We start from the raw sequence: 93,787 nt of genomic DNA, 5'->3' as shown, positions 1-93,787 counted from the left end.
CCGTGGACGAACGAACCTACGCTGAAGTGGGCGTGCCGGTGCCAGCGCGCGCCGTGCGGCTGCTCGCCGCGCCGGGAGATGTCGTGCGTGAAGGCCAGGTGCTCGTCGAACTCCAGAGTCCGGACCTTGGGGAGTGGCGCGCGGCGCACGCGTCAGCCGAAGCGCGTGTGGGTCTGGCCGATCGCGCCTTGGCCCGCAAGAGGAGCTTGCGGCGGAACGCATCGTGCCGTTTCGCGAAGTGCAGGAGGCAGAGGCCGCTGGCGGCTGAGGCCCGCGCCGGAGTTCGAGCAGCGGCCGCGGAGTTGACGCCTCTTGGGGTCGTTCCTGGGCAAGGCGCTGAGGGCGACTCGGGAACATTCTCGCTCCGGTCGCCGGTGGCGGGCACGGTGATTGAGCGCGGCATCACGCGAGGCCAAATGGTCGACCCAGCGACGCCGGCGTTTCGATCGCCAATCTCACGACCCTCTGGCTGGAGGCGCATCGCCTTCGAGCGCGATGCCGTCCGGATCGCGAAAGGCGCAAAACGCGTGTCACGTTCTCGGCGCTACCGGGCCGGGAGTTTCGTGCACGGTGTCACTCATTGGCGGCGAGGTCTCCAAGGAGTCACGTACCGTCCCCATTCGCATTGTGGTGACGAATCAGACCGGTGTCTTACGGCCTGGCATGTCAGCCTCGGTTGCAGTGCCGGTGGGCACCGCGACGCAGCGGGTCGTGACCGTTCCCGTCGCCGCCGTGCAACGCGTCAAGGGCGAGTGGTGCGTGTTCTTGCCGAAAGACGCGAGCACATTTGAGATCCGCACGCTTGGCCGCGGCCGCGATCTCGGTGGCGAAGTCGAAGTGCTCTCCGGTCTCCAGGCCGGCGAGAAAATCGTGGTGAACGGTGCGTTCCTTCTGAAGGCCCAGGCGGAGAAGGGTGCCGGCGGGCATGGGGATCACGAAGCGCCATGATCACCAAAATCATCCGCTCGTCGTCGCACTCGCCCCTCCTGACCTCGCTGCTTGTGCTGGCGGGCGCGGGCATCGGCGCTCTTTGGCTCCAGGATCTGCGCCGCGACGTCTTCCCCGACCTTTCGGCACCGGTGTTCAACGTCATCGCGCAGAACGCGTCGATGGGCGCCGAGGAGTTGGAGACGGCTATCGCCATTCCCCTCGAAGTAGAGTTGGCCGGATTGCCGGACGTGCGCAGAATCCGCTTGAATTCGCAGTTGGGCGTCGCCCAAGTGACTGTCGAGTTCGAGCCCAACGCTGATTACTATCGATCGCGGCAGTTCGTCGCCGAACGAGTCGCTCAGGCCAGCGGGCGGCTGCCGCCCGGCACCGAACCTCCACTCATTTCCAGTTTGACCGGCCGCTTGAACGAGATTTTCGAGTTCACGCTTGAGGCGGAGCCGGGTGCCGCTGACCTGATGGCGCTTCGAGATCTCGCTGAGTTCGAGGTCAAGAACCGGCTGTTGGCAGTGCTCGGCGTGGGTTTCTTGGCGATGTAGCAGACGTCCGTGAAGGCCCGGCAGTTCGGCGGGGCGTGGCCCACAGACTTCGTGGCGAAGTGGTCAGCGCGCGCGTCACCAAGCAGTTCGGCGCCGACACGGTCCGGGTGGCGTCCGCCATTCGCGGCGCGGTCGAAGAAATCCGGCGCGCTCTGCCCGCCGGCGTCCAGTTGCGCATCGGTACGACCAGTCCGTTCTGGTCAGTTCCGCGCTGGGCGGCGTCGGGCGCGCGGTCCTTCTGGGCGGCGTGTTCGTCGTCCTCGTGATTCTTCTGTTGTTGGGCAATGTCAGGGCGGCCTTGCTGGTGACGCTGACAATTCCTGCTGTCGATTGCGCTCTCCGGCCTTTTTGCTCCAGCCACTGAACGTGGGCCTCAATACGATGACGCTCGGGGGACTCGCGATTGCGGTCGGCCTGTTGGTCGATGCCGCGATCATCATGGTCGAGAACATCCTTCATCGGCTCACCGGTGCCGCCAACCGTAGGGAGGCAAGGGAGAGGGCCGTTGGCGCCGCTGTAGAAGTCGCCCGACCCATCATCTTTGCGACGCTCATCGTCATCGTCGTCTTCCTGCCGCTGTTTGGAATGGCCGGTATCGAAGGACGGATGTATCAACCGCTTGCCGCAGCCGTGATCGCGGCGATGGCGGCCGCGCTGTTGCTGGCGGTGACCCTCGTGCCTACCGCCGCGGGCGCGTTCCTGCGACCACCGCGGTCCGGCGATCACGAAGACGGTCGCGCTGCTTCGGGCGATCAAACGCTGGTATGCGCCGATGCTCGACCGCTGCCTCCGACGGCCCGGGCGTAGCCCTGGTCACGCTGCTCGTCAGCGTTCCGGTTGTCGTGATGGGCCTGCGCATTGGCAGCGACTTCATGCCCGAGCTTGACGAAGGCGCGTTCCTGTTGCAGACGGTCCTCCCCCCCGAGGCCTCGCTCGAAGAGGTCGACCGTCTCAATCATCGCGTCGAAGACATCCTCCGCGAAGTGCCCGAGGTGGAAGACGTCGTCAGGCGGACCGGGCGGGCAGAGCGAACCGAAGATCCGATGCCGCACACGGTCTCCGACGTCCTCGTGGCGCTCAAGCCCGATCGGCAGCGTGATCTCGGGGTGATCGAAGAAGACATGCGGGAACGTCTGAACACGTCCCCGGCGTAGCCATCCTGTTCACCACGCCGCTGGGTATGCGGATTGATGAAGGTCTGGGCGTACGCCGGCTGATCTCTCGGTGCGAATCTTCGGCCCCGATCTTGATGAACTCGTGGAACTGGCCGAACGGGCTGAGGGACTGATTGAGGGCGTCGAGGGCATCGAAGATCTGCGCAGCGAGGAACTGACGGGATTGCCTCAGTTACAGATCGCGGTCAATCGGGGAGGCCACTGCCAGAGTGGGGACTGGCCCCGGGTGACGTCATTCGCGCTGTTCGGATTGGCCTGGTCGGCGAGGAAGCGTCGGAAATCTGGATCGGTCAACGTCGATTTGATCTCGTCGTGCGCCTGCGAGACGACCGCCGTAACAGCCTCGAAGCCATCCGCACGTTGCTCATCGACGGGCATGACGGCACCAAGATTCCCCTGGGCGAACTGGCGGATATTACGCAGGCGTTCGGACCGGCCGCCATTCGCCGCGAAGCGGGGACACGCCGCATCGCGGTGGAAGCCTCGGTCACTGGCCGCGACCTCGGCAGCGCCGCAGCGGAAGTGCGCCAGCGACTGACGGCAGACCTCAACCTGCCAGCGGGCTACTTCTTCAATCTCGCCGGGCGGGTCGAGAACCAGGAGCGCGCCTCCAGAGCCCTGGTGCTCGCCATCGGCGCCGCGCTCTTTGGTGTGTTCGTGCTGCTCAATCTTGCGCTTGACTCCGACCATCGAAGCCCTGCTGATTCTCTGCACGGTGCCGGTAGCCTTCGTCGGCGGCATCATCGCGCTGCTCATTGCTGGCGAGACGTGGAACGTCTCGTCGCTCGTGGGACTCATCGGCCTCTTCGGGATCGCGGTGCAGAACAGCCTGGTGCTCGTCACGCAGACCCGTGGCCTGCGTACCGAGGGTCGCGGACTCCTCGACGCAATTCGGGAGGCGAGCATTGGCCGAGTCAGACCAAAATTGATGACCGCCTCCACCGCGATCCTAGGGCTGCTGCCCCTCCTCATCCTCAGGCTGCACGGCACAGAGATCGAAAGGCCGCTCGCGGTCGGCATGACGGGAAGTCTGGTGACGTCCACCCTGTTCACGCCCTCGTGCTTCCGGCCTTCTACATGCGGGTTCACGAATGGGTCGAACGTCGGGCTCCCGCCGAACGAGTTGGCCACGCTGAGGCAAACCAATGACGCGCCCTGACGATGTCTTGGCATTCAAGGTCCATGGCATGGACTGCGCCGAAGAAGTGGCGGTGCTCAAGCAGGTCGTCGGGCCGTTGGTCGGAGGCGAGGACCGCCTCGCTTTCGACATCCTCAACGCCAAGATGATCGTGACGACGAGGCCGCACGGGCCAGCCGAAGCCGCGATAACGCGGGCAGTGGCTAGCACGGGGATGCGCGCCGAACCGTGGCAGGAGCGGGGTGCCGTCGCCGCCGAATCGACCTTCTGGGAACGGCGCGGCCGTACGACTCTCTCTGCGGCCAGCGGTCTGCTGCTCGTGGGCGGGTTCCTGACGCATGTAGCTATGGCCGGCAATGTCGAACAGGCGTTGGGGTCTGAGGGCCTGGGTCTGTCCCACGACGTGCCGCTACTGGTCCAAATCCTCTACGGAGCCGCGATTCTTGCCGGCAGTTGGTTTGTGGCGCCAAAGGCCTGGGTACGCTGTTCGGCGCCTCCGGCCGGACATGAACCTGTTGATGACCGTGGCCGTGATCGGTGCGGTTGCCATCGGCGAGTGGTTCGAGGCCGCGACGGTCTCGTTCCTCTTCGGCGTTTCGCTCGCTCTTGAGGCGTGGAGCGTTGGCCGCGCGCCGCGCGATTGAGGCCCTCATGGAGCTTGCGCCGCCGATGGCCAGGCTGCTCACAAACGGCGTTCCGAATGAAGTCTCCCCCGACGTCGTTGCTGTCGGGTCTCTGCTGCTGGTGAAACCGGGCGAGAAGATTCCGCTCGACGGCCTCGTGGTCCGCGGCACGAGCGATGTGAACCAAGCTCCTATCACCGGTGAGAGTGTGCCGGTGCCGAAGAGCGCAGGCGCGACGGTATTCGCTGGGACGATTAACGGTGACGGCGCGCTCGAACTGAGACGACCAAGCGGGGCGAATGACAGCACGCTCGCCCACATCATCAGCATGGTCGGTGCTGCATCGAGCCGCCGAGCGCCTTCCGAACAATGGGTCGAACGGTTCGCGCGTGTCTATACGCCGGCGGTATTCGGCATCGCGGTCCTTGTGCTGGTCGTTCCGCCTGTCGCGTTCGGCGGCGCGTGGCCGGAGTGGCTCTACCGAGCGTTGGTCTTCCTCGTCATCGGCTGCCCCTGCGCGCTCGGTGATTTCGACGCCAGTGAGCGTGGTAGCGGGACTGGCGGCGGCGGCAAGAAACGGGGTGCTCGTCAAAGGCGGGGCGTATCTTGAGGTCCCCGCTCGGCTTCGCGCCATCGCTCTCGACAAGACCGGCACCCTTGACGCGTGGTCAGCCAGAGGTTACAGGAAGTTGTCGCGCTCAGTGGCCACACAGAGACGGAACTTTTGCAGCGAGCCGCCGGCCTGAATCTCATAGCGAACACCCCTTGGCGAAAGCCATCCTGGCCTTCGCGAAGGCGCGCGGTGTCCAACCGTTCCTCGTTGAAGACTTCAGCATCCTACAAGGCAAGGGCGCCACAGGCCGGCTTGACGGAGTTGAGTATTGGGTGGGGTCGCACCGGTATCTCGAAGAACGCGGTCAGGAGACGCCAGAAATCCATTCGCGGCTTGAGGCCATGTCTGGCGCCGGCCGGTCGGTCGTGGTCGTAGGCGATGCGACTCACGTCTGCGGTCTGATCGCAATCGCCGATGCGGTTCGGCCAGAGGCAAGGGCCATCATTGCGGCGCTGCGAGACGCGGGTATCGAACACGTCGTGATGCTCACCGGCGACAATCAGGCGACAGCGAACGCAATCGCGGCGCAAACCGGCGTCACAGAGGTGAGGGCGGAATTGCTCCCGGCCGACAAAGTCTCGGCGGTGGAGGATCTTGTGAATCAGTACGGCTCGGTCGCCATGGTGGGCGACGGCGTGAACGACGCGCCTGCCATGGCCCGCGCCACGCTCGGCGTCGCGATGGGCGTCGCCGGCAGCGACGCGGCAATTGAGACCGCCGACGTCGCGCTGATGTCGGACGACTTGTCGAAGTTGCCCTGGCTCATCACGCACTCAAGGCGCACGCTGCGAATCATCCGCCAAAACATTGGGCTGTCGCTGGCCGTCAAAGCCATCTTTGCTGTACTGACGTTCGCCGGTGCGGCCTCTCTTTGGGCCGCCATCGCGGCAGACATGGGCGTGTCGCTACTCGTTATCTTCAACGCCCTCAGGCTGCTCCGAGCAAGTTCCGTCTGAATTTGCAATAGGCCGTGCGAGGCCTGACGGTGCCATAATCGCCGTCATGGCCGTCGTACTGCTTCTGTCTCTGCTCCTGGCGCCGCAGCGCACCCCGGTCGCACCTGTGGGATCACTGGCCCCGCCTTTCCGTGGCTGATGATCGCGGCGGCACACGATCGCTCGCGGAGTTCCAGGGCAAGTATGTTGTCCTTGAGTGGCACGAGAAGGGCTGCCCGCACGTCTCGAAGCACTACAAGGGTGGGGCCATGCAGAAGCGCCAAGCCGAGTGGATGGCACGCGGCGTGGTGTGGCTGCTCATCAACTCGTCCGCCGAGGGCTTTCACAGCTACCTGACGCCAGAGGATTCCTGCGCCTACGCGGCAAGCCTGAAAGCGCAACCGCCGATGCTGCTCGACACGTCGGGGAAGGTCGGCAAAGCGTACGGAGTGACGACGGCGCTGCACATGGTCATCATCGACCCGAGCGGCAAAGTGGCGTACAACGGCGCAATAGACGACCAGCCGAAACCAGAGGCGTCGTCACTGGTCGGCGCGCAGAACTACGTGGACGCGGCGTTGACGGCCCTGCTCGCGGGCAAGACCGTGGCCACGCCCACCAGCATTCCGCATGGCTGCGAAGTCCACTACGCCCGGTAGCGATGACCGTCCCAGTCGCCTGCCTGCTCACGCCCGATCAACTGCGGGACCGCAAGGCCACCCTGCTGCCGGGACTCGCGGGTCGGGCGACAGATTCTGTCCCGACAGACGACGGCTATCGAATCGGATTCTCTGCCGGGGACCTCGGTATCGTCACCGCCATTGCGGTCTGTATCGACGCTGGAGCGACATTGCTGCCCGTTCCTTCAATTCACACTGACCGCATTTCGCCGAAGGCGGCAGGATCGAGCTTGGTATCTCAGGCCCGCCTGGAACGCGAGCATTGCTGGACGGCCTGTTCACGTGACCGGCAACCTGGCGTGGTTCGCCGTCGCAGCCCTGCTGGAGATCGGCGGGTGCTTCGCGTTCTGGCTCTGGATGCGCGGTTCGGCGACTCCGTGGCTGGCAGTCCTCGGCGTGTGCAGCCTGATCGGGTTCGCGTTGGCCCTCACGAGGGTGGACGCCGCGTTCGCTGGCCGCGCCTACGCCGCGTACGGCGGCGTCTACATCGCCGCGTCCCTTTTCTGGCTCTGGGCAGTCGAACGGCAGCGGCCGACGTGGACCGACTGGGTTGGGGCCGCGCTCTCGGTCGCAGGGGCCGCGATCATCATCGGTTTTGCTTCGCGGGCGAGGTAGCGGGACTAGTTCCAGATCCGCGGCGGTTAGTGGTTTCGTGAAAAATCGTCCCCGCTAATCGTCGCGATGTGAAGGTGGGGGTGGGGTCGGCCATCCTTGCGGCCACTGGGGGGGACCACCAGCGGATTTTAGGCCCGGTGATACGCAATGGCGCCGCTTATCACCCTGGTCCCACCCTCGACGGAGCCTCCGCCGCCCTCGACCAACGTCGTATGCCGGCGCGGGCGGTCGTCACGTCGGCGCCCCAAGCAGCCCATCTTGTCGGAGCCGGCGGCGGTCGGTGTGGATAGGGCAGTGGTCTTCGTTCGGGTGTAGCAGGCGGTGAGGGACACTGCGCCCGCATTGCCAGGGATGCCATGTGCGTGCCCGTGTCATTCCAATGTCGGCGTGAGACCCCAGCGTCGAGCTTGACCGAGCGTCGCTGGCGGGTGCGCGAAGGCGGCGAACCAGATGAGTTCACAACGTTTCACGAACGTGCCAAAATGTAGTCATCGGCTCTTCGCAGAAGAGTTTTGGGGGCGAGTTAACACGGAGCGGCACTGGGTTCCCGATGGTCGGGCGCTTGGCGTTGTCCCGTTGAGACCGGTGCCCCTTTTCGCGTTCTGGGCACCCGGTCATCCGGAGGCCGAGCGTGATGACACCAATCGAGTACTACCGTCGCTCAAATAAGCTGTCTCTTCGCGGCTTGTCCGCGGCTTCCCAGGTCAGTATCGCCAAACTGCATCACGCGGAGCACGGCCGCGATCTCAGCGTGGATGAATACTCGCGCCTCGCCTCGGCCCTCAAGTGCCCCGTTGACGCCCTCCGGGCGCGCGCCGTTTGTTTGGTGTTCGAGCCTGCTGCTCAGGTAGTAGACCATGCTTGATGTCGCCTGGCTGACGCGGGCCCAGGCCGCCGCCCGGGTGCAACTCTCAGAGCGCACGCTGGCGCGCGCAATACGGCTCGGAGACTTGCGTGCCTTTAAGGTCGGCGCTGGCAAGAAACTGTGGCGACTCAAGCCGTGCGACGTCGACGCGTGGATCGAGGCCGCCGCCGTGCCCATGGTTGTTGACCGCACCGGGGACGGTCACACCCAGAAAGCCGCAACACCTGTCCCGGCCGAGAACGGCCGCAGTTCCCGAGGTGAATAGAAGTGTCACCAACAACACAGTGTGACGCACCGCCCCGTCAACTACATCGGTCCACTGCACCTGCGAATAGGGTGTTTCCCGAACGACCTTCGGATGTATCGCCGCATGACCTTGATGCAGAACGAGCCGTCCTCGGAGCACTGCTCGTGGCACCGTCGCGACTCAGCGAGATCACCAGCCTTGGTCTGCAACCGGTTCACTTCTTTCGCGTAGCTCACCGACTCATCTTCCGGCATATTCTTACGCTGTCCGCACAGGGCGAGACGATCGACCCCATCATCCTGAAGCGCAGTCTGGGCGACGACCTTGAGGAGGTCGGTGGGTTTGCTTACCTGTCAATGCTTACGGACGGCATCCCCAAACTGGCGAACGTCGCGGCCTACGCGAAGGTGGTCATGCACCACTGGACGGCGCGGACCGACGAAGCGGCGTACGTCAAGGCGATCGACGAGGTCCGCACCCTTGGGCCTGGTGAAGCGCGTGAGCGGTTACTGGTCAGGTTGAGCGAAACCGGGTCCCCGCCCAGGCTTACTGCACGAACCGGGCTCGACCTCGTGCTGTCCCACGACGTGCTTACCCTCGACCCTTCGTGGCCGATGCTGGTACCTGGCTCAATTTCAGCGATAGTCGGCCAGCCTGCGGCCGGAAAAACCCTCTTGGTGATTCGGATGACGGCGGAACTTCTGAAGGCCGGGCGCCGCGTGGTCGTGTGCGCGCTGGACGGCAATGGAGGTCTGCGCGGACGCCTCCGCGCCGCGTGCAGTGCGTTCGACTTGACCCACAAGCACTTGGAGAACCTGGTTGTTGTTGAGTCCCTGCTGCTGGGCGATGACAAATCGGTCCGGGATGTCATCACAGTCGCAACGCGGGCTGACGTGGTGATTATCGACACCCTAGCGCGTGCGCTCGGCGGCCTGGACGAAAACAGCGCGTCCGCCGTCGGAACGGCGCTCAACGGCTGCGCGCGCATCAGCAAGGGCGTCGGCAATGCGGCCGTCGTGATCGTGCATCACATGAACAAGAGCGGCGGCTCCGAGCGGGGGTCGACCGCCCTCCGCGCGGGTGTTGACACGTTGGCCTTCCTGGAAGACCAGGGTGAGGAGCGGGTGCTGAAAACAGACAAAATGCGCGACGCCGAATGCCCACCGCCCCGAGTCTTTCGACTGCGACTCATTCCCGAGCATTCGAGCGTGGTGCTGGACGACGCAGTGAACGTCAGCGCCGCGGGCAGCGAGACCGAGTTGAGCACCAAGACCCGACAGGTGCTCGCGGAACTGCGGATGGTCGGGAGTGCATCAGGCAAGGAAATCTCGGACAACCTCCACGGCCGCGTCGCTCGCTCAACCGTCTTCGGCGCCTTGAAATCGATGGAGGCGCTTGGGTTGGTGAAACAGAAAGGCAGCACATGGTCTGCCGCTCGGCTCCCATGACGATCCAATCCGGTCCGAAGTGCAGTCCAACGGCGGTCCAGGCTGGGACGGAATTGAGTCCATCAATAATGTTCAGGAAATTCGCCGATCCTGAACCCGTCCGACGTCCAGTCCAACCCAGTCCGGAGGATTACAAGGGCTCTTCAGAGCCCGTAATCCGGACCGGACACGACACGGTCAACGCCGCCAGTTCGCCACCGTACTTGAGCAACCGTCAAGTGTCACTGCGACGATCTCCGGTGAATTACGGCGGGCTGAACCGTATGTGCGAACCCGTGTGTAGATCAACACCGGGTATGCGCGGTGGCGCGCCACATTGGCCACACCGACGTCGTAGTCCGGGATCATGGCCGAGGCTCCCATCCGGTTTCGGATACCACCCTCAATCCAGCGTGTCGGAGCGTCGGTCGCGACGCGCCACAGCGCCCGGGCCATGTCGAGGCATCGCGAATCGCGGTGGAGGGGCGAATGTCCAGACCATCGACAAGTGTACTACGGGTGTTATACAGTCTGCGACGTGAGCCCTAGTGCGAAGAAGCAAACCGCCTTCCGAATTGATGCCGATGTCCTCGATGGACTGAAGGCCATCAAGGAGCGAGACGGGGTGCCGGTTTCCGAGCAGGTCCGACGCGCGTTGTCGGCCTGGGTGGAATCGCGAGGGGTCACAAAAGCGGACCGCAAGCGCGTTGGCGCGCGCAAGCGGCCCTGACCCGACCGCACGTCGTTAACCCGTGCCGACAGGCTGCAAACATCGTAGCAGCCAGCCGGCCTTCATCCTTCGGAGGCCCGTATGAAAGCAAGTACCGACAGCTACCCACCACGCCCTCATCCACTGAGCCGGGACGATCACAGCCACCGTGCCCATGATCCGCGCGCCGCGGCGGAACCTGGAGGCCGACGTCACCGCTCCCGTCAAGACGATCGGTCGCGACTCTCAGATGCTTGGGCTGCGACCGGATGCGCGTGCCGGCCGCAAGCCCATGAGGGGTTGCCACCTGGCCCTGCACCACGGCAAGTCGGTGATGGCGGTCCTGTGTTCGCGACCCTCGATCTCAGCGAAGTGGCGCACCTCGATCGCCACGGGCTGAACGCGCTGAAAGGGGAGGCATAGGCCATGCCGAAGCGAACCAACGACGGCATCAGCAAGCGTTGTGATTGTGCGCGGCGCAAGTGGCCGAAGTGTATTCACCCCTGGCACTTCAACTTCCACTTCGGTGGAAAGGAACATCGCCACTCTCTCGACACCATCGCCAGACGGGAGGGCGTCCGGCCGCCGGCGACGAAGGCCGAAGCCATGGCCATGCGGGATCGACTGCGCAGCGCCATCCGAGCGGGGACCTTCGGCGGCGCCGAGTTGCCCGCGGACGACCTGACCTTCGGCGACGTGGTGCGGCGGTACGAGAACGAGTACGTGAACGTGCCGACCAGGCGCGCGAGCGCGGCCGAGATGTTCAACGTCCATTTGCAGATGCTGCTCCGGGCGGAGGTCCCGGGGGCCAACGGCGCCCGGGTCCAGTTGCGTCACAAGCCCATCGCGGCCATCACCCGCGCCGACGTCGAGGCCGTCAGGGCAGACCGGCGCAAAGGCTTCGCAGACGTCCTGGCCGGGCGCGTGGCTGGGAGGAAGGCCGGCATCCGGCGTCCGGGGGTCAAGGGTGGGGAAGTCGGCCTCAATCGCCTCCTGGCGCGTTTGCGGCATCTCTTCTCGTGGGCGATTCAGCAAGGGTACTTGACGGCGTCACCGTTCAAGCTGAACGGGGTCACCGTCGTGAAGCTCGAATCGAAAGCCGAGTCGGCACGCCAGCGTCGCCTTCAGCCCGGCGAAGAGGATCGGCTGCTGGCAAACGCGAGCCCGCACATGCGCGCGCTCATCCTGGCCGCTCTCTCGACCGGGTGCCGGCCCGGTGAACTGCGCGGGTTACGCTGGTCGGACATTCGCCGCGACGCCGACGGCGCCCCGATTGCGCTGGACCTGGCTGCGGCGCGCACAAAGACCAGCCGCGGCCGCGTGATACCTGTCGGCTCGAAGCTGCGCGCGGTGCTGGAGATGCGCCAGACGGGCCCGGACGGAGCGCAGTTGCCAGCCGCGGCGTACGTGTTCGGCAACGAAGTGGGCGAGCCGGTGAAGAGCATCCGCGCCGCCTGGAACGCCACGTGCGCTGCCGCCGGCATCATCGACCTTCACGCGAACGACCTGCGGCGGGAGTTCGCCTGTCGACTGCTTGAGTCATCGGCGGGCTTGCACGACGTGCGCGACTTCCTGGGGCACTCGAACATCTCGACGACGTCCACCTACTTGGCAAGTTCGCCCGTTCGACTTGAGAATGCCCTGGGGAGAATGGAAGGGCGCGCCGAACCGCGGCGAGAAGATCCGGCGGATTCGCACATCGTTCGCACAAACGATGCGAGCGAGCCGATCGAGGCATCGAACGACGACGCTGTAACTCATTGAAAGGAAAGTGCCGGGGGTGGGAATCGAACCCACACGTGCCTTGCGGCACTCAGGATTTTAAGTCCTGTGCGTCTGCCAGTTTCGCCACCCCGGCCCGAAAGCGCTTGTCAGGGCATTCACCATGAAGCACATGAAGCTCCATGAAGGGCGAGTTTGGGGGCCCGGCTACGCCGGGGCCGCGAGATCGGAGGGAAGGCACAAACGAACGCAGCCGAAAGACCTCTGAGGTCGTTTAACACTGACCTCACGAAACGACCTCAGAGGTCCTATGCCTGCGTTCGTTTGTGCCTTCCCTCCGATCTCGCGTGCCGCCGAAGGCGGCACCCAAACTCGCGCTTACCCAACGGGTCCAGTAAGCCTCCATGGATCTTCATGGACCTTCATGGTGAAAAAGCTCTTTTGTCGCCAAAGCATAGAATAACGCGTAATGAAGTCGCTCATTGCCGTCGTTGCGGGGATCGTGGTCGGGGTCGTGGTGCTCTCGCTGGCGGAGCAGATTGGCCAGGCGCTGCTGCAGATGCTGATGGGCATCGAGCCCAACACCGCACAGGGGGCAGCGGCGCTCGGTACAGTCCGGCCGACTGAGTCGTTGGCGGTGGTCGTGGCCGCGTGTTTCCTCGGGCCCCTCGCCGGTGGGTATGTCGCCGCGCGGCTCGCGCCGTCAAAACCGCTGGCTCACGCCGCCGCCGTCGGCGCCTTTCAGATGATTCTGGGCGTGATTGGCCTGGTGTTTTTTCCGCAGCCCACCTGGTTCGCGTTCGCTGTCGTTCTGGCGTTTGCCCTGGGGCCGGTCGTGGGCGCCCGCCTTTCCCGAGTATGATCTCCCCGGAGTATTCCTATGGAACTACTGTGGTGGCATTGGCTCGTAATCGGACTTCTGCTGGTCCTGGTTGAACTCGCCACGCCCGGCGGGTTCTTTGTGATCTTCTTTGGTGTGAGCGCGATCATCGTGGGTGCGCTTGCCGGCTTCGGCCTGGCCGGCCCCGTGTGGACCCAGTTACTGATGTTCTCGGTGTTGTCGATCATCTCGTTGGTCTTGTTCCGGGCGAGGTTGCTCAAGGCGATCCAGCGCGACCCTCAACGGCCGGAGGTGGACGCCCTCGTGGGCGAGATCGGCCACGTGGAAGCGCCGATCGGCGCCGGGGAGATCGGGAAGGTCGAGGTGCGCGGCGCGGCATGGTCGGCGAGAAACACGACGTTGTCCACCCTGCCCCGTGGCATGCGGTGCCGCGTCGTGCGTGTCGACGGCTTGATGCTCGAGATTGAACCAGAAGGAGCCCACTCGTAATGGAAAGCACAATCGTTCTCGGTGTCCTTGCCCTGCTCGTCATCATTGTCATCGCCAAGACGGCGGTGGTGGTGCCGCAACAGAGCGCGTTTGTCGTCGAACGCCTCGGCCGGTTCCACGGCATTCTGTCGGCCGGATTCCACATCCTGATCCCGTTTCTGGACGTCATCAGGTATCGCCACTCGCTGAAGGAAGTGGCGATCGATATTCCGGCGCAGGTGTGTATCACACGCGACAACGTGCAGGTCGGCGTGGACGGAATCCTGTACCTGAAGGTGCTGAATCCCGAGCGGGCGTCGTACGGGATCTCCGACTTCGGCTTCGCGATCACGCAACTGGCGCAGACCATGTTGCGAAGTGAGATCGGCAAGATCGATCTCGATCGCTCGTTTGAAGAGCGCATGAACATCAATGCCGCGCTGGTGACCGAACTCGACAAGGCCTCGGAAGCCTGGGGCGTCAAGGTGCTGCGGTACGAAATCAAGAACATCACACCTCCGCATGACGTGCTGGCGGCGATGGAAAAGCAGATGCGTGCCGAGCGTGAGAAGCGCGCGGTGATTCTGACCTCGGAAGGTCAGCGCGACGCGGCGATCAACACCGCCGAAGGCGAGAAGCAGCAGGTCATCAAGGCGTCGGAAGCCAGCCGTCAGCAGCAGATCAACGAGGCGGAAGGCCAGGCGGCCGCGATCATGGCCGTCGCCACGGCCACAGCCGAAGGCATTCGCCTGGTGGCCGAGACTATTCGTCAGCCCGGCGGCATCGAAGCCACGCAGTTGCGAGTGGCCCAGCAGTACGTGGAGCAGTTCGGGAACCTGGCGCAGAAGAGCACCACGCTCATCCTGCCGGCCAACGTGGCCGACGTGGCGGGCATGGTCGCGATGGCGACCAAGGTGTTCAAGACGGCTGACGGGAAGTAGCGCGGGGAAACGTAGGAGGGCGCAGAAACGTAGCTCGGCCTGTTCTTCAAGGCCGAGGCGGCACTCGGGCTTGAGGAGCAGCCCGAGCTACGTTCGATGCTCTACAGCGCCAACCACGCCCGGCCTACCGCCAACCAGGCGCCCAGCGCTGCGGCAAGCAGTCCGAGGCCGGCGCCCGTGCGCACACGGTATCGGCCCCGGCCAATCACCAGGGCGATCGTCATCTTGACCAGGGTATTCGCGAGTACGCCCAGCGTGAGCGCTCCGGCCGCTACCGCAGCGGGCGTATCTGCGGCAGCGCGTTGGGCCATGGACACGGTCAGCGCATCCACGTCGGACAATCCCAGGACAGCGGCAGACGCGTACAGCCCCGCGTTGCCAAACCTCGCCTCCGCCAGCGCCACACCAAATAGCACCACCTGAAAAATGGCGGCCATCTGCAGAGCCGCCACGATCTCCAGTGGGTTTCTTGGACCGGTCGCGCGCGTCGCCGCACCGGCATCCCGCACGCCGAGAAAGAACAGCACGAGGCCAATAAGCACGGGAGCGACGAATGCCGGCCAGAGGGCAGCCGTCAGGGCGGGAGCCAGGACGAAGCTCGCCAGCAGTACACGCGGAAACAACACCACGTTGGCGCCGAGTACGCCTGATGCGAGCGCCCGCTCATCATCCGGATGCTCCCGGCTCAGGCGCGAGAAGGTCAGCGTGACCGAGGTGGACGACACCAGGCCACCCAGAACACCCGCGATGGCGTAGCCCCGATGTTCGCCGAACGCCCGGCGCGCCAGGAAGCCAACGAAACTGAGACCTGAAAAAAACAGCACCAGCATCCAGAGCTGGCGCGGATACACGAGGCCGAGGGGACCCCAGGGGCCAATCTCACGCGGCAGTACCGGCAACACGACGGTCGCCATGACGGCAAATCGCGCGGCCGCCAGCATCTCGGTTTCACCGAGCCGCGTGGCCATGCCGTGCAGGCGCGATTTTTCAGCGAGCAGCAGAACCGTGATGGCGATGGTCCCGGAGGCGAACGAGATTTGTCCGACGCCCGCCATCACGCCGGCCGCCAGGACCACGAACGCCGCAATTTCAGTGGTGGCTTCCACGTCGTGGCGGCTGCCCACCACATACGCCATCACGATGATGCCGGCGGTGCCAGCGAGGACAACAATCGCAGGGCCCTGCATGCCGGACGTCCACCACACGCCGCTTAAGCCCGCGATGAGACCCATCATGGTGAACGTGCGAAGTCCCGCGAACCGGGCGTTGTGGCCAGAAGCGTGGCCGCTCCACTCGCGCTCCAGCCCCACGGCCAGGCCGCCCAGCACCGCCACCACCACATTCCACAACGCGCTAGATTCAAACGTCATCGCGGACCCTGGACGCTGGACTCTGGACTCTGGACCCTACCGTGGCGGCGGTGCGGCGTCGAACGCCCTGGTCACCGCGATCATCGTCTCGACGACGCGAACGTAGAAGTCGTAGGTCATCGTGTCGTATTTGTCGGTGGCCTTGTGGTGGTTCTCGAAGTCCTCAACGCCGAAGTAGAGGCAGGGGATCTTCGCCTGGCAGAACGGCGCGTGGTCGGACGAATTCGTCCAGTCTTCGATGTCCTTCTTCGCCGGGTCGTCATGACCCATGGTCAGCTTCACGGTGGCCGACGCGGCCACACGTTCAATGACCGGCTTGAGCGATGGCTGCGAAGTCGTTCCCACAACGTAGAGGAGGTTGTTGGCGTCGCGGCCGATCATGTCCATGTTCAGGTTGATGATGAGCGACGCCGCGTCCACGGGCGGCTTTGCCACAAACGCCCGGGCGCCGCGCAGGCCACTTTCTTCCGCATCAAACGCCGCGAAGATCAGGGAGTGTGCCGGCGGGTTCTTCACGAAGTACTCCGCCAGGGCAAAGAGGGCGGCCGTCCCGGACGCGTTGTCGTCGGCGCCATTGAAGGTGACCCCGTTGCGAACCCCGATGTGGTCGTAGTGCGCGGAGATGACGATGTAGCGGTTGGGTTCGCGCGTGCCGGTGACGAGGCCCAGCACGTTGATGCCCTGGCGCTCGGCCGCAGCGGCGCCGCGGCCGCCCGTGAAGGTGAATGGAGACTCAAACGAGGCGCCGAAGGGCTTGAGGCCCGCCGCCTTGAACCGCTCGATGACAAAGGCACGCGCCTTGGCGCCGCCGGGTGAGCCCACCAGGCGGCCCTCCATGTCATCAGCCGACAGCGTCTTCAGGTCGGCCAGCAACTGGTCGCGGCGAACCGGCGAAGAAGCTTGTTCAGAATTCACTGCGGCAGCGCCGCAGAACACGAGAGTGCCAAGCGCGATCGAGAGGACGGAACGTCGATTCATGTAGTGACCTCAGAAGGAATCAAGTGCCTGGCTCAGGCGACTAAGCCCTTCAGCCAGGCGATCGGTCCGGCCAGCCAGGCTGATCCGGATGTGTTCGGGTGCATCGAAGTACCGGCCTGCGGCCACTGCAACACCTGCCGTCGCTGCAAGGCTATCCACAAACGTACTCGTATCGGGCACGCCGGCCAGTCTCGGAAACGTGACGTTGGCGCGGGGCTTTTCCGTGGCCGAGAGCTGCGGGTGAGCCGCCATGAACTTGCGGGCGATCGTCAGGTTCGCCGTCAGCAATTGTCGCGTGCGAGCCTTGAGCGCGGGCATCTGGCTGAACGCAAACGCCGACAACCGCTCGGAAGGGACGCTCCCGATGACATCAACCAGATCGCGTACGCGGTGCATGCGCGTGACGATCTCTGGCGGGGCGACGGCCCATCCGCATCTGAGGCCGGCGAGGCCGAAGGACTTGGTCAGGCTGGCGGTGACAATCACCGGCCCCTCAAGCTCCGACGCCGACGGATTCAGCGCGTCATCACCTGCAGCGAGGTTGACCGCGTCGAGGTAGACCTCATCCACCAGCACGTGAGCCCGGGCACGTTCAGCGATCGCCACGAGGCCCCGGAGAATTTCGGCATCGAGCGAAACGCCCGAGGGGTTGTGCGGTGAGCTGACGATGATGAGACGGGTGGCGGGGGTGACCGCCGCTTCAAGCGCCTGCAGGTCGATTCTGAATCCTCTACTGAACGGTCGCGCGAAACGCCTGACCCGGGCGCCCATGAGTTGACACGCGCCAACCAGCGGGTCGTAGCCGGGCTGCTCAACGAGCACGTCGTCACCCGCGCCCACGAGCGCGGCAATCGCCATGAAGTTGACGCCCGAACATCCGCCACCCGTCATGATGCGGTTGACCGGTACCTGTTTGTGTGCGGCGATGGCCTCGACGAGCGGGGCATAACCGTTGTCGTTGCTTGCGCTCAGCTCAAGGGCTTCGGCGGCGCCAGGGAGATCTTCAATCGAGCACGGCAGGAGGTTGCTGCCGGCCAGATCGATCTCGGCCGGCTCACGGGTCTTCGCCCAGAGCATGTACGGCGCCAGAGGTTCATTGAGCATGTCGTGACTGTCGCCTGAATAGATAATAGACCGGCACGCCCAACAAGAGGAGCGCCGCGCCGGCCGCCGAGCGCCACGGGTCAGTGGAGACGACGCTGTAGACCACCACGAGCGCAACCACGACAAATGCTCCGGGCAGCCACGGATACCACGGCGTGCGGAATCCATCGGTATTTGGCTGGCGGCTGCGCAGGATCAGCAGGCCCGCGACGGTGAGACCGAAGAAGATCCAATCCGCGAACACCACGGTGTTGAGCAGGTCGCCGTAGGTGCCGGTCAGCGTGAGCACGATGGCCCAGGCCGACTGCACAACGATGGCCCATGCGGGTGTCTGAAAGCGGGGATGCAGGCGGGCCAGCGCGGGCACAAAGACTCCATCGCGCGCCATCGCAAAATACACGCGCGTGGGAGCGAGGATCGCCAGGTTGAGGAAGCCGAACGTGGAGATCGCAATCGCACCGGCGATGAGTCGCTCTCCCAGTGATCCAAACCATCGGCCTGCGGCTTCTGCCGCCGGCGTTTCGGTGGCCGCCAAACCGTCGAGGCCGAGTGTGCGCACATATGCCACGTTCGCCAGCAGGTACACCGCCACCACCACAAACGTGCCGAGGATGAGGCTCTTGGGCAGGTCACGTCGAGGGTCGCGCATTTCTTCAGCCACGTAGTTCGCGTTCTGCCACCCGCCGTAGGCGAACAGGATTGGAATCAAGGCGACGCCAAACGTCAGGGCTGTTGAGGGTGTGTCGTCGATGCGCACGGCGGTCATCCATCCAGGTGCAGCCGGCCCACTCCACGCAAACAGGATCAGCGCGCCAATCGCCGCCACCTTCAGGATCACAAAGACGTTCAGCACCTGGCTGCCCGGTTTGACGCCGACGTAATTGATCACTGAGAGGACGACGATGGCTGCGACGGCGATGAGTTGTGGGTCGGCCCCTGTGCCTCCAGTCATGCGCGACGCGTACTGCGCGAAGGTGATGGCGACGGCCGCCATGGCACCGGTTTCAATCATGAAGAGCAGAGCCCAGCCGTAGAGAAAACCCACGAGCGGGTGCCACGCTTCGCTGAGGTACACGTACTGACCGCCCGCGCGTGGGAGGCGTTGTCCAAGTTCCGCGTAAGCAAATGCGCCCGCGAGTGCGATGGCGCCGCCGGCGACCCAGGCGAGCAGGACGAGGCCGGTGGAGTCGAGCTGGCGGGCGACGAGGTACGGGTTGATGAAGATGCCAGACCCGATGATGCCGCCGATGACGATCATCGTTGCGTCGAACGGGCCGAGGGCGCGCCGGAAACTCATGAGTGATCCTGTTGCAGTTGGTCGGTCAGGGCGGCGATGGCGTGGTCCAGCATCTGTTGATGTGATGGATGCACGGCCGTGAGGCGGTCGGCGCGGGCCCGGGCCAGTGCCGCCTCCAGGGTTTGCCGGCGGGCGCGTCGGGCGGCCTCTTCAGGAGTCACCGGGCCGCGTTTGGCCGCCGCCGCAGCAGCGTCGCGATCGTCCTGTTGAGATTCGACAGACTTGCTCTCCCAACCGCGCGCCATCAGGGGTTCCAAGGATGCACGGCATACAATAACTGGAAAGAGCGAACCATGACACGATCACGCGTTTCTTTCCTGGGTTCCGGGGTTTTGCTGCTGTTGGCGGTCGGCTGCTCTGTGCGCGAGGCTGCGTGCGGCCGGCAGTTAAAAGAGCCCACCGTGTTGACCGAGGCCGAGCAGGCGGCCGCGACCGGCGCCGAACCGCCGCGCCTGCAGATTGCCGTCCTCGGCGATAGCCTGACGGCCGGGTTTGGCCTGCTCCAGGCCGAAGCGTTTCCGTCATTGCTGCAGGACAAATTTAATGCCGACGGTTACACCCGCATCGATGTGGTCAACGCCGGCATCAGCGGCGATACGACGGCGTCCGGCCTGCGCCGCCTCGAGTGGGTGCTTGAGCCAACCGTGAAGATCCTCGTCGTGGCGCTGGGCGCGAATGATGCGATGCGAGGGCAGTCTCCCACGCAGACCCGGCAGAACCTGTCGCAGATTATTGAAGCGGCGCACAAAAAAGGCGTGCGCGTGCTGTTGGCCGGGATGGAAGCGCCCTCCAATATGGGCATCCAGTTTCGCGCCGAGTTTCGAGCGATCTATCAAGACCTGGCCGTTAAGTACCAGGTCACGTTTTTGCCCTTCCTGTTGCAGGGCGTTGCGGGAGTGCCCGAACTCAATCAGGAAGATGGGATTCATCCAACGGCCGTGGGCCAGCGCATGATGGCGGACTTGATCTATCCGCTTCTGCAGCCTCTGGCCGATGACATGCTGGGCCGTTCATGATCGAACTGTCGGAGGTCTCGCGCACCGTGACGAGCGGTGCCGGGCCGCTCACCATTCTGCATCCCTCGTCATTCCGGATCGAGCAGGGTCGCACGGTGGCAATCACCGGGCCATCCGGCAGCGGCAAGTCCACACTCCTGGGCCTGCTCGCCGGCCTCGACACGCCCACCACCGGTGCTGTATCGATCGACGGCGTGAATATCACGCGTCTCGGCGAAGAGGCGCTCGCGCGGCTTCGCGGCGAAAAGATCGGGATCGTGTTCCAGTTCTTCCACTTGCTGCCCTCGCTCACGGCCCTTGAGAACGTCCTTGTGCCGATGGAACTGGCCGGCGTCTCCGACGCCCGAGCTCGCGCCGCCGCACTGCTCGCCGATGTCGGGCTCACCGGCCGGGGACATCACTATCCGTCGCAACTGTCTGGCGGAGAGCAGCAGCGCGTGGCGATTGCGCGTGCCCTCGCCAACGATCCGCCCATCCTGCTGGCCGACGAGCCGACGGGCAACCTCGATAGCGCCACCGGCCGGCAGGTGATTGATCTGCTGATGCACGTCAATCGCGACCACGGCCGCACGCTGGTGCTTGTGACCCACGATCCTGAACTGGCGCTGGTGGCCGATGAAGTGATCGCGCTCAGGGACGGCCGTGTGGTGTCGCGAACGGAGCGCGTGTGACGTTTGTGCTGCGGATGGCCTGGCGTGAGTTCCGTTCGTCGTGGACGCGCCTGCTGTTCTTCTTCCTGTGTGTGGCGATCGGCGTGGCTGCGATTGTGGCGTTGCGCAGCGTCATCCAGGAGGTGCGAGAAACGCTGACGCGCGAGGCGCGTGACCTGGTCGGCGCCGACCTGGTGGTGTTGTCTGGCCGGCCCTGGCCTGAAGAAGTGACGCCACGGCTTGCGGCGTACCTGGCCGAACCTCGGGTGCTCGAGCGCATGGAGGTGGTGGAGACCGCCACCATGGCGTCCACCGAAGGCCGGGCGCAACTGATCGAACTGCGTGCAATCGAAGCCGGGTTTCCGTACTACGGCACGCTCGAACTGCAGAGCGGAAGGCCATGGTCTGCGTCGCTCCTGCAGGGCCGCGGTCTTGTGGTGCAGCCCGAGTTGCTTGTGCAGATGGGCGTCGCGGTGGGCGACACCATTACCCTCGACAGGCAACCGTTCACCATTCGCGATGTCGTGGTTCGCGATCGAGTGCAGGGGCGCAACGGGTTTGCGTTTGGGCCTCGCGTCTACATCGATCTGGCCGAACTGCGGCAAACGTCCATCCTGACGTTTGGCAGCCGCGCCTCCTACCAGTGGTATGCGCGCGTGCAGGGCGACGAGGTGGATGGCCTGACCGACGATTTGCGCCGCGACTTCAGGCGCAGCCTGGTGTCGGTGCGATCGTGGCGCACCGTCGAAGATCGGCTGGGCCGGAATCTCACACTGGCGGAAAACTATCTGAGCCTCGTCGGCTTCTCGATGGTTGTGCTCGGCGGCATCGGTGTGTGGAGCGTGACGCGTGTCTTCATCCAGCAGAAGATTCGCAGTGTCGCGGTGCTCAAGTGTGTGGGCGCAAGTTCCAACACCGTCCTGGCCACCTACGTCGTCCAGGTGATGGGCCTTGCCGGCGCCGGCAGCCTTCTGGGCGTTGGGATTGCGGCCGCAGGCATCGCCGCGATACCGGCATCTGTTGTGACCCTTGCGGGCGTTGAGTCGGTTGGTGTGACGTGGTCCGCCGCACTCCAGGGCATGTCGGTGGGGGTGCTTGTCTCGCTGCTGTTTGCGCTGGTCCCCTTGCTCGAGATTCGGGACGTCAAGCCGCTCATGCTGCTGCGTGCGGATTCCGCGCCCAACGCGCGGCGCCGGGGTTGGCGCAGCGTATCCGCCACTGTTCTCATCGGCGCGGCCCTGGTGGCGGTGGCCGTCTGGCAAGCCGGCTCGATCGCGGCGGGCCTCTACGTGTCCGTCGGCCTCCTGGCTGTTGCCGGCGTGCTGGCCGGAGCCGCATGGGTGCTGATTCGAGTGGTCGCGCCACTGACGCGGTCCAGGCGGTTCGCCTTGCGCCACGCGGTGGTGAGTCTGGGCCGTCCAGGCAACCAGACACGGGTCATCCTGACGGCCGTCGGCCTGGGCTGCTTTCTCATCCTCGGCGTGCGCGCCCTTCAGTCAAACCTGCAGGAGGAGTTCAACCTGGCGGTGGGCGACAACGCCCCCGACCTGGTGCTCTTTGACATCCAGCGTGATCAGGTGGACGGCGTGCGCGCACTGGTCCGGCCATTTCTGAAGATCGCACCGGGGGCGGCCCAGGCCTCTGACCCGCCGCTCCTGCCACTGCTGCGGGGGAGAGTGGTCGGCGTTGACGGAGCGCGCACCAAGCTCGCCACTGCCGAAGATGTACGGCGCGAGGGCGAACTCGCGCGTGAGTACGGCATCACGTATCGCATGGACCTGGCCGACAATGAGCGGCTGGTGGCAGGCGATTGGTGGCAGGGGCCCTCGACCGACACCAGTGGTCCCCTCGAAGTCTCCATCGAGCAACGCCTGGTGGACGAACACGCCATCGGCATCGGTGACCGCCTCCGGATTGATATCGCCGGACGGGTGGTGGAGGCGCGGGTGACCAATGTCCGCAAGGTGTCGTGGGATGAGACCCAGAACGGCGGGTTCATCTTCGTGTTCAGGCCCGGGCCGGTCATCGAACGCGCGCCCCATACGTTCGTGGGGTTCCTCCAGGTCAACCCTGGCGCCGACGTGCGCGGCACGCTCCAGCGCGACGTGGTGCGTGCCTTTCCAAACGTGTCGGTCATCGACGTCGGCACCGTTCTGGCTTCCGTAAGGGAAGTGGTGGACAACGCCACCGTCGCCATCACCGTCGTCGGCGCGGTGACGGTGGTGAGCGGAATTCTCGTCCTCGTGGGCGCGGTGGCCATGGCCAAGTTCCAGCGGGTCTACGACGCGGCGATCTACCGCACGCTGGGCGCCAGCTCGCGCCGCCTCGCGGCGATGGTCATCATTGAATATGGCGTGCTTGGGGCCCTGGCCGGCGCACTTGGCGCTGCCGGCGCACTTGCGCTGTCCTGGGGTGTGGCCACCCATCTGTTTGAAATCGAATGGCGCCCCGACTGGTGGACCCTGGGTGGCGGGGTAGGGGCGACCGCCCTGGTGGTGGCCGGCGTGGGCCTGCTCGCCAGCATCGACATCATCATCCGCAAGCCGCTCGGAGTCCTGCGGCAGGGCTAGCCGCGACAGGGATATAATCAGGGGATTCAGAAAGGGCCCCAGTGGCCACAGGGTGTTTAATGCCTGAACGCGTACTTGATGAAACTCTCACGACCCGGCTCAAAGAGACTCTGCTGAAGCGGCGCGGAGACATTTTGTCGGCTTCAACCGGAACCCGGGCCCTTCCCGCCTCGGTGGATGTGAACAGCCGCCACGGTGACCTGGCCGACCAGGCCAACGGCACCAACGAAGTGCACATTCAGCTGAAGCTCAAGCAGACCGACGCCAAGATCCTGCAGGCCACTGAAGAAGCGCTGGAGCGGATCGAGAAGGGCGTCTACGGGGTCTGCCGTGACTGTGGCGACCCGATCGCCCCCGCCCGCCTGGAAGCCATTCCGTGGACGCGCGTGTGTATCGCGTGCAAACAAAAACAGAGTGAGTCATGACGACACCCTCGACCGATCTCCTGGGCACGTTGAAGGAACTGCACCGCGACAAACTCACGTTGCGTGAGCGGCATGTGGCTGTGGCTCGCCACGTGGACCACTACGATTTCAACAACACCTACCAGTACGCGATCAACCGCGAGGACGTGCATCTGTCGTGGCTCGAGACGGCCATTGCCGAACTCGGCGGCACGCCCGATCAGGTGCCGGCGCTGGACTTGCCCTCGCCCGGCAAGTCGAAGAAATCCGACGCGTTCGCCGGCCTGGCTGATGAAGACGCGCGTGCGGCTGACGCACTGGTGACGAAGTGGCGAGCGCGTGTGGACGGCATATCGAACATCCGACACGCCAAGATGGTCAACGTCATCCTCGGCGAAACGCTGGAGCATCGCCGGTTCTTTGCGCAGATCGCGCAGGGCAACCAGAAGGTGTTGGGGACGCGCATGGCCGGCGCCGGCACCGGCAACGGTGTGATGGGGATCCGCTGGATCGAGTGACCCGGGTCGCCATCGCGCTCGGCAGCAACCTGGGCGATCGCCGCGCTCATCTCCAGTTCGCCATCAGCCGGCTGCGCACAATCCTAACGGACGTCCGCGTCTCGTCCATCCACGAAACCGCCCCTGAAGGCGTGGACGGCCCCCAGCCCGACTACCTCAACGCGGTGGTCGCCGGTTTCACCACCCTCAGCCCCATCGCCCTGCTGCAGACCCTGCTGGCCATCGAGCGCGAGCGCGGCCGCACGCGCCCGTCCCTCCGGGCCTCACGCACCCTCGACCTCGATCTCATTTTGTATGGGGACGCGGTGATAGACACCCCTGAGCTCACCGTCCCACATCCGAGGTATCTGGAGCGCCAGTTTGTTACAAAGCCACTGGCGGAGATCTGGTGAACTGGGGAACTGGGGAAGTACAAAAAAAGAAGCTGGGAAGCGGGGAATCAGATCCCCACCTCCCAACTTCCTAAGTTCCTAACTGACTACATTGCTTTCTTGTAGTACGTCGTGCGGGGCGTTCCGGGGCCACCGTCACGGCCGGGCGCCAACGTCGTCTGCGTCATCCACGCGCCGTCCATGGCGTAGGTGATCGTCTGACCGTTGTCCGACGTGATCACGAGCTTCGCGCCGTCCCACTTCGCCGTCGACGTGACTTCCGTCTGGCCGCCGCGACCCATCGTCATGTTCTTGCTGGGCGTGCCGTCCAGGTTGTACGTGGTCTTCATCTCGGCTTCCTGCACCATGCGGGAAACGACCAGGGTCTTCGCGTCCTGGGTGATCGTGATGTCGCCACCACCCATGCCGCCGCCACGACCACCGCCGCCGCCCGCGGGAGCGCCCGCCGGTGCCATCGCCGCCATCTTCTCTGCGTCTCTCGTCCACTTGCCCGCGAAGTTCGGGGCCTGGGCGAAGACACTGGCCGTCATCATGACGACCGCTGCCATACCAAGCGTTGCTGCTACACGTCGCATAAGAAATACTCCCTGCCTAATACGGGGCGACTGTCTTGTCGCCGCCGATCTTGTGTTACTCAAACCGGAGCGCTTCAATCGGGTCGAGTCCGGCCGCTTTGCGCGCCGGGTAGAAGCCGAAGAAGACTCCGACAAAACCTGCAAACCCGACGGCGGTCAACACGGCGTCAATCGGCACCACCGCCGGCCAGTTCTGGTACCACTTGACGAACTCGGCAATGCCGTAGCCCATCGCAATACCGAGCGCGCCGCCGACAATCGAGATGACAATCGCCTCCACGAGAAATTGCAGCAGCACATCGCTGCCCCGAGCGCCGATCGCCATTCGCAGGCCAATCTCGCGTGTGCGTTCCGTGACTGACACCAGCATGATGTTCATGATGCCAATGCCGCCAACCATCAGCGACACGGCCGCGATGCCGGCGAGCAGGGAGGTGAGGGTGCTCGTCGCCTGCGTGCGGAACGCCACCATGTCTTCAAGGGTCTGCACGCGAAAGTCATCTTCCTGGCCGGGGCCGATGTCGTTCAGTACTCGCATCGCCACCCGAACCGATTCGGCGGCCTGAGCGATGCCGTCGGCGCTGAACGACGACACCGTGATGTTGTTCAGCCGCTGGTTACCCTGGATCTTCTTCTGCACGGTGGTGAAGGGCATGAAGACCTGGTCGTCCTGGTTCTGACCGCCCGACGACGCGCCTTTGGATGTGAAGACGCCGATGACCTTGAACACGTGGTTACGCACACGAAGGTTCTGACCCGTAGGGTCCTGCTCTGGAAAGAGCAGGTCGGCGACGTTCGAGCCCAGTACAAGCACTTTGGCCGCGGCCTGCACGTCCTGCTCAGTGAAAAACTGACCGTACTTCATCGGCCACGACTTGATGAGCGGCCAATCCACGTTGGTGCCCTGTACCGAGGTGTTCGAGTTCTGGCTACCCGTGATGAGCTGCTGTCGCGTACTGACGCCTTCAGCCACCCACTGAATTTCGGGCAGCAGGCGAATGGCGTCTGCGTGCCTGGCCGTCATCTCGCCGCTGCCTTCGCCCATGCGCACGCCGCCACTGCTGAAGTTGCCCGGCGAGATGGTAATCATGTTCGTGCCGGTGGCTTTGACCTGCTCTTCAATGGTGGTCTGGGCGCCTTTGCCGAGCGCCACCATCGTGATGACCGCACCGACACCGATGATCATGCCGAGCATGGTCAGCGCTGTGCGCAGCTTGTTGCGGCCGAGCGCCTTCAGCGCGATCCGGAAAACCATCAGAATTGACATGTCGTATTTCCTTACTTATGTGCCGCTTCGGCAGGCGGCGGTATCAGATCCGGCTCGGGCGGCGGCAGGGCCGCCAGTTCATCAGCCGCATTGCGCCGATGCGGAATCGCCTGGTCGGCCACCACACGCCCGTCGCGGAAGCGAATGAGCCGGGTGCCGTATTCGGCGATGTCCATTTCGTGCGTGATGACGATGACGGTGATCCCGCGTTCTTTGTTAAGTCTCTGGAAGATGCCCATCACCTCAATGCTGGTGCGCGTGTCGAGGTTGCCGGTCGGCTCGTCGGCCAGCAGAATGGATGGCTCGTTGATGAGCGCGCGGGCGATGGCCACGCGCTGCTGTTGCCCGCCCGAGAGCTGGTTGGGCATGTGGTGAAAGCGCTCACCCAAGCCGACGATCTCAAGCGACGCCATGGCGCGCTTGTGGCGTTCAGCCGCTCTGAGGCCGCTCTTGCCGTTGTAGAGCAGTGGCAGTTCGACGTTGTCGAGGGCCGTGGTGCGCGTCAGCAGGTTGAAGCCCTGGAAGACGAAGCCAATCTTCTGATTGCGCACGCCGGCGAGCTCGTCCTTGGACAGCTTCGACACATCCTTGCCGTCAAGGATGTAGGCACCGCTCGAGGGTTTGTCGAGCGCGCCGATGATGTGCATGAAGGTGGACTTGCCGGAGCCCGAAGGCCCGGTTACCGACACGAACTCGCCCGGCTCGATGTCGAGCGACACCCCCCGCAGGGCGCGTACCTCATGGTCACCCATGTGGTACACGCGCGTGAGATCTTTGACGGAAATAACTGTCATTACCGTCCACCACCGCCGCCGCGGCCACCGCCGCCGCCACCGGGCTGGCCGGTGGGCATGCCACCACGGCCGGGCTGCTGACCAGAGAACGGATTGCCCTGTGTTGTTCCCGTTGTCGTACGGGCCGCGAGCCACGGCATCGTGATGTTCTGCACCAGTTCCGTGCCGACCGCGAGCTCAGGAGGACCGCTCACCAGTTCCGTGAAGGTGCCGTTCGTAATGCCCTGCATGATGTCGAGCCGCTTCAGCGTGCCGAACGGGTTCGCCGGTGTCGCAGGCTCGAGCACATAGACTTGTCCGCGGGTCGGTGTGCGCACGATTGGCGGAAAGAGTTCGTCAATGGAGCCTGAGCTGCGTTGTGCCAGAGGGACGACCGGCGCGTTCTGCCCGTTGTTGCCGCCGCGACCGCCGCCACCACCGCGACCGCCGCCGCGGCCACCGCCGCCGAAGTTGATCCCGGCCTTGGCGTAGGCCGCCATCTGCTGGTCGCGTGGGAGCGCCCGAATCGCTTCAATCTGTTTCATCTGCTCGGGTGTGAAGTTGGCGTTCATGCCGCCGCCTCGTCCGCCACCGCCACCCGAACGGTCGCCACCAGTGCGTTCACCACCGGTGCGGCCTCCACGATCGCCACCCTGGAAGGGATTGGCGGCAGCCGCCTGGGGCGCGCCCGTGGCGTTCCCGCGGGCCGCAGGTGCCGTCGCAGCAGGCGTCGTCGCCGGTGCCGCCGCTGGTGCGGCTCCGGGTGTCGTGGCGCCAGGTGTCGTGGCGCCGTTGGCGCCGCGACCGCCGCCGCCTCGGCCGGCCGGCGTCGGCGGTTCCTGCTTGAGGGCCGTATACATGTCGTTGCTCGGACGGAACCGCAGCGCGGCGTTCGGGATGCGCAACACGTTGTCGCGCCGCGAGACTTCGATTCGCATCGAGGCCGTCATGCCGGGCTTGAGGCGCAGGTCGTTGTTCCTGACATCAGCGACGGTCGTGTAGGTGACGACGTTCTGCTGAATCGTCGGGTTCAGGCGCACCATGATGATTTCGCCCGTGAACGTCTGGCCCTGGTACGCATCCACGGTGAACCGCACCGTCATGCCCTGGCGCACCTTGCCGATTTCGGCCTCGTCCACGCCGCCTTCAAGCTTGAGCAACGTCAGGTCTTCGGCAATGGTGAAGAGGGTCGCGACTGTCTGCGACGACTGCACCGTGATACCCGGGTCAACTTTCTTGTCGACGATGACGCCATCAACAGGCGAGGTAATCGTCGCGTAACCGAGGTTGGTGTTGGCGGTATCCAGGTTGAACTGGGCTGACACCATCGACTTTTCGGCTGACGCAATCTGCGCTTCGCGGCTCTTGACCGTCAGGTCCGCCGCTTCAAACGCCTGCTGCGTCGCGAGCTTTTTCTCCAGCAATTCGCGCTGCCGTTCCAGGGTGCGCTTGGCGTCTGCGAGTTGCACGCGCTGGCTGGCGAGCTCCACTTCCTGGCGGGAAATGTTGGCCTTCTGGATCTCGACCTGCGTTTCGAGCAGGGAAGTGTCGATTCGGGCGAGCACCTGACCCTTCCTGACGATGTCGTTGAAGTCCACGAGGACTTCTTCAACACGACCGGAGACGAAGGAGCCGACGCCCACCGATCGCTTGGCCTGCAGCGTGCCGGTGGCGCTCACTTCCTCCACGATCTCGCCCTGGGAGATCGCGCCCTTCATGAACTCGGGAATCTCCGGCGTCTTCTTGCTCTGGTAGTAGTAATACCCGCCGCCACCGAGCGCCAGGAGAATAACGAGACTGATCAGCTTCTTCATAGTCGTTTAGGCCTGTTCAGGAGTCGAATGCGCCGCCCCTCGGCGCAAGCCAGCAAAACCTTCTTCAAACAGCGTGTACACCGTCGGCACCAGGACCAGGGTCACCAGTGTCGAGGCGGTGAGGCCGCCGATTACCACGCGCGCCAGCGGCGCCTGCAATTCGCCGCCTTCACCCAGCGCCAGCGCCATGGGCACCAGACCGAGCGTGGTCGTTAATGTCGTCATCAGGATGGGCCGCAGACGGGTGCGCCCGGCCTCTTCCACCGCGTCGCGCAACGATTTGCCGTCTCGCTTGCGCAGGATGTTGGTGTAATCCACCAGGAGAATCGCGTTGCTGACGACGATGCCGGCGAGCATGATTACCCCGATATACGCCTGCAGACTGAAGGATGTTGACGTCAGTTTCAACGCAGCCACAATGCCGATGAGCGCCACCGGCACCGAGAACATGACAATGAACGGATCCTTGAGGGATTCGTACTGCGACGCCATGACGGCGTAAACCAGCAGAACCGCCAGCAGGAGCAGAATCTGCAGCTGCTGGAAGGCCGTGCCCTGGGCCTCGACCTCGGCGCCAAACCCCACCGTGAAACCCTGGGGGATATTCAGCTCCGGGATCCGGGCCCTGACCGCCTTGACGGCATCGCCGATGGCCACGCCCGCGTCGAGCTCGGCATTCACCCTCGCAATGCGCTCCTGGTTCTTGCGTTCAATCTGGGTGGGACCGCGCTGGGTGTCCACGGCCAGCAGGTTCTTGGCCGGCAGCACCTGGCCGGTGGGCGTGCTGATGAGCACATCGCTGACGGATTCGGCCCGTTCCCGGTCCTCGGGGCGAAGCCGCACAATGATGGGGAATTCCTTGCCGCGCTCACGGAAGACTGCCGCCTGGGTGCCGGCCATGTTGGTGCGGATGGCGTTGGCGACGTTGGTCACCGAGAGACCCAGCAGCGCGGCTTTGGGACGATCGACGCGAATCGCGAGTTCGGGCCGGCCCTCCTGGCGTCCAATCTGCGGACTCGCCACGCCTTCCGTGGTCTGGAGCAACGCGAGCACATCCTGCGAGACCGCGTTGGACTCCTCGAGCGAGAATCCGCGAATTTCCACGGCAAGCCGGCTCGACGAGTTGAGGTCGCCGAGCACACGGTTGAGCGACTGGTTACCGCCCGACGCGCGCGTCGTGATGCTCACGCCCGGCAAGCCGACCAGCACACGGCGCAAGTCGGTGGCGATCTGCTCGCTCGAACGCGTCCGCTCGTCCTTCTTCGTCAGCTTGATGGTGACCGAGGCACTGCCCCCCATGCCGAACCCGCCGCCACCGCCCGCTGACGACACCACCGTGACGGCCTCCGGCACGTTGGTTTTGATCAGATCCTCAAGTTGCAGGATGACGGCTTCGCTCCGCTCGATCCGGCTGCCCACCGCGAGTCGCGCGTTCACCGAAACCTCGCCCTCATCACTCTGGGGCATCAGTTCGGCGGGAATGGTCGGCAGGATCACCATGGCGGCCACCGTCAGACCCGTCGCGACCATGAGCACCGTTGGCCGGTGCTGCAGGCAGACGTGCAGGACTCGGCGATAGGTATTGTCCAGGCCGTCGAGCGCGCGTTCGCTGAAGGTGAAAAGCGTGCCGCTCACCCCGCGCCGTTCGGCCACCGGCGTCGGCAGCACGAGGAGGCGCGAGCACAGGACCGGCACAATCGTGACGGCGACAAACAGCGACATCCCCAGCGAGAACATCACCACGATGGCGAGCTGCGTGAAGAGAATGCTCGACACGCCCGTGAGGAAGAGCAGCGGCACGAAGACGGCGACGTGGGTGAGCGTGGACGCCAGGATGGCCGACCAGACCTCTTCGCTGCCGTCAATCGCGGCCTGCATCCGGGTCTTGCCGTGTTCTTCCATGTGGCGGAAGGTGTTCTCGAGCACCACGATGGACGCGTCCACGATCATGCCGACGCCAAGCGCCAGACCGCCGAACGTCATCGTGTTGAGCGTGAAGCCGGAGAAGTCGAGCAGCGCGAATGTGCCGACAATGGAAATGGGAATCGACGTGCAGATGATGAACGTCGACCGCAGGTTCCGCAGGAACGAGAAGATGACGATGACCACCAGAATGGCACCGAGGATGCCCGCTTCCTGGACGCCGGCGATCGCCTGCTCGATGAACGTCGACTGATCTTCAAGCACGGTCAGGTGCAGGCCCTGCACTTCGCGATTGATGCGCGCCACTTCCGCGCGCACCTCTTCGGCAATCGCCACGGTGTTTTTGCCCGACTGCTTGGTCACGCGCAGGCGAATCCCCGGCTTGCCGTTGATGCGCGTGAACGACCGCAGGTCCTCGGTGGTGTCGCGCACCTCGGCCACGTCGCGCAGGTAGATGGGCACGCCGCCGCGCGTGAAGACAATCAGGTCCTTGATCTGGTCGATCGACTCAAACTGGCTCTGGCTGCGCAGCAGGAAGGTGGTGTCGCCTTCCGTGACTTCGCCGAGCGGCACGTTCTGGTTCTCGGTGCGGATGGTCTGCACCACCCGGTCCACCGGCAGATCGAGCGCCGTGATTTTTTCCTTGGAGAGTTCGATGCGGATTTGTCGGCGAAGCCCGCCGTCCACCGTGACCGACGCCACGCCTTCCACGCGCTCCAGGCGGGGGACCAGGTCGATCTCGGCCATTTCACGCAACGTCACGCGATCGAAATCGCCTTCCACGCCAATGCCCACGATGGGCTGGGAGTTGGAGTCGAACTTGAAGATGGTGGGAGGGTCCGCGTCCTCGGGCAGGCGTCCGCGCACGCGATCCACACGCGTACGCACTTCGTCGGCCGCCTCGTTGAGGTCCGTGCCCCACGCGAAGTTCAGGCGGATGTTGCCGTTGCCCTCCGAGGCGGTCGCATTGATCTGCTCAAGGCCCGGCACGGCCGCCAGCGACTGTTCGAGCGGCCGGATGATCAGTTCTTCGATTTCAAGCGGACCCACGCCGCCGTACCCGACCCGCACCGTCAGGCTGGGGTAGCTGACGTCGGGCATGAGGTCCACGGGCAGTCGCGTCAGCGAAATCGACCCCAGGAGGACGATGGTCGCCGACACCATGAACATGGTGACGGGCCGATGGATCGCAAAACGGGGCACACTCATGCTGGTTCTCCTGCCGTGATGCTGGGCGTCGGCGCCGAAGCTTACAGACCGCCCCCGCGGCCTGCAGGCGCGCCGGGCGCTGGGGTAGTGCTGCCTTCCGGCCCGCCGCCCGTGCGGCCGCCGGAACGTCCGCCACGCTGGCCGGGCATATTCATCGGCGTAATGCGATCGCCGCTTCGCAATGCGAGCGCGCCCGTTGTGATCACCCGGGTGCCCTCGGTGAGACCAGACAGGATCTCAATGCGTTCGTTGTCCTGCAGGCCGGTGGTGACCGGCTGGAATTTTGCCGATTGGCCGTCTACGAGGAACACGCCGCGTTGCCCTTCGCTGTCCACCACCGCGTTGCGCGGCACGGTCAGCGCATCCGGGCGCACTTCCACCGTGAGCTTCACCCGCGCGAACATGCCGGGCTTGAGCCGGTAGCCGGGATTCGGCACTTCAATTTCCATGGACGCCGTGCGCGTGGCCGAGTCGAACACCGGTGCCACACGGCTGACGGTGCCGGTGAACTGCTCGCCCGGGAACGCGTCCACTTCAATCAGCGCCGTGACGCCCGCGTTCACGCGCTTGAAGTCCTTTTCGACCAGGTTGGAGATCAGTCGCACGGTCGCGATGTCCACCACCGACACGATCGCCGTATTCGCACCGGCGAACGCGCCCTGGTCCAGATTGCGGCGGCCAATGAAGCCATCCACAGGGGACACGATGTTGGTGTTTGAGAGCGTGATCTTCAGTTCGTCAAGCCGCGCCTGCGTCTGACCCAACTGGGCCTTGGCGAGTTCGACCGCAGCCACGGCCGAGTTATGCGCGGCCTCGGCATCCTCAATGGTCTGGCGCGTCGCCAGGCCGCGCGACAGCAATTCCTTCTGCCGGTCAAGCGTCGTCTTGCGCAACTGAAGGTCGCTCTCACGCTGCGTGACCGTCGCGTTGTTGACCAGGACGTTCTGTTCGACCTGCTTCACCTGCTGCTGCAGTTCGCGGTCCTCAATCTTCGCGATTTGCTGACCCCGGCTGACCCGGTCACCCAGTTTCGCGGTGATCGAGTCGAGCCGGCCGGCCACGCGCGGCACGATATCCACCGTCGCATTGCCGATCAGATTGCCGACGACGGTGACGTACTCGGTCACCTCATGCCGGATGGCTGGCGCGGTATCCACCGTCAGGGCAGGCCGGCCGCTCCCGCGGCCGCCACCGGCGCCTGTGGCGCCAGGCGCACCCGTGGCAGACCCCGAGCCGGCGGCGCCCGCCACCCCCTGGGACCGCGTGAAGTACCACGCACCGGCTGACCCGGCAACAAGCAATGCAACGACGACGATCTTTTTCATGTGAACCGACTACTGAATCCGCTGCACGCGGTCAAACTCCGCGATGGCATTGATGTAGCGAATGGTCGAGGTCAACTCGTTGTTGCGCGCCGACGTCAGCGCGTTCTGAAGCGAGATGACCTGGAAGTTCGTGGACATGCCCACCGAGAAGCGGGTGAGTTCGGCGTTGAGTGTGCGCTCGGCCGCCTCACGTGACTTCTGCGACGCCAGCAGCTGCTTGTAGGTGCTCTGCACGTCCAGGCCGGCGCGGGTCACGGCCGTTTCGATGTCGAGTTCGGTCCTCTTCATCGACGTCTTCTGCTGTTCCATCGACAGTTCCGAACGCAGGTGGTTGGCTTTTTGTGACGACAGACCGAGCGGCTGGCTGAAGTTGAGACCGATGTTCCAGGTGGGTGTGTCGATCCCGGCGATTGACCGCAACGCGTCGAAGTAGCCGCCATCTTCAACCAGGACGGCCGCGCCGCCCAGGCCCGACCGATCAAACAGCGGGCCGCCGACGCCCGCCAGGGCGTAGCTGGCGGTCAGGCCGAGCGAGCCCTTGGTGGAGTTCTTGGAGAGCGCGAGGTTCAGCTCGGTGATGCGCAGGTTCTGTCGCGCGGTTTCGATGTCGGCGCGCTGGGCAATGGCGTTCTTCACGGCGGCCGGGATGTCCACCGACTGCATCTCGAACGACGGCAGGTCGGTGGGATTGATGGTGGCCCGGAAGAAGTCATCTTCCGTGCTGCTCACGAGCAGGCGCTTGAAGGCAATTTCGGCATTGCGCCATGCGATTTCGGTGGCGAGCAGGTTCTGCTCACCGGTCGCAATCTGCGACTCGAGCTGCACCAGATCGATTTCGGCGACGGTGCCGACCTCCACCTTGGTTTTGTTGTCGTCGTAGTTGCGGCGCGAGAGGTCCAATGACCGCTTCTGAATTTCGATGGCCTCGATCGACTGGCGCAGCGCCCAGTAGGCCGTGCGCACCTGGTTCTTGATGTTTTCGATCTGGCTCACCAGCGCGATGTCGGTAATCTGGCGCTGAATTTGTCCCGTGTCGAGCGCGTTTCGCTGGCTGTCAATCGTGCGGCCCGCCAGCAGCGGCTGCGTGTACTGGAAGGTCAGGTTCGACGAGAAGTTCGGGTTGCGCGTGCTGAACGAGTTATCGGTCGCCGTGCGGCTGTTGCTGAAGTTGAACGACACCTGGCCGCCCTGCCAGGGCAGGCGCTGGCTCATCGACGAACCAAACGACATGCGCTTCGTGCTGGTGCGGGCGCCACCGTCGAGCTGCGACGTGGACTGCTGTGAGGCGTTGTTGTAGCTGAGGTTGCCGTTCAGCGTGGGCCGGAACGCCGCACGCGCCGCCTGCAGCGAATAGTCCTGCATCTGCGGATTGAGTTTTTCGCGCGCGATGTCGAGGTTGTTTTCAAGCGCCCGGGCGATTGCCGCTTCAAGCGACAGGTCCACTCGCTGCGTCCCCGGCGTATCGGGTGGCAATGCGCGGCCGACCACATACTGGTCCTGAGCCAAGGTCGCCTGTACACCACCACCGGCCGCCTGCTGCTGCGCCGTCACGGCCGCCACGGGCATCACCGCAGCCACCACCGCCCACACCATCATTTTCGACATCTGCTTATTCATTCGTTGCTCCGTCTGGGCAGTCGCCATCACCAGGCGGCTGCGAGAGTTTATTGTCGTGAAACCTAACGTCGTTCGCGTCGATTACGTTCACCGATGGCCTTCAGGGCATTGTTCTGTTCAGTGGTCAGGATGAGCGACGTCTGATAGAGCGCAATGGCGCGTGACTTCGCCAGCATCGATCGCAACGCCTCGTTGCGGTCAAACTGCAGGCCAATGACGTCCACGCCCACCTTGCGCTCTGCCACGAGCCGCGTCAGTTCGTCCTGCTGTTTCTTGGCCTCCATGGCCACGCCGTGCATCTCGGTCTCGCGCTTCCGCCAGACTGAGTCGATCCGGGCCGCCTGCTCGGGTGTCAGGCTGATTTCCTTGATCACGGCCGCGTCTTTCCACCACGGCACCCTCGGCTGCGACGGGGGGCGCTGCGAGTCTGGACGGGCGGCCTGGGGGGGCTGCTGCGACCTCGACCACGCCCAGCGGTTTCCGTGGGCCTCATCCCTGGCAGACGAGGCGACACGTCCATCAGCCGCCAACACCACCAGGCTCAGCGTCAGGGCGCCGAGCCAAATCGTTCGGGCAATGGGGGGGGAGGGAATCTGAATCTTCACGCTTCTTCTTACGCCTGTGTCAAAACCGGCGTTTACGAGCCGGCCAGGGCTTCAAGCCGGGCCACGACCTGCCCGACGACATTATTCGGGGTCGAGGCCCCGGCCGTCAGGCCGATCACCAGGGGACGATTCGCCGGCAGCCAGTCTCGGGCCACGGTTTCCGCGACCGCAGAGGTGGAGGGGGCCCCGATGCGCCGGTGACGCACCTCGGTGGCCGAGACAAGACAGTCCGCCTCGGCAATGTGGAACGTGGGGCACCGCTCGGCGCAAATCTTTGCCAAATTGCAGGTATTGCTGCTGTTGTAGCCGCCGATCACCACCATCAGGTCCAGGGGCGCCTCGTCGAGCAAGGCAATCACGGCGTCCTGCCGCTCCTGGGTGGCGCTGCAAATGGTGTCAAACGACCGGAACACGTCGTCCACGGCGGAGGCGCCGTGGCGAGCCTCCATGGCCGCCCTGAACATCTCACCGATCTCGAGCGACTCGGCCATCAGCATCGTTGTCTGGTTGGCGCAGCCGATCCGAAGCAAGTGCCGGTCAGGGTCGAACCCCGGCGACGCGGCCGGCCCAAATCGCTCCAAAAACGCCCATCGATCGCCGCCCTCGACAATGTAACGGCACACCTCGGCGGCTTCGCCTTTGTCGAGCACGACCAGGTAATGGCCGTCTGGAAACAGGCTCGCCTGCGAGGCGGTGGCGCGCGTCTCTTCGTGGTGCAGCTTGCCGTGAATAATCGAGGTGAAGCCGTCCTGGGCATACCGCTTCACGTTCTTCCAGACCGTCAGCACCGACCCGCACGTGGTATCCACCAGCGTGCACCCCTGCCGGTCCAGGCGGACCATATCGTCCACCGACACGCCAAACGCCGGCAGAATGACCACATCGTCGTGGCCGAGGGTCGTTCGGTCTTCGCCAGGGTCGGTCAGGAAGCGGATGCCCTGTGCCCGCAACTGATTGTTGACATGCGGGTTATGGATGATCTCGCCCGTCAGGAACACCCGGGAGTCGGGGAATTTTTTCCGCGTCTGGTACGCGTAGTCCACCGCTCGTTCAACGCCGTAGCAAAAGCCGAATTCGCGCGCGAGGTGGATGGTGAGCCGGCCGTGCGTCCGGACGTAGCCGGCAGACCGAAGGTCGTCGACGATGCGGCTGTGATACGCCTGGGCCAGCTGGTCGGCGACCGCGGCCTTCATATCGAGGCCCTTCCGGAAGATGATCGGCGGCATGGCTGACCGCCCATTGTACCTAAAGCCCGAGCGTCAGCGTTTGATGGCAACCACGTCAATCAACCGGGGCGTCATCTCGTCCATCGCCTCAAGCGAACCCAACTGCGTGCGTGAATAGGGGTCGTCCTCGAGGATGGACGCGTCGATCACTGTTCCCAGCCCCGAGGGCTGACCGTTGGCGGCGCCGTCGGCCACCTGGGTTGTTGGAGCGGAGTCCGTTTCAAAGGAGTGGCTCAACTCGATGCTGACGATGCCAATCGCCAGGCCGGCGGCCGCGGCAGCCGCCAGCCAGCCTGGGCTGACTCGGCGGTCGGCGGCATCCGAGTGGCGCACCGCGCGCGCGGGAAAGCTGATGACTTTGGCCGGGCGGTCCAGCGATTCCAGCCGCTGCAGGACCTGACTGCGCTGGGCGGCCAAGCGCTCTTCCGGGAACACGGCATCGGCTTCAGCCGCGCCCATGTCTCGCACATCTTCGAGCCAGCGGCTCATGTCCACCGCGCGCTCCGCGCAAATATCGCAGCGGTCGAGGTGGCTGGGCCGCACGCCCGTGCTCCACACCTCCACCAGTGCGTTTTCCGAGAGATGCCCTCGACGAAGTATTACGTCAGCGAGCCGCATGTCGAACCCTCCCTTTACCCTTTGTCCCTGCCACGCTCTGGCCCGACAGCAACGTACGCAGCCGGCGAATCGCGCGGAAGAGGTGGACGCGCACGGTGGATTCATTCAGCCCGGTCATCGAACTGACTTCCCGCGACGTCCGCCCCTCAAAATGACTCAATACAAACACCAGACGTTGCCGCTCCGGCAACTCCGTCATGGCCGCTTTCAACCGTCGGCGCCGCTCGTCCTGCAGGACCTGGTCCTCGGGACTTGGGCCCCTCGAGGGCAGGTGCTCGGCCGGGTCGCGTTCCACGCCATCGGCATCAACCGTCGGGCGAGCGATCCACCGTTCACGACGGCGCCGGGCCTTGAGCCGGTCCAGGCAGCCATTGATGAGAATCCGCGTGAACCAGACCTCAAACGGCAGGTCTTCCCTGAACGTGCCCATGTGCGTGTAGGCCTTGACAAAGGCATCCTGCACGGCCTCTTCGGCGTCGGCGGCCTCGCGCATGTAGTGAAACGCAATCCGGATTGCCCGCCGCTGATGGCGCTCCACCAGCTCGGCGTACTTCTCCCGCGCCTGGTCCAACTGGCCGGCAGCCTGGAAGGCTTTGACGGCTATCGCGACGCGAGTATCGGCTTCCCTCGGCGTTTCAGAACTGATGGCGCAACCTCTGAAGCTAGAATACGCCCAATTTCAGGCGGTGTTTACGGCGCGAAAACGACCTCTGGAAAACGACCTCTGAGGTAGTTTTCGACGTGATGTGTACCGAAAACTACCTCAGAGGTCGTTTTCGCTCCGCTAGCGGGCCCCCGGATAGTAGTGGGCGAGGATGGCGGTGACCGAGGCGCCGCCTCGGGCTCGGGCAATGGCCCCAACCTGGCACAAGCCCACGCCGTGGCCAAACCCGCGGCCCGTGACCAGGAAGCCGTCGGGCGTTGGCTCAATCTCGAAGAGGGTGCTCATGAAGGACCGAACCCCACGTTGGGTGGCCACCACGGCGCGGAGTGTCTCGCCGCTGACGTGCCGGTCACGATCGCCGTCGATGCGGACCTGGGTGGCGCGGCCGGAGGTGTCCCTCTGGCCGATCACGAGCCCGGTGAGTCGGGCACCCGGATCTGTGCGGGCATCGGTTGCGAGCAACCGGACCCACTCCTCGGTGGTGGCGGAAAACTGCCAGGTCCGGTGCGGGCTTCCGGTCTCATCCTGCCGGGCCGGCAGGTAGGGAAGGGCCGTGCCGCCCCAGGCGTCGGCCGGTGTGGTGGTGTGGCCGCCACAGTCGGAATGAAACAGTGTGAGCGCGGGCCGGGTGTTGAAGCGCAGGATCCGGCCGGACGTGCGGGCGACGGCCGCGCGCGCGATCGCACTGAAGCGCGATGTGGCAATGCGCCCGGGCTCGTACAGCTGGCAGTGTGTGCGGTCGCAGACGTCAAATCCTTCGGGCGCATGTCGTCCGGCCTGTGCCACGGCATACGTGCGGGCGATGATGGCCTGCACCTCGTACACGGTTGCAGCCACGCGATCGGATTCCGACACGGGCGTGACCTCGGACAACGCGGCACCGAGGACGTAGTCGTCAAGCGCAACGACCTTGACCTGACCGGCGACCTGCACGCGCAATCGGGCAGGAACGCCGGTCGCGACGTCGCCGGGGAACCGCGCGGTGGAAGGCGCGCACGCGATTGTGAGTCCCACCACCACCGAGAGTAGGGCCTTGGCCGCGTGTCGGCGTTTCGGGAATCGCGGCATTTCGTCGTATCTTAGACCGCCGACTGCAGCAGTTGATGGCACCCTGGCATGACCCCTGACCCCGTTCTGGTTGTTGATGATGATCCGTATGTGCTCGGGGTGCTGACGCACGTCGGGCGCGCGCGGGGCCTGGAGATCATCGCCGTCCAGTCGCTCGAGGAGGCCAACCTCACGCTGGCCACCCATCGTTTTTCGGTCGCGGTCGTCAATCTGCGGCTCGGGGCTGTGTCGGGCCTGGAGGTCATCAAGCGGGTGCGCGAGAAAGACGCGAGCACCGAGGCGATCATCATCTCCGACGATCGCCGCCTGTCGAGTGCACTCGAAAGCTACGAACAGGACGTCTTTGCGTTTGTGCTCAAGCCGTTTGATCCGGTGCAGCTGTTTGCCACCGTGGACCGCGCGCTCGAGCGGCGGCGCGGCGGGATTGAGCGACAGCGACTGACATGGGAACTGCGATTGCTCAACGACGTGGCCGCCGCCGTCAACGTCACGACCGATGTGGGCGAAGCGCTTCGGCACGGGCTTGAGCGCGTCGCCGAAGCGTATGACGCCCGATGGGCCATCCTGCGATTGCGGCCGCTCGATGGCGGCGCACTGGTGGTGCACTCGGCCGTCGGCGGCACCGTCGAGGCCGCCGAGGCGGTTTGCGAAAATGCCGATCGGCAGGACGCCTCGGCCGGCCCCTCCGACCCTCCGGTGTCGAGCACCATCTCGGTGCCCGTGGTGGCCGGGCAGGACGTCCTCGGGGTGTTGACCGTCAACTCCACAGTGCCGCAGCGGTTCTCAGTGGACGACGGACGTGTGTTGCGCACGATCGGCCGTCAGTTTGGCGTTGCCGTCGCCAATGGTCAGCTGTACGAACGCGTCTTCCGCGCGAAAGTCCAGTGGGAGCGCACCTTCGACGCCATCAGTGATCCCATCGCGCTGTTTGATTCCCGGTCGCGCACGATGCGCACCAACGCAGCGCTGGCGGCGCTGTGTGGATGGGAGATTCGTGAAACGCGCGGGCGGACCTGCGCGGAGGTCGGACTGTGCGGCGGCGGCTGCCCGAATTGCCTCGTCGGTCGCGCCATTCGTGATGACCAGCGAGTGGATGAAGAGATCACCACGAGCGACGGCCGGATATTCACGGTGACCACACTGCCGGTGCCCGATGCCTCGGGTGCGGCCGTGCAGTTCGCAAAAGAAATCACCCGGGAGCGCCAGCGCGCCCGGCAGCTGCGCAGCCTCAGCCAGGAAGTGTCGGCGACGAATGCGGAACTGGTGGCGACCGTGGACCGGTTGCACACCACCCAGGCCCAACTGGTGCAGGCCGAAAAACTTTCGGCAATTGGACAGCTCGTGGCCGGCGTCGCGCACGAGTTGAACAATCCGCTGACCAGTGTCATCGGTTACGCCCAGCTGGTGCATGAGGAGATGGCGGCCAATCCCAAGCTCGCTGCGGAGACCGGCGGCTTGATGGACGACGTGACGCGCATTCTGTCGGAGTCCGAGCGCGCCGCGCGCATCGTGCGCAGTCTGCTGACGTTCGCGCGCCAGCAGACGGCCGAGCGTGAGGAACACGACATCGCGGACCTGTGCCGGCGCGTGGCGGACCTGCGCGCCTATGACTCGCGCCTCAAGGGCATCGAGGTGGTGACGCAGTTCACCGATGACCTGCCTCCGCTCTACATCGACGGCGGGCAGCTGCAGCAGGCGCTGCTGAATCTGGTGTTGAACGCCGAGCAGGCGATGACGTCCGCCCCCACCAAACGCCTGGAAGTGACGGCGCGGTTCGATGCCGAGTGCGGCGCCGTGGTGATATCGGTCGCTGACTCGGGGCACGGCATCGAGGCCTCGAATCTTGCCCGCGTCTTCGATCCCTTCTTCACCACCCGCGGCGTCGGCGAAGGCACCGGGCTGGGCCTGTCGATTGTGTATGGCATCGTGCGCGACCACGGCGGCCAGGTGATTGTGACAAGCGAAGTCGGGGTCGGAACGACGTTCTTCATCCGGCTGCCGGTCCGGTCGCCCCTGGTCGAGGGCCGGCGGCCTCCCCTGGTGCTGGTGGCGCACGGCGACGCGGTCACGCGCGATTTTATCGGCGCGGCGCTGGGCGGGTGGGGGCTGTCGGTGCGCCTGGCGCGGAATGCCCGCGAGGCCATTGAGAGCCTGGCGGAAGGAGAACTTGGACTGGCGTTGATCGACCAGAGCATGGTGAACGCCGACCCCCAGTATTGGCGCGAGGCCTGGGCGACCCTGAACGGCCGCGTTCGGCTGGTGGCCATCGGCACCGGCCCCGCCGATGATGAGGCGCGGCGGTTCCTGCGCGAGACCGCGGAAGTCACGCTCTCGCCCCCCTATGATCTTCGCGTCCTTCGCCGGGCCCTGGTGACCACTCTGGGCGCCCTGCTCTGAGCCGCCCGCCGCGTCCGGGCCACCCCTTGGCAGCGCACCTCAGGACGCGCTACGATTGAGCGTTTATTTACGCTCCAAAGGAGTTATTCGTATGACGGGATCCAGTCGGAAGGTTGAGTTATCGGTCCTCGGGATCGAAGGCGCCAATGCGCATTGGAATCTGAGCGTCGCTGCGCTCTATGAGGAGGCCATTCGACGCGGCGAAGGCACACTGACTGCGGACGGCCCGCTGGTGTGCAACACCGCGCCGCACACCGGCCGCTCGCCGAATGACAAGTTCGTCGTCAAGGAAGCGTCGAGTGAGCAGAACGTGGATTGGGGCAAGGTCAACAAGCCCATCGGCGCTGAGAACTTCGACCGCCTCGAAAAGCGCATGCTCGCGTCGCTCAAGGGCATGGATTTGTTTGTGCAGGACTGCTGGGCCGGCGCCGACCCGACGTTTCGCCTGCCGATCCGGATCATCACCGAGAAGGCGTGGCACAACCTGTTTGCCCGCACGATGTTCATCCGTGAACCCAACGCGGAAGCGCGACTGCAGCACGAGCCGCAGTTCACCGTGATCGACATTCCGAGCTTCAAGGCCGACCCGGCCGTTGATGGCACGAACTCCGAGACGTTCATCCTGCTCAACTTCGCGAAGAAGCGCGTGCTGATTGGCGGCAGCAACTACGCCGGTGAAATCAAGAAGTCGATCTTCACCGTGATGAACTACCTGCTGCCCCTGCGCGACACCATGCCGATGCACTGTTCGGCCAACGTCGGCCCGGACGGGGAAGTGGCGCTCTTCTTCGGCCTGTCCGGCACCGGCAAAACCACGCTCTCGAGCGATCCGCACCGGCAGCTGATTGGCGACGACGAGCATGGATGGAGCTCGCATGGCGTCTTCAACTTCGAAGGCGGCTGCTACGCCAAGATGATCAAGCTGTCGGCGGAAGCGGAGCCGCAGATTTATGCCACGACGCGGCGGTTCGGCACTGTGCTCGAAAACGTCGTGATCGACCCCATCACCCGTGAACTCGATCTCGACAGCGCGGCGCTCACGGAAAACACCCGCGGTGCCTATCCGCTGACGTTCATCGACAACGCGGTGCCGTCGGGCCAGGCGGGCCATCCCACCAACGTGGTGATGCTGACGGCCGACGCGTTTGGCGTGTTGCCGCCGATCTCGCGGCTGTCGCCCGAAGCGGCGATGTATCACTTCCTGTCCGGTTACACCGCGAAAGTGGCGGGCACCGAGCGCGGAGTGACGGAGCCGAAGGCGACGTTCAGCACCTGCTTCGGCGCGCCGTTCATGGTGTGGGACCCGAACGTCTACGCGCGGTTGCTGGGTGAACGCATTGCCAAGCACCAGGCGCGTGTGTGGCTGGTGAACACGGGATGGACGGGCGGTGCGTACGGCGTGGGATCGCGCATGAAGATTGCGCACACCCGCGCGATGATCAACGCGGCCCTCTCGGGCGCGCTCGATCATGTGGGTTACGACCGCGATCCGATCTTCAATCTCGATGTGCCCTCGAGCTGCCCGAACGTGCCGCCCGAAGTGCTGCGACCGCGCAACACCTGGAAGGACCAGGCGGCGTACGACGCGCAGGCGAAGAAGCTGGCGGCGATGTTCATCGAGAATTTCAAGACGTTTGAGGCGACGGCGTCGGCCGCTGTGAAAAGCGCCGGGCCGGTGGCCTAGGTGCCCGTGCATCTCGAGCCCGTGATCGGGCTCGAGATTCACTGCCAGTTACTGACCGCGACCAAGATCTTCTGCGGGTGCGCCACCACGTTTGGGGCCGCGCCGAACACGCACGTGTGTCCAGTGTGCCTGGGGCTGCCAGGCGCGTTGCCGGTGCTCAACAGGCAGGCGGTGGAATTTGCGATCCGGGCGGCGGTGGCGCTGGGCAGCACGGTGAATGCCACGTCGATCTTCGCCCGCAAGAACTACTTCTATCCGGACCTGCCGAAGGGCTATCAGATCTCCCAGTACGACAGGCCGCTGGCCACGGGCGGAGAGGTGCGCATTGGCGACACCACGGTGCGCCTGACGCGCATTCATATGGAGGAGGACGCCGGCAAGTCGCTCCATCATGGATTTCCCGAGTCCGACCGCCAGACGCTGCTCGACTTCAATCGTGCGGGTGTGCCACTGATTGAAATCGTCACCGAGCCTGACCTGCGCACCGCGGCCGACGCCGCGATGTGTTTCAGCCGCCTGCGTGAGGTCCTGGTGGCCATCGGCGTCAACGACGGCAACATGGAAGAAGGCAGCCTGCGGTGTGACGCGAACGTGTCGCTGCGTCCGGTGGGGGAGACGACGCTGGGCGCCAAGGCCGAAGTCAAAAACGTCAACTCCTTCCGCTTTTTGCAGAAGGCGCTCGAATACGAAATCACCCGGCAGCGTGCGGTGCTCGAATCGGGCCGACGGGTCGAGCAGGAAACCCGTCTGTGGAACAGCGACACCGGCACGACCGAATCCATGAGGAGCAAGGAAGGCGCGCACGACTACCGCTATTTCCCCGAGCCCGACCTGCCGCCGCTGCAGGTGGACGCGGCGTGGGTGGCGCGGGTCACCGCGTCGATGCCCGAGTTGCCCGAGGCCCGTCAGGCGCGGCTGGTGGCGGCCCATGGGATCAGCGACTACGACGCAGACGTGCTGGTGCGCCTCATTCCGGGTGCGGCGGATTTTTTTGAAGCCGCCGTGTCTGCAGGCGCTGCGGCCAAGACCGCCAGCAACTGGATCCAGGGCGAAATCCGCCGCAAGCTCAAGGAGGTGGGCCGCGACAGCGTGGCCGCCGTGCCCTTCGGGCCTGCGGCGCTCGCTGAGCTCACGGGGCTTGTGGACAGCCAGGTGATCAGCAGTTCTGCGGCGAAGGACGTCTTCGAAGCCATGTGGGAAACCGGTCAGTCGGCCCGCGCGATCGTGGACGCCAAGGGGCTGGCCCAGATCGGCGACACGGCCGCGCTTGAAGCGATCGTGGACGCGGTGGTGGCGGCCAACCCCGACCCGGTGGCGCAGTACCGCGCGGGGAAGATGCAGACGTTCGGCTTCCTGGTAGGGCAGGTGATGAAGGCGTCCAAAGGGAAGGCCAACCCGGCGGTGGCCGGCGAGATTCTGAAGGCGCGTATCGGGTAATTTTTCGACTCGCTCAGGGTAATTGGACGGAAGTGGTCGGTATTGACACTGGTGACCCGTCCTGCCTAGACTGAATTTGCTCACTCGCGCATGGCTATAAAGTCCCGCCTGAACAGCGTCGAAGCCAAGATGTTCCATTGGCCTTTGGCCGGAGCCTTGTGCCACTGCCGAGCCGCCTTTTTCCGCGAAGAATTCCTCAAACATCACCAGTGCCTGGACCAGCAACGCGAGTACTACTCGGAGCTGGCCGTGGCGCAGGCCGAAGACGCGCTGGGCCGGATCCTGGCCGAGATTGATCAGCTATGCCAGCGTGATGATGCCTGCGACGTCATCGCCCAGTTGCTGCGCCGCATCGATACGATCACCAATCTCTCGGCGTGGACAGACCCGGAAACGCTTCACTAGTACGTGTCCATCAAATTTCTTTCCTGGATCGCTGCCGCTGTCGTGGTCGTTGGACTGTCTGGCTGGATCTACGGCTCGTCGGGCCGCTCGGATGTGGAGCAGGCGCGCCGGGACGCGGTGCAGCGAGCGGACCTTATGGAGGCGCGCGCCCTCATCCTGGATGGGCAGGTGCAGATCTTCCTGGTGAACTTCGGGGATGCGAGCCGCCGCTATGAAGCGGCCCGGGTCGTGATCGAGCGTATCCAGACCGCGCTCAGGGAGGTGGGCCAGGCCGAACGCGCCGGCCGCCTCGAGATTCCTCTCGCAAGTCTGCGCGATGCTCAGCGCCTGGCCTCGTCGCTCGACGGAGGCGCGAGGAACTCGGGCGATGAGGCGCTCAAGGCGCTGACGGCGTTCGCGGAACCCACTGCGCCCTCGCGGTAATGGGGAAATGCCACAAATGTCCGAAATGGCGAAGTGTCGGACAAACCATTGCAGGGAAGAATGCTCGAATGTTCTTGATGACTAATGGTTGAATCTGCTGCTCCAAGGTCATTCGTTCATTGCGCGCCTTGAACATTCGAACATTCTTCCCTGCATTGGTTTGTCTGACATTTCGCCACTTCGGTCATTTCTGACATTTCGCCATTACGCCACGGCGGCAGCGAAGCGCTACTTCAGTATGGTCGCCGTCAACTCCGCCGTCACCTTTCGGTCGCTGCCCGGATCGGCCGACTGAGAGACCATCAGCATCCTTCCGTCCTGCAGGACCACCGTGATGGACTCGTTGAGTCTCGGCGATCTGGTGGTTCTGCCCTGGCTGTCTTTTCCCGGCGCCGGCTGGTAATCGAATGTGAGCCGCACCGAAATCAATCCGTTCTGGTACGCATTCGCCATGGCGTCCACGTTGAGAGTGGCCTGATCGGCTTCGTAGTTCGTGGTGCGAATCATTCCGCTGTTGCCGTTGAGGACGAGCAGCGACACGGCTTTCTTCACCGGCGTTCCCGAGTACGTGTCGGTGATCGCGAGCTCAAGTCTGATGTTGACAGCTCCGAGCGGCCGATTGTCTGGCGAGGCAATTTGCGGCGCGCGCGGTGTCTCGGCGCGCGGTGGCGCGGTCTGGCCCGGTGTGGGCGCTGTGGCGGACGGCGCGGTCTGTCCCGGCATTGGCGTGGGGGCCATCGCAGGCGGGGTCATCATCGGGTCAGCCACGCCGCTCGGCGGCCGGAGTGTGGGCGCGGTTTGTGCCATCGCCGGCGCAGCTACGAGCAGTGTCAGGATCAGAAGAGAAGTCGGACGTCGCATAACGCTCCTTGGAAAAAGTTACCGGTTGTTCTGGCGATCGATGTCCGCACCATCCGTGCGCATCGCCGTCAAGAGGAGTGGAGTGATCGAGAGCGCTTCAGGTTGGATCGATTCATACGTCAGGTGTTCCATCCGCAACGCATCAACCGGCTCGAGCGCCGCAATCCGACGCTCCATCCACGCCGATTCTTCCATTGACAGCGCGCTCACTGATGAGCGCTGCGCGCCACTGTAATGGCGAAGTGGGGGCAATGTCCGAAATGGCGAACTGTCGGAAGGACCCTGGACTCTGGACTCTGGACCCTGGACTTCTGGACCCGCCTCCGCGCTGTGCGCTACGGCGGGCAAGCCCTGGACCCTGGACCCTGGACCCTGGACGGCGAAGCCGATCGCGAGCGCAAGCGAAGCCACCGCGCCCAGCGGCACGGCCACTCGCCACCACGATGGCGCGCGCCCGTGTCTCTGCACCTGGTCGAGCCGCGCACGAATGCGAGCGGCCAGATCGACCGCCGGTTCGGCGTCGACCATCATCCGCGCGACGCGATTGATTTCATCCATCGATCTCTCCTCACTCTAAAAGCATTGAGCATTGAGCATTGAGCACTGAGCACTGAGCACTGAGCACTGAGCACTCAGCACTGAGCACTGATAATCCGTCTGGCCTCGGCCACACGCCACTTCACGGTGCCCAGCGGCACGCCGAGGATCTCGGCAATTTCGTCATAACCGTATTCACCCGAGGCGGCGAGCAGCAGTGTGTCGCGCAGCTTGGGAGAGAGGCCTTCGATGGCCGATCGCACCTGCCGCACTCGATGTCTCGCCTCGGCCCGGCGCTCCGGATCCGCATCCAGACTCGCCAAACGGTCCACCTCATCGTCTCGCGCGTCATCGTCGTGCCGGAGCGACGACGAGCGCTGCCACCAACGGGTTCGCGATTTTCGGCGGTCGAGCGCCTGGCGCCAGACGATGGTCAAGAGCCAGGTCTTGAAGCTGGAGTCGCCCCGGAAATGCGAGACCTTGCGCCAGGCCAGGACAAAAGCATCCTGCGTGGCATCCTCGGCATCTTCGCGGCGTTTGAGCGCAGCCAGCGCCATCCGGAAGGCCGCGCGATAGTAGACCGAGACAATCTGGTCAAATGCGGCGCGGTCGCCTTCGCGGGCAGCCGCCACCAACGCCCGAACCTCGGGCGTGTCACCGGTGAAGACCCGCTCGTCCGACACGAAGTCGTCGGTGGGGGTCATGGCTATCGCGACAACCTTCGGCACCACCGGAGTAGACCTCCAAACCCCCCGCCCGGTTGGGTGGGGACTACACTTAAGCACATCAGCACCAAGCACCCAGCACCCAGCACCCAGCACCCAGCACATCAGCACACAGCACACAGCACACAGCACCCAGCACCCAGCACACCAGCACCTAGCACAGCCGCACAAGAGATAAGAGAATGCAGTCAGACGAACAGATTTTGGAGCAGATCCGGGACAAAGTGGACCATCCGGCCACGGTCAAGGAACTGCTGCAGCGGCTGAAGTGGCCGCGGGAAGAGAGGGCCTCCTTCAAACGCGCCCTCGGTCGCCTGGTGGACACCGGCGAGTTAATTGAGATTCGGGGCGCCCGATTCGGCCTGCCAGACCGGATGAATCTGGTGGTCGGCCGCGTGTCGACGAATCCGCGCGGGTTCGGGTTTGTGGACGCGGAGCGGCCACCCGAAGACGGCCCCACCAGCATCTTCATTGCAGGCGCCAACCTCAACCAGGCCATGCATGGCGACCGGGTGGTGGTGCGCGTGGAACGTTCGCGCGACGACAACCGGGCCGAAGGCCGCATTGTGCGCATCCTCGAGCGTGGCACATCGTCGGTGGTGGGCCGGTATGAAGTGGACGCGCAGAAGCGCGGGTTCGTCGTGCCCTTCGACCGCCGGCTGGTGATGGACGTGGAGGTGATGCCGGGCGCTGCGCTCGGGGCGAAGCCGGGCGAGATGGTGACGCTGACGATTACGACGTGGCCCACCGCCACCCGTCCGGCGCAGGGGCGGATTACCGAAGTGCTGGGTGATGTGAACGCGCCAGGCGTGGATACGACCGTCATCATCCGCAAATACAACATCTCGGATGTGCACAGTGCCGCGGCCGTGGCCGAAGCGACTCGGCTTGGCACCGAAGTCAAACCGCGCGACCGTGAGCGCCGCACCGACTTCCGCGAGTGGCAGACCGTCACCATCGACGGCGAGCACGCGCGCGATTTCGACGACGCCATTTCGATTGACCGGTTGGCCAATGGCAACTACTGGCTGGCCGTGCACATTGCCGACGTCTCGCACTACGTGACAGAGGGGATTGCGCTCGACGAAGATGCGTACGAGCGCAGCACGTCGGTGTATTTCCCTGAGCGCGCGGTGCATATGTTCCCGGAAGAGCTCTCCACCGGGCTGTGCAGCCTGAAGCCGCGAGTCGATCGTCTGGTGCAGTCGTGCCTGATGGAGGTGGATCAGCGCAACGGTAGCGTGGTGCGCTACGAGATGCATGACGGCGTGATCCACAGTGACGCGCGCATGACCTACACCGAAGTGAGCCAGATCCTGACGGACCGCGATCCAGTCGTCAGCGCGAAGTACCACGCGCTGGTGCCGATGTTCGAGCGAATGCACGCGCTATTCGAGATCCTCAACCAGCGCCGGCGGCGTCGCGGCTCGGTGGATTTTGATCTGAAGGAATCGGAAATCCAGTTTGGCGAAGATGGCGAGATGGCCGCGATTGTGGCCGCTGAGAGGAACGTCGCGCATCGCCTGATCGAAGAGTTCATGCTGTTGGCGAACGAGACCGTGGCCGAACATCTCGAAACGCACGGCATGCCCACGCTGTATCGCATTCACGAAGCGCCCGACCCGTTGAAGGTGGAGAGCTTCGAGGAGTTCATCGGCGCGCTCGGGTATTCGCTGTCGGGACCGGCCGACAACCTCGAGCCCAGGCATTTCCAGAAGCTGGTGGAGAAGATCAAGGGCAAACCGGAAGAAAAGCCGATCGCGATGCTGATGCTGCGCACGATGCAGAAGGCCCGCTACGATCCGACGCCGGTGGGCCACTTCGGTCTGGCCACGGCGCACTATGCGCATTTCACGTCGCCGATCCGTCGCTACCCGGACCTCGTCGTCCATCGTTCCCTGCGCGAGTCGCGTCATGGCGTCTCGAAAGAACGGCGCGCCGAGCTGACCGAGGACCTGCCGGAAGTTGGCCGGCACACGTCAGAGCGCGAGCGCCGCGCCGTGGATGCCGAGCGGGAACTGGTGCAGTGGAAGAAGGTGCGGTTCATGGCCGACAAAGTCGGCGACGAATTCACCGGGTTTGTCACCGGCGTCACGGCGTTTGGCTTGCACATCGAACTGGTGGAGCACTTCGTCGAAGGCATGGTCCATGTGTCCACGATGGCCGACGACTACTATCGGTTCATCGAGAAGGCCCACTTGCTGCGGGGCGAAAAGAACGGCCGCACCTATCGGCTGGGCGACAAAGTGGCCGTGCAGTTGATTCGCGTCGATCTTGAACGCCGCCTGATCGATCTCGGGCTCACGGAAATTCTCGACGCCGTGAGGCAATCCGAGCGCAATCGAGGCCCGCGCCACAGCCGCGCCGAGCCCCGCAAGCCCGAGTCCCGCAAGGGCGAGCGGCGCCCAGCCACACGCGGCAAGCCCGCCGCCAAGAGCAGCAAGCGCCCGGGCCCGCGCGAGCGCGCCTTCAAGAAAGCCGCACGCGGCAAGAAGCGCTGACAGGATATTCACCATGAAGGACATGAAGCTCCATGAAGGCGCGGGGTTGAGTGCCGCCTTCGGCGGCACGCGCGATCGGAGGGACGTCACACACGAACACAGCCGGGAGATCAAAACGACCTCTGAGGTAATTACCGGTAATTGTGCGACGGTAATTACCTCAGAGGTCGTTTTGCCCTGCGCTGCGTTCGTGTGTGACGTCCCTCCGATCGTGCGGCCCCGGCGGAGCCGGGCCCTCAACCCCGCGCTTTCAGAGTGCTCGCCCGACATCTGGTGAATCTTCATGGATCTTCATGGACCTTCATGGTGAACATCCGAACGTGAAGACGCTGGTCATCGGCACGGCGGGGCATATCGACCACGGCAAGAGCGCGCTGGTGCAGGCGCTCACCGGCACCGATCCCGATCGCCTGAAGGAAGAAAAGGCGCGGGGCATCACGATCGAGCTTGGGTTTGCGCACGCCACCATCGGCGACGTCGAGGTCGCGTTTGTGGATGTGCCGGGTCACGAAAAATTCGTGCGCACCATGCTGGCCGGCGCCGGAGGGTTGGACGCCGTGCTGCTCGTCGTGGCCGCCGACGAGTCGGTGATGCCGCAGACCCGTGAGCACTTCGAGATTTGCCGACTCCTCGGCATGTCGCGCGGCCTCATCGTCATCACCAAGGCCGATGCCGCCGACGCAGACACCATCGAGCTGGCGGAACTTGAAGCGCGCGAGCTTGTGGCGGGTAGTGCGCTTGAGGCCGCGCCCGTCATCGCGGTGTCGGCTCACACGGGGCAGGGACTGGACCGTTTGCGAGAGGCGATTGCCGGGCTGGTGGCAGAGGCGCCGCCGGTGGCCGAGCGCGGCATCACGCGGCTGCCGATCGATCGCGCCTTCAGCATCCGCGGGTTTGGATCCGTGGTGACCGGCACACTGGTCTCTGGTGCGCTGCACGACGAGGATGCGCTGGCGGTGTTGCCGGGTGGCCAACCGGTGCGGGTGCGCGGGTTACAGGTGCACGGGCGCACGACCGCATCGGTGGCAGCGCCCCAACGCGTGGCCGTGAACCTTGGGGGCGTGACACTCGCCGAGGTGACCCGCGGGATGACCCTGGCCACACCAGGCACGCTGGCCGTGACGCGACGCGTGGACGTGCGCCTCGAGTTGCTGCCGGGCGCCCGGCCGCTGCGCCACGGGGCGCGAGTGCGCGTGCATCAAGGCACCGGTGATTGGTTGGGCCGGGTGTCGATTGCATCCGTGCGCGCGCGGCCGGCTGACGCCTGGACGCCGGTGCCCCCCGGCGCGAGCGACGTGGAAGTGCCGCCGAGTGGGCAGGCGCTCGCGCGCCTGCGTCTGGCGTCGCCCGCCGTGTTGACGCGCGGGGATCGGCTGGTGCTGCGCGCGGCGTCGCCGGTGATGACCATCGGCGGCGCAGTGGTCCTGGATCCGGAGCCTGCGGCGGGTGGAGTTCGGCGCAAGGGCGCCGCGGCTCGGCTGGCGGCCTTGACGGCTGACGATTCGATCGCGTGGGTCACGACCTGGCTCAGCGATGCTGCGCTTCGAGGCCTTACTGCGGGTGATCTCGTGCGCCGCGGTGGGCTGAGCCCGGGCAAAGCCGACGCCATCCTCCGAAGACTCGTGACCGATGGCAACGCGATACACAGCACCGACCGGCATGTGGACGCGGCTGCGGCCACCGCGGCCCGCGCGGCCATCGTCGCGCAGCTTGCCGCGTTCCATCGCGACCACCCGGGCGAGGTGGGCGTGCCGCGTGAGGTGGTGCGTGCGCATGTGGCGGCGGGTGATGTGTTTGAGACGCTCCTGTCCGGATTGGGTGCCGCGGTGGTGGGCACCGAGCGCCTCGCGCTCGCGTCGCATACACGCGTCGTGACCGGAGATGATGCCCGCGTGCGCCAGGTAATCGACGATGGCCTGAAGGCGGCGGGCGTGCAGCCGCCAGACGTGGCCGCGCTTGCGCTGCTCGCCAAGGCGTCACCATCCGTGGTGCAGAAGGCACTGCACGCGCTGCAGAGTGCAGGTCGCGTGCAACGTCTTGATGTGTTGTGGTTTCACGCCGATACGCTGACGGCGCTTAAGGCGGAGGTCAAGGGCCTCGGTTCGGGCGCCACCATTGACGTGGCGTCGGCGAAGGCACGGTTTGGCGTGAGCAGGAAGTTTGCGATCCCCCTGTTGGAGTATCTCGACAGAGAACGAGTGACCCGCCGCGCAGGCGACAAGCGGCTCGTGATTTAGCCCAACGGCTCTTACGAGTCGCGCTTGTCGGTCAGGCCGTCTTTCGTCGCGTCCTTGAAGTTCCGGATGCCCTTGCCGATCCCCTTGCCCAATTCGGGCAGGCGGCTGGCGCCAAACACCAGGATCACGATGAAAAGGATGATGAGTAACTCGGGAACACCAAGGCTGCCGAACATGGGGACACTCCACGTGCATTCTACCACCCCCTGGCACAGGCCGGAGGGCATTGCTTTTGCAGTATTCACCATAAATGGCCGAGATGCGTATACTTGGGGTGACACCCAGTCCGATGAGCGCTAACGCACCTGCGAACGTGCCGGTACCCGGTGGGCCTGTTGTGCCACCTGTGGCTACCGTTCCGGCTCCCCTCAAGGTTGAGCAGGGCTGGCTCGGCGCAAGTTCGATGTTTCAGCCGCCCGCGCATCACAAGATGGGGCGCGCGTTCTCAACGTCTGTCGCACTCCACGGCGGCGCGGTCGCACTGTTCTTCCTGATCCTGGCGCTGCGTCCGGCTCCGGAAGCTGCACAGCCGACGCCCATTGAAAAATACAACCTGGTGTTTGTGCAGGCGGCCGGTCCAGGCGGCGGTGGCGGCGGTGGCGGCAACTCCTCTCCGACGCCCCCGGCCAAACTCGAAATGAAAGCCGTATTACCGAAGCCGCCGGTGATTGAGCCAGTCAAGGTGGATGTCCCGCCGCCCCCTGCGCTGGTCGCGCCGGTACAGATGGCTGCGGTCATGCCGACGGCCGGTACGATGTCGGGACTCACGGCTGCGCCCTCATTGGGAGCCGGCACCGGTGGCGGTGGTGGCACGGGCGTGGGCACGGGCACCGGGCCAGGACGCGGCTCTGGTATTGGTGACGGCACCGGCGGCGGGTTCGGCGGCGGCGCGATGCGACCGGGCAGCGGCGTGACCAACCCGACCATCCTTCGCCAAATCGATCCCAAATACACACCCGAGGCCATGCGCGCCAAGATTCAGGGCATGGTGGAACTCGAAGCCGTGGTGGGCACCAATGGCGTCATCACCGAGGTGCGGATCAGCAAGTCGCTCGATCGCGCATTTGGTCTGGATGAAGAAGCGATGAAGACGGCCCGGCAGTGGCTGTTCCGCCCTGGACGTTTCCAGGGGCAGGCGGTGCCGATCCTGGTGGTGATCCAGATGGAGTTCAGGCTCCACTAGTTCTTTTCGGGCTTCTTCCCGCACGACGACGCGCAGGATAATATTTTGCGCGTTGCCATGACCCTGACGAAATCCATTCCATTTCTGATTCTGGTGCTGTGTGCGCTGGTGGCCCTGTTTGTTCCGGAGTCGGCGCCAGTTGTGACGGGCGGCCCGATCGACTCAGGCGACACCGCCTGGTTGCTGACGGCCACGTGCCTCGTGCTGCTCATGACGCCGGGGCTGTCATTTTTTTATGGCGGCATGGTCAGCAGGAAGAACGTGATTTCCACCATGCTGCAGAGCTTTGTGGCGCTCGGCGTGGTGAGTCTGATCTGGATCGTGTTCGGATTCAGCCTCGCGTTTGGAGACAGTTACCACGGCCTCATCGGCAACCCGATGACATTTTTCATGTTCCGGGGTGTGGGTAGCGCCACTCACCCCGACCTCGCGCCCACGATTCCCCTCGCGTTGTTCGCGATGTTCCAGTTGAAGTTCGCGGTCATCACTCCGGCGCTCATCACCGGATCGTTTGCCGAGCGCGTCCGCTTCTCCTCGTATCTGGTGTTCATGACGCTGTTCACGATCTTTGTGTATTGCCCGCTCGCACACTGGACGTGGCATCCGGAAGGGTTCCTGCGGCAGTGGGGCGTCCTCGACTTCGCCGGGGGCACGGTCGTGCACATGTCTGCGGGTGTCGCGGCGCTGGCAGGGGCGATCTTCCTCGGTCCCCGCCGCGTGCACATGGACGGCAGCCCGCACGTCGCATCGAACATTCCGTACGTCCTGCTCGGCACCGGCATGTTGTGGTTCGGCTGGTTCGGGTTCAACGCCGGGTCGTCACTCGGCGCCAATGCCACCGCGGCGATGGCGGTGGTGACGACCAATACGGCATCGGCCGCGGCCATGATGACGTGGCTCCTGTTCGACGTCGCCCGCGGGCGACGGCCATCCGCACTTGGCGCGTGCATCGGTGCCGTGGTTGGCCTTGTGGCCATTACACCGGCTGCCGGATTCGTGTCGATCGGACACAGTGTATTCATCGGCGTGTTGGCCGCGGTGGTGAGCAACTGGGCCGTGCACCTGAAGTCAAAGTCAACGCTTGATGACACGCTCGACGTGTTTCCCTGCCACGGTGTGGGCGGCATGGTGGGCATGCTGGCTACCGGACTCCTGGCGCGCGACGTGGGGCTGATGTCTGGCGAGACGCGGACCATGCTGTTTCACCTCGTCGCCCTGGTCCTGGTCACCGCCTTCGCGTTCGTGATGTCATACGTGCTCTATTGGGTGACCGATCGATTACTCACGTTGCGCGTGCCCGTGGAGCAGGAGGCGATCGGCCTCGATATCAGTCAGCACAGCGAATTTCTCGATCTGGAGCCGTTCCAGCAGTTCGGCGGCCAGAAGTGAGCGTGCGTCTGTCCCTCACGTTCCGAGGATCAGCCCCAGCAGCGTGACGTAGCCGCCCAGGTACCAACGGAATCGACGCGCCATGCGTCGCTCGTCGTCAGTAACGAAATACCGGTTGGTGAAGAGCGCGGCGATGTCGTGACCGAACCAGGGCAAGACATTGATCTGCCAGCCGGTCGTTCGGTAAACGGTGGAGCGCCAGCGATACCGCAGCGACCAGAGCGGAAAGCCGTAGAGGACAAACACGACGATGAGCGCGATTTTCATCGTGCCGTCGGCCGCCGCACACGTGGTCGCGGCTTGACGCTGCCCACGTCCGTGACGATCCGCTGTACCACGGTCGCGAGTGGGGTGTCGTGCGGGAACGCGATGCGATGGGCAGTGCTTCGCGCACCGGTTGGCACGCCCTGGCCGCCGACGAAAAGGCGATCGACCACGGTCTCGGGGAACAGGCGGGTGAGCGCCGTCATGTGACGCGTGAAGACAGCCCGGCGTGTGACCGACAGGAGGACGGCGTGTGGGCGCGACGTGCGGCAGGCGATCGCCAGATCTTCGAGCGGCATCGACGAACCCAGATAGACCACGCGCACGCCATGGCGCGCCAGATGCCAGGCCACGATTCGAAGGCCGAGCTGGTGGTGTTCATCCGGGAAACACGCGGCCACGACTCGGGGCGCGTCTGCGTCCAGCGGTTGAGCGGCGTCAAGGAGTCGGCCCAATCGAAGCAGGAACTGGTCGCTCACGAGGTGTTCGCTGGCGACGGTGCACGTGCCCGATTTCCAGAGAATCCCGACCGCGATCGCGGCCGGCTCGATGACGTCACTCACCACGTGATCGGCCGCCATCGTGGCAAAGGCCTCATCGAGAGCGGAAGACACGCCACGAGCGTTGAGCGCGACGGCGGCCGTGACGATTCGTTCGCGCAGGGATTCGGCCACAGCCGGGCCACCGGCAGGTACGGTGACCTGGGCGGTTGACCGCAACGTCGCGCGATCGAGTCGCGCGATTTCACCGATCGCCCGTCCCCCAGCCAGCAGGGCGCTCACGCGCCTGAGCAGCGCCAGGTCGCCATCGCCGTACACGCGTTGGCCGCCCTCGCCACGCTCCGGTAGGATCAGTCCGAACCGCCGCTCCCACGCGCGCAGCAGTGCGGGCGAGAAGCCGGTGAGCCGGGCGAGCGTGCCGATTTTGTAGGGGCCGTTCACATCGCGACCTGTGGTGGGCGTCCCGCGTGCGCGGGGCCCGGCTCAAGCAGGTAGTGGGCCACGCACCACTCACGGCCCTGCCGATAGGCCCAGAGTTCAGCGCACGCCATGAAGAACAGACGCCACCGGTGGAACCATCGCTCGGCGTCCCGCTGACCGTAGTGGCGCACGAAGACGTCCATGAGGTCGTCCCTGGCGGCGTCCAGGTTCGCGAGCCACGCGTTGGCCGTCTTCTGGTAGTGCGTGCCGTCCCATCGCCACTGCTGCACCACGTGCACATCGGTGTTGAAGTCGAGCAGCAGCGATTCGCTCGGCATCAGTCCGCCGGTAAAGAAGTGCCGGCCCATCCAGTCGCCCCGCCCTTCCGTGGCGTACGGGTAGGCCAGGGACCGGTGGCAGAAGATATGAATGAAGAGCTTCGCATCGGGCCGCATCCAGCCGGAGATGCGCTGCAGGAGCGCGCGGTAGTTGCGCATGTGTTCGAACATCTCGACAGAGACAATACGGTCGAACCGGCGTTCGGTGGAGAAATCGTTCATGTCCGCAGTCACGACCTCCACGTTTGACAGGCCTCGCGATGCCGCCCGTTCCAGGATGAAGGCCCGCTGCCGATGCGAGTTGGAGACGGCCAGGATACGGCTCGAAGGGTACCGCCTGGCCATCCACAGGGTCAACGAGCCCCAGCCACAGCCAAGCTCGAGCACCTCCTGACCATCGGCCAGCAGCGCGTGAACGGCGGTTTCCTCAAGCGCCGCTTCCTCGGCCTGCGCCAGCGTTGTGACGCCCTGCGGCCAGTATCCGCAGCTGTACTTCAACTGCGGGCCCAGGGCCCGCTCGAACAGCTCGACCGGCGCTTCATAGTGCTGGGCGTTTGCCGCGTCCGGGACGAGCGCGATGGGGCTGGTATCCATGTCACGGCGGAGCGCTGCACGCCGGCCCGGCTGGTCCGTGACGTCGCGCATCTCCACGCGCAGGCGCTGCCGGCACATCTGCTGAATGCCGAGCCGAACAACGCGGTCAGGGATCAAGCCGCGTTCGGTCAGGTCGATGGCAGAGGCGAGCAGTGCATCAATCACGATCGGTCTCCTGTGGGTGCAGATGCGGGCCCGGCATAGACCATCTGGACCAGGCCGGTGGTGCGTTCCGCGAATCCGGCTTCGCACGAGGCCAGATAGAACTCCCAGCGTCGGATGAACTCCTCTGGGTAACCCAGCGATCGAACGTCATCGAGGCGGTCGAGAAACCGCGTGCGCCACTCACGAAGCGTGCGGGCATAGTGCGGCGTCAGATCTTCCACCGATTCCGGGCGGAGGTCGGTGGTTCGTGCTGCCGAGTCGTTCATCGCGCCGACCGAGACGAGTGAACTGCCTGGGAAGACATCCTGTCGAATGAAGTCCACGGAGCGCACGTACCCGTCATACCGGCTGTCGGGCACGGTGATGGCCTGGATTCCCATGCGCCCTCCTGGCCGGAGGCGCCGGCCGCACTGCGCGAAGAAGGTGTCGAGAAATTCGGCCCCGACGGCTTCGATCATTTCGATGGATACGAGTGCGTCGTAGGTGCCCGTGAGGTCACGATAGTCAGCAAGCAGCACTGTGACTCGATCGGTCAACCCGGCCTGGCGCACGCGGCTCTCCGCGACGTCCCGCTGGTGACGCGAAATGGTGGTGGTGGTGACTCGGCACCCGTAGTGCGCGGCAGCGCGGATGGCAAGGGCTCCCCATCCGGTACCGATTTCCAGCAGATGGTCGGTCGGCTGCAGGTGCAGTTTCTGCAGGATCCGGTCGATCTTTGCGCGCTGTGCGTCGGCCAGCGAACTCTGGTCGTGTTCAAAGACGCCGCACGAATACGTCATCGTGTCGTCGAGAAACAGTGCGAAGAACTCATTGCCAAGATCGTAGTGCGCGTGGATGTTGCGGCGGCTGCCACCGCGCGTATTCCGGCGAGCCCGGTGGACGGCACCAAAGAACGGCGCGGACAGGCGTGCCCAGCCCGAGTCCAGTCGATCGGCCACGTCCAGATTGCGGGCGACGATGCGGCACACCGCAGTCAGGTCGTCCGCCCGCCATTCGCCGCGCACATACGAGCGGGCCGCCGCCAGCGTCCCTCCGGTGAGCAGCCGGCGAAACATGGCTGGGTCGGCGACATGAATGGTCGCCGCCAACTCTCCGGAATGTCCGTACGCGCGCGAGCCAAAGGGGCTGATCACAGTGAGCCGGCCCTCGCGAAGGCCGTTCAGCGTGCGATCGACCAGCCGGTACGCCGTGCCATCCAGCCAGGTGCCCTTCGATACATGTGTGTCACTGAGCCTTGCGGCCGCCAGGGAATCCTTCATCGAACGTTCTCCGTTGCGTGTGTGGGTGAGTCGCCGCCGGTGGTGCGCCGGGGGTGGGGATGGTAGGGCACGCCCTTCCACCAGAGCCGGAATGCCTGCCAATAAATGCCGACCACCACCTGCATCGTCATGGCCGGGTACGTGAGAAGGACGCGGGCGAGGTGCAGGCCGGTGATTGGACGCCGCTCGAGCGAGAGCGTGGCGTCGAAAACCCGCCGGCCGGCCTCGAGGTTGACCATGTGGATGGCCAGGTGCGGCCCCGGCGTGGTCATGTGCCAGTCGTAGTCGATCGTCATCGGCATGAAGGGCGACACGTGAAACGCCTTGCGGAGCGCAAAGTGCCCAGGCGTGCCGCTGGTGCGGGCCGTGAGCACGTAGCAGTGGCGCTCGCCCCAGGGTGTGTTGTTGACCTCGGCCACAATCGCCTCAACGCAGGTGCCGCCCGGATCGAAGCAGTAATAGAAACTGACGGGATTCATCCCGTACCCGAAGTAGCGCAGGTGCGTCAGCAGTCGCACAGGTCCGGCCGGGCGTGGTTCGCCTGCGGCTTCGACCAGATCCCTCACGGCCGTGTCCAGAGGGACCGCCGGGTCGCCGAGATGATCGGCGCGCCGGAACCACGCGAGTGCTGGCCGGCGCGTGGACCAGAACCAGCGGCGGTGGAACACGCGATCGAGTTCAGCCAGATCCAGGTAGACCTGAAAGATTGAGTACGTAAATTCGTGGGGTTTCGGGCTGAAGCGACGATGGCGGAGGCGCCCGATGTAGAGGGCGCTGGTCATGCGGCCACTCGTCGATCGAGCGCGTCGGCCACGGCCAATGCGCTGCGAACGCCGTCCTCATGAAACCCAAAGCCCCAGTAGGCACCGCAGAAGGAGGTGCGGTTGACGCCGATGAGATCGGCGTGCCGGCGTTGCGCCGTATCCCGGCCGGGCGTGAATGCCGGATGGTGGTACGTGAAACGGCCGAGGACCAAATCCTGATTGATCAGGTGCGAGCCATTCAGCGTGACGTTGAACTGGTGCGGCGCATGCAACCGCTGCAGCCGGTTCATGTCATAGGTCACCGAAACGGCGTCACGATCGGTGGCCGGCACGTGGTAGTTCCAGCTGGCCCATGCCCGCCGCGACCGTGGCAACACGGACGTGTCGGTATGCAGCAGGACCTCGTTCCGCTGGTAGGGGAACGCGCCCAGCACTTCACGTTCGACCGGGGACGGATCGGCCAGCATCCCCAGGGCCTGGTCCGCGTGGCACGCCAGGATCACCTGGTCGAACGGAGCCTGGTGGCCGGTGGCGTCTGTGAGCAGGACCCGATCCGCCAGGCGTTGTACCTGCCGGATCGGACGGTTGAAGACGACCGCGCCGGTGAACCGGGCCAGGAGCGCGTCCACGTACGTGCGCGACCCGCCGGTAATCACGCGCCAGGTGGGCTGGCCGCTGATCTGCAGCAGCGCGTGGTTGCGCATGAACTCGATGACGAACCGAATCGAGAAACCGAGGAACCGCCGCGGCGGACTTGACCAGAGCGACGCGCCCATTGGCACCAGATACAGATCCCGGAATGCCTTGCTGTACCCATGCTGTTCCACGTACTCGGCCACCGTCGTGCGATCGTCGGGCAGGCCGGAGGCCGCTGCGTCATGGTTGAAGCGGCGGATGTCCCACAACAGGCGGGCAAACTGTGGGCGCACCAGGTTGCGTCGCTGTGCAAATAACGCGTTGACCGACGCGCTGCTGTATTCGAGCCCGGACCGGTCGGACCGGACGCTGAAACTCATGACCGTGGGCTGCGACGCGACCCCCAGGTCGGCGAGCAGTTCCGTGAACCGCGGGTAGTGGCGGTGGTTGAAGACGATGAACCCGGTGTCGACGGCGTAGCGTCGTCCGTCGAGGGTCACGTCGGCGGTGTGCGTGTGTCCACCGGCCGCAGGGCCGGCCTCGAAGATGGTTACCTGATGGTGCTGCTGGAGCCGGTGCGCGGCCGTGAGGCCGGAAATGCCGGAACCGATGATGGCGATGCGGAGGGGCGCGACGGGCGCGGAAACCATGCAGACATAACTTATACAAAATATGAACAAAAGGTCAACACAGCCTTCGGTCACGCTGAGGCGTCGTAGACTATCGCGGCATGCCCGAGCGTCCCGCCCTCCGAACCGAGGTCCTGGCCGGGGTCACGACGTTTGTGACCATGGCCTACATTGTGTTTGTGCAGCCGGCCGTGCTTGGGGCGGCCGGCATGGATCCCGGCGCCGTGTTTATGGCCACGTGCCTGGCGTCCGCGATCGCCACCGCCCTCATGGGCTGGTGGGCCAACTATCCCATCGCGGTTGCGCCGGCCATGGGCCACAACTTCTTCTTCGCGTACACCGTGGTGCTGGCCGGCGGAACGCCGTGGCAGGTGGCCCTGGGCGCGGTGGCGATTGCCGGCGTGCTGTTTATCCTCACGGCCGGCGTCGGGCTGCGCGAACACGTCATCGCTGCCGTGCCCGATCCCCTGAAACATGGCATCGGGGTTGGCATCGGCCTGCTCATCGCGCTCATCGGGCTGCAGTGGGCCGGCATCATCGTGGACACCCCTGGCACGATGGTGGGGCTGGGCGACCTGACGTCGCCGCCGGCCGCGCTGGCGGCCGCGACGCTGCTCTTTACCGCGGTGCTCATGGCCCGCGGCGTCAAAGGCGCCTTCCTGGTCGGCATGGCCGCAGCCACCGTGGGAGCGCTCGCACTGGGGCTCGTGCAGTACGACGGCATCTTCAGCACGCCGCCGTCACTGGCGCCAACCTTCCTGCAACTCGACATCCCCGGCGCGCTCCGCTTCGACATGCTCGACGTCGTCATCGTCTTCTTCTTCCTGGCGTTGTTTGATTCAGTCGGGACGCTGATCGGGGTGGCCAATCGGATTGGCGCGGTGACCAACGGCGTGATACCCCGGGCGCGGCAGGCGCTGATGGCGGATGCCGTGGGCACCGTCATTGGCGCCGGCCTGGGCACATCCACGGTGACGGCGTACATCGAAAGCTCGACGGGTGTTGCGGCCGGCGGCCGGACAGGCCGCGCCAATTACGTCACGGCCGGGTTGTTCCTGTTGGTGCCGTTCGTGTATCCACTCGTCAAGATGATCGGCGGGGGAGTGGCCGGGCCGGGCGGGGTGACGCTCTATCCGATCGTGGCGCCGGCACTGGTGCTTGTGGGCGTGATGATGATGGAGAGCGTCGTGCACATCCGGTGGGGCGATCACGCGTCGGCGATCCCGGCCTTCCTCACGATGGTGACGATCCCCCTCGCGGTGAGCATTACCGACGGCATTGCGTTCGGATTCATCGCGGCGGCCGTGCTGGCGCTCGCGACGGGCCGCAGGCGCAGCCTGCACCCGCTCGCCTATCTCTTCGCGGCCCTCTTCGTGCTCCGCTACGTGCTGCGATGAGTGGCCCCTGGGGAACTTAGGAACTTGGGAACTGGGGAACTCAGCGAGCTTGATACACTGCCCGGCGTGAAGGGCACCTTGGAGAAGACCGGCGGCTACCAGGGAGACGCGCTGAATCTTCCGGTGCGTGACCTTGCGGCGGCGGTTCCGTTTTACGAGACGGTGCTGGGCTTTCATGTGCTCGCCCGCCGTGAAACGCCGCACGCGTCGGCGGTGCTCGCGCGCGACCATGTGCAGATCGGCCTCGCTGAAAACGGCGGCGACCCTGCACAAGATGGCGCATGGTTCCATGTGAGCGGCCTCGATGCCCTGCTTGCGGAATTTAATGCCAACGGGCTCGGCAAGGCCGCCTCCGACCTCAGCGTTGAACAGCGCGAGGACGGGCCTTGGCGCGTGTTCTTCGTCGTGGCGCCTGACGGGCTGTGCTACTGGTTCGGCGAGCGTATGTAACGCCTCGTTACCAAGTTCCGCGGCCTTGAGACCCAGGCCGCGCTACGAGAACCAGTTCCCCAGTTCCCCAGTTCCCCAGTTCCCCAGTTCCCCAGTTCCTAACTTCCCAACTACTTGATACGAATGTCCTGCCGGGCGGTCTTGGCGGCTTCAACCGTGACCCGAAGCGCGGCGTCGTAGATCGATTCCAGGAACTCTCGTCGCCGGGGCTCGTCGTCTTCCACGTCCACGAGAGCGGCGATGCGATAGGTGCCGGGCGGGAGATCGCGGGTGGAGAAGGCCCCGTCAGCAGCCGGGCGCATGATGCGAACACGCGGCGAGGCCGGGTGCCAGAGCGCACGGTCGTCCGGGAACGCGACGATGAAGTACTCCGTGGCGGCGGCGCCGGATTCGAGCGTCAACGTTCCCGTCAATGCCGTCACAGATTGTGTCAGCAGCACCTCCGCGCCTTCGATCGACCCGTCGGTAAACGTCAACGGCGCGTCGCGAAGGTCGCGTCCCTGGTGACGGATGGATCCCAGCGCCCAGCCACTGCCCGCAAGTGCCGCCGGCAGCGTGACCCGCACTTCGTAGTTGTGCGGCTCAATCCCCGTGATCGTGAACCGGCCATCGTCGCCCACCGGAAACTGGCGGGAGGCCACCGCCGCAGTGGCGGGGTGAACCGTGACCATCGTGCCCTTCCACGACGCCGGAGCCGCCGCCGCATCGGTGGTGACTGTGCCCGTGAACACGTGTCCGGGTTGAAGCGCCAGGGTGAGCCCCTCGATGTTGGCCCCGGTAACTGCAACCTCGGCCATGGCCCACTGGGTCTGCGCTTCCGCCCTGATCTCCGCGGTGGTCCCATCGGGACGCAAGGTCACGCCGCCGGCTCGCACGCGGATGCGGTACAGGCCGGGACCGAGATTGGCAATGGTGAACTCTCCGCGCGCGTTGGGCCGGATCACTTTCGGCGCCAGCGTCCCAATCGCAGGCAGGGGTGGGCCCACCAGTTCGACCGACATGGCGATGGCCTGGGCGGGCGCGCCGTTGGCGCCAATCAACGTCCCTGAGATCGTTGCCATCGGCACTGGCGCGACGGTGAAGCCAAGACCATCCCTGACCTCGCCTGCCTTGACGGTCAGCGGCATCGCGTCGTTCACGATGGGGGTGCCGGGAAAGTAGGTAGGCGCGTACCCGACGATCGGCGCCGACGATGCCGCCGGCGTCTCGGTGGGTGACGTCGCGGTTTGGCCAGGGGCCGCTGTCGCCGGCCGCTGCAGCGATCGGACGACCGCATCAAACTCCTGATCCGATCGCCGCTGAATCTCGCCGCGGCCGAACGCGGGCAAGGCGGCAATCACATAGGTGTCGGGCATCAGTCCGAAGATGCGGAACTCTCCGCGGTCGTCGGTCTGAAACTCCCGAGGCGGAGCGATGGCCACACCACCGGCAGTCGAGAGCCTCATGGGGATGGCCATCACCTGCGTGTTTGGGAGCGGCTCGCCGTTCTCAAGCGTGACGCGGCCGGCCAGCACCGCACCACGCGGCAACATGACGCGCAGGTCACGAAGCGCCTGCCCGTCGTTGACCACAAGCACGGTCCCAGGGCGTCCGGGACGACGGGCGCCGTAAGTGGTGGTGAGGTGCGCGGGCTTGAGCGCCTGCAGCGTGTATCGGCCGGCGCGGAGCGCGGAGATCACGAAGCGCCCTTCGTCATCGGTGATGGCGCTCGCAGTCTGCAGCCCGTCGCTCGAGGCCACGGTGATAACCGCGCGACGCACCGGCGTCTGCGCCTCGTCGCCAAGCGTGACGAGGCCGGCAACCGACGCGCTGCCGACCCGTGTCGGTGCGGCTGTTGGCATGTCCCGCTGCGGCTGCTGCGTCCCAACCGACATCGCGATGAGAACAACGATGAGTGCGCGAATCATCGTGGCCCGCCGATCACCCGCAGGTCCTGTGAGACGACCGAGTGGGGCCCCACCGTCACGCGGGCGGATCGGCCCGCTACGGCAGTCATGAACGCCGGCTCGCTCGCACGAGCCCGGTCTTCGATCGGGACCGCGGCCACGAGGTAGTCGCCCGGAAGCAATCCGCGCAACTCATAGGTGCCGTCGGCGGTGATGTTGGCGGTGCGGAACCGCGCCGTGTTGACGCTCGTCGGGCCCAGGGCCGCCGGCGACGCCGGAAAGATCACAACCGTCGCCTCGGTGGCCACGCGACCATCCGGGCCACGCACCGTCCCACTGAGCTTGTTCACCTGTGTGGTCATCTGCAGCACGATGCCGGTGACCGGCCCTTCACCCGAGACTTCGAGAGGGGTATCGAGCATGTCTCGTCCATTCCAGGTGGCGCCGACCAACGCCTGCTGGTTGTTGCTGATGGCCTCGACCAGCGAGTAGCGGCCGGGTTTGACGTTGTTGAAGGTGAACGTGATCCGTGCGGCGACAGTGGCTTGTGGCCAGTACGGAACAGCCCCGTACGGACCCAGCGTAATGTCGCCGTCAGTGGGTTCGAAGCGCACCATGAAGGGCGGCGCGCCCGCAGGCCGGACTTCGGAGCCGTCCCACTCGATGTGCCCTGAGACGCTTGTGGCAGGAATCACCGGTACGACGATGCCGGTGACCGGCCGGCTCCCCACGCTCACCTCGACACGGCCCGTCACATCAGGCCCAGGCACGCTGTTCGAGTTGAGCACCATGCCGTTGCCGCCGGGCATATTGCTGTATCGCATCCAGAAGGGATTGCCGCCGGTGGGCATCAACGCCTCTCGTGAGCCGAACTGGTTGACCTGGTATTCGGCCACGGACCGGCTGGCGACGATGACGTAGTGGCCTTCAGGGATTCGTTGAAACGTAAAGGCGCCGCCGGCATCAGCCGTGGTCACACCGGCGTCGCCGGCAAGACCGACCAACTCACCGCCAACCGGGAAGATCCGCACCGGGACTCCCGCGATAGCGGCCGGCGGGCCCGCCACAATTCCCGACACCGATACGGAGGGCAGCGGAGCCATCTGCACGTCCACTCCCGCGCGATTCTCTGCGAAGTCCACTGCGATGGTTGTGGCGTCAGTGGGCGTGCGCGCTGCTGGGTGGAACAAGGATGCGTAGACCGAGCCCTTATCGTCTGGTGGCGGCACCGCGAAGTAGCCGGTCACAACGCCTGAGCCATCACTGGCGCGGAGGACGGGCAATGCTTCCTGGGCCTGCGGCGTCGGCGATGCACCGGCGGGTGCGCGGTTCGGTGGGCGATATAGCGCCACTTCGCCGCCAGGCAAACTGATCTGGATGCTGGGCACGTGCACCAGATACTGGCCCTTCATCAGGCCGGCAAAGCGGTACATGCCTCGGTCGTCGGTCTGCACTGCGGGCCCAACGGCCCAGCGCTGCCGTCCGGCGAGTGTGGCGCCCATGAGCAGGCGCACCGGGATGCTCACGAGTGGTTCGCCCCGTTCGTCACGAATGGTTCCGGAGATTGCCGCCGGACGCCACAGCTTGATGTGCCCTTCGGTGAACCATTGGCCTTCGGTCAGGGTGATGCGCGTCAGGCTGGCAACGCCTGGCACTCGCCGGTACCCGCCGGCGAGGTAACCGGCTCGCGTGGTGGCCAGCGAATACCCGGTGGACGCCGGGAGGTCTGTGAAGATGAAACGCCCCTTGCTGTCGGTCATCTGCTGCGGCCGTGTGCTGCTGGCCTGACCGATCTCCCTGCTGCTGACTGTCAGTGAGACCAGCGCGCCTTCAACAGCCGCGCCGGTCGTGCCGTCGGTGACGATGCCGCTGATGGATCCGGTGCCCATCTCTCGCGGCGCTTCCATCAGCACCGACGGCGCACCGCCGGTCACACCTGAGCCGCCGGCCCGTCCGCCTTGACTGACACCGCCCGCCAATGGCGGCGGAGGTGGGGGAGGCGGAGGTCCCTGGGGCGGCCCCTGCGCAGACAGCGCCACCGCGAATCCGAACAGACACAGAACCGCAAGCCTGCGCACCATTGGAACAGGTTAGACACCGACCGAGTGATTCTGGCGCGTCGGTCAGCGCGCGGGCAGAATCGCGATGGCGCGAAGCGGTGCGCCGCTGCCGCCTTTGATTTTCATCGGGAGTGCGACGATGGAGGCCCCGCGCAGTGGCAACTGTTCGAGTGCGGTCAGGTTCTCGAACGCCGGGATGTTGGTGGCGTAGAGCGCCCGGTGTGACTCATAGAGCGAAGACTGGCCGTAGTCGATGCTCGCGGTGTCGATGCCGAGGGCCCTGACCGGCCGGCTTGCCACAATCCACTTTGCGGCATCGGGATGCAGGCCGGGGAAGTGCAGCTTCGGGACCGCTGCGGGGCCGCGTTCGGCCGTGCCCAGGTAACGTGCGGCATCCGGCCAGCGCTGCGAAAACCCGGTGCGAATCAGAAGAATGGCATTCGGCTCGATCTGGCCGTGCTGCTGCTCCCACGCCTGCAGGTCCGCGACGGTGACCTGATAGTCGGCGTTCTGGCGGGCGGCTTCTGTCACGTCGATCACGAGCGCGGGCCCCACGAGGCGATCGAGTGGCACCTGATCCGCGGTGTGACTGCCTTGAGCGAAGTGGACGGGCGCATCCATGTGGGTGCCGCCATGCTCGGATGAAAAGAAGTTGTTCGAGGCGTAGTAGTAGCCGGCCGGCGTCATCCCGTCCGCCACCTTGTCGAGTCGGAACGGATCGGCCGTCGGCCAGAAGATCGACTGCGCTTCGTACGTGTGCGTCAGGTCGACGAGGGGGCCTGCCGGAAAGGCCGCAGGCGGCGGCGGAGCAACGGGCGCGGGTGGCGCAGGCGCGCAGGCGGCGGCGGTCAGTGCAAAGGCGAGACTGGCAATGGAAGTACGCATGGCACGCATTCTTGATCACCTTCGGCGTGGTTGACAGGTTCGATGTGAGAACGTGACAATCTGCGCACCTTTCCGTTGGCTGGCCTACTCAGAGTCGTCGCGCGTCTTTCTCTCGGCATCCTGCTGATCGCTGTGGCGTCGGCGATCCTGCTCATCGCAGACCTGGGCCGCCGCTCGAGCGGGCCCGGCAAGGTGTCGCGCATCGCCATCGTCCAGCACGCCAACACGCCGGTGCTCGACGAGGGCATCGAGGGACTCCTCGACGGGCTGGCGGAACGGGGATTCCGCGACGGTGAGAACATCACCATCCAACGTTTCAACGCGCAGGGCGACATGCCGACGGGTGTGGCGATTGCGCGCCAGGTCACGGCCGGTGACTTCGACCTGGTGGTGACGTCGAGCACACCGTCCATGCAGGCGGTGGCCAACAACAATCGCGAGGGCAAGACCCGCCACGTATTTTTCCTGGTCGCCGATCCCTATGCGTCGGGGATCGGGCTCGACAGGGCCGACCCGCTCAAGCACCCCGCGCATATCGTGGGACAGGGCGTGATGGCGCCCGTGGAGGAGTCGTTCCGGATCGCGAAGGAGTCGCTGCCATCGCTGCAGACCATCGGCGTGGCCTGGAACCCGTCGGAATCCAATTCACTCGTTTTCACCACGAAGGCGCGCGAGGCCACGAAAAAACTGGGCCTGACCCTCGTGGAGGCCAACGTGGACAGCACGTCGGCGGTGCCCGAGGCGATCAATTCACTGGTCTCGCGAGGGGCCCAGGCGATCTGGATCGGTGGCGACAACACCGTGATCGCCGCCGTGGACCTGGTGGCGTCGCTGGCACGCCGGGCGCGCGTGCCCGTCTTCACCATCCTGCCTGGCCGGGCCGACCGCGGCACGCTGTTCGACATCGGCCCCAACTTCTTCGAGTCGGGGCGGCAGGCCGCCTTCCTGGTGGCCGATGTGCTCGAAGGCGCGGACATCTCGAAGATCCCGATTCGCGACGTTCTCGACATCGTCCCGCCGTTTCTGTCGGTGAATACCACGGCGCTCAAAGGCCTGCGTGAGCGATGGGCGTTCGCCGATGCCACTCTGAAACGCGCGACCGTCACGGTTGACGAAGCCGGCGTTCATGGCGCAAAGAAGGCTGCGCCGGCGCCTCGCCAGGTGGCCGCTAAGAAATGGCGCTTGGGGTTTGTTGAGTACAACAACACGCCGGATGTGGAGGAATCGGAAGCCGGTGTGCTGGCAGGTCTGAAAGAAGCCGGGCTTGAGCCTGGGCGCGACTTTGAATACACGGTGCGTAATGCGCAGGGTGATATGGCCACGGTCACGGGACTGATCGACGCCGCCATCGGAGACGGCGCCGACATGCTCGTGACGTTTTCCACGCCCACGCTGCAGGCCGCCATCCAGCGGACAAAGACGATGCCGATCGTCTTCACGTACGTGGCAAATGCGTTTTCGGTGGGCGCCGGTACGACCAATGCCGACCACCTGCCGAATGTGAGCGGCGTCTACATGATGGGAGCGTTCGACAAGATGCTCTCGCTTGTGCGCGAAGTGATGCCGCGCGCGCGCAAGCTGGGAATGGTGTACGTGCCGGCCGAAGTGAACATGGTGCACCAGCGTGACGCCCTGATGGCTGCGGCAGGTCCCATGGGATTTGAGATCAAATCGGTGGCGGCAAACTCAAGCGTCGAGGTCGCAGACGCGGCCATGGCACTCGCCACGAGCGGCATCGACGCCATTTGCCAGGTGGCTGGCAACCTCACGGTGACGGCCTTTCCCGGAATTGCCCAGGCCGCGTCACGGGCGAAGCTGCCGGTGTTCGTATTCCAGTCGGCGCAACTGCGCGCCGGTGGTGTGCTGGCTGTCTCGCGCGACTACCACGGCAGCGGCGTGGAGGCCGGCCGGATCGCGGCCCAGATTATCCGCGGCGCGCGCCCAGCCACCATTCCCTTCGTCGAATACGCGCCGACGAAGTTGATGGTCAACCTCGATGTCGCCCGCAAGATCGGGTTCACCGTGCCGCAGGCGGTCATCCGCCGCGCGGATGAAGTCATCGGCCGCTGACACCGGAGCAGGGGACACGATGCAGATTACAAAAACTCCCGCAGACGGCGCGTTCCTCCTGACCGTCGCTGGCCGCCTCGACGGCTACTGGGCCGACCATCTCGACAATGCGCTTTCTGAAGCGGTGCGCGACGGGCACCATCATCTTCGGGTGGACCTGTCGCAGGTCACGTTCCTCAGCTCCGCCGGAATCGCCGCGCTCATGAAGTTCTACAAACAGCTCAGCCGGATCACGGGCACGTTTGTGGTGGTGAATCCGTCGAGTTCGGTGCGACTCGTGCTTGAGATGACGCGGCTCAGTGCGGTACTCATCGCCCCCGACATACGGTCGGCAGTGACTGTGGCGATGCCCCGGCCGGGTCGGGCCGTGGCAAGGGCGGGCGTGGCCTTCGAGGTGTTCGACCGGCCGGATGCCGCCGGCCTCAGGTGTCGCACACTCGGCGCCGATGCGCCGCTGGGCACGGCGGCGTTCACCGAGAGCGATTGCACCAGCCTCGGCTCGCTTTCTCCCATGTTCGCACTGGGAGTGGGCGCCTTCGGCGAGGGCTTTGCGGACTGTCAGTCCAGATTTGGCGAGATGCTCTCAGTGGCTGGCGCCACCGGCTATCAACCCGCCGATGGCACCAACGTGCCCGACTATCTGCTCGCAACTGGTCCGCTGCCCGACGATGTCCGCGTGTTGTACGGCTTGGCGTGTGAGGGAGAGTTCACGAAACTTGTGCACTTCGAGTCGCAGCAGCCCGGTTCTGCCATCGGCATGATGAGCCTGCTTGAGGGCATCGCCGAAATTGTCGGCACTGAGGCCGTGGGATTTGTCATGGTCGGTGAAGCGGCCGGCCTGGTGGGCGCGGCGCTGCGCCGCTCCCCGGCCCAGCCCCTCGGGGATCAGGACGGTGGAGACTTCTTCAGGCACCCAGGCGTGCGCGGCCGACTGACGTTTACGGCCGAGCGAGCGTTCCTGCGATCAACCACCGTCACTGCTGGGGTGCTGGTCAGGGGTGGAGCGGTGGCGCGAGCCGCCTGTGTGCGTCCCCTTGGCACGGACGGCATGGCCGGACACGTGCACGCGGCGGCGTTTCCCTTCCGGCCACTGCGCAAGGGAGAGATTGACCTGAAGGACACCGTGACGTCGCTCTTCGAGCACGAACAACTCCTGGGCGTCCTGCACCTCCTGCATGACGACCGTGGTCCGGCCGGCGCCGGCGAGAGTGAGTTCATCCGCGGGGCCTGTTGGGCTGGGCCGATTGCGGCTGATTGGCTTGGCGAGGCGAAGGGCTAGCCATGTTGCTCCTGATCGGCGCCGTCACCATTGGACTCATCCTGTCGCTCCTCGCGCTCGGCGTGTTCATCAGCTTCCGCATCTTTTCGTTTCCCGACATTACGGCTGAAGGTTCGGTCACGCTTGGCGCGTCGGTGACGGCTGTCCTCCTTGTGGCGCAAGTGCATCCTGGACTCGCGACGATGGCGGCGTTTGCTGCAGGTGCATTGGCGGGCACGGTGACGGGTGTGATCCACACGCGCTTCGGAATCAATCGGCTGCTCTCGGGCATCCTCGTGATGACGGCGCTCTTCTCCGTGAACCTGCACATCATGGGCAAAAGCAACGTGCCCTTGATGTCGGAACGAACGGTTGCGTCCCTCGCGGAAGGGTGGGGCGTCAGCCTGCTCGGCGCTGACAACGTGAACCTCATCGGCTGGGAAGTGGCCACGCGCGACATTTCGGTGCTCCTGCTCGCGCTGCTCGTGGCGGCGGTCTTCGGACTGGCCCTGTACCTGTTCTTCAGGACGAACCTTGGCACCGCGATGCAGGCGGCCGGTGACAACGATCAGATGATTCGTGCACTGGGTGTGAATGTGAACACCATGATTGTGCTTGGGCTGGCACTTTCGAACGGACTGATTGCATCCGCCGGCTCACTGCTCACGCAGTATCAGGGCTTTGCCGACGTGCAGATGGGCATCGGCATGGTGGTGTGGGGGCTCGCGAGCATCATCATTGGTGAGGCGCTCGTGGGTGTCCGCCAACTCGGCTACGTCATCACCGGCGCCATCATGGGGTCGGTGCTGTTCCGGCTCCTTGTGGCGATCGCGCTCCGGGGCGGATTGAATCCGAATGACTTGAAACTGATCACCGCCGCGTTTGTGTTCGCGGCACTGGTGTTGCCAGGCATGATGCGCAAGATGGGGCAGAAACATGCTTGACGTCCGCCGCATCGTCAAAACCTTCAACCCAGGGACGCCGAACGAAGTACGTGCGCTTCAGGGCGTCGATCTGACAATTGAAGAAGGCTCCTTCGTCATCGTCATCGGCGGCAATGGATCCGGCAAGTCCACATTCCTCAATGCCGTCGCCGGTACGTTCATCGTGGATTCCGGCACACTGTCGATCGACGGCACCGACGTCACGTCGTGGCCCGAGCATCGGCGGGCCTCGATGATCGGCCGGGTGTTTCAGAATCCGTTCAGCGGCACCGCACCCTCGATGACCATCGCAGAAAATCTCGCGCTCGCCGCCCGCCGGGGCAAGAGCCGGGGACTGTCGTGGGCGTTGACCCCGAAGATGCGCGACGAGTTCCGTGACCGCGTACGGCGTCTCAACATGCGCCTGGAGGATCGGCTCGACAACGCGATCGGCAGCCTGTCGGGCGGACAGCGCCAGGCGTTGACGCTGCTGATGGCCACGTGGCTGAAGCCGCGTCTGTTGTTGCTCGACGAGCACACGGCCGCGCTCGATCCCAAAAGCGCCGACCAGGTCATCGCACTCAGCGAGGAGATTGTGGCCCGCGACGGGCTCACCACGCTGATGGTGACTCACTCGATGCAGCAGGCGGCCCATCTCGGTGATCGCCTTGTCATGATGCATCGCGGCGCCGTGCTGCACGACTTCAGAGGTGCCGAGAAGCGCCGCCTCAGAGCCGACGAACTGCTGGCCCGTTTCGAAGACATCCGCCGCGCCGACCAGCTCGACGAATCCGCTGCCGACATGTTGCGGCGTCTCTATGTCTGAGGCGTGGCCGTGAGCACCGATCTGACGCTGACGCTCACAAGCCGGTTGAAGGACATCGAGCGCCTGGCGGCTGCTGTTGAAGCGTTCGGCGTCGAGCACGAGCTCACAGACGAAGTGATGTTCGCAGTCAACCTCTCGCTTGACGAAGTCGTCACCAACGTCATTTCCTACGCATTCTCCGACGCGCAGGAGCACCCAATCGTCGTACGCCTGAGCCTGGATGGGGAGGTGCTGCGTGCCCAAGTGACCGATGGCGGGCAGCCGTTCAACCCCCTCACCGTTCCGACGCCTGACCTTGACGCTCCGGTCGAAGAGCGACGCATCGGCGGACTCGGCCTGCACATCGTTCGCGAGATGATGGACGACCTCGAATATCGCCGCGAAGGGGACAAGAACGTGCTGACGCTCACCAAGCACCTGACCGCAGTGTCCTAGCTTGGGCTGCGGTGCGCCTGGGCGAAGACGTCGGCTTCCGCACCGTCGGCGGTCGCTGATGGGATAGGCTCTCACCCATGCGCCACCTGGCCACCGTGTTTATGGTTGTCCTGACGACATCTGCCTGCGCCGGGCCTGTCGAATACGACGTCCTCATCCGCAACGGGACCATCTACGACGGCAGTGGTGGGGCGCCGGTCACGGGCGATGTGGCGATCAACGGGGACACGGTCGTGGCCGTCGGCGCGATCGGGGACGCCAAGGGCCGGACGGAGATCGACGCAAAGGGACTGGCCGTCGCACCCGGCTTCATCAACATGTTGAGCTGGGCGGGCACGCCGCTGTTGGCCGACGGCCGCTCGCAGAGCGACATTCGTCAGGGTGTGACGCTCGAGGTGTTTGGCGAGGGCACGTCGGGCGGGCCGCTCACCGCTGCGATGAAGACCGAAATCGTCGAGCAGCAAGGCGACATCAAATACGCCATCGAGTGGACGACGCTCAAGGAGTATCTGGACCATCTGGTCGCGAAGGGAGTTTCGACGAACATCGCGTCGTTCATCGGCGCCACCACCGTGAGGACGCACGTGCTTGGCGAGGCGAACCGCGAGCCGACCCCGGCGGAGCTCGATACCATGCGCGGCCTGGTCGCCCAGGCCATGAAGGAAGGAGCGCTGGGCGTTGGGTCGTCTCTGATCTACGCGCCGGCGTTCTACGCGAAGACACCAGAACTCGTCGCACTCGCGCGCGTCGCGGGGGAACACGGCGGCATCTACATCTCGCATATGCGCAGCGAAGGGAATCGACTGCTGGAAGCGGTGGACGAGCTGATCACGATTGCACGCGAAGCGAAGGTGCCGGCCGAGATCTACCACCTTAAGGCCGCAGGCAAAGAGAACTGGACCAAGCTCGATGAGGTGATTCGGAAGGTGGAGTCCGCGAGGGCAGAAGGCCTGGAGATCAGCGCCGACATGTATACCTACACGGCTGGGTCCACTGGGCTGGATGCGGCGATGCCGCCGTGGGTGCAGGAGGGTGGCCACACGGCCTGGACCAACCGACTCAAGGACCCAAAGATCAGGCCACGCGTGCTCCGCGAGATGACCACGCGCACCACGGAGTGGGAGAACTTGTATCTGGCTGCAGGCGCTGAGGGCACGCTACTTGTCGGCTTCAAGAACGAGGCGCTGAAGCCGCTCACCGGCAAGACACTGGCCGAGGTCGCGAAGTCTCGAGGCAAGTCGCCCGAAGACACCGCGATCGATCTGGTGATCGAGGACGGCAGCCGCGTGCAGGTCGTGTACTTCCTGATGTCGGAAGAGAATGTCCGCCGCCAGATGGCGCTGCCCTGGATGAGCTTCAGCTCCGACGCGGGCTCGATGGCGCCCGAAGGTGTCTTTCTGAAGTCGAGCACCCACCCTCGGGCGTACGGCAGCTTCGCCCGCGTCATCGGCCGCTACACCCGCGAGGGCGTGTTCACGCTGCAGGAGGCCGTACGAAAGTTGACCTCACAGCCCGCCAAGGTGCTGCGCATCGAGAAGCGGGGGAGTCTGGCGCCGGGGTACTTCGCGGATGTTGCGGTCTTTGATCCCGCGAAGGTCGAAGACCTCGCGACGTACGAGAAGCCGCACCAGTATTCGACCGGCATGGTCCACGTACTCGTCAACGGCGTGCCCGTCCTGAAAGATGGCGTCCATACCGACGCCACACCCGGGCGCGTCGTTCAGGGCCCCGGCGCAACGAAGCGGTGATCAGAGATCGGAAGGGTCGACGTTCCAGCTTCGCAGGATGGCGGCCTCATCAGCCGCGCTGACGGACTTCTTGAACTTGGCGCCGGAGCGGCCCTTCACGTGGCGTTCGCATTCGGCCCAGGTGGCGTGACGGGTCGGCCGGCCGTCCACCACGCTGACGTATGAATGCGCGGCGACCTTCTCCTTGCGAGGGCCTGCGCTTCGCACCGGTACCGCCGTGTCCGCGGGCACATCGGAAATATCGACGTCGTACCCCAGAAGGGTGCCTGAGTACAGGTTCACCTGGGCGTGCCTTGCAAGGCCATCCGCAATGGCGTCACACCGTTCGTTGCCGGGCGTGCCCACGTGTCCTCGGACATAGTGCCATTCGATAACAGAGGTGCCGCGCGCCTGGACCAGCGCCGACATCACTTCCCACAGATCCCGGTTGAGCACGTCGTTGCCTTCCACGGTCTTCCATCCGCGCCGGCGCCAGGCCCAGATCCACTCGCGGATGCCCTTGATGACGTATGTGGAGTCTGTATACACGTCCAGTGGGCCGCCGACCGACTGCACACGCTCGAGTGCGCTGATCGCCGCCGTCAACTCCATCCGGTTGTTGGTCGTGTGGGGAATCGCACCGCCCAGTTCCGTCACGCGGCCATCCGGCGTCACCACCACCGCGCCCCAGCCGCCTGGTCCAGGGTTCCCTTTCGTGGCGCCATCGCAGAAGATAATCGTGCGGGTTGAAACGTCGGGAACGACAGGCATCAAGCGATTGTAGGAGAGACGTAATGCAGATCACAGACATTCTCGCCCAGATGGGCGGACTTCAGTCGATAGCGCGCGAACTTGGTGTGAGCGAAGCGCAAGTGGCCAGTGGCGCCGACGCCCTCGCGCCCGCCATCCTCGGCGGATTCAAGAAACAGGCGCAGGGGCAGTCGTCTGGCCTCGAAGGCCTGGGCGGATTGCTCAACCAGTTCGGTGGTGGTGGGTTGCTCGACGATGTGCTGGGAGCGCAGCCGACGAATGTGGCGCGCGGCAATGACGTGCTTGGGCAGATCTTCGGATCGAAAGACGTGAGCCGCGCGGTCGCACAGAACGCGGCATCGCAGTCAGGACTCGATCCGTCGCTGCTCAAGAAGATGCTGCCGATGCTCGCGATGCTCGTGGGCGGCTTTATCTCGAAGCAGCAAAGCGGCGGGGGCAGCGTCATGCCGTCTTCGATGGGCGGCGGTCTGGGCGACTTGCTTGGTGGACTGCTGGGCGGAAACGCGTCCGGTGGCGGCGGCCGGAAATCGGGCGGCGGCATTGCGTCAATGCTCGACCTTGACGGCGATGGCAATCCCCTGGACGACATCATGGGGATGCTCGGTAAGCTCCGGGGATAAACACGGAGACGTCAGACCAGGGTTTTCAGCAGCGTCACGGCCGGTGCCACACGGATGCCCTCGGCCGTCTGGTAGTCCTTGGTGCCTTTCGCGTGAATCTGCCACGCATCGCACCCGGGAAACCTGGCTTTCAGATACCGCAACCCGGGGTCCACGGGCGCGTCGTCGAGTTTGCATTCCACCATCAGCACCGGGGTTCGGCCCTCAACCACGACGAAGTCCACCTCGCGACGATCGTGGTCCCGGAAATAGCGAAGGTCAACGTCACGCCCTTCCGTGTCCTGCCGAAAATGCACCCACTTGAGGAGGTGTGAGGCCACCAGGTTCTCGAAGCGGGCACCGGGGGCCTGCACGAGTGTCCAGTCCCAGTGGTAGTGCTTCTGTTCCTTCTTGACCGCACGGATGCGCGGGGCACCGAACGGCGAGAGCCTGAAGATGGCATAGAGGCGTTCGAGGACGTCAAGCCAATTGGCCACCGTCTTGTGTGCCACCTGCAAATCTTCACGAACGGCATTGATCGACAGCGGGGAACCGGTGAGCTCAGGCAGACGCAGCATGAGCAGTTCGAGGTGCCCCAGATCGTGCAGCCGCTCCAGGCCAGCCACGTCCTCGCGGATGAGCCGCGTGCGATAGTCGCGCGACCAGCGCCGGGCCTCCACTTCGGAACTGCTCCAGTACGGTTCGGGAAAACCTCCAAGTGTGAGCAGGTCGCCAAGGTCGCCCTGAGACTTCAGCCGCAGCTCGGCGACCGACAAGGGATGCAGGCGCAGGAGGTGGTAGCGGCCCTGGAGCGAGTCGCCGCCGAATCGATAGAAGTCGAGACGGCCACTTCCCGTGACGAGGATGCGCTGACGCGCCCGTCGCTTGTCGTACAGCCCCTTCAGGTAGTTGCGCCACTGACGGTATTTGTGCAACTCGTCGAAGATCCAGAGCGTGGACGATGGCAACTGCTGCGTGAGAATCCGCTCACGGTCTTCCGCGTCGTCCCAGGTGAGATACCCCGTCTTTCCGCCGGGCAGGGCCCGCGCCATGGTGGTCTTGCCGACCTGTCGTGGGCCGGAAACAAAGACCATCTTCCGGGTGAGATCCTTCTTGACCTGAGGCAACAGGTAGCGCCCGTGGGATGCCATGCGCCAGCGTATGACTATTGTGACTATGTGTCAAAAATACAAGTGAGTAATTTAGACACATGGGCAAATCGTACGGGTGCTTGACCTTCATGGTAACTTTGTTACCACTTTATGCCGACACGCAATCTGGCCCCGCCGCTGGGCGAATTCGAACTGCTGGTGCTGCTGGCGACGATGAGTCTCGGTGAGGCCGCGTATCCGCTGGCGGTGACGCGAAATATCGAGACGAGAACAGGTCGCAAAGTGTCCAGAGCCGCAGTGCTGATCACACTGGGTCGTATGGAAGACAAAGACCTCGTCCGTTCTTCCTACGGCGATCCCACGCCGGAGCGGGGCGGCCGGCCGAAGCGGTTCTTTGAGGTCAAGGCGTCTGGCGTCAAGGCCGTTCAGGAATCACTCGGACGGATCGACACCATGCTCGTCGGCCTCGAGGGCGTGCTCAAGCGGAGGTGAGTGATGACGCCAACTCCAGCCCGCGTCCTCGTCCGGCTCCTGAGCGTGGCCTCGTCGCGCGACGAGGCGACCGCCGCTATTGGTGACGTCCTTGAGGAACTGGCCGAGCGGAATGCGGCTGGTCGCAGACCCCGCCTGCCCGCATTGTGGGTGAACCTGAACGTGTTGCGCGTGATTGGGATCGCGTTGCTGTCAGGCGCCCCTCGTGGATTCCGAACAGCAGGTTTGACGCTCCGCGATGCGATGCGCGCCCTCCGCGCCGGATCCGCTCAGTCAATCTTCATCGTCCTGGTCCTGGCCATTGGTGTGACGGTCGGCACCATCACGTTTTCGGTGGTGGACGCCGTGATCCTTCGGCCGCTCCCCGTTGAACAGCCGGAGCGGCTGGTCACGATTCCTACGTGGGACAATCAATTCAAGGCGCGTATCACGCCGGAGGGGTATTGGCGGCTGCGCGACAATCTGGGGAGTGTCGCGCACCTGACGGCCCGGTTCACGCTCAGCGGCGAGACGCTGAGCATACGAGGCGTGTCCGAACAACAGTCCCTCTACCAGGCGGGCGCCGATATCTTTCCGATGTTGGGCTGGTCACCGGCCATCGGCCGGCTCTGGACCCTGGACGATGAGAACAAGGGAGAGACCGGGGTCGCGGTCCTGGGCCACCGCTTCTGGCGAGAGCGCCTGAACAGCGATTCATCAATTCTTGGCGAGACGGCGTCGGTGGGCAGACACACCTATCGCATCATTGGTGTCCTGTCCGCCGCGAGTGATCGTGATGGACTCGATTTGACGACTGGTGCAATCTGGGTTCCCCACGTGGTGGCCAGGGCCGGTGACGGAAGAGTTGGCGGAATTCTCGCGCGCCTGCGCCCGGGTGTGACGCCTGCCCAGGTTGCCGACGACGTACAGCGCCTGATCGGGACGACGGACTGGCGCCCGGGAAGTGAAGCCGCTGCTCGATCAGTACATCGCGCCATTCAGTCGCTGGATGCTGATGGCGCTTGGTGCGGCCGCCATGGTCGTGCTGATCGCGTGCGTGAATGCGGCCAACCTGATGCTCACGCGATCGGCAGGGCGTTCACAGGAACTGGCGATCCGCGCGTCGCTGGGGGCCTCGCGCCTCCAGATTGCTGCGTCTGTACTGACCGAGGGCCTGCTCCTGTCAGGCGGCGCGACCATGGCGGCGCTGTTGTTGTCGCTGGCCGGCGTACGACTGGCGAAAGTCGCCATCGAAGCCACGCTGCCCAGTATGTTCAGAGCATCAACGATTGCTCTCGATGGGCGAGTGTTTGCGGCGGCGATCGCTACCGCCATTGTGACCGGCGTGCTGGTGTCGCTTGTGCCGGCGTGGCAGACGTCCCGCGCACCGGTGTCGAGCCTGCTCAAGGATGCGGAGGGCGCAACCTCGACAGGTCGTCGCCGCTGGCGCAGTGTGTTCCTGACGGCAGAGGTCGCCACCGTTGCGGTTCTCATGGTGGTGTCGTGGCTCTTTGTGGTCAGCCTCATTCGGGTCGTCGGCACAGACCTGGGGCTTGAGCGCACGAATCTGCTGGCCGTGAGCCCACGCCTGGAGTTCCGGGGGACCGTGGACGAAGTTGAGCAGCGCCTGAGCAGTTTGCCGGGTGTGGTGGGGGTGGCCCGGTCCACAGCGGCATCTTTACCGCTCATCGGCCGCGCGTACAGCGGCGCATGGCACACCACAAAACTGGAACGCGCTGATGGTTTGCCTGCGGTCGGCGCCGACTCGCCGCTCGAGACGCTGCAATATCGCGTGACACCCAACTACTTTGAGGTGGCCGGCGTGGCGTTCCGTCGGGGCGCCACCTGGGCGGCCGGCACCGAGCGAGACGTGCTGCCAATCGTGCTCGACGAGCACATCGCTCGTCAGCTGTTTGGTGACGAGAATCCCGTAGGACGGCAGGTGCGCGCGACCGAGCCGAAAGGGGTGTTTACCGTGACCGGCACGGTCGCCCACGTTTTCGCGCGAGGCGCGGAAGACCCCTATCAACACTCGGCGTACTTCGCGAGCGCCCCGAACGCGAAGCGCGTATTCGCCAGTTTGTTCGTCAGGACGACCGGGCCTGCCGATGCGATGGTGCCCCTGGTGAACGAGGCGCTCAAGTCTCTGGCCCCGACGGCTCTGGAACCGTTCGTGTTCGTGGCTGACGCGGCCGTGCAGCGAATCACCGCAGTGCGGCGATTCAACGGCGGACTGATGGCCCTCTTTGGCATCGTCGGCGTACTCATCGGTGCCGCAGGCGTCTATGCAGTGATGGCGTCGTTCGTCGCACAGCAAACGCGAGAGATTGGTGTGCGGATGGCCCTTGGCGCAACGCCGTCGCGAATCCAGCGCGGTGTCATGGCGCTGGCGTGGCGACACCTGCTGATTGGACTCGCCCTCGGACTGCCCATCGCCTGGTGGCTATCGCGCGGGTTTGCCGCGCTGCTGTTTCAGGTCACGCCGGCCGATCCGTCCGTGTACCTTGGCGTCGCGGCACTCCTCAGCGTGGTAGGCTTCGTGGCGGCATGGATCCCCGCCCGTCGCGCGTCCCGCATCGACCCGATCGTCAGCCTGCGCAAGACTTGATGCCCAGTAAAGCCGTGCTGTTTTGAACAGCCCCGTCGGTCGCGCCCGCCTAAAGTTCGGCATGCCCATCCGGCTGACCGAACGCGGAGGGGGCCATATCCTCGCGTTCGCGCTGTTCATCTCGGTGGCCTGGGCCGGCACCTTCACACCGCCGCCGTCGGCCCGCGCTTGGTCGTCCACTCCGCTTGACGGGGCGGTCGCCGACTGGCCCACCGCGGATGGTGTGGGCGCCACGCACGCTTCGCCTCTGGGCGACATCACTCCCGCACGCGTCCGCGGACTCGAAGTCGCGTGGACGTACCGCACCGGCGATGTAGACGACGGCCATGGTGACACGGCGGGAAGCGCATTCGAAGCAACGCCCGTCATGGTGGACGGCATCCTCTTCATCTCATCTCCGTTCAGCCGCGTCCATGCTATCGACGCCGAAACCGGCACCCGCCTGTGGGTCTTCGACGCACACATCGATCGGGACAATGCCCGGCAGAGCATGACCACTTCGCGCGGCGTCTCGACCTGGCTCGACCGAGTGCGACCATCGACTGAGCCGTGCAGTCGCCGCATCTTCTTCGCCGCCTTCGACGCACGCTTATTCGCGCTCGATGCCCGGACCGGACTGCGCTGCATGGACTTTGGCGCGGCCGGTGAAATTGATCTGGGTGGAGGTGTGGCGTTGATCGAAGGCAAGCGCCACATCTATAAACAGACGGCGCCGCCGACCGTGGTGGGTGACGTAGTCGTGGTCGGCTCGTCCATCTTCGACAGCCAGTTCGCGGACTCGCCGAGCGGACTGGTCCGCGGCTTTGATGCGCGTACGGGAAAGCTGCTGTGGAAGTGGGAGCCGCTCTCCACGCTGCCAGGGGAAAGAATCGGCGAGGCCGTTGTCGCCACGGGTGCTGCGAACGCGTGGGCGACGCTCGTGGCTGATGAGGCCCGCGATCTGGTGTTTGTGCCCACCGGCAGCGCCAGTCCCGATCACTGGGGCGGGTTTCGGCCCGGCAACAATTTGTACGCGAACTCGCTCGTCGCCCTGCGGGGCTCAACGGGCGAAAAAGTCTGGCACTTCCAGGTGGTGCACCACGACCTCTGGGACTACGACCTGCCCACACCCCCCGCACTCATTACCGTGACGCGCAACGGCGTGGCGGTGCCGGCCGTGGCACAGGCGACCAAGACGGGGCACATCTTCGTCCTGCATCGCGAAACGGGAGAACCCCTGTTCCCGGTAGTTGAACGGGCGGTGCCGGCCAGTGACGTGCCTGGAGAGATGGCATCGCCCACGCAGCCATTCCCGGTGCTGCCGCGTTCGCTCGCGCCGCAGTCATTCGGCCCGCTCGACGCGTGGGGCCTGACGCCCATCGATCGGGCGGCGTGCCGCTCGACGCTGGCAGGCCTGCGGTCCGAGGGTGTTTACACACCACCGAGCCTGCGCGGCAGCGTGGTGGTGCCAGGATTCCTTGGCGGCATGGAATGGGGCGGCGTGGCGTTTGACCAGGCAAGCGGCGTGCTCTTCGCCAACACCAACAATGTGCCGATGGTGACCACCCTGATCCCGGTGGCCGATGCGGGCGCGTCGGTGGTGGACCCCAACGCGAAGATGTCGGTGGCGCGGCAGGCGCCGGCTCCGTACGTGGTCAAACGCGAGCCTCTCGTGTCTCCACTCGGGATTCCGTGCATTGCGCCGCCGTGGGGCATGCTGCACGCAGTCGATCTTCAGACTGGCGCGGTGCGGTGGGAGACGCCACTCGGCGGACTCCGCGACATCACCGGGTTTCCCACACCGAAGGCCTGGGGATCCCCGAATCTCGGGGGGCCGCTCGTCACGGGCGGCGTGGTGTTCATCGCCGGCGCGCTTGATTCCCGTTTTCGCGCCTTCGACCTCACTACGGGCCAGTTGTTGTGGGAGCGTGACCTTCCGGCGTCGGCGCAAGCCACGCCCATGACCTATCGCGTGCGCCACGGCGGCCGCCAGCTCGTGGTCATTGCCGCCGGCGGACATGCGGGGCTGGGTTCCACCCTCGGCGACTACGTGGTGGCCTTTGCGCTGCCCAAGGTCGCCCCGCGCGCCGTGCGCCCTTCGCTCCGCCGACTCCCTTGACTCCGGTCGGCGGATCGCCCAGTCTTCTGCGGATGTCTCACTCCACTTCGGGTCTTTCGCGCCTTGCCGTACTGATCTTCCCGGTATTCATCGCCGCCGTCGGGCTGGCTTCTGTGTCCGGACAGGTGTCCTCGTCGGGTGATCCTGACGGCGTGGCGAAAGGCCTGCATCAGTTGTTCATGCACGACGTGTGCACTGGTGAGCACCTGCCGCAGCCCGACACGTGCATTCACGCACAACTCATCGAGAAACCAGTCACGATCGGCAGCAAGGCGGGCAGCGTCTACGACGTGCGCCTGCGGATCCGCGGCCTGTTTGAACCGACAACGATTCTGGGAGGCGAGACACCGGACGCCGCGCATCCGTACTATCAAGTCGGAGGCGCGATCCGTCAGAAAGACTGGTCCGCCTGGCACATCGACGTGTCAGAGCCGAAGCAGACGTACTGGCTGAATCACTACCCGAAGGTGAGCCACACGATCTACAAGGAAGACTTCGAGGCCACCATTCCGATGGCGGCCGGCGCCACTGTCACGGTGCGCGTTGTGGATGGCAACAACCGGCAGATGGACAATGCCGAACCCGATCGCGCCGATCGCATGCAGATCATCGCGGGTGTCACCGACAAGCCACTGGACGGCCAGATGCTGCGGCTGGATGTGGTGAAGGTCGGTCCTCGGAGGCCGGGTCTTTAGACCCGGCGACAATCCTCGGCCTTGAGGAACAGGCCGAGCTACGTAATGGCCCGAGACCAGTCCGTACGTAGCTCGGCCTGTTCCTCAAGGCCGAGGGCGTTACTTGAACGTGACGTGCAAGTAGACCGAGTGCCGGCTGTAGGTTTCGTAGAACGGTTTGAACGCCACGCCGGCAATCGAGAAGCGGAGCGTGGCGGGGTCGCCCGTAATTGACCGGCTGATGTCGGTGGCGTCGAGCACCACCGGGCGCCAGTCGGTGCGCGCAGCGGGCTCTTCAGCAGCCAGCAGGACCGGGCCGTAGAGCAAGCTGGCCACGTTGGGCTGATCGGGCACGTGGTCCAGGTGGAACCCGAAGGGCATCCGTACCTCGATCGTGTCGCCGTCGCGCCACGTGCGCGCGAGCGTCAGGTAGCCGCCTGCGGCGGCCTTCACCGCCTCGTCGCGGCCGTTGATCGTCACGAAAACACCGCGCGTGGCCCATGCGGGCACCCGCACTTTGACGTCAAACCGCCCCGACCCCTTGATGACCAGTTTCGTGGTGTCGGCGTTGGGGAAGTCGGTGACTTGCTGCACGGTCACCTTACGCTCGGTCCAGGTCAGTGTGGACGGGATGAAGAGGTTCACGTAGAGCGCCGAGTTGTTGGCGCTCCTGAAGTAGATCGTGTCCTGCAGTTTGGTGTGGCTTTCGAGCGCCGTCCCGTTGCAGCACGTGAAGCCGGTCATGTCCGCGTTGCCGAACCGCTTCTGCGCGCCCGGGTTGAGCGGCACGTGATACGTGTTGCCGGCGTCCTGCTCAGCCACCGAGGCCAGGATGTGGTTGTAGAGCGCGCGCTCGTAGTGGTCCATGTACTTCGCGGTCTGGTCGTACATGAAGAGCTGCCGATCGAGTTTCAGCAGGTTGTAGGAGGCGCAGGTCTCGTTCTGACCGCCTGACGCGAAACCATTCTCCCAGAGGGTGTTTGGCTGCACGGGGAAACACTCGGCGTTGTTCGGATTGCGCGCGCCGGCCACGCCACCAATGCTGTAGGTGTAACCGCTGTTGACGATCTCCCAGAAGTTGGACGCGATCATGTAATACGGCAGTTCCTTCGTGTTGCGGAACGTCTCGAGTGCGCCCGTGATCTGTGGAATGTGCTGGTTGGCGTGTCTGCCGCGGATGGTATCCACGCCCTTGGCCAGACCGTGATCGCGGTTCGCGTTGCCATAGAAGAAGTTGATGTTGTCGAACAACTTCGCCGTGTCCAGGAAGCGCCGTTCGCCGGTGAGTCGGAACAGGCGGGCCATCGCTTCGTTCATGCCGCCGTATTCGCCGGCAATGTACCGGTTCCACATGCTGATGCGCGTCTCGGTCGGCAGCGCACTCAGTCGCGTCTGCACCCAGCCGCCCATGCCACGTGCAATTTCAAGCGCCTTCTTGTTGCCGGCCACTTCGTAGGTGTCGAGCAGGCCCGCGAGGATCTTGTGCAGCGTGTAGTAGGGCGCCCAGATCTGGCTGTCCTGTGTGCCGTAGGTGGCGCCGCGCTCGAGCATGATGAACTGGTCGGGCGGATACGCGCTGATGAAGCCCGTGCCCCAGTTCCAGTAGTCGGTGCGAACGGCGCCGGCCCTGAGGTTTGAATCGTAGCTCGCTCGGCCGGGGCCAACCGGAACCGCTGTCGGATCGGCCACTGACGGCCCGCCCGCCTGTGCCGGCCGGCCCGACTTGTGCGACAAGTCGTAGAGCGTGTCCACCAGATAGTTCATCTTCGTCAGGAACTTTGCCTGCAGCGCCGGGTCATACCCGGTGCTGGCATAGGCCTGTGCGATGGCTGTCAGGTAGTGACCGCTTGCATGCCCGCGCAACCGCGTGGTCTGGTTGTCCCAACCTTCAAGCTGCCGCGTGCCCGCCGGTTGCGGCTGCCCAAACGCTTCTCTGAAGTTGTAAAGAAACGCGTCAGGGTTGGTCGCCGCCAGCGTGCGCAGGAACTTGTCGCGATTCTTGATGAACGGCGTGTCGCGCCCCTGTGTGTCGCGATCGAGCACCACCTGGTTGAGCGGGAACGCCTCCACCAGCCGGTCTGGCGGCGTGGTGGTGCCGACTGGTACTTTGATGATGACCGTGGCCTTCGGCTCAAAGCGAGTGCCCGGCACCAGGCCGCTCACGGTGTACGTGCCCACCTTCAGCACTGCGGCATTGTCGGTGGGTGAGGGCCAGATCACACGCGCCTCACCGGCAACACCGCCCGCATACGTGGCGGGGATGGACGCCGGCAGTCGCGGCAACGTACCGACGACCGTTTCCACAGTGATGTCCGGAACCACAGTCAGCCTCCCGGCAAATGGAGATTCCTTCGGGATGTTGGCGGTGGAGATCTGCGGCGCCGCGCCGCGGCCGCGGCCACCGCCACCTTGCGCGGTCTGCGTCGCCGCCAGCGCGTTGCGCCGGATCGTGGCAATGGGTTCATCACCCAGCGCGATGCGATAGAGACGCACGTCGCGGAGCCGTCCATGGAGCGTGGCCGCATTGTCGTCCTGCGTTCGCCCAAGGAACAGGCGGTTGGTCGACAGCGCCTGTGGAACCAACTGCTCCGGGGTGACCGCAACTCCCGTGGCCTGGCCCGCACGTACGCCATCCAGGTACGTCGTCAACACTTTGGTGGCCGGGTCAAGGACCACCGCGAAGTGAATCCACTGGTTCTCCACCACCGGCTTCGGCGGAGCCTCACCCTGTGTCTTGCCGCCCACCACCGCTGAGGCGCGGAATCCCTGGGCATCAACCACCGCGAACAGCCGCGTGTCGATGTTCTGGCCAAAATCAAAAACAGGCCCTGTCGCACGAGTGGGCAGGTAGAGCCAGCCCACCACCGCGATGGCATCCTCGCCTTCCAGTGCCTCCGACGGCAGTTGCACGTGGCTGCCGGCGCCGGTCAGGAGCAGGACGCGTCGCCCACCATCATCAACGAACACCGCACCGGTACCACGCATGGTCGCATGCAGTTGGTTCCTCGATGAGTCTTCGGTGTTGCCGTTGAACACGTACCGGGCCACCAGGCTGGTCTCACCGATGCCGTCGAGAAACTGGTCGCCGCCCTGGCCAGCGGCCTGCCCGGTCAGGGCTCCCTGTTGGGCAACAACGGCCGCGATCGTCGAGACGGCCAGAAAGAGCGGAAGCAGGACGCGGGTCATGGGGGAGATTATAAGCGCCCCGACGCAGGCGGAGCGCCATGATAGGCTCCGCTGGCGTGACGCGAGCCTTCCTGTGGTTATGGCCCCTCGCCTTCGCTTTTGCCTCATCCCTGTGGGTGGGGTACCTCGCCGCAACAAATCCTGACCGTCTTCTCGGCTTCGTGCCAGACGATGCGTTTTATTACTTTGGTGTTGCAGAACATATTCGCGATGGATGGTGGTTTTCGTTCGACGGCCTCACGCGGACGAACGGTTTTCATCCGCTTTGGGCCATGGTCATCACACCCGTGCTGGCCGTGTCGGGGCACACGTTCGTGTACGTCCTCATCGCCGGCGCGATCCTGACGGCGTTGGCGATTGCCGTGCTGGCGCGCTGCGTGGAGCACCTGTGGGATGCCCGCGTGGCGGTGGCCTTCAGCGTCCTGATGGCGCTCAATCCCATCGTGTTGACGCACGCGGTGAACGGCCTCGAAACAGGCCTGCTGATGTTCACCACAAGTCTTTTGTTGTGGCAGGGATTTGTACGGGGTGTCGGCTCGTCACCTGATGCGATCCGCCTCGGTGTCATCACCGCCGCCGTATGCCTGAGCCGAACAGACGCCGCGTTTTTGGCCGTGCTCGTCTGGGTGGCCATTCTGATCCGGCATCGTGGTGAGCCTCTGGCCACGCTTCGACTCCTGGTACGAGCCGGTGTGGTGGCCGCACTCATCATGGCCCCCTGGTTCATCTACAACGTCGTCGTGTTCGGCAGTGTGATGCAGGACTCGGGCCGGGCGTTTGTCGTGATGGAGCAGCGCTACCACGCGTTTCACGGGTCTCTGGATGTGCTGGCGACACGGCCCGCGGCCGTACTCGCGGCGAGTCTCGGGACGCTGGGCGACCGGCTCGGGCTGGTCAATCAGTTGGGACTGGCGATCGCGGGTGTCCTTGGCGCAATCGCGTACTGGCGGCACGGCGTGACGCTGGTGCGCGCAGCGTTTGTCGCGACCCTCCTGGCCTACGGGGCGGCGGTGCTGCTGGGAGGCGCGTGGCGGCTGGTGATTCGCGAATGGTACCTGGCGCCAATCATCGCGCTGGCAATGCTGTTGGTGGCGCTGGTCGTGACGCTGCTGCCTCGCCGGTCCATGGCCTTCGCGGCGGCAGTGTTCATCGGCCTCGGCCTTTCGTTCCAGGCACGTGACGTGCTGGCTCGCGGACCGTGGCCAGACCAGGCTGCCGAACCTGCCCGCATCCGTGTAGTGGCGGCGAGCCTTCCTCCTGACGCGGTGGTGGGCAACTCCGATGCGGGCATGTGGGGCTGGTTTGCCCCCTTCACGACCGTCAATCTCGACGGGCTGGCCAACTCCGAGGTGTTACCGGCCATCGAACAGGGCCGGATGCTCGACTACGTTCGCGATCGCGGCATGAACGGTTTCTTCTTCGGCCGCACCTGGTGGAAGCAGCCGTGGCTGATGGGACCGGGCAGCGGCTTGCTCTACGAAGACGTGACGATGCCGGGCCAGGACCCGGCGGGCCGCCGATTCACGATGTCGCGACTGCTCGCACACAATGCGGAGGTCGTGGCCCGGTTCGCTCGCGAGTCGATCGATACCACCGATGCGGACTTTGCGCGGTGGCTGGGTGCGGGGTGGGCGGCGCCGCCGGCGCCAGGGCCGGCCGAGGTCTGGTCGACTGCCGCTTCGTCAGACCTTCATCTGCCGGTGCCCACGGATCGGGACACCGACGTCACGCTGTGGCTCAACGCCATTGCGAGCCCGGAACGCCGCACGCGTATCCGAGTGTCGGTGGATGGCAAGCCGACCGGTGAGATCGAGGTGTTGAATGCGGCCGCGCATCAGCCCTTCACCGTGACGGTTCCGCGGTCGGGTGGTCTGCTCGCTTCAATCAGGCTCGAGTACGACCAGACGTGGAAGCCGAGCGCTCTGGGGCAGTCAGCCGACTCACGTGATCTTGCGGTCAGCATTGTTCGCATCACGACGGCGCCGGTCGGCCTGCGATAGAATTCAAGGATGTCAAACGACTCAAAATGCCCCGTAACGGGCGATGCGCGCCGACACACGGCCGGAGCCTCGGCAAATGCCACCTGGTGGCCGAATCAACTCAATCTGCACATCCTGCATCAGCATTCCTCGCTGTCCAACCCGATGGGAGAGGCGTTTGACTACGCCGCTGAGTTCCAGAGCCTGGATCTGGATGCGCTGGTCAAGGATCTGCATGCTCTGATGACAGACTCGCAGGACTGGTGGCCCGCCGACTACGGCCACTACGGACCGTTTTTCATTCGGATGGCGTGGCACAGCGCGGGGACGTATCGTGTGGGCGATGGCCGCGGTGGCGCCGGTTCAGGCACGCAGCGCTTTGCGCCCCTCAACAGCTGGCCCGACAACGGCAACCTCGACAAGGCGCGCCGCCTGCTGTGGCCCCTCAAGCAGAAGTACGGCAGGAAGATCTCCTGGGCGGACCTGATGGTGTTGGCCGGCAATGTCGCGCTGGATTCGATGGGCTTCAAGCCGTTCGGCTTCGCCGGCGGTCGTGCCGATGTGTGGGAGCCCGAAGAAGACATCTTCTGGGGCCCCGAAGGTAAGTGGCTGGCGGACGAACGCTACAGTGGCGATCGCGATCTGTCGAACCCGCTGGCCGCCGTGCAGATGGGATTGATTTACGTGAATCCCGAAGGACCCAATGGCAATCCGGATCCGATTGCCTCGGCCCGGGATATCCGCGAGACGTTCAAGCGCATGGCGATGAACGACGAAGAGACGGTGGCCCTTGTCGCCGGTGGGCACACATTCGGCAAGGCCCATGGCGCGGGCGACCCGGCCCTGGTGGGACCGGAACCCGAAGGGGCGCCCATCGAGGAGCAGGGCCTGGGCTGGAAGAACAAGTTGGGCAGTGGGAGTGGCGTGCACACAACCACCAGCGGCATTGAAGGCGCCTGGACGCCGACGCCCATCACCTGGGACAACAGCTACTTCGAGACGCTGTTCAAGTACGAGTGGCAACTGACGAAGAGCCCAGCGGGCGCCCAGCAGTGGACGCCGAAGGGCGCGGTCGCCGCGAACACCGTGCCTGATGCGCACGACCCCGCGATCCGGCACGCTCCCATGATGACCACCGCAGACATGGCGCTCAGAATGGATCCGGCCTACGAGAAGATTTCGCGCCGCTTCTTCGAGCACCCGCAGGAGTTCGCAGACGCCTTTGCGCGTGCATGGTTCAAGCTGACGCATCGCGACATGGGGCCCACCACGCGGTATCTCGGCACGCTGGTGCCCAAAGAGAGCCTGCTGTGGCAGGACCCGATTCCGGCGGTGGACCATCCGCTCGTCGGCGCGCAGGACATCGCGGCGTTGAAGGCGAAGGTTCTCGCGTCGGGGCTGACGGTTTCGCAGCTGGTCTCGACCGCGTGGGCGTCGGCCTCGACCTTCCGCGGCAGCGACAAGCGCGGGGGCGCGAATGGCGCGCGCATCCGTCTGGCGCCGCAGAAATCTTGGGAAGTGAATCAGCCGGCGCAGTTGGGGAAGGTGCTGGATGTCCTCGAACGGATCCAGCAGGAATTTAATGCTGCGCAGTCTGGTGGCAAGAAAGTCTCGCTCGCGGATCTGATCGTACTCGGTGGCAGCGCCGCCGTGGAGAAGGCAGCCAGCGATGCTGGACACCAGGTGACGGTGCCCTTTACGCCGGGGCGCATGGACGCATCGCAGGACCAAACCGACGTGGAAGCCTTTGCGCCACTCGAACCGGCGTCTGACGGCTTCCGAAACTACATCCGGAAGGCCCATGGCATGTCGGCCGAGGAGCAGTTGGTGGACAAGGCCCAGTTGCTCACACTGACCGCGCCCGAGATGACCGCGCTTGTCGGCGGTCTGCGCGTGCTGGATGTGAACGTGGGGCAGTCCAGACACGGGGTGTTCACGGCGCGGCCTGGTGCGCTGACCAACGACTTCTTCGTCAACCTGCTCGACATGAAAACGATCTGGGAGCCTGCGGCGGATCTGGCCGGCGTCTACCAGGGCCGCGATCGCGCGACCGGCAAGGTGACGTGGACCGGTACGCGTGCCGACCTGGTCTTTGGTTCCAACTCGGTGCTGAGAGCGCTTGCCGAGGTGTATGCGTGTGACGACGCGAAGGATACGTTTGTGCGTGACTTCGTGGCGGCCTGGACCAAGGTGATGAACCTTGATCGGTACGACGTGGCCTGAACAAGGGAGCCAGGCGATGCAGAAGGCAGAATTTGACAGACTTCGCCTGAACCTTTCGGTTCAGGCGAAGAACGGGATTGACTTCATCACTTCTGCAACCGTTGTCTGGCTGTGCATCGCCTATATCTGGAGCTGGTCGTCTACGGCGTACAACAAGAGCGTCTTCACGTTCATTGTCGGCAGCATCACCATTCCATTGGCGTTTGCGCTGTCCAAGGTCTACAAGACGAACTGGAAGGTGGCCAATAACCCGCTTGAGCCGCTGGGGCTCTGGCTCAACTTTGCGCAGCTGTTCTACTTTCCGTTCCTCGTGTTTGTCATGCTGAAAGACCCCGACTACTTCGTGATGACCTACGCGATCATCACGGGGGCGCATTTCTTTCCGTACGCGTGGTACTACAAATCACTGCCGTTTGCCATCATGGCCGGTGTCATTTCTGTCGGCGCGATGGCGATGGGGATGGTGTTGCCGCCCGACAAGATGTTCCAGCTCCCGCTGATGATGGCGGTCGCACTCGCCGTGCTGGCGTCGTTGCTGCACCAGTCCTACAAGACGAACGAGCGGGCACTGCAGCGCATGAGCGCGCGCGGAGACAACGCACCCTCGTGATTCGATACCGCTTCAGCGAGTTCACGCTCTCGCCTCAGCGGCGTCTGATCGTTCGCGATGGACGTGAAGTGCCGCTGATCCCCCGGTACTTTGATCTTCTGGTGCTACTGATCGAACGGCGTCACGAGGCAGTGCATCGCCGCGAGATCTTTGAACGCGTCTGGACGGATGCCAACGTCTCGGACAGCGCGCTCAGCCAGGCCGTCCGCACCATCCGCCGCACGTTGGGCGACGACCCAAGCGAGCCCCGCTTCATCCGCACCGTTTCACGCCACGGCTACCAGTTTGTCCTGGACGTGATTGAAGAGGAGGACGCTGCGCCCCCGAACGAGGCCGCACTGGGCGTCGCCGAGGCCGCGCTGGGCGCCACGGCCACGCTCGACGCTCAGGTGGCGCACCCGCACTGGATTGGCGGAGCGACGGGTGGCGGGCTGGCCGGCCTCGCGGCCGGTGGTCTTGGTGGCCTGATCCTCGCGGCCGCCCCCGGCAGCGCAGCCACGATCGCGATTGCACCCGTCCTCGCGGTGATCGGCGGCGTGTGCGGAGCGTTGGGTGGCGGCGGCGTCGGAGCGGGTCTGGCACTGGCCGAACCCCATGCGCGGGCGCAGCGTGTCTGGGCGTGCACGGCTGGCGCTGCACTGGGGAGGCGGAATCGCCGGAGTCGCGGTCCAGTGGATAGCGCGCTGGGGCTTGCCGCTCTGGTCGGCGTGGACGTCGAAGTTGGTGGTGGGCTTGAGGGCGTCGTGATTGGGGAGCCGCGGGGATGAAGAGTCGCGCTCGCGACCGTCCGCCGCCTGCGCTCGGCCCTCCTGACCGGCGTCCTCTGTGGACTGGCTGGCCTCGCGTTGACGCTTGCGGGATCTCCTCTCGTGGGCGGCACCATCCATGCGATTGCCGACGCGGTGGAAGGGTCTCGCGCCACGCTGGCACCATTGGGGGAGGCTGATCGGCGAGCCGGACTTCGGCCCCGTGTCGCGGGCCATCCTCGCCTTCGGCGAAGCCGCCACCTTTGGCCTCGGCCTCGCCTGCGGCCTCAGACGTCGCGAGTGACCGCCGGACTCCAGGACCCAGGACCCAGGACCCCGACCATCTCACCCCCATCTCACGTAATGCTCACGGCCTGCTGACGGCATTCGAGCCGCCACAGGCGTCTCTTACAGCATGAACACGACAGGCGTTCTTGGCGGGCTGCTTGAAATCGGGTTGCAACAGCCGCTGCACGTCCGCGAGGAGCGCTTGTCCACGCGTCACGACGCATGCCGGCTGCTGTATGTCAGCGACATTCATCTCAGGAATGGGCGCACGGATCGGCTGTGCGGGCAGGTCGTGGAGGCGGCGCAGCGCTCCGGGCCGGATCTGGTGTTGCTGGGTGGCGACACGGTGGATCGTTCGACCGAGCTCGGGTCTCTCGCCGACTCTTGTGCGCAGGCTGGGCGAGGTGGCGCCGATGCTTTGCGATCGGCGGCCGCGACCGCCGCGTCGGCATGGACCGCGTCTGCGATGCGGTGGTGCGTGGCGGGGCAGTGGATCACGACACCAATGCACGGGTGGCGCATGGCAGGCGTGATCGCGATTGCCGGACCCGAAGGCGCGCCACCTGCCGAAGCGGACGTGCTGCCCTCTGCGCACACAACCCGCGGATCTGGAAACATTCCCGGCACGAAGGTTACGACCTCGTCTGGCTGGAGCACCTGCATGGATTCCGGGTAGTGGGCGGCGTCTATCGCGATCGCCTCTTTCCCGGGGCGCTCTTTACCCCTATTGCTACCTGAGCCATCAGCGTGGTTCGAGCAGGCTTGTGGTCAGTCGCGGTGTCAGTGACCTGCTGCCGATCCGCTGGATGTGTCCTCGCGAAGTGGTGCTCTGTCATGTCTGACGCCGGACCAGTGCGAGCCACCGTGGTATCCGTGGCATGCCTCCTTCGGAGCCTGCCGCTGTTCTGCGCGCTTCGCCACGGACGCCGCTGCGCATGCTGGGCATTGTGGCGTTCGACACGCTCCATGTCCTTCGCCATTCGCGGCCCCTGCTCGCGGAGAATCACCGAGCTTGCGATGTTCACGGATTTTGAAGGATGTGCCAATGCGGTGTGGGACCGGAAGGCCCCGCCATTTCCGAATGCGGGCCACCCGGCGATGGCTGGCACGCGCGGGCTGGATGTGTGCGTTCAGCAATACCTGCATCGCCTTCGAGCCCTCGAAACAGCGCGGCCGGCCGTCGGTGGCGACCGACGGTGTTTCGACGCCGTTCGTTCATGCGGGAGGAGTGGCGCGACTGGCACTGGCCACGGCTGCCGCGATGGCGTTGAACCCTGACGGCCGTGAACAGGACCGCGGCGAGGCCACCGACGCCGACGTGGACACACTCTTCCGGATTCTGATGCAGTGTCAGGTCATCGACGACGTGCTGGACTATGCGGAAGATGCCTCCGCGGGCTTACCGAGTTTTCTGACCGCCTCGGCGTCTCTTTCGCAGGCGCTGGACCTGACGGCCGACGCGGCGCGCGCCTATGCGGAGGGCTCAGGGCGAACCCGTAAAGTGTTTTCCCGCTCCGTCTGGCGTTGTGGGGCTTCACCGTGGCGGCCACACGTATCCTTCGACTGGCCGGTCGACGCCATCGGTATGCGCGACAGGTGGCCCATCGGTGATGGAACGCCCGCAACAAACCGCCGGCCGGCTGATGAATCGTGTGCGGGTCAACGACGTACTGCAGCCGTGCGGGATG

The 93,787-nt window shown here is 64.9% G+C and carries 81 protein-coding genes, 1 tRNA gene and 2 pseudogenes; 49 read left to right on the top strand and 35 right to left on the bottom strand.

Going from position 1 to position 93,787, the window contains the following annotated elements:
• The 8 genes and pseudogenes from IPL75_15310 to IPL75_15275 all read left to right on the top strand — a co-directional run.
• Positions 1–791, top strand: a 791-nt coding sequence (locus IPL75_15310; protein ID MBK9241590.1) for an efflux RND transporter periplasmic adaptor subunit, incomplete at its 5' end; no start/stop codon positions are given.
• On the top strand, positions 760–948 hold the full coding sequence (locus tag IPL75_15305) for a hypothetical protein (protein MBK9241589.1): 189 nt from the start codon (positions 760–762) through the stop codon (positions 946–948). The genes IPL75_15310 and IPL75_15305, both read left to right, overlap by 32 nt.
• Positions 945–3,811: pseudogene (locus IPL75_15300) on the top strand (efflux RND transporter permease subunit). The gene IPL75_15305 and the pseudogene IPL75_15300 overlap by 4 nt, the downstream one beginning before the upstream one ends.
• A pseudogene (locus IPL75_15295) lies at positions 3,808–5,992 on the top strand (heavy metal translocating P-type ATPase). Before IPL75_15300 ends, IPL75_15295 begins: the two co-directional pseudogenes overlap by 4 nt.
• Before the next feature lie 131 nt (positions 5,993–6,123).
• A complete protein-coding gene (locus tag IPL75_15290) occupies positions 6,124–6,630 on the top strand; it encodes a redoxin domain-containing protein (GenBank protein MBK9241588.1) in 507 nt (168 codons plus the stop codon).
• A gap of 303 nt (positions 6,631–6,933) precedes the next feature.
• Positions 6,934–7,266 carry a hypothetical protein gene (locus IPL75_15285; protein MBK9241587.1) on the top strand — a complete coding sequence of 111 codons (333 nt, stop codon included), beginning with the start codon at positions 6,934–6,936 and terminating at the stop codon, positions 7,264–7,266.
• Positions 7,267–8,123: 857 nt separating this feature from the next.
• On the top strand, positions 8,124–8,396 hold the full coding sequence (locus IPL75_15280; GenBank protein ID MBK9241586.1) for a helix-turn-helix domain-containing protein: 273 nt from the start codon (positions 8,124–8,126) through the stop codon (positions 8,394–8,396).
• Positions 8,397–8,467: 71 nt separating this feature from the next.
• Positions 8,468–9,826, top strand: a complete 1,359-nt coding sequence (locus IPL75_15275; GenBank protein ID MBK9241585.1) for an AAA family ATPase — start codon at positions 8,468–8,470, stop codon at positions 9,824–9,826.
• A 177-nt stretch (positions 9,827–10,003) separates the two neighbouring features.
• Here IPL75_15275 and IPL75_15270 read toward each other — a convergent pair whose 3' ends face one another.
• Complete coding sequence (locus tag IPL75_15270; protein MBK9241584.1) at positions 10,004–10,261, bottom strand: hypothetical protein; 258 nt, start codon at positions 10,259–10,261, stop codon at positions 10,004–10,006.
• A gap of 82 nt (positions 10,262–10,343) precedes the next feature.
• Between IPL75_15270 and IPL75_15265 the strand changes: the two genes are divergently transcribed.
• From IPL75_15265 to IPL75_15255, 3 genes are all read left to right on the top strand, one after another.
• Positions 10,344–10,535, top strand: coding sequence for a ribbon-helix-helix protein, CopG family (locus tag IPL75_15265; protein MBK9241583.1), 192 nt, complete (start codon positions 10,344–10,346; stop codon positions 10,533–10,535).
• Positions 10,536–10,683: 148 nt separating this feature from the next.
• Positions 10,684–10,914: a hypothetical protein gene (locus tag IPL75_15260; GenBank protein ID MBK9241582.1), complete on the top strand. Its 231-nt coding sequence runs from the start codon at positions 10,684–10,686 to the stop codon at positions 10,912–10,914.
• 26 nt (positions 10,915–10,940) lie between these two features.
• Positions 10,941–12,278: a site-specific integrase gene (locus IPL75_15255; GenBank protein ID MBK9241581.1), complete on the top strand. Its 1,338-nt coding sequence runs from the start codon at positions 10,941–10,943 to the stop codon at positions 12,276–12,278.
• Positions 12,279–12,286: 8 nt separating this feature from the next.
• Here the strand turns inward: IPL75_15255 and IPL75_15250 are convergent.
• Positions 12,287–12,372, bottom strand: a tRNA-Leu gene (locus IPL75_15250).
• A 333-nt stretch (positions 12,373–12,705) separates the two neighbouring features.
• Between IPL75_15250 and IPL75_15245 the strand changes: the two genes are divergently transcribed.
• From IPL75_15245 to IPL75_15235, 3 genes are read left to right on the top strand one after another with little or no spacing between them, the layout of a single operon-like run.
• A complete protein-coding gene (locus IPL75_15245; protein MBK9241580.1) occupies positions 12,706–13,098 on the top strand; it encodes a hypothetical protein in 393 nt (130 codons plus the stop codon).
• 18 nt (positions 13,099–13,116) lie between these two features.
• Positions 13,117–13,566, top strand: a complete 450-nt coding sequence (locus IPL75_15240) for an NfeD family protein (GenBank protein MBK9241579.1) — start codon at positions 13,117–13,119, stop codon at positions 13,564–13,566.
• Positions 13,566–14,486 carry a paraslipin gene (locus tag IPL75_15235; protein MBK9241578.1) on the top strand — a complete coding sequence of 307 codons (921 nt, stop codon included), beginning with the start codon at positions 13,566–13,568 and terminating at the stop codon, positions 14,484–14,486. The genes IPL75_15240 and IPL75_15235 overlap by 1 nt, the downstream gene beginning before the upstream one ends.
• Positions 14,487–14,587: 101 nt before the next feature.
• Here the strand turns inward: IPL75_15235 and IPL75_15230 are convergent, their stop codons facing one another.
• From IPL75_15230 to IPL75_15210, 5 genes are read right to left on the bottom strand one after another with little or no spacing between them, the layout of a single operon-like run.
• Complete coding sequence (locus IPL75_15230) at positions 14,588–15,856, bottom strand: MgtC/SapB family protein (GenBank protein ID MBK9241577.1); 1,269 nt, start codon at positions 15,854–15,856, stop codon at positions 14,588–14,590.
• 36 nt (positions 15,857–15,892) lie between these two features.
• Positions 15,893–16,834 carry a M28 family peptidase gene (locus IPL75_15225; protein MBK9241576.1) on the bottom strand — a complete coding sequence of 314 codons (942 nt, stop codon included), beginning with the start codon at positions 16,832–16,834 and terminating at the stop codon, positions 15,893–15,895.
• Between the two features lie 9 nt (positions 16,835–16,843).
• Positions 16,844–17,938 (bottom strand): aminotransferase class I/II-fold pyridoxal phosphate-dependent enzyme, encoded by a 1,095-nt coding sequence (locus IPL75_15220; protein ID MBK9241575.1) that lies wholly within the window; start codon positions 17,936–17,938, stop codon positions 16,844–16,846.
• The gene (locus IPL75_15215) at positions 17,928–19,235 is read right to left on the bottom strand and encodes an amino acid permease (protein ID MBK9241574.1); all 1,308 of its coding nucleotides are present in this window, start codon (positions 19,233–19,235) and stop codon (positions 17,928–17,930) included. The genes IPL75_15220 and IPL75_15215 overlap by 11 nt, the downstream gene beginning before the upstream one ends.
• On the bottom strand, positions 19,232–19,480 hold the full coding sequence (locus IPL75_15210; protein MBK9241573.1) for a hypothetical protein: 249 nt from the start codon (positions 19,478–19,480) through the stop codon (positions 19,232–19,234). Before IPL75_15210 ends, IPL75_15215 begins: the two co-directional genes overlap by 4 nt.
• 48 nt (positions 19,481–19,528) lie before the next feature.
• Here IPL75_15210 and IPL75_15205 point away from each other — a divergent pair, with 48 nt between their 5' ends.
• From IPL75_15205 to folK, 6 genes are read left to right on the top strand one after another with little or no spacing between them, the layout of a single operon-like run.
• Positions 19,529–20,251: an arylesterase gene (locus tag IPL75_15205; GenBank protein ID MBK9241572.1), complete on the top strand. Its 723-nt coding sequence runs from the start codon at positions 19,529–19,531 to the stop codon at positions 20,249–20,251.
• On the top strand, positions 20,248–20,922 hold the full coding sequence (locus IPL75_15200) for an ABC transporter ATP-binding protein (protein ID MBK9241571.1): 675 nt from the start codon (positions 20,248–20,250) through the stop codon (positions 20,920–20,922). The genes IPL75_15205 and IPL75_15200 overlap by 4 nt, the downstream gene beginning before the upstream one ends.
• Entirely contained in the window at positions 20,919–23,471 is a 2,553-nt protein-coding gene (locus IPL75_15195) for an ABC transporter permease (protein MBK9241570.1), read from the top strand. The genes IPL75_15200 and IPL75_15195 overlap by 4 nt, the downstream gene beginning before the upstream one ends.
• A 59-nt stretch (positions 23,472–23,530) precedes the next feature.
• Positions 23,531–23,896, top strand: a complete 366-nt coding sequence (locus IPL75_15190; protein MBK9241569.1) for a TraR/DksA family transcriptional regulator — start codon at positions 23,531–23,533, stop codon at positions 23,894–23,896.
• Positions 23,893–24,393: a hypothetical protein gene (locus IPL75_15185; protein ID MBK9241568.1), complete on the top strand. Its 501-nt coding sequence runs from the start codon at positions 23,893–23,895 to the stop codon at positions 24,391–24,393. Before IPL75_15190 ends, IPL75_15185 begins: the two co-directional genes overlap by 4 nt.
• Complete coding sequence (folK, locus tag IPL75_15180; GenBank protein MBK9241567.1) at positions 24,390–24,785, top strand: 2-amino-4-hydroxy-6-hydroxymethyldihydropteridine diphosphokinase; 396 nt, start codon at positions 24,390–24,392, stop codon at positions 24,783–24,785. The genes IPL75_15185 and folK overlap by 4 nt, the downstream gene beginning before the upstream one ends.
• An 86-nt stretch (positions 24,786–24,871) precedes the next feature.
• Here the strand turns inward: folK and IPL75_15175 are convergent, their stop codons facing one another.
• From IPL75_15175 to IPL75_15120, 12 genes are all read right to left on the bottom strand, one after another.
• On the bottom strand, positions 24,872–25,333 hold the full coding sequence (locus IPL75_15175) for a hypothetical protein (GenBank protein MBK9241566.1): 462 nt from the start codon (positions 25,331–25,333) through the stop codon (positions 24,872–24,874).
• Between the two features lie 82 nt (positions 25,334–25,415).
• Positions 25,416–26,627 carry an ABC transporter permease gene (locus IPL75_15170; GenBank protein MBK9241565.1) on the bottom strand — a complete coding sequence of 404 codons (1,212 nt, stop codon included), beginning with the start codon at positions 26,625–26,627 and terminating at the stop codon, positions 25,416–25,418.
• 11 nt (positions 26,628–26,638) lie between these two features.
• Positions 26,639–27,421 carry an ABC transporter ATP-binding protein gene (locus IPL75_15165; GenBank protein MBK9241564.1) on the bottom strand — a complete coding sequence of 261 codons (783 nt, stop codon included), beginning with the start codon at positions 27,419–27,421 and terminating at the stop codon, positions 26,639–26,641.
• A complete protein-coding gene (locus IPL75_15160) occupies positions 27,421–29,214 on the bottom strand; it encodes an efflux RND transporter periplasmic adaptor subunit (protein MBK9241563.1) in 1,794 nt (597 codons plus the stop codon). The genes IPL75_15165 and IPL75_15160 overlap by 1 nt, the downstream gene beginning before the upstream one ends.
• Positions 29,215–29,220: 6 nt before the next feature.
• Complete coding sequence (locus IPL75_15155) at positions 29,221–32,346, bottom strand: efflux RND transporter permease subunit (protein ID MBK9241562.1); 3,126 nt, start codon at positions 32,344–32,346, stop codon at positions 29,221–29,223.
• 41 nt (positions 32,347–32,387) lie between these two features.
• Complete coding sequence (locus tag IPL75_15150) at positions 32,388–33,671, bottom strand: efflux RND transporter periplasmic adaptor subunit (protein MBK9241561.1); 1,284 nt, start codon at positions 33,669–33,671, stop codon at positions 32,388–32,390.
• Positions 33,672–33,680: 9 nt separating this feature from the next.
• On the bottom strand, positions 33,681–35,288 hold the full coding sequence (locus tag IPL75_15145) for a TolC family protein (GenBank protein MBK9241560.1): 1,608 nt from the start codon (positions 35,286–35,288) through the stop codon (positions 33,681–33,683).
• Between the two features lie 62 nt (positions 35,289–35,350).
• Positions 35,351–35,893, bottom strand: coding sequence for a hypothetical protein (locus IPL75_15140; GenBank protein MBK9241559.1), 543 nt, complete (start codon positions 35,891–35,893; stop codon positions 35,351–35,353).
• Between the two features lie 32 nt (positions 35,894–35,925).
• Positions 35,926–37,119 carry a 4-hydroxy-3-methylbut-2-enyl diphosphate reductase gene (locus tag IPL75_15135; protein ID MBK9241558.1) on the bottom strand — a complete coding sequence of 398 codons (1,194 nt, stop codon included), beginning with the start codon at positions 37,117–37,119 and terminating at the stop codon, positions 35,926–35,928.
• A 33-nt stretch (positions 37,120–37,152) separates the two neighbouring features.
• Positions 37,153–37,737 carry a hypothetical protein gene (locus tag IPL75_15130; protein ID MBK9241557.1) on the bottom strand — a complete coding sequence of 195 codons (585 nt, stop codon included), beginning with the start codon at positions 37,735–37,737 and terminating at the stop codon, positions 37,153–37,155.
• Positions 37,724–38,308 (bottom strand): sigma-70 family RNA polymerase sigma factor, encoded by a 585-nt coding sequence (locus tag IPL75_15125; protein ID MBK9241556.1) that lies wholly within the window; start codon positions 38,306–38,308, stop codon positions 37,724–37,726. Before IPL75_15125 ends, IPL75_15130 begins: the two co-directional genes overlap by 14 nt.
• 213 nt (positions 38,309–38,521) lie before the next feature.
• Positions 38,522–39,469, bottom strand: coding sequence for a SpoIID/LytB domain-containing protein (locus IPL75_15120; protein MBK9241555.1), 948 nt, complete (start codon positions 39,467–39,469; stop codon positions 38,522–38,524).
• A gap of 48 nt (positions 39,470–39,517) precedes the next feature.
• On the opposite strand from IPL75_15120, the gene IPL75_15115 reads away from it, so the two are divergent.
• From IPL75_15115 to IPL75_15095, 5 genes are all read left to right on the top strand, one after another.
• The gene (locus IPL75_15115; protein ID MBK9241554.1) at positions 39,518–41,866 is read left to right on the top strand and encodes a response regulator; all 2,349 of its coding nucleotides are present in this window, start codon (positions 39,518–39,520) and stop codon (positions 41,864–41,866) included.
• Between the two features lie 91 nt (positions 41,867–41,957).
• On the top strand, positions 41,958–43,550 hold the full coding sequence (locus IPL75_15110) for a phosphoenolpyruvate carboxykinase (protein MBK9241553.1): 1,593 nt from the start codon (positions 41,958–41,960) through the stop codon (positions 43,548–43,550).
• A 6-nt stretch (positions 43,551–43,556) separates the two neighbouring features.
• Positions 43,557–44,987, top strand: coding sequence for an Asp-tRNA(Asn)/Glu-tRNA(Gln) amidotransferase subunit GatB (gene gatB / locus IPL75_15105; GenBank protein ID MBK9241552.1), 1,431 nt, complete (start codon positions 43,557–43,559; stop codon positions 44,985–44,987).
• A gap of 90 nt (positions 44,988–45,077) precedes the next feature.
• The gene (locus IPL75_15100) at positions 45,078–45,392 is read left to right on the top strand and encodes a hypothetical protein (GenBank protein MBK9241551.1); all 315 of its coding nucleotides are present in this window, start codon (positions 45,078–45,080) and stop codon (positions 45,390–45,392) included.
• A 3-nt stretch (positions 45,393–45,395) separates the two neighbouring features.
• Positions 45,396–45,815: a hypothetical protein gene (locus tag IPL75_15095; protein ID MBK9241550.1), complete on the top strand. Its 420-nt coding sequence runs from the start codon at positions 45,396–45,398 to the stop codon at positions 45,813–45,815.
• Positions 45,816–46,043: 228 nt separating this feature from the next.
• Here IPL75_15095 and IPL75_15090 read toward each other — a convergent pair whose 3' ends face one another.
• The 3 genes from IPL75_15090 to IPL75_15080 all read right to left on the bottom strand — a co-directional run bounded on the left by IPL75_15090 (position 46,044) and on the right by IPL75_15080 (position 47,941).
• Positions 46,044–46,676, bottom strand: a complete 633-nt coding sequence (locus IPL75_15090; protein MBK9241549.1) for a hypothetical protein — start codon at positions 46,674–46,676, stop codon at positions 46,044–46,046.
• A gap of 18 nt (positions 46,677–46,694) precedes the next feature.
• Complete coding sequence (locus tag IPL75_15085; GenBank protein MBK9241548.1) at positions 46,695–47,234, bottom strand: hypothetical protein; 540 nt, start codon at positions 47,232–47,234, stop codon at positions 46,695–46,697.
• A gap of 74 nt (positions 47,235–47,308) precedes the next feature.
• A complete protein-coding gene (locus IPL75_15080; protein MBK9241547.1) occupies positions 47,309–47,941 on the bottom strand; it encodes an RNA polymerase sigma factor in 633 nt (210 codons plus the stop codon).
• Between the two features lie 179 nt (positions 47,942–48,120).
• Here IPL75_15080 and rnr point away from each other — a divergent pair, with 179 nt between their 5' ends.
• Both rnr and selB read left to right on the top strand, forming a co-directional pair.
• Positions 48,121–50,439, top strand: coding sequence for a ribonuclease R (gene rnr, locus IPL75_15075; GenBank protein MBK9241546.1), 2,319 nt, complete (start codon positions 48,121–48,123; stop codon positions 50,437–50,439).
• A gap of 293 nt (positions 50,440–50,732) precedes the next feature.
• Positions 50,733–52,676, top strand: coding sequence for a selenocysteine-specific translation elongation factor (gene selB / locus IPL75_15070; GenBank protein ID MBK9241545.1), 1,944 nt, complete (start codon positions 50,733–50,735; stop codon positions 52,674–52,676).
• Between the two features lie 11 nt (positions 52,677–52,687).
• On the opposite strand, the gene tatA is transcribed toward selB, so the two are convergent.
• Positions 52,688–52,852, bottom strand: a complete 165-nt coding sequence (gene tatA, locus IPL75_15065) for a twin-arginine translocase TatA/TatE family subunit (protein MBK9241544.1) — start codon at positions 52,850–52,852, stop codon at positions 52,688–52,690.
• Positions 52,853–53,022: 170 nt separating this feature from the next.
• On the opposite strand from tatA, the gene IPL75_15060 reads away from it, so the two are divergent.
• Positions 53,023–53,859 (top strand): energy transducer TonB, encoded by an 837-nt coding sequence (locus IPL75_15060; protein MBK9241543.1) that lies wholly within the window; start codon positions 53,023–53,025, stop codon positions 53,857–53,859.
• A 57-nt stretch (positions 53,860–53,916) separates the two neighbouring features.
• Positions 53,917–55,248: an ammonium transporter gene (locus IPL75_15055; protein MBK9241542.1), complete on the top strand. Its 1,332-nt coding sequence runs from the start codon at positions 53,917–53,919 to the stop codon at positions 55,246–55,248.
• Between the two features lie 15 nt (positions 55,249–55,263).
• Here the strand turns inward: IPL75_15055 and IPL75_15050 are convergent, their stop codons facing one another.
• The 6 genes from IPL75_15050 to IPL75_15025 form a co-directional block, all read right to left on the bottom strand.
• Complete coding sequence (locus IPL75_15050; GenBank protein MBK9241541.1) at positions 55,264–55,515, bottom strand: hypothetical protein; 252 nt, start codon at positions 55,513–55,515, stop codon at positions 55,264–55,266.
• Positions 55,512–56,453, bottom strand: a complete 942-nt coding sequence (locus tag IPL75_15045) for a cobalamin B12-binding domain-containing protein (protein MBK9241540.1) — start codon at positions 56,451–56,453, stop codon at positions 55,512–55,514. The genes IPL75_15050 and IPL75_15045 overlap by 4 nt, the downstream gene beginning before the upstream one ends.
• Positions 56,450–57,442, bottom strand: a complete 993-nt coding sequence (locus IPL75_15040) for a class I SAM-dependent methyltransferase (GenBank protein ID MBK9241539.1) — start codon at positions 57,440–57,442, stop codon at positions 56,450–56,452. Before IPL75_15040 ends, IPL75_15045 begins: the two co-directional genes overlap by 4 nt.
• Positions 57,443–57,525: 83 nt before the next feature.
• Positions 57,526–58,788 (bottom strand): class I SAM-dependent methyltransferase, encoded by a 1,263-nt coding sequence (locus tag IPL75_15035; protein ID MBK9241538.1) that lies wholly within the window; start codon positions 58,786–58,788, stop codon positions 57,526–57,528.
• Positions 58,785–59,570: a DUF1365 domain-containing protein gene (locus IPL75_15030; GenBank protein ID MBK9241537.1), complete on the bottom strand. Its 786-nt coding sequence runs from the start codon at positions 59,568–59,570 to the stop codon at positions 58,785–58,787. The genes IPL75_15035 and IPL75_15030 overlap by 4 nt, the downstream gene beginning before the upstream one ends.
• Complete coding sequence (locus IPL75_15025; protein MBK9241536.1) at positions 59,567–60,838, bottom strand: FAD-dependent oxidoreductase; 1,272 nt, start codon at positions 60,836–60,838, stop codon at positions 59,567–59,569. Before IPL75_15025 ends, IPL75_15030 begins: the two co-directional genes overlap by 4 nt.
• An 80-nt stretch (positions 60,839–60,918) precedes the next feature.
• Here IPL75_15025 and IPL75_15020 point away from each other — a divergent pair, with 80 nt between their 5' ends.
• Positions 60,919–62,214 (top strand): NCS2 family permease, encoded by a 1,296-nt coding sequence (locus IPL75_15020; protein ID MBK9241535.1) that lies wholly within the window; start codon positions 60,919–60,921, stop codon positions 62,212–62,214.
• Positions 62,215–62,280: 66 nt separating this feature from the next.
• A complete protein-coding gene (locus IPL75_15015) occupies positions 62,281–62,664 on the top strand; it encodes a VOC family protein (protein MBK9241534.1) in 384 nt (127 codons plus the stop codon).
• Positions 62,665–62,774: 110 nt separating this feature from the next.
• Here the strand turns inward: IPL75_15015 and IPL75_15010 are convergent, their stop codons facing one another.
• Genes IPL75_15010 through IPL75_15000 form a run of 3 tightly spaced genes read right to left on the bottom strand, consistent with a single transcriptional unit; the run spans position 62,775 to position 67,495 of the window.
• Positions 62,775–64,571, bottom strand: coding sequence for a carboxypeptidase regulatory-like domain-containing protein (locus IPL75_15010; protein MBK9241533.1), 1,797 nt, complete (start codon positions 64,569–64,571; stop codon positions 62,775–62,777).
• Entirely contained in the window at positions 64,568–66,631 is a 2,064-nt protein-coding gene (locus IPL75_15005) for a carboxypeptidase regulatory-like domain-containing protein (protein ID MBK9241532.1), read from the bottom strand. Before IPL75_15005 ends, IPL75_15010 begins: the two co-directional genes overlap by 4 nt.
• 42 nt (positions 66,632–66,673) lie before the next feature.
• Positions 66,674–67,495, bottom strand: coding sequence for a cyclase family protein (locus IPL75_15000; protein MBK9241531.1), 822 nt, complete (start codon positions 67,493–67,495; stop codon positions 66,674–66,676).
• A 75-nt stretch (positions 67,496–67,570) separates the two neighbouring features.
• Between IPL75_15000 and IPL75_14995 the strand changes: the two genes are divergently transcribed.
• The 6 genes from IPL75_14995 (at position 67,571) to IPL75_14970 (ending at position 74,755) form a co-directional block, all read left to right on the top strand.
• Positions 67,571–69,565, top strand: coding sequence for an ABC transporter substrate-binding protein (locus IPL75_14995; protein ID MBK9241530.1), 1,995 nt, complete (start codon positions 67,571–67,573; stop codon positions 69,563–69,565).
• Positions 69,566–69,584: 19 nt separating this feature from the next.
• Positions 69,585–70,844: an STAS domain-containing protein gene (locus IPL75_14990; protein ID MBK9241529.1), complete on the top strand. Its 1,260-nt coding sequence runs from the start codon at positions 69,585–69,587 to the stop codon at positions 70,842–70,844.
• Between the two features lie 2 nt (positions 70,845–70,846).
• Positions 70,847–71,767 carry an ABC transporter permease gene (locus IPL75_14985; protein MBK9241528.1) on the top strand — a complete coding sequence of 307 codons (921 nt, stop codon included), beginning with the start codon at positions 70,847–70,849 and terminating at the stop codon, positions 71,765–71,767.
• Complete coding sequence (locus IPL75_14980; GenBank protein ID MBK9241527.1) at positions 71,760–72,572, top strand: ATP-binding cassette domain-containing protein; 813 nt, start codon at positions 71,760–71,762, stop codon at positions 72,570–72,572. Before IPL75_14985 ends, IPL75_14980 begins: the two co-directional genes overlap by 8 nt.
• Positions 72,573–72,581: 9 nt before the next feature.
• Positions 72,582–73,007, top strand: coding sequence for an ATP-binding protein (locus tag IPL75_14975; protein MBK9241526.1), 426 nt, complete (start codon positions 72,582–72,584; stop codon positions 73,005–73,007).
• 77 nt (positions 73,008–73,084) lie between these two features.
• Positions 73,085–74,755, top strand: coding sequence for a D-aminoacylase (locus IPL75_14970; protein ID MBK9241525.1), 1,671 nt, complete (start codon positions 73,085–73,087; stop codon positions 74,753–74,755).
• Here the strand turns inward: IPL75_14970 and IPL75_14965 are convergent, their stop codons facing one another.
• On the bottom strand, positions 74,756–75,505 hold the full coding sequence (locus IPL75_14965; protein MBK9241524.1) for a viroplasmin family protein: 750 nt from the start codon (positions 75,503–75,505) through the stop codon (positions 74,756–74,758).
• Positions 75,506–75,528: 23 nt separating this feature from the next.
• On the opposite strand from IPL75_14965, the gene IPL75_14960 reads away from it, so the two are divergent.
• Complete coding sequence (locus IPL75_14960) at positions 75,529–76,125, top strand: DUF937 domain-containing protein (GenBank protein ID MBK9241523.1); 597 nt, start codon at positions 75,529–75,531, stop codon at positions 76,123–76,125.
• Positions 76,126–76,136: 11 nt separating this feature from the next.
• On the opposite strand, the gene IPL75_14955 is transcribed toward IPL75_14960, so the two are convergent.
• On the bottom strand, positions 76,137–77,255 hold the full coding sequence (locus tag IPL75_14955; GenBank protein MBK9241522.1) for an ATP-binding protein: 1,119 nt from the start codon (positions 77,253–77,255) through the stop codon (positions 76,137–76,139).
• A 111-nt stretch (positions 77,256–77,366) separates the two neighbouring features.
• Here IPL75_14955 and IPL75_14950 point away from each other — a divergent pair, with 111 nt between their 5' ends.
• The 4 genes from IPL75_14950 (at position 77,367) to IPL75_14935 (ending at position 83,088) form a co-directional block, all read left to right on the top strand.
• The gene (locus IPL75_14950) at positions 77,367–77,708 is read left to right on the top strand and encodes a PadR family transcriptional regulator (protein ID MBK9241521.1); all 342 of its coding nucleotides are present in this window, start codon (positions 77,367–77,369) and stop codon (positions 77,706–77,708) included.
• Positions 77,709–78,723: 1,015 nt separating this feature from the next.
• Complete coding sequence (locus tag IPL75_14945) at positions 78,724–80,295, top strand: FtsX-like permease family protein (GenBank protein ID MBK9241520.1); 1,572 nt, start codon at positions 78,724–78,726, stop codon at positions 80,293–80,295.
• A gap of 61 nt (positions 80,296–80,356) precedes the next feature.
• Positions 80,357–82,393, top strand: coding sequence for a pyrroloquinoline quinone-dependent dehydrogenase (locus IPL75_14940; protein ID MBK9241519.1), 2,037 nt, complete (start codon positions 80,357–80,359; stop codon positions 82,391–82,393).
• A gap of 32 nt (positions 82,394–82,425) precedes the next feature.
• Positions 82,426–83,088, top strand: a complete 663-nt coding sequence (locus tag IPL75_14935) for a hypothetical protein (protein ID MBK9241518.1) — start codon at positions 82,426–82,428, stop codon at positions 83,086–83,088.
• Positions 83,089–83,187: 99 nt separating this feature from the next.
• Here IPL75_14935 and IPL75_14930 read toward each other — a convergent pair whose 3' ends face one another.
• Positions 83,188–86,253, bottom strand: a complete 3,066-nt coding sequence (locus IPL75_14930; protein MBK9241517.1) for a glycoside hydrolase family 127 protein — start codon at positions 86,251–86,253, stop codon at positions 83,188–83,190.
• Between the two features lie 56 nt (positions 86,254–86,309).
• Here IPL75_14930 and IPL75_14925 point away from each other — a divergent pair, with 56 nt between their 5' ends.
• From IPL75_14925 to IPL75_14895, 7 genes are all read left to right on the top strand, one after another.
• Complete coding sequence (locus tag IPL75_14925; protein MBK9241516.1) at positions 86,310–88,253, top strand: glycosyltransferase family 39 protein; 1,944 nt, start codon at positions 86,310–86,312, stop codon at positions 88,251–88,253.
• 9 nt (positions 88,254–88,262) lie between these two features.
• On the top strand, positions 88,263–90,455 hold the full coding sequence (katG, locus tag IPL75_14920) for a catalase/peroxidase HPI (GenBank protein ID MBK9241515.1): 2,193 nt from the start codon (positions 88,263–88,265) through the stop codon (positions 90,453–90,455).
• Positions 90,456–90,471: 16 nt separating this feature from the next.
• Complete coding sequence (locus IPL75_14915; GenBank protein MBK9241514.1) at positions 90,472–91,065, top strand: hypothetical protein; 594 nt, start codon at positions 90,472–90,474, stop codon at positions 91,063–91,065.
• Positions 91,062–91,832, top strand: a complete 771-nt coding sequence (locus tag IPL75_14910; GenBank protein MBK9241513.1) for a transcriptional regulator — start codon at positions 91,062–91,064, stop codon at positions 91,830–91,832. The genes IPL75_14915 and IPL75_14910 overlap by 4 nt, the downstream gene beginning before the upstream one ends.
• Before the next feature lie 118 nt (positions 91,833–91,950).
• Positions 91,951–92,115 carry a hypothetical protein gene (locus tag IPL75_14905; GenBank protein ID MBK9241512.1) on the top strand — a complete coding sequence of 55 codons (165 nt, stop codon included), beginning with the start codon at positions 91,951–91,953 and terminating at the stop codon, positions 92,113–92,115.
• A 111-nt stretch (positions 92,116–92,226) separates the two neighbouring features.
• On the top strand, positions 92,227–92,775 hold the full coding sequence (locus tag IPL75_14900) for a hypothetical protein (GenBank protein ID MBK9241511.1): 549 nt from the start codon (positions 92,227–92,229) through the stop codon (positions 92,773–92,775).
• A gap of 405 nt (positions 92,776–93,180) precedes the next feature.
• Positions 93,181–93,787 (top strand): hypothetical protein (locus IPL75_14895; GenBank protein ID MBK9241510.1); only part of this gene is annotated, 607 nt, incomplete at its 3' end.

Source organism: Acidobacteriota bacterium, assembly GCA_016716905.1.
Classification (GTDB): domain Bacteria; phylum Acidobacteriota; class Vicinamibacteria; order Vicinamibacterales; family SCN-69-37; genus SYFT01.
Note: the sequence above shows the minus strand (reverse complement) of the source record. Positions and strands in the feature narration are given on the sequence as shown.

Coding starts and splice junctions, on each gene's coding strand:
- IPL75_14905 (MBK9241512.1), top strand. CDS start 91,951: ATGCGATTGCCGACGCGGTGGAAGGGTCTCGCGCCACGCTGGCACCAT.
- IPL75_15025 (MBK9241536.1), bottom strand. CDS start 60,838: ATGGTTTCCGCGCCCGTCGCGCCCCTCCGCATCGCCATCATCGGTTCC.
- IPL75_15230 (MBK9241577.1), bottom strand. CDS start 15,856: ATGACGTTTGAATCTAGCGCGTTGTGGAATGTGGTGGTGGCGGTGCTG.
- IPL75_15030 (MBK9241537.1), bottom strand. CDS start 59,570: ATGACCAGCGCCCTCTACATCGGGCGCCTCCGCCATCGTCGCTTCAGC.
- IPL75_14970 (MBK9241525.1), top strand. CDS start 73,085: ATGCGCCACCTGGCCACCGTGTTTATGGTTGTCCTGACGACATCTGCC.
- IPL75_15225 (MBK9241576.1), bottom strand. CDS start 16,834: ATGAATCGACGTTCCGTCCTCTCGATCGCGCTTGGCACTCTCGTGTTC.
- IPL75_15010 (MBK9241533.1), bottom strand. CDS start 64,571: ATGATTCGCGCACTCATCGTTGTTCTCATCGCGATGTCGGTTGGGACG.
- IPL75_15155 (MBK9241562.1), bottom strand. CDS start 32,346: ATGAGTGTGCCCCGTTTTGCGATCCATCGGCCCGTCACCATGTTCATG.
- IPL75_15110 (MBK9241553.1), top strand. CDS start 41,958: ATGACGGGATCCAGTCGGAAGGTTGAGTTATCGGTCCTCGGGATCGAA.
- IPL75_15175 (MBK9241566.1), bottom strand. CDS start 25,333: ATGGCAGCGGTCGTCATGATGACGGCCAGTGTCTTCGCCCAGGCCCCG.
- IPL75_15270 (MBK9241584.1), bottom strand. CDS start 10,261: ATGGCCCGGGCGCTGTGGCGCGTCGCGACCGACGCTCCGACACGCTGG.
- IPL75_15170 (MBK9241565.1), bottom strand. CDS start 26,627: ATGTCAATTCTGATGGTTTTCCGGATCGCGCTGAAGGCGCTCGGCCGC.
- IPL75_15020 (MBK9241535.1), top strand. CDS start 60,919: ATGCCCGAGCGTCCCGCCCTCCGAACCGAGGTCCTGGCCGGGGTCACG.
- IPL75_15150 (MBK9241561.1), bottom strand. CDS start 33,671: ATGAAAAAGATCGTCGTCGTTGCATTGCTTGTTGCCGGGTCAGCCGGT.
- IPL75_14960 (MBK9241523.1), top strand. CDS start 75,529: ATGCAGATCACAGACATTCTCGCCCAGATGGGCGGACTTCAGTCGATA.
- IPL75_15090 (MBK9241549.1), bottom strand. CDS start 46,676: ATGCGACGTCCGACTTCTCTTCTGATCCTGACACTGCTCGTAGCTGCG.
- IPL75_14965 (MBK9241524.1), bottom strand. CDS start 75,505: ATGCCTGTCGTTCCCGACGTTTCAACCCGCACGATTATCTTCTGCGAT.
- IPL75_15210 (MBK9241573.1), bottom strand. CDS start 19,480: ATGGCGCGCGGTTGGGAGAGCAAGTCTGTCGAATCTCAACAGGACGAT.
- IPL75_15055 (MBK9241542.1), top strand. CDS start 53,917: ATGACCCTGACGAAATCCATTCCATTTCTGATTCTGGTGCTGTGTGCG.
- IPL75_15200 (MBK9241571.1), top strand. CDS start 20,248: ATGATCGAACTGTCGGAGGTCTCGCGCACCGTGACGAGCGGTGCCGGG.
- tatA (MBK9241544.1), bottom strand. CDS start 52,852: ATGTTCGGCAGCCTTGGTGTTCCCGAGTTACTCATCATCCTTTTCATC.
- katG (MBK9241515.1), top strand. CDS start 88,263: ATGTCAAACGACTCAAAATGCCCCGTAACGGGCGATGCGCGCCGACAC.
- IPL75_15120 (MBK9241555.1), bottom strand. CDS start 39,469: ATGCCGCGATTCCCGAAACGCCGACACGCGGCCAAGGCCCTACTCTCG.
- IPL75_15035 (MBK9241538.1), bottom strand. CDS start 58,788: ATGAAGGATTCCCTGGCGGCCGCAAGGCTCAGTGACACACATGTATCG.
- IPL75_14950 (MBK9241521.1), top strand. CDS start 77,367: ATGCCGACACGCAATCTGGCCCCGCCGCTGGGCGAATTCGAACTGCTG.
- IPL75_15165 (MBK9241564.1), bottom strand. CDS start 27,421: ATGACAGTTATTTCCGTCAAAGATCTCACGCGCGTGTACCACATGGGT.
- IPL75_15085 (MBK9241548.1), bottom strand. CDS start 47,234: ATGGATGAAATCAATCGCGTCGCGCGGATGATGGTCGACGCCGAACCG.
- IPL75_15280 (MBK9241586.1), top strand. CDS start 8,124: ATGCTTGATGTCGCCTGGCTGACGCGGGCCCAGGCCGCCGCCCGGGTG.
- IPL75_15135 (MBK9241558.1), bottom strand. CDS start 37,119: ATGCCGCCGATCATCTTCCGGAAGGGCCTCGATATGAAGGCCGCGGTC.
- IPL75_14990 (MBK9241529.1), top strand. CDS start 69,585: ATGCAGATTACAAAAACTCCCGCAGACGGCGCGTTCCTCCTGACCGTC.
- IPL75_15235 (MBK9241578.1), top strand. CDS start 13,566: ATGGAAAGCACAATCGTTCTCGGTGTCCTTGCCCTGCTCGTCATCATT.
- IPL75_15190 (MBK9241569.1), top strand. CDS start 23,531: ATGCCTGAACGCGTACTTGATGAAACTCTCACGACCCGGCTCAAAGAG.
- IPL75_15245 (MBK9241580.1), top strand. CDS start 12,706: ATGAAGTCGCTCATTGCCGTCGTTGCGGGGATCGTGGTCGGGGTCGTG.
- IPL75_15115 (MBK9241554.1), top strand. CDS start 39,518: ATGACCCCTGACCCCGTTCTGGTTGTTGATGATGATCCGTATGTGCTC.
- IPL75_15130 (MBK9241557.1), bottom strand. CDS start 37,737: ATGCGGCTCGCTGACGTAATACTTCGTCGAGGGCATCTCTCGGAAAAC.
- selB (MBK9241545.1), top strand. CDS start 50,733: ATGGACCTTCATGGTGAACATCCGAACGTGAAGACGCTGGTCATCGGC.
- IPL75_15005 (MBK9241532.1), bottom strand. CDS start 66,631: ATGGTGCGCAGGCTTGCGGTTCTGTGTCTGTTCGGATTCGCGGTGGCG.
- IPL75_14915 (MBK9241514.1), top strand. CDS start 90,472: ATGCAGAAGGCAGAATTTGACAGACTTCGCCTGAACCTTTCGGTTCAG.
- IPL75_15185 (MBK9241568.1), top strand. CDS start 23,893: ATGACGACACCCTCGACCGATCTCCTGGGCACGTTGAAGGAACTGCAC.
- IPL75_15160 (MBK9241563.1), bottom strand. CDS start 29,214: ATGAAGAAGCTGATCAGTCTCGTTATTCTCCTGGCGCTCGGTGGCGGC.
- IPL75_15205 (MBK9241572.1), top strand. CDS start 19,529: ATGACACGATCACGCGTTTCTTTCCTGGGTTCCGGGGTTTTGCTGCTG.
- IPL75_15040 (MBK9241539.1), bottom strand. CDS start 57,442: ATGTGCCGGCAGCGCCTGCGCGTGGAGATGCGCGACGTCACGGACCAG.
- IPL75_14945 (MBK9241520.1), top strand. CDS start 78,724: ATGGTCGTGCTGATCGCGTGCGTGAATGCGGCCAACCTGATGCTCACG.
- IPL75_15145 (MBK9241560.1), bottom strand. CDS start 35,288: ATGAATAAGCAGATGTCGAAAATGATGGTGTGGGCGGTGGTGGCTGCG.
- IPL75_14955 (MBK9241522.1), bottom strand. CDS start 77,255: ATGGCATCCCACGGGCGCTACCTGTTGCCTCAGGTCAAGAAGGATCTC.
- IPL75_15050 (MBK9241541.1), bottom strand. CDS start 55,515: ATGAAAATCGCGCTCATCGTCGTGTTTGTCCTCTACGGCTTTCCGCTC.
- IPL75_14985 (MBK9241528.1), top strand. CDS start 70,847: ATGTTGCTCCTGATCGGCGCCGTCACCATTGGACTCATCCTGTCGCTC.
- IPL75_14980 (MBK9241527.1), top strand. CDS start 71,760: ATGCTTGACGTCCGCCGCATCGTCAAAACCTTCAACCCAGGGACGCCG.
- IPL75_15000 (MBK9241531.1), bottom strand. CDS start 67,495: ATGCGTACTTCCATTGCCAGTCTCGCCTTTGCACTGACCGCCGCCGCC.
- IPL75_15240 (MBK9241579.1), top strand. CDS start 13,117: ATGGAACTACTGTGGTGGCATTGGCTCGTAATCGGACTTCTGCTGGTC.
- IPL75_14940 (MBK9241519.1), top strand. CDS start 80,357: ATGCCCATCCGGCTGACCGAACGCGGAGGGGGCCATATCCTCGCGTTC.
- IPL75_14900 (MBK9241511.1), top strand. CDS start 92,227: ATGAACACGACAGGCGTTCTTGGCGGGCTGCTTGAAATCGGGTTGCAA.
- IPL75_15220 (MBK9241575.1), bottom strand. CDS start 17,938: ATGCTCAATGAACCTCTGGCGCCGTACATGCTCTGGGCGAAGACCCGT.
- IPL75_15100 (MBK9241551.1), top strand. CDS start 45,078: ATGGCTATAAAGTCCCGCCTGAACAGCGTCGAAGCCAAGATGTTCCAT.
- rnr (MBK9241546.1), top strand. CDS start 48,121: ATGCAGTCAGACGAACAGATTTTGGAGCAGATCCGGGACAAAGTGGAC.
- IPL75_15215 (MBK9241574.1), bottom strand. CDS start 19,235: ATGAGTTTCCGGCGCGCCCTCGGCCCGTTCGACGCAACGATGATCGTC.
- IPL75_14930 (MBK9241517.1), bottom strand. CDS start 86,253: ATGACCCGCGTCCTGCTTCCGCTCTTTCTGGCCGTCTCGACGATCGCG.
- IPL75_14935 (MBK9241518.1), top strand. CDS start 82,426: ATGTCTCACTCCACTTCGGGTCTTTCGCGCCTTGCCGTACTGATCTTC.
- IPL75_15255 (MBK9241581.1), top strand. CDS start 10,941: ATGCCGAAGCGAACCAACGACGGCATCAGCAAGCGTTGTGATTGTGCG.